This is a genomic window from Campylobacter concisus (assembly GCF_002165785.1).
GTDB classification, from domain to species: domain Bacteria; phylum Campylobacterota; class Campylobacteria; order Campylobacterales; family Campylobacteraceae; genus Campylobacter_A; species Campylobacter_A concisus_W.
This window is the reverse complement of record NZ_NDYO01000010.1, coordinates 1-114,133: the sequence shown is the minus strand read 5'-3', so window position 1 is coordinate 114,133 and position 114,133 is coordinate 1. Positions and strand designations below refer to the sequence as shown.

The 114,133-nt window shown below is 37.6% G+C and carries 118 protein-coding genes, 13 tRNA genes and 4 pseudogenes (1 of these 135 cut by a window edge); 56 read left to right on the top strand and 79 right to left on the bottom strand.

Features of this window, described 5'->3' with window-relative positions; all coding sequences use genetic code 11:
* From B9N62_RS08480 to B9N62_RS08405, 16 genes are all read left to right on the top strand, one after another.
* Nucleotides 1-1,290 carry the 3' portion of a multidrug ABC transporter permease/ATP-binding protein gene (locus tag B9N62_RS08480; protein WP_087585125.1) on the top strand. 345 nt of this gene lie to the left of the window's left edge, so only the last 1,290 of its 1,635 coding nucleotides appear in the window; the start codon falls outside the window, past its left edge; it ends in the stop codon at nt 1,288-1,290.
* Nucleotides 1,291-1,395: 105 nt separating this feature from the next.
* A complete protein-coding gene (locus B9N62_RS08475) occupies nt 1,396-1,785 on the top strand; it encodes an NAD(P)H-quinone oxidoreductase subunit 3 (protein ID WP_087585124.1) in 390 nt (129 codons plus the stop codon).
* A complete protein-coding gene (locus tag B9N62_RS08470) occupies nt 1,767-2,279 on the top strand; it encodes a NuoB/complex I 20 kDa subunit family protein (RefSeq protein WP_012001120.1) in 513 nt (170 codons plus the stop codon). The genes B9N62_RS08475 and B9N62_RS08470 overlap by 19 nt, the downstream gene beginning before the upstream one ends.
* Entirely contained in the window at nt 2,276-3,034 is a 759-nt protein-coding gene (locus B9N62_RS08465; protein ID WP_087585123.1) for an NADH-quinone oxidoreductase subunit C, read from the top strand. Before B9N62_RS08470 ends, B9N62_RS08465 begins: the two co-directional genes overlap by 4 nt.
* Nucleotides 3,031-4,260, top strand: a complete 1,230-nt coding sequence (nuoD, locus tag B9N62_RS08460) for an NADH dehydrogenase (quinone) subunit D (protein WP_087585122.1) — start codon at nt 3,031-3,033, stop codon at nt 4,258-4,260. The genes B9N62_RS08465 and nuoD overlap by 4 nt, the downstream gene beginning before the upstream one ends.
* Nucleotides 4,257-4,487, top strand: coding sequence for an NADH-ubiquinone oxidoreductase subunit E family protein (locus B9N62_RS08455; RefSeq protein ID WP_087585121.1), 231 nt, complete (start codon nt 4,257-4,259; stop codon nt 4,485-4,487). Before nuoD ends, B9N62_RS08455 begins: the two co-directional genes overlap by 4 nt.
* Nucleotides 4,484-5,194: a hypothetical protein gene (locus B9N62_RS08450; protein WP_087585120.1), complete on the top strand. Its 711-nt coding sequence runs from the start codon at nt 4,484-4,486 to the stop codon at nt 5,192-5,194. Before B9N62_RS08455 ends, B9N62_RS08450 begins: the two co-directional genes overlap by 4 nt.
* Complete coding sequence (locus B9N62_RS08445) at nt 5,191-7,491, top strand: NADH-quinone oxidoreductase subunit G (protein ID WP_087585119.1); 2,301 nt, start codon at nt 5,191-5,193, stop codon at nt 7,489-7,491. Before B9N62_RS08450 ends, B9N62_RS08445 begins: the two co-directional genes overlap by 4 nt.
* Nucleotides 7,484-8,479 carry an NADH-quinone oxidoreductase subunit NuoH gene (gene nuoH, locus B9N62_RS08440; RefSeq protein ID WP_087585118.1) on the top strand — a complete coding sequence of 332 codons (996 nt, stop codon included), beginning with the start codon at nt 7,484-7,486 and terminating at the stop codon, nt 8,477-8,479. The genes B9N62_RS08445 and nuoH overlap by 8 nt, the downstream gene beginning before the upstream one ends.
* Before the next feature lie 8 nt (nt 8,480-8,487).
* Entirely contained in the window at nt 8,488-9,105 is a 618-nt protein-coding gene (gene nuoI, locus B9N62_RS08435) for an NADH-quinone oxidoreductase subunit NuoI (protein WP_087585117.1), read from the top strand.
* Between the two features lie 23 nt (nt 9,106-9,128).
* Nucleotides 9,129-9,665, top strand: a complete 537-nt coding sequence (locus B9N62_RS08430; RefSeq protein ID WP_087585116.1) for an NADH-quinone oxidoreductase subunit J — start codon at nt 9,129-9,131, stop codon at nt 9,663-9,665.
* Complete coding sequence (gene nuoK, locus B9N62_RS08425) at nt 9,662-9,964, top strand: NADH-quinone oxidoreductase subunit NuoK (RefSeq protein WP_087585115.1); 303 nt, start codon at nt 9,662-9,664, stop codon at nt 9,962-9,964. The genes B9N62_RS08430 and nuoK overlap by 4 nt, the downstream gene beginning before the upstream one ends.
* A gap of 3 nt (nt 9,965-9,967) precedes the next feature.
* Nucleotides 9,968-11,806, top strand: coding sequence for an NADH-quinone oxidoreductase subunit L (gene nuoL, locus B9N62_RS08420; RefSeq protein ID WP_087585114.1), 1,839 nt, complete (start codon nt 9,968-9,970; stop codon nt 11,804-11,806).
* On the top strand, nt 11,806-13,317 hold the full coding sequence (locus B9N62_RS08415) for an NADH-quinone oxidoreductase subunit M (protein WP_087585113.1): 1,512 nt from the start codon (nt 11,806-11,808) through the stop codon (nt 13,315-13,317). The genes nuoL and B9N62_RS08415 overlap by 1 nt, the downstream gene beginning before the upstream one ends.
* Nucleotides 13,314-14,804: an NADH-quinone oxidoreductase subunit NuoN gene (nuoN, locus tag B9N62_RS08410; protein ID WP_087585112.1), complete on the top strand. Its 1,491-nt coding sequence runs from the start codon at nt 13,314-13,316 to the stop codon at nt 14,802-14,804. The genes B9N62_RS08415 and nuoN overlap by 4 nt, the downstream gene beginning before the upstream one ends.
* 22 nt (nt 14,805-14,826) lie before the next feature.
* A complete protein-coding gene (locus B9N62_RS08405) occupies nt 14,827-17,202 on the top strand; it encodes a tetratricopeptide repeat protein (protein ID WP_087585143.1) in 2,376 nt (791 codons plus the stop codon).
* 502 nt (nt 17,203-17,704) lie between these two features.
* Here B9N62_RS08405 and B9N62_RS08400 read toward each other — a convergent pair.
* The 19 genes from B9N62_RS08400 to tig form a co-directional block, all read right to left on the bottom strand.
* Nucleotides 17,705-17,779: transfer RNA gene (locus B9N62_RS08400), tRNA-Glu, on the bottom strand.
* A gap of 8 nt (nt 17,780-17,787) precedes the next feature.
* Nucleotides 17,788-17,863 (bottom strand) — tRNA-Lys (locus tag B9N62_RS08395).
* 114 nt (nt 17,864-17,977) lie between these two features.
* A tRNA-Asp gene (locus tag B9N62_RS08390) sits at nt 17,978-18,054 on the bottom strand.
* A gap of 8 nt (nt 18,055-18,062) precedes the next feature.
* Nucleotides 18,063-18,138: transfer RNA gene (locus B9N62_RS08385), tRNA-Val, on the bottom strand.
* Between the two features lie 17 nt (nt 18,139-18,155).
* A tRNA-Glu gene (locus B9N62_RS08380) sits at nt 18,156-18,231 on the bottom strand.
* Between the two features lie 13 nt (nt 18,232-18,244).
* Nucleotides 18,245-18,320, bottom strand: a tRNA-Lys gene (locus B9N62_RS08375).
* Nucleotides 18,321-18,446: 126 nt separating this feature from the next.
* A tRNA-Leu gene (locus tag B9N62_RS08370) sits at nt 18,447-18,531 on the bottom strand.
* Between the two features lie 15 nt (nt 18,532-18,546).
* Nucleotides 18,547-18,623, bottom strand: a tRNA-Arg gene (locus B9N62_RS08365).
* 15 nt (nt 18,624-18,638) lie between these two features.
* Nucleotides 18,639-18,715, bottom strand: a tRNA-Arg gene (locus B9N62_RS08360).
* Between the two features lie 6 nt (nt 18,716-18,721).
* A tRNA-His gene (locus B9N62_RS08355) sits at nt 18,722-18,798 on the bottom strand.
* Nucleotides 18,799-18,807: 9 nt separating this feature from the next.
* A tRNA-Pro gene (locus B9N62_RS08350) sits at nt 18,808-18,885 on the bottom strand.
* Nucleotides 18,886-19,310: 425 nt separating this feature from the next.
* Nucleotides 19,311-20,033 carry a TerC family protein gene (locus B9N62_RS08345; RefSeq protein WP_087585111.1) on the bottom strand — a complete coding sequence of 241 codons (723 nt, stop codon included), beginning with the start codon at nt 20,031-20,033 and terminating at the stop codon, nt 19,311-19,313.
* On the bottom strand, nt 20,026-20,613 hold the full coding sequence (gene purN / locus B9N62_RS08340) for a phosphoribosylglycinamide formyltransferase (RefSeq protein ID WP_087585110.1): 588 nt from the start codon (nt 20,611-20,613) through the stop codon (nt 20,026-20,028). The genes B9N62_RS08345 and purN overlap by 8 nt, the downstream gene beginning before the upstream one ends.
* Nucleotides 20,595-21,998, bottom strand: coding sequence for an NAD(P)H-hydrate dehydratase (locus tag B9N62_RS08335; protein ID WP_087585109.1), 1,404 nt, complete (start codon nt 21,996-21,998; stop codon nt 20,595-20,597). Before B9N62_RS08335 ends, purN begins: the two co-directional genes overlap by 19 nt.
* A 2-nt stretch (nt 21,999-22,000) precedes the next feature.
* Nucleotides 22,001-23,506: a YifB family Mg chelatase-like AAA ATPase gene (locus B9N62_RS08330; RefSeq protein ID WP_087585108.1), complete on the bottom strand. Its 1,506-nt coding sequence runs from the start codon at nt 23,504-23,506 to the stop codon at nt 22,001-22,003.
* Nucleotides 23,503-24,021, bottom strand: coding sequence for a peptide deformylase (gene def, locus B9N62_RS08325; RefSeq protein ID WP_087585107.1), 519 nt, complete (start codon nt 24,019-24,021; stop codon nt 23,503-23,505). The genes B9N62_RS08330 and def overlap by 4 nt, the downstream gene beginning before the upstream one ends.
* A complete protein-coding gene (locus B9N62_RS08320; protein ID WP_087585106.1) occupies nt 24,018-25,058 on the bottom strand; it encodes a GGDEF domain-containing protein in 1,041 nt (346 codons plus the stop codon). The genes def and B9N62_RS08320 overlap by 4 nt, the downstream gene beginning before the upstream one ends.
* 8 nt (nt 25,059-25,066) lie before the next feature.
* The gene (gene clpP / locus B9N62_RS08315; RefSeq protein WP_054196008.1) at nt 25,067-25,657 is read right to left on the bottom strand and encodes an ATP-dependent Clp endopeptidase proteolytic subunit ClpP; all 591 of its coding nucleotides are present in this window, start codon (nt 25,655-25,657) and stop codon (nt 25,067-25,069) included.
* Complete coding sequence (tig, locus tag B9N62_RS08310) at nt 25,657-26,988, bottom strand: trigger factor (RefSeq protein ID WP_087585105.1); 1,332 nt, start codon at nt 26,986-26,988, stop codon at nt 25,657-25,659. Before tig ends, clpP begins: the two co-directional genes overlap by 1 nt.
* A 137-nt stretch (nt 26,989-27,125) precedes the next feature.
* Here tig and folE point away from each other — a divergent pair, with 137 nt between their 5' ends.
* The 3 genes from folE to B9N62_RS08295 all read left to right on the top strand — a co-directional run bounded on the left by folE (nt 27,126) and on the right by B9N62_RS08295 (nt 29,550).
* Entirely contained in the window at nt 27,126-27,698 is a 573-nt protein-coding gene (gene folE / locus B9N62_RS08305; protein ID WP_012001018.1) for a GTP cyclohydrolase I FolE, read from the top strand.
* A gap of 11 nt (nt 27,699-27,709) precedes the next feature.
* A complete protein-coding gene (gene fliI / locus B9N62_RS08300) occupies nt 27,710-29,002 on the top strand; it encodes a flagellar protein export ATPase FliI (protein WP_374188116.1) in 1,293 nt (430 codons plus the stop codon).
* 254 nt (nt 29,003-29,256) lie between these two features.
* Nucleotides 29,257-29,550: a hypothetical protein gene (locus B9N62_RS08295; protein ID WP_087585103.1), complete on the top strand. Its 294-nt coding sequence runs from the start codon at nt 29,257-29,259 to the stop codon at nt 29,548-29,550.
* Here B9N62_RS08295 and B9N62_RS08290 read toward each other — a convergent pair.
* The 5 genes from B9N62_RS08290 to B9N62_RS08270 are packed head-to-tail and all read right to left on the bottom strand — an operon-like array spanning nt 29,547 to nt 35,507.
* Complete coding sequence (locus B9N62_RS08290; RefSeq protein WP_087585102.1) at nt 29,547-31,280, bottom strand: AAA family ATPase; 1,734 nt, start codon at nt 31,278-31,280, stop codon at nt 29,547-29,549. The genes B9N62_RS08295 and B9N62_RS08290 overlap by 4 nt on opposite strands.
* Nucleotides 31,280-32,947, bottom strand: a complete 1,668-nt coding sequence (locus tag B9N62_RS08285) for a fatty acid--CoA ligase (protein ID WP_087585101.1) — start codon at nt 32,945-32,947, stop codon at nt 31,280-31,282. Before B9N62_RS08285 ends, B9N62_RS08290 begins: the two co-directional genes overlap by 1 nt.
* A 12-nt stretch (nt 32,948-32,959) precedes the next feature.
* Nucleotides 32,960-34,192: an OmpP1/FadL family transporter gene (locus B9N62_RS08280; protein ID WP_087585100.1), complete on the bottom strand. Its 1,233-nt coding sequence runs from the start codon at nt 34,190-34,192 to the stop codon at nt 32,960-32,962.
* The gene (gene nfo / locus B9N62_RS08275; protein ID WP_087585099.1) at nt 34,189-35,040 is read right to left on the bottom strand and encodes a deoxyribonuclease IV; all 852 of its coding nucleotides are present in this window, start codon (nt 35,038-35,040) and stop codon (nt 34,189-34,191) included. The genes B9N62_RS08280 and nfo overlap by 4 nt, the downstream gene beginning before the upstream one ends.
* Nucleotides 35,037-35,507, bottom strand: a complete 471-nt coding sequence (locus tag B9N62_RS08270) for a hypothetical protein (protein WP_087585098.1) — start codon at nt 35,505-35,507, stop codon at nt 35,037-35,039. The genes nfo and B9N62_RS08270 overlap by 4 nt, the downstream gene beginning before the upstream one ends.
* A 68-nt stretch (nt 35,508-35,575) precedes the next feature.
* Here B9N62_RS08270 and B9N62_RS08265 point away from each other — a divergent pair.
* Nucleotides 35,576-35,650, top strand: a tRNA-Glu gene (locus B9N62_RS08265).
* Nucleotides 35,651-35,733: 83 nt separating this feature from the next.
* Here B9N62_RS08265 and B9N62_RS08260 read toward each other — a convergent pair.
* The gene (locus B9N62_RS08260) at nt 35,734-36,294 is read right to left on the bottom strand and encodes a manganese efflux pump MntP (RefSeq protein ID WP_087585097.1); all 561 of its coding nucleotides are present in this window, start codon (nt 36,292-36,294) and stop codon (nt 35,734-35,736) included.
* A gap of 110 nt (nt 36,295-36,404) precedes the next feature.
* Between B9N62_RS08260 and B9N62_RS08255 the strand changes: the two genes are divergently transcribed.
* Both B9N62_RS08255 and B9N62_RS08250 read left to right on the top strand, forming a co-directional pair.
* Nucleotides 36,405-37,154 carry a DUF4197 domain-containing protein gene (locus tag B9N62_RS08255; RefSeq protein ID WP_087585096.1) on the top strand — a complete coding sequence of 250 codons (750 nt, stop codon included), beginning with the start codon at nt 36,405-36,407 and terminating at the stop codon, nt 37,152-37,154.
* Entirely contained in the window at nt 37,151-38,029 is an 879-nt protein-coding gene (locus tag B9N62_RS08250) for a DMT family transporter (RefSeq protein ID WP_087585095.1), read from the top strand. The genes B9N62_RS08255 and B9N62_RS08250 overlap by 4 nt, the downstream gene beginning before the upstream one ends.
* Here the strand turns inward: B9N62_RS08250 and B9N62_RS08245 are convergent.
* Nucleotides 38,026-38,751 (bottom strand): class I SAM-dependent methyltransferase, encoded by a 726-nt coding sequence (locus B9N62_RS08245; RefSeq protein WP_087585094.1) that lies wholly within the window; start codon nt 38,749-38,751, stop codon nt 38,026-38,028. The genes B9N62_RS08250 and B9N62_RS08245 overlap by 4 nt on opposite strands.
* 46 nt (nt 38,752-38,797) lie before the next feature.
* Between B9N62_RS08245 and B9N62_RS08240 the strand changes: the two genes are divergently transcribed.
* Nucleotides 38,798-39,190 carry an acyl-CoA thioesterase gene (locus B9N62_RS08240; RefSeq protein ID WP_087585093.1) on the top strand — a complete coding sequence of 131 codons (393 nt, stop codon included), beginning with the start codon at nt 38,798-38,800 and terminating at the stop codon, nt 39,188-39,190.
* Here the strand turns inward: B9N62_RS08240 and B9N62_RS08235 are convergent.
* Nucleotides 39,181-39,540, bottom strand: coding sequence for a Fur family transcriptional regulator (locus B9N62_RS08235; RefSeq protein WP_087585142.1), 360 nt, complete (start codon nt 39,538-39,540; stop codon nt 39,181-39,183). The genes B9N62_RS08240 and B9N62_RS08235 overlap by 10 nt on opposite strands.
* 147 nt (nt 39,541-39,687) lie before the next feature.
* Between B9N62_RS08235 and B9N62_RS08230 the strand changes: the two genes are divergently transcribed.
* Genes B9N62_RS08230 through B9N62_RS08215 form a run of 4 tightly spaced genes read left to right on the top strand, consistent with a single transcriptional unit; the run spans nt 39,688 to nt 43,722 of the window.
* Entirely contained in the window at nt 39,688-40,623 is a 936-nt protein-coding gene (locus B9N62_RS08230; RefSeq protein WP_087585092.1) for a metal ABC transporter solute-binding protein, Zn/Mn family, read from the top strand.
* A 3-nt stretch (nt 40,624-40,626) separates the two neighbouring features.
* The gene (locus B9N62_RS08225; RefSeq protein ID WP_087585091.1) at nt 40,627-42,132 is read left to right on the top strand and encodes a nickel/cobalt transporter; all 1,506 of its coding nucleotides are present in this window, start codon (nt 40,627-40,629) and stop codon (nt 42,130-42,132) included.
* Nucleotides 42,129-42,914 (top strand): metal ABC transporter ATP-binding protein, encoded by a 786-nt coding sequence (locus tag B9N62_RS08220; RefSeq protein ID WP_087585090.1) that lies wholly within the window; start codon nt 42,129-42,131, stop codon nt 42,912-42,914. The genes B9N62_RS08225 and B9N62_RS08220 overlap by 4 nt, the downstream gene beginning before the upstream one ends.
* A gap of 1 nt (nt 42,915) precedes the next feature.
* The gene (locus B9N62_RS08215) at nt 42,916-43,722 is read left to right on the top strand and encodes a metal ABC transporter permease (RefSeq protein ID WP_087585089.1); all 807 of its coding nucleotides are present in this window, start codon (nt 42,916-42,918) and stop codon (nt 43,720-43,722) included.
* Here B9N62_RS08215 and B9N62_RS08210 read toward each other — a convergent pair.
* Entirely contained in the window at nt 43,703-45,034 is a 1,332-nt protein-coding gene (locus B9N62_RS08210; protein ID WP_087585088.1) for an MATE family efflux transporter, read from the bottom strand. The two genes, B9N62_RS08215 and B9N62_RS08210, sit on opposite strands and share 20 nt — an antisense overlap.
* A 249-nt stretch (nt 45,035-45,283) precedes the next feature.
* Nucleotides 45,284-45,733: a type II secretion system protein gene (locus B9N62_RS08205; RefSeq protein WP_087585087.1), complete on the bottom strand. Its 450-nt coding sequence runs from the start codon at nt 45,731-45,733 to the stop codon at nt 45,284-45,286.
* A gap of 140 nt (nt 45,734-45,873) precedes the next feature.
* Between B9N62_RS08205 and B9N62_RS08200 the strand changes: the two genes are divergently transcribed.
* Complete coding sequence (locus tag B9N62_RS08200) at nt 45,874-46,746, top strand: cytochrome-c peroxidase (RefSeq protein ID WP_087585086.1); 873 nt, start codon at nt 45,874-45,876, stop codon at nt 46,744-46,746.
* Nucleotides 46,736-49,156, top strand: a complete 2,421-nt coding sequence (locus B9N62_RS08195; protein WP_087585085.1) for a bifunctional diguanylate cyclase/phosphodiesterase — start codon at nt 46,736-46,738, stop codon at nt 49,154-49,156. The genes B9N62_RS08200 and B9N62_RS08195 overlap by 11 nt, the downstream gene beginning before the upstream one ends.
* Nucleotides 49,157-49,159: 3 nt before the next feature.
* Here the strand turns inward: B9N62_RS08195 and B9N62_RS08190 are convergent, their stop codons facing one another.
* The gene (locus B9N62_RS08190) at nt 49,160-49,918 is read right to left on the bottom strand and encodes an exodeoxyribonuclease III (protein WP_087585084.1); all 759 of its coding nucleotides are present in this window, start codon (nt 49,916-49,918) and stop codon (nt 49,160-49,162) included.
* Between the two features lie 53 nt (nt 49,919-49,971).
* On the opposite strand from B9N62_RS08190, the gene B9N62_RS08185 reads away from it, so the two are divergent.
* Both B9N62_RS08185 and B9N62_RS08180 read left to right on the top strand, forming a co-directional pair.
* Complete coding sequence (locus tag B9N62_RS08185) at nt 49,972-50,337, top strand: diacylglycerol kinase (RefSeq protein WP_087585083.1); 366 nt, start codon at nt 49,972-49,974, stop codon at nt 50,335-50,337.
* 1 nt (nt 50,338) lies between these two features.
* Nucleotides 50,339-50,566: a replication/maintenance protein RepL gene (locus tag B9N62_RS08180; protein ID WP_072594035.1), complete on the top strand. Its 228-nt coding sequence runs from the start codon at nt 50,339-50,341 to the stop codon at nt 50,564-50,566.
* A 27-nt stretch (nt 50,567-50,593) separates the two neighbouring features.
* Here B9N62_RS08180 and B9N62_RS10840 read toward each other — a convergent pair.
* The 4 genes and pseudogenes from B9N62_RS10840 to rpsT all read right to left on the bottom strand — a co-directional run.
* Nucleotides 50,594-50,828 (bottom strand): annotated as a pseudogene (locus B9N62_RS10840) (FAD-binding protein); the annotation flags it as partial.
* A 160-nt stretch (nt 50,829-50,988) separates the two neighbouring features.
* Entirely contained in the window at nt 50,989-51,408 is a 420-nt protein-coding gene (locus B9N62_RS08170) for a TOBE domain-containing protein (RefSeq protein WP_054195983.1), read from the bottom strand.
* A gap of 344 nt (nt 51,409-51,752) precedes the next feature.
* Nucleotides 51,753-52,820, bottom strand: a complete 1,068-nt coding sequence (prfA, locus tag B9N62_RS08165) for a peptide chain release factor 1 (RefSeq protein ID WP_087585082.1) — start codon at nt 52,818-52,820, stop codon at nt 51,753-51,755.
* Between the two features lie 13 nt (nt 52,821-52,833).
* Entirely contained in the window at nt 52,834-53,103 is a 270-nt protein-coding gene (gene rpsT / locus B9N62_RS08160) for a 30S ribosomal protein S20 (RefSeq protein WP_004317319.1), read from the bottom strand.
* Nucleotides 53,104-53,261: 158 nt separating this feature from the next.
* Here rpsT and glmM point away from each other — a divergent pair, with 158 nt between their 5' ends.
* From glmM to B9N62_RS08130, 6 genes are all read left to right on the top strand, one after another.
* Entirely contained in the window at nt 53,262-54,602 is a 1,341-nt protein-coding gene (gene glmM, locus B9N62_RS08155) for a phosphoglucosamine mutase (protein WP_087585081.1), read from the top strand.
* Complete coding sequence (gene lspA / locus B9N62_RS08150; RefSeq protein ID WP_087585080.1) at nt 54,595-55,047, top strand: signal peptidase II; 453 nt, start codon at nt 54,595-54,597, stop codon at nt 55,045-55,047. Before glmM ends, lspA begins: the two co-directional genes overlap by 8 nt.
* Nucleotides 55,037-55,399, top strand: a complete 363-nt coding sequence (locus tag B9N62_RS08145) for an NINE protein (protein WP_087585079.1) — start codon at nt 55,037-55,039, stop codon at nt 55,397-55,399. The genes lspA and B9N62_RS08145 overlap by 11 nt, the downstream gene beginning before the upstream one ends.
* Before the next feature lie 9 nt (nt 55,400-55,408).
* Nucleotides 55,409-55,843, top strand: coding sequence for a CopD family protein (locus B9N62_RS08140; protein ID WP_087585078.1), 435 nt, complete (start codon nt 55,409-55,411; stop codon nt 55,841-55,843).
* A gap of 9 nt (nt 55,844-55,852) precedes the next feature.
* Nucleotides 55,853-56,398 carry a hypothetical protein gene (locus B9N62_RS08135; protein WP_087585077.1) on the top strand — a complete coding sequence of 182 codons (546 nt, stop codon included), beginning with the start codon at nt 55,853-55,855 and terminating at the stop codon, nt 56,396-56,398.
* A gap of 116 nt (nt 56,399-56,514) precedes the next feature.
* The gene (locus B9N62_RS08130) at nt 56,515-57,954 is read left to right on the top strand and encodes an acetyl-CoA carboxylase subunit A (protein WP_087585076.1); all 1,440 of its coding nucleotides are present in this window, start codon (nt 56,515-56,517) and stop codon (nt 57,952-57,954) included.
* A 180-nt stretch (nt 57,955-58,134) separates the two neighbouring features.
* Here B9N62_RS08130 and B9N62_RS10540 read toward each other — a convergent pair whose 3' ends face one another.
* The 19 genes from B9N62_RS10540 to B9N62_RS08035 all read right to left on the bottom strand — a co-directional run bounded on the left by B9N62_RS10540 (nt 58,135) and on the right by B9N62_RS08035 (nt 68,728).
* A complete protein-coding gene (locus B9N62_RS10540; protein ID WP_180382182.1) occupies nt 58,135-58,293 on the bottom strand; it encodes a hypothetical protein in 159 nt (52 codons plus the stop codon).
* A gap of 94 nt (nt 58,294-58,387) precedes the next feature.
* A complete protein-coding gene (locus tag B9N62_RS08120) occupies nt 58,388-58,726 on the bottom strand; it encodes a M15 family metallopeptidase (RefSeq protein WP_087585075.1) in 339 nt (112 codons plus the stop codon).
* Nucleotide 58,727: 1 nt separating this feature from the next.
* On the bottom strand, nt 58,728-59,027 hold the full coding sequence (locus B9N62_RS08115) for a hypothetical protein (RefSeq protein WP_072594645.1): 300 nt from the start codon (nt 59,025-59,027) through the stop codon (nt 58,728-58,730).
* Nucleotides 59,002-59,259, bottom strand: a complete 258-nt coding sequence (locus B9N62_RS08110) for a hypothetical protein (protein WP_087585074.1) — start codon at nt 59,257-59,259, stop codon at nt 59,002-59,004. Before B9N62_RS08110 ends, B9N62_RS08115 begins: the two co-directional genes overlap by 26 nt.
* Complete coding sequence (locus B9N62_RS08105; RefSeq protein ID WP_072594643.1) at nt 59,240-59,626, bottom strand: hypothetical protein; 387 nt, start codon at nt 59,624-59,626, stop codon at nt 59,240-59,242. The genes B9N62_RS08110 and B9N62_RS08105 overlap by 20 nt, the downstream gene beginning before the upstream one ends.
* A complete protein-coding gene (locus B9N62_RS08100; RefSeq protein WP_072594642.1) occupies nt 59,626-59,961 on the bottom strand; it encodes a hypothetical protein in 336 nt (111 codons plus the stop codon). Before B9N62_RS08100 ends, B9N62_RS08105 begins: the two co-directional genes overlap by 1 nt.
* 10 nt (nt 59,962-59,971) lie before the next feature.
* Nucleotides 59,972-60,319 carry a hypothetical protein gene (locus tag B9N62_RS08095; RefSeq protein ID WP_087585073.1) on the bottom strand — a complete coding sequence of 116 codons (348 nt, stop codon included), beginning with the start codon at nt 60,317-60,319 and terminating at the stop codon, nt 59,972-59,974.
* 416 nt (nt 60,320-60,735) lie between these two features.
* The gene (locus B9N62_RS08090; protein ID WP_072594640.1) at nt 60,736-61,128 is read right to left on the bottom strand and encodes a hypothetical protein; all 393 of its coding nucleotides are present in this window, start codon (nt 61,126-61,128) and stop codon (nt 60,736-60,738) included.
* A gap of 53 nt (nt 61,129-61,181) precedes the next feature.
* On the bottom strand, nt 61,182-61,541 hold the full coding sequence (locus B9N62_RS08085) for a hypothetical protein (protein ID WP_072594639.1): 360 nt from the start codon (nt 61,539-61,541) through the stop codon (nt 61,182-61,184).
* Nucleotides 61,504-62,313: a hypothetical protein gene (locus B9N62_RS08080; RefSeq protein ID WP_087585072.1), complete on the bottom strand. Its 810-nt coding sequence runs from the start codon at nt 62,311-62,313 to the stop codon at nt 61,504-61,506. The genes B9N62_RS08085 and B9N62_RS08080 overlap by 38 nt, the downstream gene beginning before the upstream one ends.
* A complete protein-coding gene (locus B9N62_RS08075; protein WP_072594637.1) occupies nt 62,313-62,510 on the bottom strand; it encodes a hypothetical protein in 198 nt (65 codons plus the stop codon). Before B9N62_RS08075 ends, B9N62_RS08080 begins: the two co-directional genes overlap by 1 nt.
* Entirely contained in the window at nt 62,500-63,264 is a 765-nt protein-coding gene (locus B9N62_RS08070) for a hypothetical protein (protein ID WP_072594636.1), read from the bottom strand. Before B9N62_RS08070 ends, B9N62_RS08075 begins: the two co-directional genes overlap by 11 nt.
* Nucleotides 63,264-64,460, bottom strand: a complete 1,197-nt coding sequence (locus B9N62_RS08065; RefSeq protein WP_087585071.1) for a hypothetical protein — start codon at nt 64,458-64,460, stop codon at nt 63,264-63,266. Before B9N62_RS08065 ends, B9N62_RS08070 begins: the two co-directional genes overlap by 1 nt.
* An 18-nt stretch (nt 64,461-64,478) precedes the next feature.
* Nucleotides 64,479-65,315, bottom strand: a complete 837-nt coding sequence (locus B9N62_RS08060) for a hypothetical protein (RefSeq protein ID WP_087585070.1) — start codon at nt 65,313-65,315, stop codon at nt 64,479-64,481.
* A gap of 15 nt (nt 65,316-65,330) precedes the next feature.
* Nucleotides 65,331-65,630, bottom strand: a complete 300-nt coding sequence (locus tag B9N62_RS08055) for a hypothetical protein (RefSeq protein ID WP_072594633.1) — start codon at nt 65,628-65,630, stop codon at nt 65,331-65,333.
* Nucleotides 65,618-67,063, bottom strand: a complete 1,446-nt coding sequence (locus B9N62_RS08050; RefSeq protein ID WP_257640231.1) for a hypothetical protein — start codon at nt 67,061-67,063, stop codon at nt 65,618-65,620. Before B9N62_RS08050 ends, B9N62_RS08055 begins: the two co-directional genes overlap by 13 nt.
* A 77-nt stretch (nt 67,064-67,140) precedes the next feature.
* Nucleotides 67,141-67,596: a hypothetical protein gene (locus B9N62_RS08045; RefSeq protein ID WP_087585068.1), complete on the bottom strand. Its 456-nt coding sequence runs from the start codon at nt 67,594-67,596 to the stop codon at nt 67,141-67,143.
* Nucleotides 67,569-67,772 carry a MarR family transcriptional regulator gene (locus B9N62_RS08040; protein WP_072594630.1) on the bottom strand — a complete coding sequence of 68 codons (204 nt, stop codon included), beginning with the start codon at nt 67,770-67,772 and terminating at the stop codon, nt 67,569-67,571. The genes B9N62_RS08045 and B9N62_RS08040 overlap by 28 nt, the downstream gene beginning before the upstream one ends.
* Entirely contained in the window at nt 67,772-68,728 is a 957-nt protein-coding gene (locus B9N62_RS08035; RefSeq protein ID WP_087585067.1) for a transposase, read from the bottom strand. Before B9N62_RS08035 ends, B9N62_RS08040 begins: the two co-directional genes overlap by 1 nt.
* A gap of 408 nt (nt 68,729-69,136) precedes the next feature.
* On the opposite strand from B9N62_RS08035, the gene B9N62_RS08030 reads away from it, so the two are divergent.
* Complete coding sequence (locus tag B9N62_RS08030; protein ID WP_257640230.1) at nt 69,137-69,538, top strand: SMI1/KNR4 family protein; 402 nt, start codon at nt 69,137-69,139, stop codon at nt 69,536-69,538.
* Nucleotides 69,539-69,838: 300 nt separating this feature from the next.
* Nucleotides 69,839-71,197: an NADP-specific glutamate dehydrogenase gene (gene gdhA, locus B9N62_RS08025; protein WP_087585066.1), complete on the top strand. Its 1,359-nt coding sequence runs from the start codon at nt 69,839-69,841 to the stop codon at nt 71,195-71,197.
* A 564-nt stretch (nt 71,198-71,761) separates the two neighbouring features.
* Here the strand turns inward: gdhA and infC are convergent.
* From infC to B9N62_RS08005, 3 genes are all read right to left on the bottom strand, one after another.
* Nucleotides 71,762-72,280: a translation initiation factor IF-3 gene (gene infC / locus B9N62_RS08020; protein ID WP_087585065.1), complete on the bottom strand. Its 519-nt coding sequence runs from the start codon at nt 72,278-72,280 to the stop codon at nt 71,762-71,764.
* A complete protein-coding gene (gene thrS, locus B9N62_RS08015) occupies nt 72,277-74,097 on the bottom strand; it encodes a threonine--tRNA ligase (RefSeq protein ID WP_087585064.1) in 1,821 nt (606 codons plus the stop codon). Before thrS ends, infC begins: the two co-directional genes overlap by 4 nt.
* 352 nt (nt 74,098-74,449) lie before the next feature.
* Nucleotides 74,450-75,013: a YbaK/EbsC family protein gene (locus tag B9N62_RS08005; protein ID WP_087585062.1), complete on the bottom strand. Its 564-nt coding sequence runs from the start codon at nt 75,011-75,013 to the stop codon at nt 74,450-74,452.
* A 63-nt stretch (nt 75,014-75,076) separates the two neighbouring features.
* Between B9N62_RS08005 and ung the strand changes: the two genes are divergently transcribed.
* Nucleotides 75,077-75,763: a uracil-DNA glycosylase gene (ung, locus tag B9N62_RS08000; protein WP_087585061.1), complete on the top strand. Its 687-nt coding sequence runs from the start codon at nt 75,077-75,079 to the stop codon at nt 75,761-75,763.
* Between the two features lie 7 nt (nt 75,764-75,770).
* Here the strand turns inward: ung and B9N62_RS07995 are convergent, their stop codons facing one another.
* Nucleotides 75,771-76,064, bottom strand: coding sequence for a hypothetical protein (locus B9N62_RS07995; protein ID WP_087585060.1), 294 nt, complete (start codon nt 76,062-76,064; stop codon nt 75,771-75,773).
* 79 nt (nt 76,065-76,143) lie between these two features.
* Here B9N62_RS07995 and B9N62_RS07990 point away from each other — a divergent pair, with 79 nt between their 5' ends.
* The 4 genes from B9N62_RS07990 to B9N62_RS07975 all read left to right on the top strand — a co-directional run bounded on the left by B9N62_RS07990 (nt 76,144) and on the right by B9N62_RS07975 (nt 80,563).
* Entirely contained in the window at nt 76,144-76,674 is a 531-nt protein-coding gene (locus B9N62_RS07990) for a pyridoxamine 5'-phosphate oxidase family protein (RefSeq protein ID WP_087585059.1), read from the top strand.
* A 20-nt stretch (nt 76,675-76,694) separates the two neighbouring features.
* Nucleotides 76,695-77,861 (top strand): replication-associated recombination protein A, encoded by a 1,167-nt coding sequence (locus B9N62_RS07985; RefSeq protein ID WP_257640232.1) that lies wholly within the window; start codon nt 76,695-76,697, stop codon nt 77,859-77,861.
* 65 nt (nt 77,862-77,926) lie between these two features.
* Nucleotides 77,927-78,577, top strand: coding sequence for a hypothetical protein (locus B9N62_RS07980; protein WP_087585057.1), 651 nt, complete (start codon nt 77,927-77,929; stop codon nt 78,575-78,577).
* Nucleotides 78,578-79,144: 567 nt separating this feature from the next.
* The gene (locus tag B9N62_RS07975) at nt 79,145-80,563 is read left to right on the top strand and encodes an alanine/glycine:cation symporter family protein (protein ID WP_087585056.1); all 1,419 of its coding nucleotides are present in this window, start codon (nt 79,145-79,147) and stop codon (nt 80,561-80,563) included.
* 74 nt (nt 80,564-80,637) lie between these two features.
* On the opposite strand, the gene B9N62_RS07970 is transcribed toward B9N62_RS07975, so the two are convergent.
* From B9N62_RS07970 to B9N62_RS10830, 4 genes are all read right to left on the bottom strand, one after another.
* Nucleotides 80,638-80,713, bottom strand: a tRNA-Val gene (locus B9N62_RS07970).
* Nucleotides 80,714-81,271: 558 nt separating this feature from the next.
* On the bottom strand, nt 81,272-82,267 hold the full coding sequence (locus B9N62_RS07960) for a glycosyltransferase family 4 protein (protein WP_257640229.1): 996 nt from the start codon (nt 82,265-82,267) through the stop codon (nt 81,272-81,274).
* Nucleotides 82,268-82,519: 252 nt separating this feature from the next.
* Nucleotides 82,520-82,945, bottom strand: coding sequence for a transposase (locus tag B9N62_RS10835; RefSeq protein ID WP_257640228.1), 426 nt, complete (start codon nt 82,943-82,945; stop codon nt 82,520-82,522).
* Nucleotides 82,930-83,337 (bottom strand): transposase, encoded by a 408-nt coding sequence (locus B9N62_RS10830; protein WP_257640227.1) that lies wholly within the window; start codon nt 83,335-83,337, stop codon nt 82,930-82,932. Before B9N62_RS10830 ends, B9N62_RS10835 begins: the two co-directional genes overlap by 16 nt.
* 193 nt (nt 83,338-83,530) lie before the next feature.
* Between B9N62_RS10830 and B9N62_RS07950 the strand changes: the two genes are divergently transcribed.
* Nucleotides 83,531-83,740 carry a DUF6471 domain-containing protein gene (locus B9N62_RS07950; RefSeq protein ID WP_087585055.1) on the top strand — a complete coding sequence of 70 codons (210 nt, stop codon included), beginning with the start codon at nt 83,531-83,533 and terminating at the stop codon, nt 83,738-83,740.
* Nucleotides 83,741-83,857: 117 nt separating this feature from the next.
* On the opposite strand, the pseudogene B9N62_RS11050 reads toward B9N62_RS07950, so the two are convergent.
* The 9 genes and pseudogenes from B9N62_RS11050 to B9N62_RS07910 form a co-directional block, all read right to left on the bottom strand.
* Nucleotides 83,858-84,256: pseudogene (locus B9N62_RS11050) on the bottom strand (hypothetical protein); the annotation flags it as partial.
* Nucleotides 84,257-84,284: 28 nt separating this feature from the next.
* The gene (locus B9N62_RS10650) at nt 84,285-84,734 is read right to left on the bottom strand and encodes a hypothetical protein (RefSeq protein WP_219336788.1); all 450 of its coding nucleotides are present in this window, start codon (nt 84,732-84,734) and stop codon (nt 84,285-84,287) included.
* A gap of 16 nt (nt 84,735-84,750) precedes the next feature.
* Entirely contained in the window at nt 84,751-85,002 is a 252-nt protein-coding gene (locus B9N62_RS10645; protein ID WP_219336787.1) for an oligosaccharide flippase family protein, read from the bottom strand.
* Between the two features lie 31 nt (nt 85,003-85,033).
* A pseudogene (locus B9N62_RS07940) lies at nt 85,034-86,088 on the bottom strand (GDP-L-fucose synthase family protein).
* 3 nt (nt 86,089-86,091) lie between these two features.
* A pseudogene (gmd, locus tag B9N62_RS07935) lies at nt 86,092-87,233 on the bottom strand (GDP-mannose 4,6-dehydratase).
* 3 nt (nt 87,234-87,236) lie between these two features.
* Complete coding sequence (locus B9N62_RS07930; protein WP_087585054.1) at nt 87,237-88,607, bottom strand: mannose-1-phosphate guanylyltransferase/mannose-6-phosphate isomerase; 1,371 nt, start codon at nt 88,605-88,607, stop codon at nt 87,237-87,239.
* A 108-nt stretch (nt 88,608-88,715) separates the two neighbouring features.
* Nucleotides 88,716-89,603 (bottom strand): DNA-binding protein, encoded by an 888-nt coding sequence (locus B9N62_RS07925; protein ID WP_087585053.1) that lies wholly within the window; start codon nt 89,601-89,603, stop codon nt 88,716-88,718.
* Between the two features lie 65 nt (nt 89,604-89,668).
* Nucleotides 89,669-91,942 carry a 5-methyltetrahydropteroyltriglutamate--homocysteine S-methyltransferase gene (gene metE / locus B9N62_RS07920; protein WP_087585052.1) on the bottom strand — a complete coding sequence of 758 codons (2,274 nt, stop codon included), beginning with the start codon at nt 91,940-91,942 and terminating at the stop codon, nt 89,669-89,671.
* Nucleotides 91,943-92,503: 561 nt separating this feature from the next.
* The gene (locus B9N62_RS07910; protein ID WP_087585050.1) at nt 92,504-94,000 is read right to left on the bottom strand and encodes a C69 family dipeptidase; all 1,497 of its coding nucleotides are present in this window, start codon (nt 93,998-94,000) and stop codon (nt 92,504-92,506) included.
* Between the two features lie 201 nt (nt 94,001-94,201).
* Between B9N62_RS07910 and rpmI the strand changes: the two genes are divergently transcribed.
* Nucleotides 94,202-94,393, top strand: coding sequence for a 50S ribosomal protein L35 (rpmI, locus tag B9N62_RS07905; protein WP_021090212.1), 192 nt, complete (start codon nt 94,202-94,204; stop codon nt 94,391-94,393).
* A 100-nt stretch (nt 94,394-94,493) separates the two neighbouring features.
* On the top strand, nt 94,494-94,850 hold the full coding sequence (gene rplT, locus B9N62_RS07900) for a 50S ribosomal protein L20 (RefSeq protein ID WP_004317321.1): 357 nt from the start codon (nt 94,494-94,496) through the stop codon (nt 94,848-94,850).
* 228 nt (nt 94,851-95,078) lie between these two features.
* Here rplT and dapF read toward each other — a convergent pair whose 3' ends face one another.
* On the bottom strand, nt 95,079-95,822 hold the full coding sequence (gene dapF / locus B9N62_RS07895) for a diaminopimelate epimerase (protein WP_087585049.1): 744 nt from the start codon (nt 95,820-95,822) through the stop codon (nt 95,079-95,081).
* Between the two features lie 47 nt (nt 95,823-95,869).
* On the bottom strand, nt 95,870-96,466 hold the full coding sequence (gene coaE, locus B9N62_RS07890; RefSeq protein ID WP_087585048.1) for a dephospho-CoA kinase: 597 nt from the start codon (nt 96,464-96,466) through the stop codon (nt 95,870-95,872).
* 80 nt (nt 96,467-96,546) lie between these two features.
* Between coaE and purM the strand changes: the two genes are divergently transcribed.
* Genes purM through B9N62_RS07875 form a run of 3 tightly spaced genes read left to right on the top strand, consistent with a single transcriptional unit; the run spans nt 96,547 to nt 98,211 of the window.
* Complete coding sequence (purM, locus tag B9N62_RS07885; RefSeq protein ID WP_087585047.1) at nt 96,547-97,530, top strand: phosphoribosylformylglycinamidine cyclo-ligase; 984 nt, start codon at nt 96,547-96,549, stop codon at nt 97,528-97,530.
* Nucleotides 97,530-97,787: a hypothetical protein gene (locus B9N62_RS07880; protein WP_087585046.1), complete on the top strand. Its 258-nt coding sequence runs from the start codon at nt 97,530-97,532 to the stop codon at nt 97,785-97,787. The genes purM and B9N62_RS07880 overlap by 1 nt, the downstream gene beginning before the upstream one ends.
* Nucleotide 97,788: 1 nt before the next feature.
* Entirely contained in the window at nt 97,789-98,211 is a 423-nt protein-coding gene (locus B9N62_RS07875) for an RDD family protein (RefSeq protein WP_087585045.1), read from the top strand.
* A 3-nt stretch (nt 98,212-98,214) separates the two neighbouring features.
* Here B9N62_RS07875 and B9N62_RS07870 read toward each other — a convergent pair whose 3' ends face one another.
* The 6 genes from B9N62_RS07870 to cooS all read right to left on the bottom strand — a co-directional run bounded on the left by B9N62_RS07870 (nt 98,215) and on the right by cooS (nt 103,076).
* Nucleotides 98,215-98,949, bottom strand: a complete 735-nt coding sequence (locus B9N62_RS07870) for a hydroxymethylpyrimidine/phosphomethylpyrimidine kinase (protein ID WP_087585044.1) — start codon at nt 98,947-98,949, stop codon at nt 98,215-98,217.
* 92 nt (nt 98,950-99,041) lie between these two features.
* Complete coding sequence (locus tag B9N62_RS07865) at nt 99,042-99,611, bottom strand: hypothetical protein (RefSeq protein ID WP_087585043.1); 570 nt, start codon at nt 99,609-99,611, stop codon at nt 99,042-99,044.
* Between the two features lie 90 nt (nt 99,612-99,701).
* Complete coding sequence (locus B9N62_RS07860) at nt 99,702-100,382, bottom strand: response regulator transcription factor (protein WP_087585042.1); 681 nt, start codon at nt 100,380-100,382, stop codon at nt 99,702-99,704.
* Between the two features lie 183 nt (nt 100,383-100,565).
* Nucleotides 100,566-100,850, bottom strand: coding sequence for a hypothetical protein (locus B9N62_RS10825; RefSeq protein ID WP_257640226.1), 285 nt, complete (start codon nt 100,848-100,850; stop codon nt 100,566-100,568).
* Complete coding sequence (locus B9N62_RS10820) at nt 100,847-101,053, bottom strand: hypothetical protein (protein ID WP_257640225.1); 207 nt, start codon at nt 101,051-101,053, stop codon at nt 100,847-100,849. Before B9N62_RS10820 ends, B9N62_RS10825 begins: the two co-directional genes overlap by 4 nt.
* Nucleotides 101,043-103,076: an anaerobic carbon-monoxide dehydrogenase catalytic subunit gene (cooS, locus tag B9N62_RS07850; protein WP_087585041.1), complete on the bottom strand. Its 2,034-nt coding sequence runs from the start codon at nt 103,074-103,076 to the stop codon at nt 101,043-101,045. Before cooS ends, B9N62_RS10820 begins: the two co-directional genes overlap by 11 nt.
* 153 nt (nt 103,077-103,229) lie before the next feature.
* Here cooS and B9N62_RS07845 point away from each other — a divergent pair, with 153 nt between their 5' ends.
* The 6 genes from B9N62_RS07845 to B9N62_RS07825 all read left to right on the top strand — a co-directional run bounded on the left by B9N62_RS07845 (nt 103,230) and on the right by B9N62_RS07825 (nt 108,766).
* Entirely contained in the window at nt 103,230-104,147 is a 918-nt protein-coding gene (locus B9N62_RS07845) for an ABC transporter substrate-binding protein (protein WP_087585040.1), read from the top strand.
* On the top strand, nt 104,144-104,869 hold the full coding sequence (locus B9N62_RS07840) for an ABC transporter permease (RefSeq protein ID WP_087585039.1): 726 nt from the start codon (nt 104,144-104,146) through the stop codon (nt 104,867-104,869). The genes B9N62_RS07845 and B9N62_RS07840 overlap by 4 nt, the downstream gene beginning before the upstream one ends.
* Nucleotides 104,866-105,609: an ABC transporter ATP-binding protein gene (locus B9N62_RS07835; protein ID WP_087585038.1), complete on the top strand. Its 744-nt coding sequence runs from the start codon at nt 104,866-104,868 to the stop codon at nt 105,607-105,609. The genes B9N62_RS07840 and B9N62_RS07835 overlap by 4 nt, the downstream gene beginning before the upstream one ends.
* Before the next feature lie 204 nt (nt 105,610-105,813).
* On the top strand, nt 105,814-107,649 hold the full coding sequence (locus B9N62_RS07830; RefSeq protein WP_087585037.1) for an aryl-sulfate sulfotransferase: 1,836 nt from the start codon (nt 105,814-105,816) through the stop codon (nt 107,647-107,649).
* Nucleotides 107,650-107,889: 240 nt separating this feature from the next.
* The gene (locus tag B9N62_RS10955) at nt 107,890-108,099 is read left to right on the top strand and encodes a hypothetical protein (protein WP_307772220.1); all 210 of its coding nucleotides are present in this window, start codon (nt 107,890-107,892) and stop codon (nt 108,097-108,099) included.
* Entirely contained in the window at nt 108,089-108,766 is a 678-nt protein-coding gene (locus B9N62_RS07825; RefSeq protein WP_307772221.1) for an ABC transporter substrate-binding protein, read from the top strand. Before B9N62_RS10955 ends, B9N62_RS07825 begins: the two co-directional genes overlap by 11 nt.
* A 231-nt stretch (nt 108,767-108,997) precedes the next feature.
* Here B9N62_RS07825 and B9N62_RS10535 read toward each other — a convergent pair.
* A partial coding sequence (locus tag B9N62_RS10535) for a beta strand repeat-containing protein (RefSeq protein ID WP_180382181.1) occupies nt 108,998-114,133 on the bottom strand: 5,136 nt, incomplete at its 5' end.

The following is a 114,133-nucleotide window of genomic DNA, read 5'->3' as shown; positions in this document are numbered from 1 at the left end:
ATCACATTTGCCTTTATGAGCGCTACTGGCTTTATACAAAGTCTAGTTTTTATCGTCTGTGCCAGCATCTATCTTTGTGTAATCGCTCCAAAAATTTTTATCTTTTTATCCATTTGGATCGGTGCGACTCTTTTTATAAATACACTTTTTATGAAAAAAATTCATCTTTATTTTAAGCATTCTAGAGTTCAAGATGACGCATTGCAAAAGCACTACGACGATATCGTAGAGGGGCATAGAGAGCTTAGTTTAAATAGAGCAAGGGCAAGTGTCTGCTTTGATGAGTTAAATTTTACAGGCGATAAAAAACGCCAAAATATGGTAAAGGCCGATATTTATCACGCATTAAGCGATAATTTTACAAACATTATGCTTCTTGGCTCAGTTGGACTTTGCGTATTTTTGTGCGTGGCATTTGACTGGGCGAGCCTGCAAACAGCACTAAGCATTAGCCTAACGATACTATTTTTAAGAGGCTCATTTATGAGTATGGTTGGCTCCATACCAGCCGCACTTAGCGCAAAGGTGAGCTTAGAGAAGATCATGAGCTTAAATTTAAATAAATTTAAGGAAGGCTTTAAATTTGACGATAGCCTAAGCGATAATTGGCAAAACATAAAAATAAAAGATATAAATTTCAACTACACTCACGGCAAATTTAGCCTAAAAGACGTAAATTTAGAGATCAACCGCGGTGAGATAACATTTATCATCGGCAAAAATGGCAGTGGCAAAAGTACGCTTATAAATTTACTTTGCGGGCTAATGCGCCCAAGTAGTGGCGAAATTTACCTTGATAGCACAAAGATAGATGAGGGAAATTTACAAAGTTATCAGGCAAAGATAAGCGCTATTTTTGCTGATTTTTATCTATTTTCGCAAACGCTCTCTCATAATGGCTTTGCTAGCCAAAACGAAATAGACGAGCTTTTAGCCTTGCTTGAGGTCGATAAAAAAGTAAGTGTCATAGATAATAAGCTTAGCACCACGCAACTCTCAACCGGCCAGCGAAAGCGACTAAGCCTGCTAATAGCTATCTTAGAGCACCGCTCTATCCTTATCCTAGATGAATGGGCGGCCGATCAAGATCCGCTCTTTAAGCGAAAATTTTATAAAGAAATTTTGCCATTTTTACAAAGTAAAGGCATCAGCATAATCGCTGTTAGCCACGATGATAGTTACTTTGATGTAGCAACTAGGATCATCTTAGTAAAAGATGGCTTTGTGCGTGAGCTAGACGAGAGCGAGCGAATAAGTGCTGCAAAAGATGCAGTCGAGAAGATAAAATAGGAGTAATTTTTACACAAAAGCACAATACTCACCCTACTCTTAAGCCGTTTCAAGCTCAAATAAATTTAAATTTAGTAGAATCTTAAAAATTAAAAAAGGCAAAGTATGTCACATTCAGAGCTTGAAAGTACCTATTTTGGTGCATTTATCATACTTTTACTAGCGACTTGTTCATTTTGTTTAATAACATTCTTATCTTCAAAAATAAGTAAAAAATTAGCCAACCGCGATACCCAGCGTCTAAAACTTGGCTTTTACGAGTGCGGACCGACAACCGTAAAACAGCCAAATAAGATAAATATCCACTACTTTTTTTATGGAATTTTATTTATTTTATTTGACGTTGAGGTCATTTTTATGTATCCGTGGGCGGTGGATTTTAGGCTGCTTGGGCTATTTGGGCTCATCGAGATGCTGCTTTTTGTGGCGATCTTACTCATCGGCTTTGCCTACGCTTGGCAAAAAGGAGTCTTTAAATGGCAAAGCATCAGATAAACTACGCTGCAAATGGTGGTCTGCCAGTAGTTTTAACGACCGTTGATAAGCTCGTGCAGTGGGGCAGGAGCAACTCGCTTTGGGCGCTTAGCTACGGGCTTGCATGCTGTGCGATCGAGATGATGGCAAGTGGCGCTAGCAGATATGACTTTGATAGATTTGGCACTATATTTCGCGCTAGTCCAAGGCACTCAGAGGTGATGATCATAGCTGGCACGCTAACTAAAAAGCACGCTGAATTTACAAGGCGCCTTTACGACCAGATGCCTGAGCCAAAGTGGGTCATCTCGATGGGTAGCTGCGCAAACACTGGTGGTATGTTTAACACCTACTCAACCGTTCAAGGCGTAGACCGCATAATACCTGTCGATATCTACATCCCAGGCTGTGCCCCGCGCCCAGAGACGCTTCAATACGCACTTATGATGCTTCAAAAAAAGATAAGAAAACAAAGTGCATTTAGGGCGCAAAAGCCAAGAAAGCTCGAAATATGAGAGAGTATAAGCCAAAAAACGACCTGCAAAAAAAGCAATACTATAAAGAAAAATTTTTCATTCCGCAAGAGAGTTTAAAGAACAAAGCAAGTGGTAGTAATTTTGAAAGTGAAATAGAAATTTTAGAACAAGGCGGTGTAGAAATTCTATCTAGCTATATAGAGTTTGACCAGCTTGTTATATATGTAAATTCTAGTGAAAACTACAAAACACTTGAGGTGTTAAAAAACTTTGGCTACGAGCAACTTTGCGAGCTTGCTGCGGTCGATTTCATAAGTCAAAAAAGTGGATATGAAGTTTTTTATCAATTGCTTAGTATCAGTAAAAATAGACGCGTTCGTGTAAAATGCTTTGTAAAAAAAGATGAAATGCTAAAAAGCGTTTGCGAGCTTTATAAAAGCGCGAACTGGGCTGAGCGCGAGATGTATGATCTAAGTGGCGTTCTCATTAAAGATCATCCAAATTTAAAGCGCCTCATCATGCCTGATGACTGGCACTCACACCCGCTCTTAAAGAGCTATCCGCTAACTGGCGACGAGGCTGCTAAATGGTACGAGGTGGATAAAATTTTTGGGCATGAATTTAGAGAGCAAATCGGCGAAGAGAACCGCGACCCAGCCTATATTGAAGAGAAAGATACCTTTGGTTTTTCAAGAGTGTTTAGTGAAGAGTACGAGTATCAAGAAGAAGGCGGAGTAAAATTTGTCAAAAAGGCTAAATTTAACCAGAGCCAGATAGTAAAGGAAAGACCTTGAGTCAGTCACCAAACCGCTTAAAACCATTTTTTGAAAATTTAGAATTTGAGCAAAATGATGGCAAGATGATACTAAATTTTGGCCCACAACACCCAAGCGCTCACGGGCAGCTTAAGCTTGTTCTTGAACTTGATGGCGAAAAGGTCGTGCGCGCCATGCCAGAGGTTGGCTTCATGCACCGAGGCGTTGAAAAAATGGCTGAAAATATGACCTATCAGGAATTTATCCCAGTAACTGATAGGGTTGACTACATCGCATCTAGTGCGAATAACTACGCATTTTGCGCGGCTGTGGAGAAGCTTTGCGGTATCGAAGTGCCTCGCCGTGCGCAGATCATTAGAGTGATGCTTTTGGAGCTAAACCGCATCAGCTCGCACCTTTTATTTTTAGCTACGCACGCCCTTGACGTGGGGGCAATGAGCGTCTTTTTATACGCATTTAGAGAGCGTGAATACGTCCTTGATCTCATAGAAAAATACTGCGGCGCAAGACTAACTCATAGCTCCATAAGGATCGGTGGTGTGCCGCTTGATCTACCTGATGGTTGGTGCGAGGAGCTACTTAAATTTTGCGAGAAATTTCCAAGCGACATCACGCTTTACGAAGATCTGCTAAGTGAAAATAGAATTTGGCAAGCAAGGCTAATAGACGTGGGTGTAGTTAGCAAAGAACTAGCCCTTAGTAGCGGCTGCTCTGGCGTCATGCTAAGAGCAAGCGGCATCGCACGTGATATAAGAAAAGAAGAGCCATATCTCATCTACGACGAGCTAGACTTTAACGTGCCTTATGCGACACACGGCGATTGCTACGCAAGGTATCTGCTTTACATGAAAGAGATGCGCGAGTGCGTGAAAATTTTAAAGCAGTGTGTTAGCAAGTATCAAACAAGCAGCCCCGCCATCATCGCCAACGCGCCAGATTACGTGAGCGCTTCAAAAGAGCAGATAATGAGCCAAAACTACTCATTAATGCAGCATTTTGTGCTAATAACTCAGGGCCTAAAACCTCCAAAGGGCGAAATTTACTTCGCTAGTGAGTCACCAAAGGGCGAGCTTGGAATTTATATAAACTCAGATGGCAGCGCAAGCCCATATCGTCTAAAAATTCGCACGCCAAGCTTTTGGCACTGCGCTATTTATGAAGATTTATTGGTAGGCCAGTACGTTGCTGACGTCGCTACGATAATTGGTAGCACAAATATCATCTTAGGCGAGGTCGATAGATGAGAAGGGTCGATCTTAGACACTTAAAGAGTGAGTTTTTGAGCGCTCTTGGACAGCAGATAAAGGCTAGCGAGGCTGGCGAAGTGATTATATTTTTATTTGAGATAGGCGATTTTAGTAGTGTGACAAAGGCTGTAAATTTAGCCTATAATCTAAACTGCGAAGTGATGAACTCGCTTAAATTTAACCAAGTTGATTGGTTATTAACCATAAAAAAGGGCAAGATATGAAATTTAATGATTTAATAGCAGGTAAAAGCTTAAGCATCGCAAATTTACTAAGCTTGAGCGATAAAAATTTAGCAAAAAAGATAAAAGAGCACGAGTTTAAGTACATCTCTTGCATCGAAGATAGCGAGCTTGGCGGCGAAAATTTAATCCGCTGCGAAATAGGCTCAATAAGCTACGTCTTGGCTCTTCTTTGCAAATACGCAAATTTATCTTGCGATGAGTTTTTTAGCGAGCTTGATGATGGGCTGATAAGCGGCGAGTGCAATGTTGGAGAAGAGGAATTTGAAGAGCTTGGCGAGTGGATAAAGGACGTTAAAAACATCATTATTGATGATTCATTTTTTACTCATCCAGATAAAGATGCGATCTTTTGGCTACTTGAAATTTTAGGCAAAAATGTCGTTTTAGCTGGTGGTTGCAGGAAAGAATTTAGTGATTATCACAAAATAGACGAGCTAAAAGAGCTTGAAAATTTTGACGGAGCAGTCGTTTATCTAAACAAAAACGCAAGCGATGAGATCGTGGGCGGCGTGCAATTTGGTATCGTAGCAAAGGCAAAAGATGGCGAAACCTTAAATTTAAAGGCAAAAGACTTTAGTGTGAATGCTAAATTTAGGCTTGACTCAACGTTAAAAGGCACAGTTGCGATATTTGGTGCAAAAGAGTTTGATGGATACGCATTTAAACAAGTAGTAGTTAGTAAATGAAAATAAGCATAAATGATCAAATTTTAGAAGCAGATGAGGGCGAGAGCATCCTAAATATCGCAAGAGCAAATGGAATTTATATACCAGCTCTTTGCTATCTTAGCGGCTGCTCACCAACTCTTGCTTGTAGGCTTTGCATGGTCGAGGCAAATGGCAAAGTAGTTTATAGCTGTAATGCCAAAGCAAAAGAGGATATGCAAATTTATACAAACACGCCAGAAATCGCTGCCGAGCGAAATGCGATCATGCAGACTTACTGCGTAAATCATCCGATTCAATGTGGCGTTTGTGACAAAAGTGGCGAATGTGAACTACAAAATTTAACCACACGTCTAAAAGTAAATGAACAAAAATTTGCCATCGCTGACACGCACAAACCGCATAAAAAATGGGGGCTAATCAACTACGATCCAGCTCTTTGCATAGTCTGCGAAAGATGTGTCACTGTTTGTAAAGATAGGATCGGCGAGAGTGCGCTAAAGACCGTACCAAGGGGCGTTGAGGTGCCAAAAGAGCTAAAAGAGAGTATGCCAAAAGATGCCTACGCAGTTTTTAGTAAAATGCAAAAAAGCTTAATAGGTCCAAGCGTGGGCGAGAGTCTAGACTGCTCATTTTGTGGCGAGTGTATCAGCGTTTGCCCTACTGGAGCACTTATTAGTTCGCATTTTCAATATAGCACGAATATCTGGGAGCTAAATCCTATCCCAGCAGCAAATCCACATCAAAGCGACTGTGAGCTAATTTACTATGACGTAAAAGAAAAGAGCACTAGCGATAGAAGCAAGCAAATTTACCGCGTCAGCAATGATTTTACATTTGGCGAGATAAGTGGAGCAGCTAGGTTTGGCTATGACTTTCACAATGAGCTTGCCTGTAAAAATGAAGAGAAATTTGAAGAGATTGTTTTAAATATTAAAAATGGTGCGATCAAAAATATAAAATTTAATAGCTTTATCACGAACGAAGAGGCCCTTATTTTAGAGCGTTTAAGAGAGAAATTTGATCTAAATCTAATAAACAATGAGGCGCTAAATTATCAAAAATTTTTAAATAAATTTAGCGAATTTAGTGGGCTTAGCTCGTATAACGCAGACTATGAAGATATTAAAAAAAGCGATTTTATCATCAGTGCTGGCAGTTTCTTAAGACACGAAAGCCCAGTGACAAGCTTTAAGTTAAATAACGCCTTAAAAATGAATAAAGCAGCTGGAATTTACTTTCATCACATAGCCGATGAGATCGTTAAAAAATATTCTAAAAATTTTATCTATGTAACGCATGAAGCTGGAAAATTAGAGCAAATTTTACTTTTTATACTTAAAAACTGGGGTGAAAATTTACCTAGCGCACTTACATCAAAGCTTGAAAATTTTGATGAAAATTTTAGCTTAGATATACCGGTTTTAAGTGAGGGCAAAAGCAAATTTACGCTCATTTTAGGAAGCGATTTTCATACGGATGAAAATGCAAATTTACTAGCCGCATTTGCTGGAATAATAGCAATATCCACGCCGTTTCGTGTTATGCTCATACCTCCTCGCACAAACTCGCTTGGGGTGGCTAAAATTTGCACTCTATCAAGCGAGAAAAAACCTGGCAAGACACTAGGCTATAACGAAAATGGTGATTTTAAATTTAGCATTTTTGAGGGCGATCTTGACGCTGGTGCGCTAAATCAGCAAGAGGGCACATTTACAAGCATAAATAACGAAGTGGTGCCGACAAATGCGGCTCTAGCTCATAACGGCTACTTCTTAAACGATATCGCAAACGCGCTTGGACTAATGGCTAAAAATACGATTGATTACACGCCAAATTTACCAAAAGAAAAGGGTTATAAAGGCATTAAATTTGATGATTTAGAAAATTTTTACGCAAACAACGGCACAAGTCACAGAGGCTATAAGCTTGAAATTTCAAATTTCACGCCAAATGATGATATAGAGCCACTTTTAAAAGATAGCAAGAGCATAAATTTAAAAGATAACGAAGCACTTATAAGTCTTGCAAATCCTATAAATTTGCCATCATTTTTTGCAAACTATGCCACACAAACAGCCAAGAGGGCGAAGCTTTATGCAAGTAGCGAATTTATGGCTAAATTTGAAATTTCACAAAATGAAGCGATTATTTTAGAAAAAGATAGGCGAAAGCTTGCCATTTGCGTGGAGCTTGATAGCGAGCTTGGTGGAGTCGCTGCGTATTTAGGCGATTATGACGACAAACTTGATGTGGGCATTATATTTAATGGCAAAAGCTACTCCGCAGTTAAAATCATAAAGGCAAAAGATGAGTGAAACACTATTTTTTGTGCTAAGCACTATCGTTAAAGCAGTCGTCATCTTAGCCGTCATGGCAAGCCTTGCAGGGCTTGCAACTTATGCTGAGAGAAAGGTATTAGCCTACATGCAGCGCCGCGTAGGACCTGATATGGTTGGACCTGCTGGGATTTTACAGATAGTAGCTGACATGATAAAACTCTTTACAAAAGAGGACATCGTACCAGCAAATACGAATAAATTTATCTTTTTAATAGCTCCACTAATATCAGCCATTGCCGCATTTGCAGCGCTTGCACCTGTGCCATTTTTGCCTGAGTTTGAAATTTTTGGACATACATTACGTCCGATTCTCTCAGATATAAATGTTGGTATTTTATACATCGCTGGCGTTGCTTCAGTTTGCGTTTTCTCTCCACTTGCAGCAGGTCTTGCAAGCTATAATAAATTTGCACTAATTAGTGCGGCTCGCGCAGTAGTCTCACTTCTTAGTTTCGAAATAGTCGCTGGCATGGCTCTTTTAAGCGTCGTAATGGTAACTAGCTCACTCTCACTTGTGGATATAAACAACTATCAAAAAGGAATTTTTGGCTGGCTTATATTCAAGCAGCCTCTTGCCTTTTTACTCTTTTTAATAGCAAGCTTCGTGGAGTGCAACAGAACGCCATTTTGCTTAACAGAAAACGAAACAGAGATAGTAGCAGGCTATGGCACCGAGTATAGCGGCATGAGATGGGCGATGTTTTTCATCGGCGAATACACAAATATGATCGCTGCTAGCATCATCATTACGATTTTATTTTTAGGCGGATTTAACGAATTTTTATTTATCCCAGGTGCTTTGATGATCATCTTAAAATCAAGCATTGTCTTTTTCTTTTTTCTTTGGGTAAGGGCTTCATGGGCACATTTAAGAGTTGATCAGTTAAGTGCATTTTGCTGGAAAATTTTGCTTCCGCTTGGAATTTTAAATATCGTAATCACTGGCTTTATGCTACTAATCTAAGGCGAAAAATGAGTGAGAAAAAATATATTTTAATAGATGAAAAGTTAAAGCCAAAGAGTGCATTTGATAAATTTAAGCACTTCATCGCTATCACATTTAAGCCTGATCTTTTGATCGGACTAAAAGTCACTATAAAGCAGATGCTCTTTAGTAAGTCGCACACTTTAAAATACCCTATGCAAAAGATGGAGCTAAACGCTAGATATAGAGGCATTCATAAGCTTTTGAAATTTGTTGAAAGTGAAAATGAACGTTGCATTGGGTGTGGGCTATGTGAGAAAATTTGCGTTAGCAACTGCATTTCGATGAAGACTTCACTTGGTGAATATGGCCGCAAAAAGGTTGCAAGCTACTCGATAAATTTAAGTAGATGCGTGTATTGTGGATTTTGCGCTGATGTTTGTCCTGAGCTTGCGATAGTTTGCGGACAAGAGTACGAAGTTACTAGCGAGAGCAGGATTATATTTGGCACAAAAGATGAGTTTTTGACAAAGGATAAATTTTTAAAAGATCAAAGCGAGTTTGAAGGATACGGAGCGCTTCCTAAAAATTCTGACAGCTTAATCAAAAAGACGCCAAATGCATTTATAAGCGAAAATGAAAATGAGACAAAAAGTGATGAGTAGTATAAATTTTAAAAGGGTAAAAGATGTATGAGAGCTTTGCATTTTATCTTTTTAGCACCTTGGTTTTAGTTAGTTTTTCTTTTAGCGTATTTTGTAAAAATGCACTAAATGCAGTCTCTGCGCTAGCTGCTGGCATGGTCTTTATCTCGGCTATATTTTTCTTACTTGGAGCGGAATTTCTAGGCGTAGTACAGATAATAGTCTACACAGGTGCTGTGGTCATTTTATACGCATTTGCGATGATGTTTTTTGATAGCAGTAAAGAATGTGAGCCAAAAAGTAGCAAAAAAGCAAAGATCACCATCTATCTTTTAAGTAGCTTTATAGCGCTTCTTTTGATATTTATATTTTTAGCTCCTATTTATGGTGCAAAATTTGATGGATTAAGTCCCATTGCTAGCGAGCTTGGCAATATTGAGGCTATTGGAATTTTGCTTTTTAGCAAGTATTTAATCGCTTTTGAGATGTGTGCCGTGATGCTTCTTGTGGCAATGGTTGCTGGCATTATCTTAATACATAAAGACCTAGATGCTCAAAGCAAATTTGAGGAGATGCTATGATAGGACTTACTCACTACCTCATCCTTGCAAGTCTAGTCTTTGTCATAGGGCTAATTGGCATAATGCGAAGAAGAAATTTGATCATGCTATTTTTCTCAAGTGAAATTTTACTAAACTCGGCAAATATCGCACTTGCTGCCATTTCAAAATACCACTTTGATCTAACCGGGCAAATAGTTGCATTTTTTATAGTGGCTATCGCTGCTAGCGAGGTCGCCGTGGGGTTAGGGCTACTAGTGCTTTGGTATAAAAAGACTGGCAGCATTAGCCTAGATTCGATAACAAATATGAAAGGCTAAGAGATGACTTTATTTTGCATTTCACTATTTTTTCCACTTCTTAGCTTTATCGTTTCTGGACTTTTTTCGCATAGCAGTAAAAATTTACTAATTGGTGTTTTTTGCTCACTTCTCATGGTTATTAGCACAACCGCTTCACTTATGCTAGCAGCTAGTCTTGGCATAGATGAACCGCTAAATTTATTACTAAAAGAATTTATAAATTTTGGCGGTCTGGATTTAAATTTTGGCTTCTATCTTGATGCCATTAGCCTTGTTATGCTTAGCACCGTTGGTGTGGTCGCAAGCATCGTGCATATCTACTCGGTTGGCTACATGAGAGATGATGCAAGTTTTAACCGCTTTTTTAGTTATTTGGGGCTCTTTGTCTTTTGCATGAACATCCTTGTATCAAGCGATAACTTTATAGGGCTATTTATTGGCTGGGAGGGCGTTGGACTTTGCTCTTGGCTACTCATTGGCTTTTGGTATAAAAGGCCTAGCGCAAATATCGCTGCAAACGAAGCTTTTGTGATGAACAGAGTGGCTGATCTTGCGATGCTTGTTAGCATTTTTTATATATTTTATAGCTTTGGCTCACTTAAATTTAGCGATGTTTTTAACGCCAGAAGCGACTTTTCTGGGCTAAATTTAGGCATCATCGCCACACTTCTTTTTATAGGTGCCATGGGCAAAAGCGCGCAGTTTCCATTTCACACATGGCTTGCAAATGCCATGGAGGGGCCAACTCCAGTTTCTGCGCTCATCCACGCAGCGACCATGGTAACAGCTGGCGTCTATCTAGTCATACGTGCAAATTTTATCTTTATAAACGCGCCTGAAGTATCGCACTTTATCGCTTACCTTGGCACATTTGTAGCGGTTTTTGCGGCTAGCATCGCGCTTGTGCATAACGACCTTAAAAAAATAGTCGCCTACTCGACGCTTTCGCAGCTTGGTTATATGTTCGTAGCTGCTGGCCTTGGCGCTTATAAGATCGCACTTTTTCACCTTGTCACGCACGCATTTTTTAAGTCACTTCTCTTTTTATGTGCTGGCAACGTCATGCATGCGATGAACGACGAGCTAAATATCAAAAAAATGGGCGGACTTTATAAATTTATGAAACCAACTGCACTCCTTTCTATCATCGCAAGCTGTGCGCTAGCTGGATTTTATCCATTTGCTGGCTTTTTCTCTAAAGATAAAATTTTAGAGGTTGCCTTTAGTGAAAATAAATTTTTATGGATCATTTTACTCTTTGGTGCTGTACTTACGGCATTTTATAGCTTTAGGCTCGTTATGCTAGTCTTTTTTACAAAGCCAAAGAGCGAGAAACACGTGCATGAAGCTAAAAACTATATGCTAGCTGGCATGGGCGTACTTGGAATTCTCTCAGTCATAAGTGGCTTTTTTTGGAGCAACTTTAGTGAGTTTTTAGAAAAAAGTTTAAAAGATTTTCCACTAAATTTATCTCACGGTAGTGAAATTTTCTTGCTCGTTTTAACACTTAGCCTAGTGCTAGCAAGTGCTGGCTTTACTATATTTGCCTATAAAAGAGAAATTTTTAAAGAGAGTGTTTGTGAGAGCAGAATTTATAAAATTTTGCAAAATGCCTACTTTATCCCAAAATTTTACGAGAAATTTTTCATAAATGGCTATACGTTAGTTTCACAAATTTGTAAAAAGATTGACGAGATGATAATCGATCGTAGTGTCGATCTAGTAGCAACGGTGCTAAATAAATTTGCAAATTTAACAAACAAAATGCAAAGCGGCGATCTTAGCATCATGCTTAGGTTTATGGTCGCAGGATTTGCCTTGCTTTTAAGCTTTATATTTTTATTAAACGGAGCCAAATAATGCTAAGTGTTATCATATTTTTCCCAGCAATAAGCGCTATACTTGGCTTTTTAATAGAAAATAAAAGTATCAAATTTTACGGAGCAAGCATCGCTCTTATCGAGCTATTGCTAGCCATTTTTGTCTGTTTTAATGTTGATTTTAGAGGCTATGAGTTTGTGCTAACGCATCAAATTTCGCTCATACCAAGCCTAAATATCAGCTATTTTGTTGGCATCGATACCATTTCACTAGCACTTATCGTACTTAGTGCATTTATGAGTTTCATCTCTATCGTGGCACTTAGCGATGATGGAAATTTAAAGCATCTAATTATTAGCGTGCTCTTTTTAGAGAGCACGATGATGGGCGTATTTAGCGCACTTGATATGATCTTGTTTTACAGCTTTTGGGAGCTTAGCCTCATACCGCTTCTCTACATCATCGGCGCATTTGGCAGTAAAAATAGAATTTATGCGGCGATTAAATTTTTCATCTACACATTTTTAGGCTCTGTTTTTATGCTAGTAGCTATCATCTTTATCGGCTATCTTTGCTATCAAAAAAATGGCGCTTTTAGCTTTAGCCTACTTGACTGGTACAAGCTTGGTATCGGAGAGAATGCTCAAATTTGGCTATTTTTAGCATTTTTTTTCGCCTTTGGTGTGAAAACTCCGCTATTTCCATTTCACACGTGGCTGCCTTATGCGCACGGACAGGCTCCGACCATCGGCTCAGTGCTACTTTCTAGCGTGCTTTTAAAGATGGGTACATATGGTTTTGTGAGATTTTCACTGCCGCTTTTCCCAGATGCAAGCCTACTTTTAAGTGGCTTTGTCTGCGTCATAGCCATCATAATGATCATCTACGCAGCCCTAGTTGCCTACGCTCAAATCGATATAAAGCAAGTTATCGCTTATAGCTCCATTTCGCACATGGGTGTCATCATGCTTGGCATTTTTTCACTAAATTTGATAGGTCTTAGCGGCTCGATATTTTTGATGATAAGCCACGGTATCGTAAGCGGCGCTTTGTTTTTGTTAGTTAGCGTCATCTACGAGAGGGCTCACACCAAAGAAATTTGCGAATTTGGTGGCCTTGCCAAGGTCATGCCAAAATACGCGCTCATATTTTTTATAGCAACTCTTGCTAGCATTGGCCTTCCACTAACGATCGGCTTTGTGGGCGAGTTTTTGAGCCTGCTTGGCGTCTTTAAACTAAATAAGCTCTTTGCGCTACTTGGTGGCTTTAGTATCATCGTGGGCGCTGTTTATATGCTAGTGCTTTATAAAAGGGTCTTTTTTGGCAAGTGCAAAGAGAAAAATTTAAGCCTTAAGGATCTAAATTTTAAAGAGTTAGTCGCTCTTGTGCCACTTTGCTTGCTTATAATTGCTCTTGGTGTTGCTCCAAATTTAATCCTAAAGCCGCTTGAGCCAAGCGTGCAAAATATCATAAGCAAAATGCAAACTAGAGCCATAAATAGCGACACAAAGGATAAAATTTCATCTTTAAATGGTGGGAGCAAACTATGAACGAAATAGCCTTTTTAAACCTTAAAGAAATTTCTTTATCTTCGGTTGCTCCGATGCTTAGTATGATAATCTTTGCACTTTTTATCTTAATCGTTGGCACCATAAAAAAAGACCTTTCAAGAAATTTCTACTGCGTATTTTGTATCATCGCAATATTTGTAAATTTGGGCCTAATACTTGATTTTAACGGTCTTAGCCTTAGCTTTTGGGATATGCTCTTAGTCGATGGAATTTCTATCATCTCACAGATCATTATCCTAATCGCCTCAGCCCTTTTCATACCGCTCGCACTCAGCACGAAAGAGTATTTTGAGTATAAAATTTACGAGTATTACGCTCTATTTTTGTTTATGATTGCTGGATTTTTATTTATGGTGAGCTCAAATAATCTACTCATCATCTTTTTAGGCCTTGAGATCAGCTCGCTTTGCCTCTACACCCTAATCGCCCTTCATAATAAGGCAAAAAGCGTAGAAGCTGCCATTAAATACTTTGCTATGGGCTCGCTCTCGGCTGGCTTTTTTGCGATGGCAATAGCGATGTTTTATCTAGCGACAAACTCAATAGACATCGATCGTATCGGCGTTGTGATAAAAGATCTTAGCCTAAATCAAAATTTGATCATCTTACTTGGCTGTGTTTTCATCGCCTCGGCCATTGGCTTTAAGCTCTCACTCATACCATTTCACACATGGATCCCAGACGTTTATGAAGGCTCAAATGCCCCGCTAGCAGGCTATATGTCGATCGTGCCAAAGGTAGCAGCATTTATCGTCGCGTTAAGAATTTTTGCGATGCTTGAGGGTTCACAAATTCCATGGATAAAAGATATGCTCTACATCATCGCCGTGCTTACGATGAGCCTTGCAAACATCATGGCGCTAGTGCAAAAAGACGTAAAAAGGATGCTCGCTTTTAGCTCCATAGCTCACGCTGGTGTCGTGCTTTGCGCGCTTGTGGCAAATTCTCACGAGGCAAATGTCGCCTTGTTTTTCTACTGGATCATGTTTTTGTTTGCAAATTTGGGCGCATTTTCTATGCTTTGGGTAGCAAGATGCGACGACGTCGTCTGCTGGGACAAGCGCTTTAAGCATCCATTTGAGAAATTTTCAGGGCTTATAAAAATTTTACCAAGCTACGCTGTGATAATGGGAATTTTTATGATCGCTCTTGCTGGCATTCCGCCTTTTAGCGTCTTTTGGGGCAAGATGGTACTTATAGCTTCGCTCATAAAAGCTGACTACGTCGTTCTTAGCGTTATAATCATGATAAATTCTGCCATTGCGATTTATTACTATTTAAAGCTAATCGTCTTTATGTTTTTAAAAGAGCCGATCGTAAAAGATAAAAACCTCTACACTGCAAACGTCTCGATGGCACTAAAGGTAATAGTTGGCATCGCAGTGGCCGGAACAGTCTTTGCCTTTTTGTTTTCTGGGGCGATTTTGGAATTTATTGAGCATTTTGTCTTTGCTTCAGGATTTTAGAAAATTTAACTATAATTGCGGCATGAAAAAGCTCTTAATTATTTTATTTTTTCCGCTTTATCTAACCGCTTTTAATCTTAGCCTAAACAGCGGTGCAAATGGTGATAAACCTTATAGCGTTCTTCAGCTAAGCGATGAGCAAGAATTTGAATGCGTGGAGCAAATTTTAGCTTACGATACCAAACGCTATGTCTGCATGCTAGATGATGAAATTTTGCCCAAAATTGAAGATACGACACTGCCATTAATGGATATAAAATATAAAAAGCAAGATGGCAAGCTTTTTATCGTCATAATGCCAAAAGCACCGTCAAAACTGCTAAATATAAAAACTGAGCTTTATAACAGTCAAAACGTACAAGATAGCCCAAGAACAACCATTTCAAAACACTTTAGCATAATTATAGATACTTCGCTCAGTGAAAATAGCAAGAGAAAGTCTGGGCTAAATTTTAAACCTGATTTTAAAGATATGCTAAATCCTAGTATTGGAGCGCTTGATCTTAACAAAGCCCCTATTTCTGGGCTTGATAGTAATGACATTGATATCTACATAAGCATAAAAAGAGCTTATGAAAAAGGCGCTTATGAAAATGTAGTAAAAGATACTCAAACAGCGATAAAAAGGCACCCAAATAGCCTTTTTTCAAGTGAATTTTTACTATTTCGCCTAAGGGCTCTTGATAAAATTTTTGAGACAAAAAATGAGTTTGAAGAGATCGAGCCAAAAGATATCGTAAGCGAAGGTAGGGCCTGGATTAGAAAATTCCCATCTGATGAAAACTATCCAGAGGTGCTCTACCTAATCGCTAGAGCCTACCTAAAAGATAGCATCGCAAGTGATGCAAAATATATGCTTGATATCTTAAACGAAGAGCACGCAAACTCAAAATTTACAAAACTTGCAGCGCTTGATTATGCTGATTATCTCTATAAAATCGGCAGACAAAAAGAAGCACTAAAAGACTATGAAAAAGTGCTTTACTCCACAAACGATATCGATCTTGCAAGTAGAGCAGCACTAAGCCTAGCTGATGCAAATATTGATAAAGAAAAATTTGATGAAGCAAAGAAATTTATACTAAAAATTGCAAATGCGAATGAAAAATTTTTTATGAACAACCCAACAAAGTCGATGAATCTTGCAACCACATTTGCAAGTAAAGATATGCCTGATGTGGCTGCTAAAATTTATGAAATCTTGATAAACAATAGCGATAGGACGAAAGATTTTTATGAAGTTGCTTTAAAAAATTTAGCATTAAATCTAGCTAAAACAAAAGATGAAAAAAAGGCGTACGAGTACTTAAACCGGTACGAAACAGAGTTTAAATATGGTGATTATATCGATGAAGTCACCAAGGCAAAAGATGGTTTATTTTTTGAAGAAGAGGACAAAAACTCTACCGCACTTCACACTAGATATAAAGAACTCATCGAAAAATATGCTGGAACAAATATTAGCCAGAAGGCTTTAATAAGCGAGCTTGAGCTGGATATTAAAGAGCGTAAATTCTCCGATGCACTATCTTACAAAACCATGGCAAAAGATGGAAATTTGAGTAAGGCAATGGAGCTGATAAATGAGGCTGCGCTAGAGCTTACAAAAGAGTATTTTATAAAAGATGATTGCACGGCTGTTATAAATTTACTTGAAAACTACGATATAAATAAAATCACATTACCACAATTTAAGCTCTTTAATTGCTATTACAGAACGGCCCGCTATAACGATGCACTTGAGCTCGCAAAAGCTCATGCAAAAGATGAAAATTTAGAAGATAGGGTTGAGTGGCTGGTAAATTTGAGCAAAATTTTATATAAAAACAAAGACTACGAGCATGCGATCATTGCTGCAAATGATGCGCTTTCACTTGGCTCATCAGTCGAATACTCAGATCCAACACCATCTCTTTTTGACAGGTTTTACTCATTGCTTGCATTAAAACGCTTTACGGAGGCGATCTCAACCATTAGCGCTATTGAGCAGCTAAGAGGCCAAGACTTTAAGATTATCGAAGCATATACAGCCATAAGTGACTATGCGATGAAAAGTAATGACTACGCTATCGCTACAACGTATGCTAAAAAAGCTCTTGAGCTACAAACAAAAGCCAAAATAAATACATTTTCGCCAAAGATAAATTTTAACTACTCAGAAGCATTATTAAAGACAGATAACCTAGATGAGGCGCTTGACGAGGCGAAATTTATACTAAATATGAAGCTTGGACCAGAAGACCGCTTGCATGCTTTAAATTTGATAAGTGAAATTTATATAAGGCAAAAGCAGTTTAAGTTGGCTAGGCCTTATTTAAATGAGTGCTCTGACTCAAATTTTATAAGCCCGTATAAAGATGCTTGCAAAGCTAAGCTTGACATGATAGGCAAAAGCTAAATACAAAGAAATAGCTTGTAAGTTAAGCTTTATTTAATTATGTATTTAATTTTTTATATTGCCATCAAATGCTCTTTATATTATAAAAAGAACTATATTTTATCGTAAGCCTTAATGATTTTTAACGCACGAGATCTGGTATGATCTTAAAAATTTTAAGCACCTTTCTTTATTAACAAATATAGGCTGTTTTACGATTTATAAGTTTAAAAATTAAAAATGCTTAATAAGTTTTTTTGCCAATAGATCAAAGCAAAAACAACTTGTAACGCTTTTAATTATATTTATATGATGTGTTTTATTGTATTTATAGAAATTTTTAGCTTATTGTAAATTAACTTCTAAAATTTATCATATACTACACGCTAATTAAACAACAATATAAAAATTAATTTTTACGTTTTTAGTAGCAATTTACTAAGCAAAAAAGTATACATTTTTAATCAATTTTCTATAAAAATTTCTATGTAACAAATTGAAAAGTAACAAGGATTAGAAAAAATGGTGACCCATACGAGACTCGAACTCGTGTTACCAACGTGAGAGGCTGGTGTCCTAACCGCTAGACGAATGGGCCAGAATGGATGGTGCCCCGTGTAGGCCTCGAACCTACGACCCCATCATTAAGAGTGACATGCTCTACCAACTGAGCTAACGAGGCAAAAAACATAATACAAACTATAAAGCCTAATTTTAGAACTAATAATCTTAAAATCTAAATTTTATCACTCAATAATAAGAAAATTTATAATAACCTTAAACTAAGGTTTAGAGATGGCGCAGCGGACGGGGCTCGAACCCGCGACCTCCGCCGTGACAGGGCGGCATTCTAACCAACTGAACTACCGCTGCACCTAAAATGGTGGTCGCTATAAGACTCGAACTTATGACATCCACCTTGTAAGGGTGGCGCTCTACCAACTGAGCTAAGCGACCTAAAATTTAAAAATATCTGGCGACCCTTAGAGGATTTGAACCTCTGTTTCTACACAGAGAAAGTAGAGTCCTGAGCCACTAGACGAAAGGGTCATAAACCCAAAAATGGTGTCCTGCGTTGGATTCGAACCAACGGCCCCCTCATTAAAAGTGAGATGCTCTACCGACTGAGCTAGCAAGACATTTACTTAAAAAAGAATTGAGATTATACAAAAAACATTATTACATGTCAAGGAACAAGAAAAATATCTAATATTTTCTACAATAAATGCTGATTATATAAGATTATTTCAAATTATAAAAAAGAATGGTGCGGATGAAAGGACTTGAACCTTCACGCCGTGGGGCACCAGATCCTAAGTCTGGCGTGTCTGCCAATTTCACCACATCCGCACAACAATAATAAAGTGGTACGCCCATCAGGATTCGAACCTGAGGCCTACGGCTTAGAAGGCCGTTGCTCTATCCAGCTGAGCTATGAGCGCATAAAGTATTTTAAGTGGCGCGCCCGATAGGAGTCGAACCCATAACCTACAGATCCGAAGTCTGTCGCTCTATCCAATTGAGCTACGAGCGCCCAAAATGGGGTGAGTGATGGGAATCGAACCCACGACCCTCAGGACCACAATCTGATGCTCTAACCGACTGAGCTACACTCACCATTTAACATGGTCGGGGTGAAAGGATTCGAACCTTCGGCCCTCTGGTCCCAAACCAGATGCGCTAACCAGACTGCGCTACACCCCGCCTGAGTCGTGTTTGTAAGTTTATGCCACTACCTCATTAAAAAGTCGTATTTTAACTTGTTTTTTTTATAAAGTCAATTAAAAAACACTTAAATTAATAGAAATTATATATAAAAAATAATTCATCAAAAATATTAATTAATACTTCACCAAATACTTAATTTTTACACAAGCTAGCTTTCTATGCTTCTCTATTTTGCTATCTACTACAAATTTTAACCTTTATTTCACTGATTTTTAAGTATCCTGGCACGAATATTTTAACTAATATTACAAAGGAATAAATATCAACCTATTATCTATTATGAATTTTATGCTTATCAAAATTTTACCTTCAAATTTAAACAGATTTATCTTTTCAGGCTAGAATTTTTTGATTGACATTTTATCCATCATATCATTAGCTTTTTCACCGTCATAAAAATATTATTTAGCTAACACTTTCTTTTTAGCATAGATATTTATACTTTCCACTGCCAATGAAAATGCCATCGCAAAATAGATATATCCCTTTGGAATATGAAATCCTAATCCTTCGGCAACTAGCGTCATGCCCACAAGTACCAAAAATGCAAGTGCTAAAATTTTTATAGTTGGGTTATTATCTACAAAATTAGAAATACCTTTTGACGCTATCATCATTACACCAACTGCTAAGATAACAGCTATGATCATTATCTCTATATGCTCAGCCATTCCAACAGCCGTGATAACACTATCAAGAGAAAAAACGATATCCAAAACAGCTATCTCGCTTACAATAACCAAGAAATTTGCATGTGATTTTTTGCTATTTTTATGCTCTTCGCTTTCGCCAGAAACACTAGAATGTATTTCAAGGGTTGATTTTACAAGTAAAAATAGACCACCTAGTATAAGCACCAAATCTCGGCCGCTTATGCTAAATTCTGCGATAGTAAAGAGTGGCTTTGTAAGCTTCATGATCCAAAACAATGAAAGTAAAAGTAAAATTCTAGTCACCATAGCTAGCCCTAGGCCAACAATCCTACCACTACCGCGCTGTTCTGGCGGTAGTTTACCCACCAAAATAGCAATAAATATAATATTATCTATGCCCAAAACTATCTCTAAGCCAGTTAACGTAAGTAGTGATATCCACGCCTCTGGCGAACTCATCCATTCAAACATTTGCTTCCTTTGTTAAAATTTTTATTATGCTATCAGGTAAAATTTCATGCTCTATCGCATGGATTTTGCTCTCCCAATCCTCTAAGCTCATACCATCTTCTCTTTCAAACGCTCTTTGTGCGATGAGTTTACCTCCGTCAAGCTCCTCGCTCACGTAGTGCACACTAACTCCGCCGAGCATCATATCGCTCTCAAAACTCTCTTTTATCGCATGAGCACCTTTAAAAAGTGGCAATATAGATGGGTGTAAATTTATGGCTTTTATCTTTGATGTAAAAACAGGAGTTAATATCCTCATAAATCCAGCAAGCACCGTTAGTTCAGCGCCGCTTTTTAAAATTTGCTCCACAACTGTAGTGTCAAATTCTTCTCTATTTGCAAATTTGGCACTCTCTATTATCGTCGTATCAAGCCCAAATTTCTTAGCTCTCTCGATGCCATATGCGCCTAGCTTGTTGCAGATACAAAGGCAAACTTCGATTTTTATACCATTAAAAATTTGATTATGAACTTTTTTAAGTATCGCTTCTAAATTTGAGCCACTACCGCTAAAAAGTACGGCTATTTTTTTCGTAAGCATTTTACTCCTTTTATAATGTCTGTTGGACTAAGTGCATAGCTATTTTTTTTGAAATTTTTAAGGCTTAGTGCATGAGCTAGTGTAGCCGAGATGGCAGCATCCAGTGGCTCATAACCTTGAGCTAAAAGAGCAAGTACAAGTCCGCTTAGCACGTCACCACTGCCACCTTTTGCAAGTATATTTTTACCATAAGGCATGATATAAATTTGTCCGTCTTTAGCGATTATCGTATTTGCGCCTTTTAGCACAAGTACTGCCTTAAATTTCTCGCTCCAAGATTTAGCATAAGTAAATCTATTTTCTTGTAATGTTTTTACGTCGATATCTGCTATATCACAAAACTTTAAAAGTGAGCAAAATTCCTTTGGATGGGGCGTCAAAACACAGTTTTCATTTAGCAGATCAAGCACTTTTGCGCTGTAAAAGATATCAGCGTCAAGCACAAGCTTTTTACCCTTTAAAATTTGTGTATCAAGCTCTTCTATGCCTTTTTTGCCAAGCCCCATGCCAACGGCTCCAGCGTTCATTTTCTCGCTTATCTTGCTAGCTTGCATGATATGTGTTGGTAAATTTAAACCCTGCTCGCCTATCACGCTAACTAGCCCAGCCCCAAAGGCAAATGCCGCCTTTGCGCAAAGTTTGCTAGCTCCTATGTGCTCGCCAGATACAATAAATGCGTGGCCAAAGTCGCCCTTATTTACGCACTGATTTTTTCTATTTGGAAGCACAAGATCGCATTTTTCAAGCAAATGATAGTCGCTCTCGCACTCGTAATTTTGCGCGCTTATGCCAAGATCAGTGACCTTTATCTTGCCAACAAAGTCTTTTGCAGCATCGCTATAAAGCCCAAGCTTTCTAGCTCCCATCGTGATCGTAATATCTGCTTTTACGCAAGCACCTAGCACCTTGCCATCGCTACTTAGCCCGCTTGGTACATCACAAGCGATGATGTAAGCGAGGCTGGCGTTTATTTTTGAGATGAGCTCTATGTGCTTTTCGTCTAAATTTCTATTTAGCCCTGAACCAAAAAGCCCGTCTATGACGCATTTTGCACCATTTAAGCTATCTTCTACATCTTTACTCTCACACACGCCAGCAGATTTAGCTCGCTCAAGCTGCTTAATGGCTAGTGGCTTTAAATTCTGACTAGCTAAGATAAATTCACATTCAAACTCGCCCTCTAACATCCTTAAAGCACAAAGCACGTCAGCACCGTTATTTCCACCACCGCAAATTCCAAGCAATCTCTCACCTTTTTTAAATTTTTTGCGAATGAAATTTGCTATGCCAGCGGCGGCATTTTCCATTAAAATTTCTTCACTGAGGTTAAATTTCTCACTTGCTCGCTCGTCCAAAATTCTCGTGTATAAATATAAATTTTTCATCTTTATGCCCTAAAACTAAGCGCCTCTAAGATGTGGGGCTTTAAAATTTGCTCACTCTCATCAAGGTCAGCGATGCTTCTAGCCACCCTAAGTGTCCTTTTTATGCCTCTTTGAGAAAGATTGTACCTCAAGGACGCCTTTTGTAAAATTTCTCTTGCTTCATTATCTAATAGACAAAATTTTTCTACTTGTGCGTCATTTAGCTTGCCATTTAGCTCATCTTGATCGCGCTTTTTTTGAAAGATAAAGGCTTTTAAGACCATCTCACTCATCTGCTGTGAGCTCAAACTTGCCTTGTCACCTGGCGAACTATCGTCCATAGCAACTTTTAAGTCAATGCGGTCAAGCACTGGAGCTGAAATTCTTGATTTATAGTTTTTTATCTCATTTTCACTACATTTGCAATTTAAATTGCGAGAGAATAAATTTCCGCAAGGGCATGGATTTTGAGCTGCTACGAAAATAAACTTAGTCTCATAAGTTACTTTTGAATTTACTCTTGCAATGTGGATTTGGTTGTCTTCTAGTGGCTCTCTTAGGCTTTCAATCACCTGCTTTGAAAAGTGAGGAAACTCGTCAAAAAAAAGTACTCCGCCATTTGCAAGTGCGATTTCACCGATCTTTGCGACATTTGAGCCTCCGCCAAAGATCGAGCTTTTGGTTGAAGTATGATGGGGCGAGCGAAAGGCTCTAGTGCTTGTAAATTCGCTATCTTGAAGGTTTAAAGAGCGGTAGGCGGCGGACTTTAGCACCTCTTCTAAGCTTTGTGGTGCCATGATATAAACTAGTCGTTTTGCACACATGCTTTTGCCGCTACCTGGGCTGCCTTCAAATAAAATATTGTGCATGCCAACAGCTGCAATAACGCAGGCTCTTTTAGCTCTTTCTTGACCCAAAACGTCCTTAAAATCAAGCTCGAAGTTTAAATTTGGAACATATCTTTTGCCAGAAATTTCTATCACATTTGAAAATAGCTCATGCGTAGCATTAAAATGTATGCTTTTTGCAAATTCTTCATCGCTAAAAAATCTGATCGCCTCTTCCAAAGTACTAACAGCATAAATCTCTAAATTTGGGATCATAGAAGCTTTTTGAGCTATCTCTTTTGGCACTAGAATTTTTGTATTTTTTACCTGCGTGCTTAAAAAAAGCAGGATCGAAAACAAATTTGCTGTGCTTTTTACACTGCCATCTAAGCCAAGCTCGCCAAATACAAAAATTTTTTCCAAGCTTTTTACCTTTTGAAGAGCTATAAGAAGAGCGATAGCTAAGTCAAAATGTGAGCCGCTCTTTGGCAAATCTGAAGGGGATAAATTTATGGTAATCTTTTGTGCTGGAAAAGAAAAATCAAGTGCTAGAAGTGCTGCTTTTACGCGCTCTGTACTCTCTTTGATACTTGTGCTTGCAAGCCCAACGATGCTAAAACCAGGAAGCCCGCGAGAGAAGATAGACTCAACGTCAATTATCTTTAGCCCATCGCCGTAAGTAGCACATCTTAAAGACTTCATGAAGCTTTTTCTTTTTTTTGCTTTTTGTATTCCTTATCAAATTTTTTGCGTTTATTAAAGCCGATTTTTTCTATAAAAAGATGTCCATCTAAATGATCATTTTCATGCTGGATAGCGATAGCTAAAAGCCCATCAGCCTTTAAGCTTTGCTCTTTGCCAAAGCGGTCTTGATATTTGATGACTACAACCTCATTTCTTTTTACATCTTCATAATATCCGGGCACACTAAGGCAACCCTCTTGATAGATGCATTCTCCTTCGCGTAGTTCAAATTTTGGATTTATTATCTCGATTAGATTTTCTTTATCTTGCACGCCTTCTTCGTTAACTAAATTTATAATAAAAATTCTTTTTGCGATACCTATTTGAATAGCTGCAAGGCCGATGCCCTCTTTTGCAATCATCGTATCATACATATCATCAAGCAACTTGTGAAGCTCTTCATCGAAATTTTTAACTTCTTTAGAAATTTCGTAAAGTTTTTTATTCGGATAAGATAAAACCTCTAAGATCAAACTTCTACTCCTGCTTCTTCGCCTAAAAATATAGGCTGTTCATCGTCTTGTGTAAGCATCAATTGATCCAAAGAATAAGAGATTAGTTCCTCAGCACTTTTTGATTTTGTTATCATGCTAGAAACCACTTGGATGTCAAGCTTGCACTCTTCACCATCTATCTTCCAAGGTATAGATGAAAGCATATTTAAAATTCTGCTACCGGCTTGTTTTGTGCCATTTTCATCAGTATATTTCATAACCATAGCAAAACAGCCATCACCGTAATGAGCTACTATATCGCTTCTTCTAGAGGTTCTTAAAAGAAGCTGTGATATAGCTTTATACATATTGTTTTGCTCTTTTAAATTTTTAACACGATTTGTAAATCTATCTTTTGCTCTTACTAGTAAAAACGATGCGTTATAGCCATATCTTTTAACGGCTTCTACTTCACTTTGTACTGTAGCTACTAGAAATTTTTTATTATAGACGTCGTATGTAGTATCGTAAATCGACTGCTCTTCAATAGATTTAAGCACCTTGGCTACTTCATCATAGCTTACTTTAATGACATCAAGATGCTTATCCATAAGGCTGTTTAATTTTATTAGGTCATGGTTAAATGCGCTTAAAACATTTTGAAGAGCTAGGATATTTGTATTATTTTTGAGTGCATCCATGCGCTTTTGCACTAGGCCTCTCATAATGCCTAAATTTTTATAGATTAGCACCACGGCTTGAAGCATACTTTTTATCTGGATAAATCCTTGCTTTATCTCTTTTTCAATAGAGATATTACTGCCTGATGGCACTGAGATCTCGGAATTTATGACTATCATATCACCGATCTCTTTTCTAAATTCATCAGGCTGCCCATCAAGCATTTTCTCAAAATAAATAGAGTAATTATTTGGCGTAGATGGAACATTGTCGTCGCTTAATTCATGCAAAACATTTTCTGAAAATCTGTAGATATCTACCTTTTCTTTTTCTAGAATATGTTTTACCTCAACCGCTTTTTTCTTAGGGTCTGGTGCATTATCTATCTTTATCACTTTGGGCCTTATTTAAAACTTTTCTCCAAAATTTTATCAACAAGTCCGTACTCTTTGGCTTCGGCCGAACTCATAAAGAAGTCACGTTCAGTATCTTTTACGATCTTACTTAGCTTTTGACCTGTATTTTTGGCCAAAATTCCGTTTAAAATCTCTTTCATACGCAAAATTTCACGAGCTTGTATCTCGATATCAGTCGCTTGTCCTCTAGCGCCGCCAAGCGGTTGGTGTATCATGATGCGAGAATTTGGCAATGCGTATCTTTTGCCCGGTGCACCACAGCTTAATAAAAATGCGCCCATGCTAGCAGCTTGACCGATACATATCGTGCAAACATCTGGCTTTATGTAGTTCATGGTGTCATAGATGCTAAAGCCACTTGTTATCACGCCGCCTGGTGAGTTTATGTAAAGGTAGATATCTTTATCTGGATCTTCGGCCTCTAAAAATAGCAGCTGAGCGACGATAGAAGCAGCCATGCCGTCTTCTATCTCGCCACTTAGCATAACGATCCTGTCTTTTAAAAGACGGGAATATATATCATAGCTTCGCTCACCCCTACTAGTTCTTTCAACTACGACAGGAACGTAATAGCTCATTACTCAGCCTTCTCTTTTTTGCTTGCTTTTTTCTCGTCTTTTTCTTTATTGAAAAGCTCGCTAAATAGCTTCTCTTCGATCATCGACATCTTTATGGCTGGAAGCATGCCTTGGTTGCGGTACATCTCAAGGTGCGCTTTTGGATCTTGACCGCTTCTATACGCCTCAAAATAGATCGCCTGAACGACCTCTTGATCGCTCACTTTCACGCCTCTTACGCGAGCTAGCTCATCGATGATGAAAGTTAGGCGAACGCTATTTTCAGCGTCTTTTCTATACTCGTCACGTTTTTTAGCTAGAGCATCTTTGTCTTCTCTAAATTTCTTCATATCCTCTGGAGTAAATGTGCTCCATGCGTTTCTAAACTGCATATCAATCTCTTGCTCGACAATATTTTTTGGCACGTCAAATTTAAATTTCTCAACCGCAGCTTCAGCAAATTTTGGCTTAAGCTCATCATTTATAAGTTTATAAATTTTCTCTTGGCGGATTTGCTCTTTTATACGCTCATCAAGTAACTCTTCAGTTGGTTTTTCTTCATTTGGAAGTAGAGTTTTAAGCATCTCTTCATCTAGTTTTTCAGGAATTTTTCTCTCTTGAATTTCATAAAGTTTGACTTTAAAAACAGCATCTTTGCCAGCTAAATGTGCAGCGCCATAGTTTTCTGGGAATTTAACCTCGATATCTTTTTCGCTGCCAGCTTTCATGCCTACCATGCCATCTTCAAAGCCTGGGATAAATTGATTTGAGCCGATCTCAAGCACGTAGTTTTCAGCCTTACCACCTTCAAATGCAACGCCATCAACAAAGCCCTCAAAGTCAAATTTAGCAAAATCGCCCACTTTTAGGCCTCTTTTGCCCTCTACTTTTTCAAGCGGAGCCATCATTTTTAGAAGTTCAGTTTTCTTCTCATCGATATCTTTTTTCAAAACGCGTGGGTTTGAAAACTCAGGTAACAAGCTCTCATAGCCGCTCACATCGACGCTTGGCTTAAATGAAACTGTTAGCTCAACATCGATCTTGCCATCTTTTTTGTCAAATTTTGAAACGATAGGCTCGCCGATAAGATCGTCATTTTTCTTGCCTGCTTGTTTGATAGCCTCTTCGACTACATCTCTTAAGACATCTTGCTCAGCGTCGTTCGTTAGCTCTTTCTCGTAGCGTTTTAGCACAACAGCGACTGGCACATGGCCTTGTCTAAAGCCATCTACTTTCATAGTTTTTGCTGCTTTTTTTGCTAGTTTTTCTACGCTAGATTTTATAGCATCTGCACTTACAGTCGTGCTTGCTAGGGTATTTACGCTATCTAGAGCTTTGATTTTGATTTCCATCGAATTCCTTTATGAATACAAATTTTTAGCCCAAAATATAGCAGAATTTTCCTTATTTCATTGTAAATTTGTAAATTTTTATAGATATAAAAGGCGTTTTAACGTAGAATTTGGCGATAAAATTATGGAGAAAATTTATGCAAGAGAGTTTTGAAAATTCAGTTAAAAATATGCTAACGATTATCGGCGAAGATCCAAACAGAGAGGGGCTTATTAAAACCCCTGAGCGCGTTTATAAAGCTTTTAAATTTCTAACTAGCGGATACGAGCAGGATCCAAAAGAGGTGCTTGGTGACGCTCTTTTTACTAGCTCAAATAACGAAATGGTTTTAATGCGAAACATCGAGTTTTACAGCCTTTGCGAGCATCATTTGTTGCCGATAATTGGCCGTGTGCATGTGGCATACATCCCAAATGGAAAGGTCGTTGGCCTTAGTAAAATTCCACGCATGGTAAATATCTACGCCAGACGCTTGCAAATTCAAGAGCAGATGACCGAGCAGATCGCAAAGGCGCTTGAGGACGTTATCGCTCCAAAAGGCGTTGGCGTCGTCGTCGAGGCTAGGCATATGTGTGTTGAGATGAGGGGCGTGGAGAAGATAAACTCGACTACTACGACCTCGGCGCTTAGGGGCTGCTTTATCAAAAATGCCGACACAAGACGAGAATTTTTCTCGCTTATAAATTCTCCTAGGGAAACGCATTTTTGAGCTTAGAGCATATAATTTTAAAGCTTAAAGAGGGTGTGAAACTCTCAAACACCTTTGGCATCATAACTAAAATCACAGCTACGACTATTGAGATAACTGGACTTCGTCCAAGCATCGGCGACATCGTACGCATAGTAGCAAAAGATAAGAGTAAAAACGGCCTTGGTATGGTCACGCAAATAAAGACAGATGGCGCTTATATCAGTCCATTTGGCTTTGTTGAGGGATTTAGGATAGGCGACTTTGTCTATGAAAGCGATCAAGGTATGAATATACCTGTGGGGCCAAATTTGCTTGGGCGCGTGGTTGATCCATTTATGAAACCGATTGACGGCAAAGGAGCGATCGAGACGACTGAATATATGCCGATCATGAGAGCGCCGATAGATGCGATGAAAAGGGGGCTCATAAACGAGCCTTTTAGCGTTGGCATAAAGACGATAGATGGGCTGCTCACGTGCGGCAAAGGGCAAAAGCTGGGAATTTTTGCAGGTTCAGGCGTGGGCAAATCAACCCTCATGGGCATGATCGTAAAAAACACGCTTGCGCCGATCAAGGTAGTCGCGCTAATAGGCGAGCGCGGCCGTGAGGTGCCTGAATTTATAGAAAAAAACCTAGGCGGCGACCTGGAGGGCACGGTCATCATCGTAGCGACCAGTGATGACAGCTCGCTCATGCGAAAGTATGGCGCATTTTGTGCGATGAGCGTGGCTGAGTACTTCAAACAGCAGGGCAACGACGTGCTTTTCATCATGGATAGTGTCACTCGTTTTGCGATGGCACAGCGTGAGATCGGCCTTGCACTTGGCGAGCCGCCTACGTCAAAAGGCTATCCACCAAGTTCGCTCACACTCTTGCCACAGCTAATGGAGCGTGCCGGCAAAGAGGAGGGCAAGGGCAGTATCACGGCGTTTTTCACCGTGCTAGTTGAGGGCGATGATATGAGTGACCCGATAGCCGACCAAAGCCGCTCTATCCTAGACGGACACATCGTGCTAAGCCGCGAGCTAACAGACTTTGGCATATATCCACCTATCAATATCCAAAACTCAGCCTCACGTGTCATGGGCGACGTCATCGGCAAAGAACACAAGCAAAATGCGATGAAATTTAAGCGCCTCTACTCGCTTTTAAAAGAAAATGAGGTCTTGCTTCGCATCGGCGCATATCAAAAGGGTAGCGACAAGGAGCTTGACCTTGCGATCTCAAAGAAAGAATTTATGGAGAGCTTTTTAAAGCAAAACTCGGAAGAAGCCTTTGCACTCGAAGAGGTCGAAGAGCTGCTTGATAAGATCAATCAATAAATTTCTAAAATTTGCAAGCCTTTTTATCAATTTTTTGACTACTAAATCTTTATAATAGCTTTGGCTAGGATGTCAAAATTTCAGTCAAAAAATCAATAATCCTACCTTTTCTCATCTCTTTTTTGGTCAAAAAAGCACTGCTGTAAAAAATACGGAAACAAATTTTAAGCGGTAAACCTTTTTAAGGTAGCAAGCAAGACATATGCCTCTTTTGTAGCTTATGATAGACATAGTCTACTCAATATTTTTTAGCAATGAAATTTCAAATTTTTTGGGACTTTTTTGATAAAAAACTACTTATCTGCAAAAGCTGTGGTAGTGAATTTGAGGCAAGTAAGCGAGTTGAATTTATACTAAGTGGGTATGAGTGGATATCTGTCCTGCTATGGCTTTTAGTGGTGACTTTCGTGCAAATTTTAATAGATGAAAAAGAAAATTTCTCGCTCACATCAGTGATCATCGGCACTTTTGTCTTTGTGGTAGCACAAAGTATCATCTTACTGCTGATCCCATACAAAATAACTAAAGTCGGTAAGAAAAAGGCCTAAGAGCCAAATCCCATCTTTTTATCTTCGCCAAAGCTTGAGTTTAACTCGCGCTCTATCGTCGTTTTGAAGTCCTCAAAGGTAAAAATCCCATCATCTTTTATAGCGACTTTCAAAGCGGTATTTTTTAGCGCGAGGACTATCTGGGCGCCACTTAGTTTATATTCAGCCAGTCTTTCTACGCTAAAGCCATCTTCAAAGCTCGCATTTTCAGGCAAAATTTTACGCCAAATGGCGAGCCTGCCGTTAAAATCAGGTTTTTTAAACTCGATCTTATAGTCAAACCTTCTAGAAAACGCCACGTCAAGGCTTTGCAAGAAATTTGTCGTAGCGATCAGCACGCCCTCAAAGCGCTCGATCTGCTCTAAAAAGATATTTTGCATTTGATTATGCATCTTTTCAGCGCCGCTTGAGCTCTCCACTCTCGTGCTTAAAAACTGATCGGCTTCATTTAGTAAAAGCACCGGCTCACTGCCACTTTTTTTACAAATTTCTTTGTAAGTATCAAAAATTTTCCTTACATTTTGCTCGCTCTCACCGACATATTTGCTTAAAATTTTCGAGCAGTCAAAGCTTAGAATTTGCTTCTTTAGACTCTTTGCAAGTCCAACAGCGCTCATTGTCTTGCCAGTGCCAGGCTCGCCATAAAAGATGATCTTAGCGTCTATATTTTTCCTAGTTTTTATGCCCCAGCTGCTAAGTCTGGCGAGTACTTTTTTGTCGACTTGCTTTAGTATCGTGCTTAAAAGCTGCTTTGTCTTTTCATTTAGCACGACGTCTTCTAGGCTAGTTACCGGCTCAATGAGTTCAAAAATTTCTTGCTCTTTTACTAGGCTTTCGATCTTGATTTTCTTGCTATTTTTGTCATTTTTTGGGTGCATTATGCTTTGCAAAATATCTTCATTTATAAAAAAGCTCTTGCTTACATTACCATAAGCGTTTAAAACCTCGTCGTAGTCGATCAGCGCACCTTCAATGAGCCTTGAGCCGTCCTCTAAAAGCGTGCGATTTTTGATGCGTTCAAACTCGTCTTTGCTTATTAGCCCAACTAGCGTGTTTAGATCACGGCCGTTCTCAAAGTCGCCCGCGTACTCCTCTTTTAAAAGGGCTAAAAATATAATCTGCTCTTTTTCGTCAAGCGAATTTTCTTTAAAAATTTGCTCTATTTTTAGGCTAATTTTACTTAATTTTATGCGCTCATTTATGCGTTTCGTAAGCTCAGAAATTTGCTCGTTGATTCGCTTTTTGGCATCATTCGAGCCATCGCCAAAAATGGCGGCCTTTGAGTAAAGTTCTATTTTTAAAAATTGATCTTTTAAATACTCCAAATGATCTTGATAAGCTGTGTGCTCTGGCAGGTTTATGTCGGCATTGCCATCTTCAAGAATTTTTAAAAATGTAGCTGAGAGAGAAATTTCTGAATGAAGTAGCGAAAGCAACCCTTGACTCGAGCTTTTTTGCGAGCTCTCTGGCATTTTAAAGAGGTTGTAGTTTTGCACTATCCAGCCACTATCAAGCAAATTTTTTATAAATTTTAAGTATAAAAGCTGCTTTTCATTTTGTGTACCAAAAACAGCTCCAAGTAGCTCATAAATGCTCATACTAGCTGTTCCTTGCACGTAAGCTCTGCTTAGATATTTTAGAATTTCTCCCTCTTCATCATCACACTTTATCAGCTCGTAAATTTTACTTTTTTTGAGGTCTTGGTTTAGAAAATCAAGCAAATACTTCACTAAATTTTATCCTTGATCTGCTCTTTTAGCACACGTTTTAGTACCTTGCCAGTAGCGTTTCTAGGCAGCTCTTCGGCAAAATAGATACTTTTTGGTATTTTGAAATTTGCTAAATTTTTCCTTAGATGCTCCCTTACTGTTTTTTCATCAAGATCCATGCCATCTTTTACCTGAATAAAGGCCACAACCTCTTCATCGGCATGTACGTCTTTTACACCAATTACCGCTGTTGCTTCAACTGCTTCAAGTTTGTAAATAACCTCTTCGATCTCACGTGGATAGATGTTAATGCCCTTTGATATGATAAGGTCTTTTTTACGATCAACGATATAGATAAAGCCCTCTTCATCGACTTTGCCAAGATCTCCGGTCTTTAACCAGCCGTTTATTATGGTCTCATCAGTGATGCTTGGCATACCATAGTAGCCTTGCATGACGCAGTCGCCCTTTACAATGATCTCACCGATCTGGCCAACTGGAAGCTCCATCATCTCATCATTTACGATCTTCACCTCATAGCCATCAAGCACAGGCCCTACACTTAAAAGCTTTTGTTTATCATATAAATTTGCAGCTACGACAGGTGAACATTCGCTAAGTCCATATCCCTCGACGAGTGTTGCACGTGGGAATTTCACTCTAAAGTCATCTATCGTCTGCTTTGCAAGCGGAGCCGCACCACTTACAAATAATCTAATGCGGTTAAACCATCTAAAATACCAAGGAATTTTTGCCTTACCAATAGCTGTATAGATGGCTGGGATTCCTAAAAATACAGTTACACGCTTTAGCAAAGTTTGTTTTAGTACATTTGAAAACGGAAATACCGACTTTACAAGTACCATAGATGCACTCGCAAATATCGGAAGCAACACCATTGCAGTTAGCGTAAAACTATGAAACATCGGTAAAAAGACTATGAAACGATCGCTTTTTTTCACTATAAAACGATCATGAGCTCCAATTAAATTTGAAAAGATATTTTTATAGCTTATCATCGCACCTTTTGGCTTGCCAGTAGTGCCTGAAGTGTAAATTATATGCATTAAATCATCTATTACCGGATACTTTGTGATACTAAGAGCGTATTTATGATTTAGAGTTTCTGTAAAATTTATGTTTTTAACAAGGCCATTATTTTCATAGCCCTTGCTCATATCCTCTTTTGAAATTTGAGGCGTTGAAGTGAGATATGCGCTCTCGCCATACTCTTCGTCAGTGTCTATATATTCATCTTTTGAGGCACTTTGAAGTTTCTTTGGTATTGCTCCGATCCAGATTATCTTTCCTAAAGTTTCAAGCTCATTTAATGCGATTAACTCTTTTGCAAGCGAGCTAGACGCAAAAAGCACCTTTGCACCGCAATCATTTATGATATATTCAAACTCGTTTGCTTTTAAAAAAGTATTCATAGGCACTGCGATACCGCCTATTGCGGTTATCGCAAGGTATGAGATGATAAATTCTTTCGAGTTTGTAACCGCCATAGCTACTTTATCACCAAATTTTACTCCAGCAAGCTGCAAATAAGCTGCCACTTTATCGACATTTTGCTTTAATTCGCGATATTTTAGCTTCTCTTTTTCTTCAAAAAGAACTACTTGATTTGGATTTTCCTTTGCTACTTTGGTTAAAATTTCATAAAAATTATTATAAGAGTATCGCATTATTAACCCTAACTAAAATGTATATTTGAAAGTCGTACCAAGGATTTGGATCGTACCAGTATCAAATTCCCCGGACATTTTTGTAGCAATACTGTTGGTAATACCTGTCGCACGCTTCTTATCGCGATGTTGATAAACATATCCGAGTGCCATTTCAAAATTTGGCGTAAATTTATAATTTACTCCAAAAGAATACACCTTAGATGTAGTATTTGGAAGCTCTAAGCCAGTATGCTTGCTGCTTGTAATGTCTTCATCATAGGCAAAGCCAGCCATTAGCCTAAATTTTTCATTTACGTCGTAGGCAAGACCTAGTCTATATGTATTTGTATCTTTTGCATTTTTTATGATTGGATCATCCATGAATCTTGCAAAAGCTGGATGCGAGTGAGCTGGACCTTTATCCATGTATTCAAAGTCATAGCCTTTAAATTTAGACCAATACGTCCTCTCAAAAGCTAGTAAAAGAGTAAAGTCGCTAAATTTATATCCAGTTGCAAGTACAAGCTGTGCAGGAAGTGGGATCTCAACTTTTGTTTTACCATGATAGCTTATAGGAGATAGTGCTCCGTTAAAATCAGCATCTGTATGGCCTTTAAGTTCTAAATTTACATTTGAGCGGTAAGTAACGGCAAAGCTTAAATCCTCAATAGGTCTATAAGTAAGTGCAACATTATAGCCATAGCCCATACCATCGCCTTTTATCTCTCTGTAGCCTATTCGTCCAAAGTCACTTGCTATCTTACCTTTGGTGTAAACGCCTCTAGCACCAAGAGCAACGGCAAGTTTATCATTTATGCGGTAAGCTACGGTTGGATTTAGCTCAATAACTTGTAGCTTAAACCTTTTAGCGGTAAACGCAGTAGCTGGATCCTCCCATGATACACCAACAGCAGCAGGAACGGCAAGAGCTAAACCAAATTTCCAGTTTTCATAAATTTCTGGCGTTACAAAACTAAATGTACCAGCTAGCGAGTCAAATTTTTCTGACCTGTAGCTTTTGCCACTATCACTTTTAAACTCGAGCTTATTTATATGAAACCAGCCAAGGGTACTTTCTATGTGATGACGTCCATCTAAAAACATCATATTTGCAGGGTTAAAATATGCCGCGTCAGCTCCAAAACTAAAGGCTACGTTACTAGCAGCAAGACCTAAAGAATCAGCACTTTGCTCAGGTATTTTATACCCGCCAGCATTTAGCAATGAACACGTCGCAACAATACTTAAAATCGCCTTTTTCATAGTTTTTCCTTTTCAAAATTTCTTAGAATTTTTATCTCATCTTCCCAAATACTCTCGTCAATCGTCTCTAATATTAAAGGAATTTCGCCTATTTTATCATCATTTATTATATTTTTAAAAGCACTAAATCCAAGCTCGCCCTTGCCAAGGCTCTCGTGTCTATCTTTTTTTGAGCCAAGTCCAAATTTTGCATCATTTAAATGCATGCCAGATAAAAATTTATAGCCAATGATCGCATCAAATTCCCCCATCGTTTTAGCGTAGGCCTCTTTGCTTCTTAGATCATATCCAGCAGCAAATGCGTGACAGGTATCAAAGCAAACACCAACCCTACTCTCATCGTCTACTCGCTCTATCAAATAAGCGATCTGCTTAAAACTAAAGCCTAAATTTGAGCCTTGTGCGGCTGTATTTTCGATGACTAGCTTTACGCCACTTGTGCGTTTAAGTGCTGCGTTCATACAGCTAGCGATGTTATCCAAGCACTCTTTTTCACTTATTTGCTTTAGGTGCGAGCCTGGGTGAAAATTTAAAAGCTCTAGTCCAAGTTTGCTAGCACGCTCTATCTCGTCCACAAAGGCTTCAAACGACTTTGCTCTTGCCTCCTCATCCGGATGGCCTAAATTTATCAAGTAACTACTGTGTGGCAAAACATACTTTGTGCTTATGCCAGAAATTTTTAGATTTTCCTTAAACCGCTCTATCTCACTGGCGCTTAGCTCTTTTGCATTCCACTGGCGTTGATTTTTTGTAAAAAGCGCAAAGGCATTTGCTCCTATTTTTGCAGCATTTAAAGGTGCATTAAACACGCCCCCAGCCGCACTTACGTGAGCTCCGATGTATCTCATTTTAACTCTTTTATTATCACTCTTATTTTGTTTTTGCTATCTACAAATTTGACGTAGTTGTCGCAAACCTCGTATTTTATAAAATATGAACTTAGATATTGACTAAAACCACACTCCGTATTCACCAAGCCTTTGCCATCATAAATCTTTTCTCTTTGCAAAATTTCCTCAAAAAGGCTCTCGTAGTGCGGGGCTAGAAAAAATTTCTCATTAAACTCAGTCTTGTTAAAGCAAGCATTATTTATGCAAATTTTATCTCTTATGCTTATGTTAGCGGTGTTTACGCCAGAACTATAAATTTGCAAATTTAGCTCATTTTTATATTTATGGAAAAATCCAACATCATTTATCTTTATCATCGGCGAAAATAAAGTAACTTGAAAAGCTTGTGAATTTTGCGGCGTTTTGGTAGCTACACAACCTGTAAAAATAAAAACAGACAACAAAGTAAATAAAAAATTTTTCAAAAATTTTTCCTTATTAATCTAAAATTAAGTATAAAAGAAATATAATCCCAACTTCATAACCGACATGTGGCCCATTCGTCTAGCGGTTAGGACATCGCCCTTTCACGGCGGTAACACGAGTTCGAGTCTCGTATGGGTCACCACTTCTAAAAATCAAAATCTTATCCATATAAGCTTTAAAATATAGTTAATCTTAAATATTATTTTTAATTGTTATTTTAAATTTTTATTGAACCGCGCCGCTTTCAATTAAATGCGTTATTAAAATTTTAAAACCTAGAAAAATTAATATCACTCCTCCCAAAAAGAGTGCCTTTTTCTCTAAAATCTCACCCATAAATTTACCAATGTAAAAGGCGGCTAGACTTAGCACAAAGCAGACTACACCGATGATGAGCGAGCTTTGAAAGATGTTTATATCTTCAAAGCTAAGTGTGACGCCAACGGCAAGAGCATCCACACTAGTAGCAAATGCTCCATACAAAATGGTCTTAAATCCTATCTTAAGATACTCACACTCCTCTTTACTACAGGCCTCTTTAAACATTCTAAAACCAAGAAAACAGAGTATAAAAAATGCAATAAAATGATCAACCGAGCTTATAAATTTTGCAAAACTAACACCTAAAAGATAACCAAGAAGGGGCATAAGAAACTGAAAAAAGCCAAGCATAAAAGCAATAAATAAAATTTTATTAAGAGCTAAATTTTTATATCTTGCACCATTTGCCATATTTAGTGCCGCACTATCCATACTAAGAGCGAAGCTAAGAAGTAAAAGTTGCATAATCTTCCTTTAGAAAAAAGGGTGAATTCTAGTGCAAAAAGATTAAATTTATTTTAAGTGTTTAGATATTTTTTGTATGATTTTGCTTTAAATTTAAAAAAGGAGAGAAGATGAAAAGATCTCTTGTCATTCTTTATGGCGCGCTTGCTTTAAATTTACAAGCCGCAAGCGTGGACGATATGATAAACAAAGGCGTCAAAATCGCCACTCACGCATCAAGCGGCGACTATAAAAGCTTGGTTAGTGAGGCACTAAATGCCGCTGTTAGCGAGCTTTCAAAAGAGGGCTTTATAAACAATGCTACGGCCAAAATTCCACTCCCAAAAAGCCTTGAGATGGCGTCAAATTTAGCCAAAAAAGTGGGTGGCGAAAAGTGGGCGCAAGACCTTAGCAAGTCGATAAACAACGCCGCAACCACTGCCGTGCCAAAGGCTGCTGAAATTTTTAGCGATAGCATAAAAAATATGAGCGAGGCCGATGTCAAAAATCTCTTTAACGGTGGCAGTGACAGCGTTACGAAGTATTTACAGCAAAGCTCCAGCCAAAAGCTAAAGGCAGCATTTGCGCCGATAATTGAAAAAATGATGAGTGATAATAACTTTGCGACCGCCTATAATGGGCTAAATTCTTTCATCGGCGGCTCAGCAAAAAACAACGAAACGATAAAATCAGTAAAGAGCCTAGCTAAAAATTTAGGCGCAAGCGAGTATGTGCCAGATGACGGCGAGGATCTAAACGCATATATCACTAGAAAGACGCTAGATGGGCTATTTAACGTGATGAGTGAAAAGGAAAAGGGGCTAAGAAGTGGCTTTAGCCTAGATAGCGACAAAAAGGTGCTAGACTCGATCTTTAAATGAGAAATTTAAGCGCTCAAAACAGAGCCGACATCGCTCTTATCGTAGTTGCTATCGTTTGGGGCGCTACGTTTTTACCTATGGCAAACGCGCTAAAGACAAATGGCGTCTTTGTCATGCTCTTTTGCCGGTTTTTTCTCTCAGCTATATTTATGGGTTTTGTTGCACTTAAATTTACTAAGAAATTTGACACAAAAAGCGTCATCTACGGCATTATCCTTGGCGCGGTGCTATTTTTGTCATTTGCCACGCAAACTTACGCTCTAAAGCTTACTTTTAGCTCAAGTGTTGCCTTTATTACAGGGCTTGAGTGTGTGATCGTGCCTTTTATGACAGCACTTATTTTTAAAAATAAAATAACTATTTTTGCTATTTTTGGTGCATTTATTGCTATTTTTGGACTTTGGCTCTTAAGTGGCGCTACACTAGCACTTGAGAGCGGCGAGGCACTTGCCCTACTTTGTGCCATATTTTATGCACTTTACACAAGCTTAAATGGCCACTTTGTAAGAAAGTGCGAGCTTTATTTGCTTGTATTTATGGTATTTCTCACCGTCTCTTTACTCTCATTTGTCTTTGCGTTTATTGAAGGTGGTGTGGTGCCAAATTACGATAGGGAATTTTTTATAGCAATTTTTATCACTGCATTTATTGGTACCATCTTTTGCTACTTTGTGCAAACCATCGCTCAAAAATACACGACCGCTAGCAAGGCGGCATTATTTTTCTGCCTAGAGCCAGTCTCTGCTGGGCTAATAGGCTACTTCATAGCTGGCGAGATACTTAGCATCTGGCAAATTTTTGGAGCAGTGCTTATTATCTTTGGCGTCATTTTTAGCGAATTTGGCAAGCAAATTTGCTCTAAATTTAAGCTCTAAAAGACAAAAAGCTTCATTTGAGAGTCAATTTTCTCGTCTATAAACTCGCCGTCAAATCTCTCTTTTAACATCGCTAAAACCACCTTTTCATCGTAGTTTTTAGCTCCGTTTATCTCAAGGTGCCAGCAGATATTCTCAGCAGCTTCTTGCACGCTTCGTCTAGCGATCCTAGTTTCGTTTAAAATTTCACTCTTATAAGCAATACTCTGCTCGTTTAGCCACGCTTCAAGCCTATTTACAACGTTTTTTTGAGAGAGCGTGCGGCCAAATTTTTCAAAAAATGGCTCCAGAAGATCAGAGCTTCTAGGCTTATCCCAGCCAAGATAGAGTTTTTGCTTTGCGATGCTATGAAATTTAGCGAAATCTTCATCGCTAGCAATCGCTGGACTCATCGTGCAAATTGCAATATCAAAGCACTTTGAGGGCTTAAATTCTCTCCAAGAGCAAACCTCGCTGGTTAAATTTGTCACGCCAAATCTCTTTGCGTCTTCGTTTAAAATTTCTATCATATTTTTTGAGCTATCAATACCAGTTATATTTTTTGCAGTTTTTGATAAAAATATCGTCCAAACACCGGTACCACAGCCTATATCGAGAATTTCTTTACCGCTAAAATCAACTCCCCAAGCTAAGGCTTTAGCAAAAATTTGTTGCTGAATAGCACTTACTTTGCCATCAAACCTTTGATAATTTGACGCCTTTTTATCCCATAAATTTTGCATTTTAGCTCCTTATTTTTGGTTATAATTCTAGCAAAAAAGGCCATAAATGAAAGATTTTATCTACAAAGTAATAATCCCACCACAAGCCATTGATATGCACGGACACATGAATAATGTCTATTATTTTACTCTTATGCAAGAGGCCGCATTTGCACACTCTGCTGCGGTTGGCGACACGGTCGAGGCGCAGTATAAAAGAGGCGAGATCTGGCTCATTAGAAAAAATGAAGCCAAATATATAAAAAGCGCAAAATTGATGGATGAGATAGAGATTCGCACTTACACACAAGCTGAAGGCAAGGCGACTTCGTGTAGATATTTTGAGTTTAAAAAAGATGACGAGTTAATAGCAACTGGCAAGACCGAGTTTGTTTATGTTGATCTAAAAACAAATCGTCCAAAAGCCATTCCAGCTGAGATCATAGCACTTTACTCGTGATCACACTCATCACAAACGCCTTTTATCACGGCGCTTTTTATATTTTTAGCGACGTTTAGATGAGGCATATCGATGTTTGTGACTTTATGACAGACATCGCAGATAAAGTACGCTTTTGCCTCATTTGCTAGTTCATAGTAGCTTTTATGATTATTTTCAGTTTTTATAACAAGACCTTTTTTTTCAAAAATTTCTATGCTTCTATAAAAAGTAGTTTTATTTGCATTAAGGCTTTCTAAAATTTCATCATAACTCAATGGAGTTTTGGTATTTTGCAAAATTTCAACGAGCTTTATGCGAAAAGTAGTTGCTTTGATACTATGCTCTTCTAAGAAATTTCTTGCATTCATCCTTGCCCTTTTTATTTTTTGTATATTAACGCTAAAAGTTTTAAATTTCATTTAAAAAGCACTATATTTAGGCTTTCGTTCTTTAAGTTGCAACCAAGTTGCAATCTGCTAAACTTCCGCAATATTTTTTCAAACAAAGGAGAGATGGTGAGAAAGATTTTTGTTTTTTTAGCAGTTTGTGCTTTGTCACTTTTTGCAAAGCCAGTTGTTACGACTAGTATATTGCCTACAAAATTTTTTGTTGAGCAAATCGCAGGTGATACACTAAGCGTAAATACAATGGTTGGCAAAGGTGCTGATCCGCACACTTATGAGCCAAAGCCAAAACAGATGAAGGAGCTTGAAAAGAGCGAGCTTTACTTTGCTATAGGCATTGAGTTTGAAGATACTTGGCTAGAGCGTTTTTCAAAATCTTTTAAAAATTTACACATTGTAAAAACACAAGAAGGTATCGAAAAGATCGCTATGAACGATGAACACGAGCATCATGAACACCATGAACATCATGAGCATAAGCATGAGGGCGAGCATAAACATGAGCATCACGAGCACCATGACCATGACCACGAAGCTGGCGAGCATCATCACCATCATCATGACGGCCTTGATCCACACATTTGGCTTGATCCGGTTTTAGTAAAAACTCAAGCTGATAATATAGCTAAGGCGCTAATAGAGAAATTCCCGCAAAATGCAAAGCTTTATGAGGAGAATTTGGCTAAATTTAAAGCTAGCCTTGACGAGCTTGATGGCTTTATCAAAAATACTCTAAAAGATGTTAAAACTCGCGAATTTATCGTATATCATCCATCTTGGGGCTACTTTGCAAAGCGCTATGATCTAGAACAGATCGCTATCGAGATAGAGGGCAAAGAGCCAAAGCCAGCTGAGCTAAAAGAGCTAATCGAAGAGGCTAAAGAGCACGGTGTAAAAGTCATTTTCGTTGCTCCTCAGTTTCCAACAAAGGCTGCAAATTTAGTAGCAAAAGAGACTGGCTCAAAGGTCATAAGCATTGATCAGCTCCCAGAAAATTGGCTAGATGAGATGAAAAAAACAGCAGAAATTTTTGCTAAGAGTTTATAAAAGATGTTAGTACGCCTGATTGTAATTTGCTTATTTGCTATAAATGCCTTCGGGTGTGCTCTTTGCTCGCTTTATAGCCCGACCGCTCACGTGAGCGTAAAATTTGACTCAAACGAAAACAATATCACTACAATTGCTTTTTCATGGACATTTTCACAAAATTTCTCAGAGCTTATGAGGCAAAATTTTGACCTAAATCAGGATGAAAAGATAGATGAAAGCGAGATCAAAAAGATCCGCTTAAATTTACTTGATTATCTTGTGCCAAGGCACTATTTAACGAATATTGAGTACTTTTACAAAGATGAAAATGCTACAAAGCTTGAGCTAAATTTAAAAAAGTATAAACTCTATTTTGATGAGGGTAGATTAAAATTTGATGTTAGTTTTAAGACAAATTTGCTTATCAAAGATGGCTTTGTGGTGTCTGTCGAAATGGACGACAAAGAGGGATATTTTAATTTTAAATTTACACAAAACAACGCATTTTTAGTGTCAGATCAGTTTTGGACGATACCAAATCCAAATGCAAATTTAATATTTTTTACATTTTCAAGTAAAGCTGCAGCCAAAGCTCATAACGAAAAACCTGCATTAAAAGAGCTTCTAAAAGAGCCAAACTCAGTAAATTTTGAAGATGAAAATTTAAGCCAGGTCGATAAGATCGATGAGGCTAAGTTTGATCTTGTTTCTAAAACAAGTCTAAATATGCTTGATAGATTAAAGCAAATTCTAAGAAATTTTGATCAAAAAAGTCCGCTGACTCTGCTATTTTTAGCGCTCATATCATTTGGTTATGGCTTTTTACACGCTGCATCTGCGGGACATGGCAAGGTGCTTACAAGCTCATATTTCGCTGCAACTGGTGGAAGCTACGCCAAAGCCTTTTTCTTCTCTTTAAAGATCGGATTTTTACATGTTGTGGGTGCGTTTATTTTTGTGCTTGCTAGTTTTATGATACTACGTGAGATTAGTAACGATCTGACAAAAGATACAGCAAGTGTTACGACAGCATTTTCTGGCGTTATTATCTTTTTTGTAGCGATTTTTATGCTTTATAAAAAGGTCAAAATTTATCTTTCAAGCAAAAAAGAGTTAAGTAAATTTTATATTTTTAGCTCAAGTTTAAGCCAAAATTTGAGTAAAAATACAAAATTTACTAGCGACTGTGGCTGTAACATCTGTACTACAAAAAAACCAAAAAGCAAAGAAGAATGGCTAGTTGCAGCTGCTGCGGCACTTATTCCTTGTCCTGGCACGATACTTGTCTTTGTGTTAGCAAATGAGCTAGGTAGCTACTTTGCAGGCGTTATAAGTGGCCTATTTATGGCGCTTGGCATGAGCGCAGTGATATTTTTAGCGGCTGTTTTTGGGGCCAAGATAAATGAGAGCACAAACATTAAGTTAAAAAAGTTTAAAATCTATGCCGAATTTATGGCTCTTAGCGTTATGCTTTGGCTTGGACTTTTTATTTTTACTACGACATTTACGCAAAAGAGTCTATTTTGAAAGAAATTATAAAAATTAAAAATTTAAACTTTAGCTACGATAAGCAAGTGGTTTTAGAAGGTATCAATTTAGATTATAGTAGCGATGAGTTTTTAGCTATCATCGGTCCAAATGGTGGTGGTAAAAGCACGCTTTTAAAGCTTATTTTAGGACTACTTAAGCCTCAAAGTGGCGAGATAAAGCTCTTTGGAAAAGAGCCAAGCGAAGTCAGTAAATTTATAGGTTATGTGCCTCAAAATTTTCTCTCAAATCAAAGCTTTCCAATGATGGTTTTAGAAGTAGTTTTAATGGGGCTAATAGATAAAAAAATTTTTGGTTTTTACTCACAAGCTGAGAAACAAATGGCTCTTGCCGCCCTTGAGAAGGTTGGTATGAAAGAATTTGCAAGCGCTAGAATTGGTGAGCTAAGCGGTGGTCAAAGACAGCGTGTATATATCGCAAGAGCGCTTTGTGCAAATGCAAAGGTCCTCGTTTTAGACGAGCCAACAGCTAGTATCGACACAAAGGGCCAGGCTGAAATTTATGAAATTTTAAAAAATATAAATGCAAGTGGTGTTGGCGTAGTTTTGGTAAGTCACGATCTAAATATCGTGCTAAATTATGCTACAAAAATCGCCTATGTGAGTAAAAATTTGCATATCCATAAAACTCATGAAGATACTGCAAAAAGAGAATTTATAGAGCATTTAGCAAAATCTCATAGCCATTTTTGCGATGTCGAGATCGCACTTGGCGAATGTGAGTGCAAAATCAAAAGTAATGTTTTTAAGATAAAGAGATAAAATGAGTGAAATTTTAGAGTTAAATTTTATGCAAAATGCCTTTATTGCTGGCATTTTAGTTAGTATAATTTGTGGGCTCATAGGCTCACTCGTTGTTATAAATAAAATGACTTTTATTGCTGGCGGTATCGCACACGGAGCGTATGGCGGCATCGGACTTGCCTTTTTCTTCTCGCTCGAACCACTTCTTGGAGCTAGCATATTCTCACTCTTTTTAGCTCTCGTAATCGCCACTATCACGTTAAAAGATAAAACCAACATCGACTCAGTTATCGGTGCTATTTGGGCATTTGGTATGGCTATTGGTATCATTTTTATCGATTTAACTCCAGGATACAATGCCGATCTTATGAGTTATCTCTTTGGCTCTATCTTAGCAGTGAGTGGGCAAGATATAACATTTATGAGTATTTTAGATATCTTATTTTTAGCACTCATTGCTCTTTTTTATCGTCAATTTGTAGCTATTAGCTTTGATGCAGAGTTTGCAAAGCTGCGCGGCGTAAATACAACATTTTTTCACTATTTATTAGTGTGCATGATGGCACTTTGTGTAGTAGCTACGATCCGTGTTGTGGGGCTGATTCTAGTCATCGCTCTTCTTACTATACCGCCATATTTAGCACAAATTTTTGCCAAAAGACTTGGACTGATGATGTTAATCTCTACTATCTTTTCAGTCGTTTTTTGCTTTAGCGGTCTATTTATTAGCTTTTATTTTAACCTAACAGGCGGAGCTAGCATAATCTTAGTTGCTTCACTTTGCTTTTTTGCTTTTTGTTTTAAATTTAAAAGCTTACGTCAGTAGCCATTCTTAACTGATAAAGCGTCCAAAAGACGAAGCAAATGGCTGTGAGATAGACGCTAAAAAATAGAGCTAGCCATATAAATTTTATCTCAAGACCAAAATAAAAAACTACCACGTAAAAAAGTGATCCTTGAAGCACAAATTGCCTAAATCCATTTAGCAAAAAGATAGCCACTGGGCGTTTTACGGCCTGAAGAGTGCTGCCTGAGACATTTATCGTGCCATAAGCTACGTAAGCAAGAGAATTTATACCAAGATAAAGCCCTGCTATCTCCAAAACTGCCGGCGTATCATCAAAAATTCTTATCATATCTTCACCAAAAAATCTAATAAAAACACAAGCAAATACACAATAAATAAGTAAAAAAAGAAGCGAAATTTTATAGCATTGTTTAGCTCTTTTAAAATTTTTAGCGCCATAGTTTCTTGAAACGATACTTAAAACTGCTGCGGCCATACCAATGGTCGGCAATACCAAAATTTGCTCTATCCTTAAAGCTATACCATATCCCGCTACGGCATTTACACCATAGTAGCTTATAAATTTTAAAAGTACAAGTGAGCCAAGCGACATCGATAGATAGTTTAAGCAAGCTGGTAGAGCTTGCTTTGTAATCTTTGCCCAAATGCTAAAATTTGGCACAAAATAGCTTAAATTTCTTGGCTCGATCATCTTAGCTTTTTTAACTTTTGCAAAAAGGTAGATCATGCCCAAAAGCTGAACACTAGCCGTTGCTAGAGCAAGTCCTTTTACGCCAAAACCCAAAATGAATGCAAAAAAGTAGCAAAAAAATGCGTTGATAAAAAGGCCATAAAATAGCCAATCGCGGTAACTTTTTGTATCTCCAAGTGCCACGAGTACGCCGTTTAGAGATTTGATAATCAAGAAAAATGGTGCAGCAAGAAAGATAACGCCTGCGTAATCAAGCGCCTCTTTTAAATAGTGATGATCAGCTCCTAAAAAAGTGAGCAAATTCGGTGCTAAAAAATAGCCACAAAACCCCATAAAAATAGCAAATACTAGCACGAAGATAATTCCATTTGCCGCATAAAATTTAGCCATTTTTATCTTTCCTGCTCCAAGGCTATTGCCTATTAGCGCAGTTAGTGCTGAGCCAAAACCAAGCCCAATGCCTACAATACTTAGATAAAGCAAAAAGCTCATAGCCATACCAGCTACAGCAAGGGTAGAAATTTTTGCTGCAAAAAATGTACCAGTAACGTTATAAAGAGTATTAAACATCATTGCGGTGCCAGCTGGAAGCGAAAGCGAGATGATGAGCTTATTTAACGGGTCTTTTAGTAAATCCATGGCTTGATTTTACGTTTTTTATCTTTAAAATTTGTAAAGAACAAAATCAATTAAATTTAATAAAAAGCCATTACCTATTAGCATAAGTTAGGATTGATACCTTTTGGCAACGCATTAAATCTTAGAAAGCTTATTTTTATGTATATAAATTATTTGTGTAAAAATTTGTATTTCTATTAGTCTTTGTTATATTAAAAATTTAGTAGGACAAAAATCATAAAAAGCAAGGAAAGATACCTTGCTAAATTTTTATTTATATTTTATGCCCATGCCACCAAATTTAAGTGTATTAGCTGTCTTGTTGTCGGTAGTACTTTCGATTAAGGCTTTAACATCTACTAAGCCTGGCAAGCCCCAAACTTGCTCACAAAGACCGCCTGTTTTTATAGTTATTCCTATCTCACCAGTAGTATTATTTCCAGGACGTACTTCTAAACACTCATCATCTTTTGCTTTTACTGGTGTTTTTACATTTGACATTTTTTTGACAGCTTTGTTAATATCCGAATCAGTAGCAAATTCGCCTTGCGAAGTATAGTAAGAACCCAAGTCCGAAATAAGTGTTTGTATATTTGAAGCAGTTTTTGATATCTCTGCATCATCCCTTGTTGCAGCTAGTTTTGGTATAGCAACCGCAGCTAATATACCCAATATAACGATCACGAAGATCAACTCAATCATTGTAAAGCCTTTTTTCATGACTTCTCCTCCCTGAAATATAAATATTTTCTAAATCGAGCGAATTGTATCATAAATTTCAAAAAACAATAAAATAATGTACTATATAAAAAATCAAAAATTTGCCGATATAAAAAAGGAAATTAAAATTTAGGGGCGTTATGAAGGGCGTTATACTTTGTCTATTTATCATCACGATTTCATTTTGTAAATATGAATCCTACAAACCTCTCACAGTAGTAAAATATAATGAAGAAAAGGCTCTGCTTGGCAAAAAACTCTTTTTTGACAAAAGACTAAGCCCAAATGAAAACTACTCTTGCCAAACTTGTCACAACTTGTATTGGAATTTAAGCGGAAGCAACCAAGATAGCATGGAAAAAGGCACTTTAAATCCTCCAACCATATTAAATGCTGCAGCAAACTATCTATTTTATAGCGATGCAAAGATTAGCAATTTAAAAGATCAAGTAAAAGAGTCCATAACTTCTAGAATAGAACTAAACTCGGATAACGACAAGATAGTCGATTCTGTAAATAATATCTCTGAGTACAAAATTTTATTTAAAAAAATTTATAATGACGGCATTAATTTTGATAATATTGCAGATGCAATAGCTGAGTTTGAGAAGGCTGTCTTGAGTGTTGATTCGCCATTTGATCGTTTTATATCAGGTGATAACAATGCCATAGATGATAGCGCAAAGAAAGGATTTGAGATATTTAATAATATTGGCTGTGCCGCTTGTCATAATGGTAGAAATTTAGGAGGAAATTTGACACAAGATATTGGCCGAGAAAGAATTTCTGCCTTAGATACAAGCAAAAGATTAAGAAGAGTGCCATCACTAAGAAATATTACAAAAACTACTCCATATTTATCTCATGGAGAGATAAATGATCTAAAAGAGGCTATAAGCTTTATTGGTAACTATCAGCTAGGATATAAGCTTAGCAAAGATGAAATTGATGCTTTATACTCATTTTTTTTGACACTAAATGGTAAAAAGCCTAGGATACTAAATGAGTACTAAGCGAATAAAAACCATACTTAGCGTCTTAACAGCTATATTTTTCATTAGTGCATTTTTTATATATAAAGCAAATATAGCTATTGGTGTAGCTCATAAATTTGATGATGGAATTTTAAATCTAAAATTTATAGACAATGAGATAACTTTTTCTTTGAATAATATTTATGATATCTCAAACTACGACAAACTCAATGCCGACATAAATTCTTTTGATACAAATTTAAGCAACCTTTCAATGCTTAGTGATGAGATGTTGTTATTTCATCAAAATGAAATAAAAAAAGACCTACAAAACATAAGAGATGTATTTAGTAAAAAAGTATTTTTTTTACAAAGATCAGCTTATGTAAACTCATCTATAGATTCTTATATCCAAATAAGTCAATATGAGATACAAAATCTCGCACTTTCAAATAAGCTTGAGCCTATATTTTATGCGATAAAAGGTGCTTTGATGCTTAGTCCTGAAGCAATAGATGATATTTCAAAGCAAATAAAAATGTATAAAAACGAGTATAAAGATAACCAAAAAGCTCAAAATGTATTAGACAAGATACTTTATGCAGCTCAAGCTACAAAAACTTTACGTACAATCTCAAATAGTGTAAAAGAGCTACACCTTGATAATCTGATAGAAAATTTTAGAAACAAAATCCTAGAATTTCACTCTGATGAGGTGAATAAGGCAAAAATAGCTCAGAGAATTTGCTTACTTATATTTATAATATTTTGTTCATTTGGTCTCTATCAAATTAAAATAGCCTCAGAGCGTTTAAGACAGATAAAACTCTTAAGATCCACGGTTGAAAACGATCATAGCTCTATTATCTATTGCGATAAATACAATAGAATTTCATACGTAAATAAAACCTTTGAAGAAAAAACTGGCTACAAACTAAAGGATGTAATCGGTAAAAATCCTAGAATACTAAAATCATATATGCATCCACAAAGCTTTTATGAGTCCATAAAAGAGGCTGTGCAAAAATCTCTACCTTGGGAGAGCGATGAGCTTATAAGCAGAACAAAAAGCGGTGATTTTTTATATGAAAAGGTAAAATTTTCACCATTTTTCTTTAAAAATAAATTTGAGGGCTATATAGCGGTAAAACTTGATAGGACTAAAGAAACGCTAATACTAAATGAACTAACTCAAAAAAATGAACAAATAAAAATACAATCTTCAATCGATAAGCTAACAGGCTTTGGTAACTACTTTGCTTTAACTGAAATTTTAGACGCGCAAAAAGATGGAGTGCTAATTTGCTTAAGCATTAAGAATTTTAAAATTTTAAGATTCTTTTATCAAACTAAGATTATCGATGCAATGCTAAAAGCAGTAGCTGATACACTAAAGCTTTGCATAGATACTTCTGAGATAAAAGCAAAGCTATTTAGATTTCAAGATGACGCATTTTATATATGGTATGAAGGCGATAATATCGTAAGAGATATTGAATATATTAGAGAATATTTTGGTTCAAATAGAATAAATGTCGCTATTGATGAAAAATTTGAAAATTTACCAGGCATAAAGATAGTATTTGGTGTTTCATTGCCAAACGATACCCCACAAACTAACCGCCTAATGCAATCAGTCCTTGCAAATCAGCTCGCAATAGAAAATGGTAGCAATATTTACTACTATCTAGAAAATGACGCCATTGAGATGAAATATCACAAAAACCAGCTGGCAGTCCAGCTAATCGAAGATGCGTTAGAAAACGATAGAGTCATCGTAGAAGCACAAGGCATCTTTAACTTAGAAGAAAATGAAACCGAAGCAAAGTATTATGAAGTTTTGGTTCGTATAATTGATCAAAATGGCAAGATACACTATCCGGGCGAATTTTTAGATATTGCCATGAAAACGCAACTATATCCGCAAATAACCAAAAAGGTGATAAGTCTTGCGTTTGATCTTGCTAAAAGATATCCAGATTATATGTTTTCGATAAATTTATCAATTACCGATATCGCTGATGCTAGTATGAGAGAGCTTATAGAAAGCAAGCTAAACGAGTGCAAAGATCCTAATAAAATTTGCTTTGAAATGTTAGAGAGCGAAGAGCTTAGCGACTATGTTGCGGTAAATTCTTTTATAAAACGTGTCAAGGGCTATGGATGTAAAATTTCGATTGATGACTTTGGCTCAGGATACTCAAACTATTACCGAATTTTGGAGCTTGATATAGACACCATAAAGATAGATGGCTCGATAATCAAAAAGCTTCCATTTGATGAAAATGCTAGAGTTCTAGTAGAAACCATCGTAAGCTTTGCAAAAAAGCAAGGCTACAAAATAGTAGCCGAGTTTGCAAGTTCAGAAGAAATTTTAAACCAAATCAAAAATTTTGGAATACCTTACGCACAAGGTTTCTTACTAGGCAAGCCTCGCAGAATGGAATAGTGGCTAAATTTCTATATCTATCCCAACTGGGCAGTGATCGCTGCCTGTGATCTCTGACAAGATAAATGCGTCTTTTAGCCTATCTTTTAATCCTTGTGAAATAAAGAAATAATCAATTCTCCAGCCGACATTTTTAGCCTTTGCATTAAAGCGGTAGCTCCACCACGAGTAAGCGTCCGCTACGTCGCCATTTATAGCTCTAAAAGTATCTATAAAGCCACTTTTTAGCACCTCATCGATCCATGCTCGCTCGATAGGTAAAAAGCCGGAAGTTTTGGCATTTGCCTTTGGATTTTTAAGGTCGATATCACGGTGAGCGGTATTTACATCTCCACAAAATATTACCTCTTTGCCGCTTTTTATAAGCTCTTTGCAGTAAGCTAGAAATTTCTCGTAAAAGTCCATTTTATAGGCTAGGCGCTCGTCATCCTTTTGTCCGTTTGGAAAATAGATATTAAAAAGCACGATATTGCCAAATCTATGTTCCAAAACACGCCCCTCCGTGTCGTCGAAAAAAACTGCCTTTTGTGTAGAAATGTCAAAATTTGCTAGGCTCATCACACCAGAGTATCCAGCCCTCTCGCCTGAGTTTACACTGATATCTTTAAAGCCAAGGTTGTAAATTTCCTTTGGCACGTCATCCTCTTTGACCTTGATCTCTTGAAGTGCTAAGAAATCAGGCTTTTGCTCCGTAAGCCACGCGAAACCATCCTTTGTTACAAGTGCTCTAAGGCCATTTACATTCCAGCTAATAAGTTTCAATTTTCATCCTTTTTTTAATTATAATTATGCCAAAAATCACAAAAAGGAAAATTATGAGAAACCAGCCAGAGTATAAATTTTTAAAAAATTTTGGCTATGCAAGAGAGGGTTTGGCTGAAATTTTTAAAAATGAAAAGAGCTTTAGGATAGAAATTTACATATTTTTATTAGCGACACTATCGCTATTTTTTTGGAATTTTGACCTTGTTTTTAATCTATTTTTGATCTTTAGCATGGCATTTGTGCTAGTTTGCGAGTGCCTAAACTCTGGCTTAGAGCGAGTAACTGATCTTGCAAGCCCAGACTATCACGCCCTAGCAAAGGCGGCAAAAGATGCAGGAAGTGCGGCTGTGATGATTGCAAATTTCTTATGTGGCGCACTTTGGTGCGTGGCAATAGGATATAAAATTTGGAGCTAGCATGAATGAAGAAATTTACAAGGCAATAATTGGCGAGAAAAAGGTAGAAATTATAAATTTGCTAGTTAAAAGCTGTGATGAAAATGGCTTTATTGTAGTAAAAATTTCAGAAATTTGTGAAAAGCTAGATGTGAGTAAGCCAACCGTAATAAATACCTTTAAGCTGCTTGAAGAGAAGAAAATTTTCGAGCGAGTGAAAAATGGAGTTTATAGATTTAAAAATTTATAGTGGCGAGCAAACGCCTGCCACATCTTTTTAGCCGATAGTCTCAGTAGTGATCATGCTAAATGTCAAGCGGTCAGTTATCACGACTGGGCCTAGACGAATGGCTCATGAACGCCACCTACATTCTCGCCAGATGCATATAAATTTGGTATAGGCATAGCCGTTTGAGAGCTTATGACTTGGGCTTTTGTGTTGATATTTGGCCGCCTATTGTGTGGTGAACTTTTGGCGTGCCATGCTCTGCTTAAAATGGCGGATAGGCTATAAAAGTAAAAAATAATATAAATTTTAGCTATAAATTTTCTAAAAAATATTCACTACGACTTATTTAAATTTATAATTTTGTTGATAAATTTTATAGTATTTTAGATCTTAGCTTAAGAATGGGATTTAGTTAGGAGAACGGAGCAAAATTGCTCCGTAAATTATTTAACACCAACTATGATTTGAGTTGCTTTGATAATTGCAGTTACTTTATCTCCTGCTTTTAAAGCTAGACTACTAACTGACTCTCTTGTGATGATAGCAGAAATTTTGCTGCCATTTACATCGATAATAACTTCAGCATTTACAGCTCCGTCTTTTATCTCGCTAACAACACCTTTGATTTGGTTTGTAGCACTAAGCTTGATGCTGTCATCTTTTGAAACGATAACGCTTGAAGCTTTGAATAAAAAGATAGCTTTTTTGCCAACTTTAAGATCAAGACCTTTTTCACTATCAACCGTAACAGTTGCTTTTAGCACTTCACCACCTGCAAGCTTAGCAGATATTAGCGAATTTACCGCACCTGTTCTTACTTCTGTGATCTCAACATTTAGTTGATTTCTTGCACTTATTGACATTTTGTCTCCTTTTTTTGAATTAAATTATGGTGAAATTGTAAGGTAGAATTATTAAGCAAAACTTAAAAGCTATTTATACAAAATTATAATATCAAAAATAAAAATTTTATACTTTTAAATGCCATATAAATAGCTATTTGAGAAATAAAATCTAAAAAATTAATTTATATTATTTTAAAAAAAACGAGAAAAAATATTACTAGCTACTACTTCTAAATATCTATTTTTGTAAAATTCTTGTAAATTTGACTTTAAAGTTTGGTAAATTTAAAAGTATTTTAAACTAAAATAATATTTTTAAGTAAAAAAATAAATTATAAAATTTGAAGTAAAAATTTGAAAGTTTAAATGCCAGCTTCTAGCATAGCTTCTGCTTGATAATGCGTAATAAGTGGCTCGACGATCTCGTCAAATAATCCCGCAGCCATAATCGCATCAAGGCGGTAAAGTGTTAAATTTATACGGTGATCGCTTATGCGGTTTTGCGGATAGTTGTATGTCCTTATCCTACCAGAACGATCTCCGGTACCAACTTGGTTCTTTCGCTCACTAGTCTCTTTTGCAAGCCTCTCTTGCTCTTGAAGCTCATAAAGTCTAGCCTTTAGCACCTTCATCGCAGCTTCTTTATTTTTGTGCTGACTCTTGCCATCTTGGTTTGTCACGACGAGGCCTGTTGGTATGTGTGTGATCCTAACTGCACTATCGGTTGTATTTACCGACTGGCCACCGTGGCCTGAGCTTCTCATAACATCGACTCTTATATCGTTTGGATTAATCTCGATCTCACTATCTTCGACTTCTGGCATGATAGCCACAGTCACAGCCGAAGTGTGCACCCTGCCCTGGCTCTCAGTCTCTGGTACACGCTGAACTCTATGTGTGCCACCTTCAAATTTTAGTCTTGAGTAAGCGCCTTTACCTTTTATGAGTACGATGATCTCTTTAAAACCACCAGTATTACCTTCACTTTGGCTAACGATCTCAAATTTATATCCACGAAGCTCTGCATATCTAATGTAAGCATTAAAAAGATCTCCAACAAATAGTGCAGCCTCATCGCCACCAGTACCTGCACGAATTTCTAAAAATATATTTTTATCATCGTTTGGATCTTTTGGAAGGAGTAAAATTTTTATCTCTTCTTCAAGCTTTTCTCTTGAAATCTCTAAATTTTTAAGTTCTTCTTTTGCTAGCTCTCCGAGCTCAGAGTCCTCAAGTAGAGCTTTATTTTCGTCGATGTCTTTTAAAATTTCTAGATAATTTGTTGAGGCAGTTACGACTGGCTCGATAAATGATTGCTCTTTTGAGAGCTTTGTCATCTTTTCGATATCGTTTGCTATATTTGGATCGCTAAGAAGCGTAGAAATTTCATTATAGCGATCCAAAAATGGATGAAGTTTATCAGCAAACATTAAATTTTATAGATTAAGCAGCTTTTAGAGTATTTACCAATTGTGCAAGACGACTAACACGGCGAGCAGCAGTTTGCTTTTTCAAAAAGCCTCTACTTACGAAGCTGTGGATGCTTTTGTTAGCAACTTTTAAAGCTTCATTTGCAGCATTTAGATCTTTAGCTTCTACAGCTACACGCACTGCTTTTGTGATATTTTTAAGTCTTGTGCGGTAAAATCTATTTCTTTCTGTTCTTTTTATAGTTTGTCTAGCTCTTTTTTCAGCAGATTTATGGTTTGCCATAATATACCTTTATTTGATAATTTTAGTCGGTGATTATATGAAAACTATAATAAATTTAACCTTAATTTAAGTCATCCTTAAAAGAAGTAAAATTTTAGCTTTCAAATTTGCTAATTTCTGATAAAATAGTCCAATTTTATAATAAAAAGGATAAATTTATGAAACTATTTGGAACAGATGGTGTTCGTGGCAAGGCAGGCGAAAAGCTCTCAGCTCAAACATCTATGCGTCTTGCGATGGCAGCTGGAATTTATTTTAGAAAGACCTCAGCGACAAATGTGATTTTGGTTGGAAAAGATACTAGAAAAAGCGGCTATATGATAGAAACTGCCATTGTTGCAGGGCTAACTGCGGTTGGCTACAACGTCCTTCAAATAGGCCCTATGCCAACACCTGCAATCGCATTTTTAACAGAAAATATGCGCTGTGACGCTGGCATAATGATAAGCGCCTCACACAACCCATACTACGACAACGGCATAAAATTTTTTGATAGTTTTGGCAACAAACTAGATGAAAAAATAGAAGCTGAAATAGAGAAAATCTTCTACGACGACGAGCTCATCGCGAATGCCCAAAAGACGATGACGGAGATCGGCGCAAACAAAAGGATCGACGATGTTATCGGCAGATATATCGTGCAAATCAAAAATTCATTCCCAAAAGAGTTAAATTTAAAGAATTTACGAGTAGTTTTAGACGTGGCAAACGGAGCTGCTTACAAGGTCGCACCAACCGTATTTAGCGAGCTTGGAGCTGACGTCATCGTTATAAACGACGAACCAAATGGTAGCAATATCAACCAAAACTGTGGCGCGCTTCATCCAGAGGATCTAGCAAGCGAAGTAAAAAGGCTTCGTGCCGACATCGGCTTTGCATTTGACGGCGATGCTGATAGGCTTGTAGTAGTTGACGAAAACGGCGAAGTTGTGCATGGCGATGCGATACTTGGCTCGTTGGCTGCATTTTTACACGAGCAAAAGGCGCTAAAAGGCGGAGCCATCGTGGCTACGGTGATGAGTAACGCTGCACTTGATGACTATCTAAAAGCTCATAAGATCAAACTACTTCGCTCAAACGTAGGTGATAAATACGTGCTTGAAATGATGAAAGAAAATGGTATAAATTTTGGCGGCGAGCAAAGCGGCCACGTGATATTTAACGACTACGCTAAAACTGGCGATGGTCTTGTTACCTCGATGCAAGTTGTCGCAATGATGCTTAAAAAAGGCAAAAAAGCTAGTGAAATTTTTGGAGAGCTAAAGCCATATCCGCAAATTTTACTAAATTTAAAGATCACAGAGAAGAAGCCGCTTGATAAGATTGAGGGGCTAAAAGAGCTTGAGGCTAGCCTTGCAAAAGAGGGCATAAGATCGCTCTTTAGATACTCTGGCACTGAAAATTTGATCAGACTTTTGCTTGAGGGTAAAAATCAAACTTTAGTTGAAAAACGCATGGATGAAGTTGAGAAATTTTTCATAAAAGCTCTAAATGCATAAAAACTTAGTTAAATTTTTCATAGCGTTTTTTATCATTTTTATTGTTGATCAAGCGATAAAGATGATATTTATAGATGGTTTTTCGTGGGACGGCGAGTTTTTTTCGCTAGTTCTTACATATAATAAGGGCGTTGCATTTTCGATGTTAGCCTTTTTAGATGAGTGGCTGAAATTTATCCAGATCGCCCTCATTTTAGGCGTTTTTGTCTATCTAGTTGTTGAGAAAAAACTGCTTTGCTCGCATGCCATTTGGCTTGGAGCTTTGCTAGGAGCTGGTAGCTCAAATATCACAGATAGATTTATCCATGGCGGCGTCGTGGATTACGTCTTTTGGCACAAGTGGTTTAACTTTGCGGTCTTTAACTTCGCTGACGCGATGATCGATCTTTGCGTCGTGATGATACTTTGGCAAAGTTTTAGAAAAAGGAGAGAGAGTGGGAAATAATATCTACGTCGCATACGCGCTTTGGCTATTTACTGGCTGGCTTGGAGCGCATAGAATTTACCTTGGTAAATTTATCACTGGCTTTTTGATGATGGGACTATTTTTTATCGGTTACTCTTTACAAATCATCCTCGTTGGTTATTTATTCTTAGCTATTTGGGGCATTTGGTGGATCATCGATGCATTTTTGGTTGGTGCTTATGTCGAGAAAAATTTACAAAAAGTCGAGCTAAAAGAGAGACTAAAACTAAAAGATAAAGAAGAGGACTTAAAAAGGCTTTATGAGCTTTTTGAGAATGGTACGATCAGCAAGGCTGAATTTGAAGCTAGAAAAGAGATACTTTTTAGATAAGGAGACGTTATGGCAGAATATTATCTTTACTTAAAATACCTCCACTATTTGTTTTTCATCTCGTGGATGGCAGTGCTGTTTTATCAGACAAGGCTCTACGTTTATCACGTAGAAAACATGGACAAGCCAGACTTTGTAAAAGTGGTCGAAGTGATGGAGTATAAGATGTATCACTACATCGGTTGGGTCGCGCTCATTGGCTCATTTTTCACTGGCATTTTGATACTTATTGCAATGCCTGATCTTATAAAAACTGGTCACATCCATGTCAAAATTTTAGTTGTCATCTTAATGGCTATCTATCACCTAGACCTTGGACGCTATATGAAGCAGCTCAAAGAGAAACGCTGTAACAAAAGCGGCATCTTCTTTAGAGCCTACAATGAAGTGCCAACTATCGCGATGCTTATCATTATCTGGGTCATGATAGTAAATCCATTTTAAGGGAATTTGATGAAGAAATTTTTAGCATTTATCGCTTTACCAGCACTCTTACTTGCAGCGACTCAGTACTTTGAGCCGGTGCAGATAAAATTTGACAACAGACTCTACTCATTGTCATATTCAGCCAAGCCTGTGCCAAATTTATTCACACAGGAGTATTTGCTACCTGGCGAAAAGCTAGATAGTTTTAGCTACATGCTCTCGCTAAATACGCTTAAATTTGACGCTGCGCCAGAGCAAGCAGTCGAGCAAAAGATAAATGATCTAAAAGAACTAAAAGCAAAAGGGCTAAAAGTGGCTTACAAAAAAGGCTCGCTCGCAAATGAAATTTATCTTGATATCACAATATTTTCAAACCTAAATGGCGTGCCAACAGCCGAGCACTCGATATATCGCTACACCAAACAAGGCGGAAATTTAGTCCTTTTTACCATCCAAAGGCGTGCTTATAAAAAAGAGGGCATTCAAAGATTTGCTACAAATTTCACGATCGAGTCGCAAGATTTTAGCAAAAAAGCCCTAGCCACACCTTTCCCGCAAATCATCAATAGATAGAAAAATTTGAGTGTAAATTTAGCCTTTGCACTCAAATTTTAAAACTATACTTAACAAATTTATCTAAAAATAAAACGAATAGTTATATGATAAGCAAAACTCAAAAAGGATAGCCTATGATACATAAAATTCTTATCGCAAATCGTGGTGAGATCGCAGTTAGGATAGTCAGAGCTTGTAGGGATTTACACATACAAAGCGTAGGAATTTACACAGCGCCAGATAGCGAGTGCTTACATGTGAGGATCGCTGATGAGGCCTATCAAGTGGGCGAAGATCCGATTAAGGGCTATCTTGACGCCAAAGCTATCGTAAAGCTTGCTAAAGAGTGCGGAGCTGACGCGATACACCCAGGATACGGCTTTTTAAGCGAAAACTACGAATTTGCAAAGGAGGTCGAGGACGCTGGACTTATCTTTATCGGTCCAAAGGCTGAAGTGATCAGAAAAATGGGTGATAAAAACATCGCAAGATACCTAATGAAGAGAAACGGCATACCAATCGTTCCAGGCACAGAAAAGCTAAATGACGAGAGCATGGATGCCATAAAAGAGCACGCTAGACGTATCGGCTACCCAGTCATTTTAAAAGCAAGTGGTGGCGGTGGCGGCCGTGGCATCAGAGAGGTTTGGCAAGAAGAAGATATGCAAGATGCCTTTGAGTCGTGCACCAGAGAGGCAAAGACCTACTTTAACAACGATGAAGTTTTTATGGAGAAGCTTGTCGTAAATCCTCGCCACATCGAGTTTCAAATTTTAGGCGATAACTACGGCAACATCATCCATCTTTGCGAGCGTGACTGCTCTATCCAAAGGCGCCACCAAAAGATCATCGAGATCGCACCTTGCCCTTCAATCAGTGAAAATTTAAGAAAGATCATGGGTGTGACCGCGGTGGCCGCTGCAAAGGCGGTGGGCTACTCAAATGTAGGAACGATCGAGTTTTTACTAGATGACTACAATAACTTTTACTTCATGGAGATGAACACCCGTATCCAAGTGGAGCACGGCATTACTGAAGAGATCACCGGTCACGACTTAGTCGTTAGGCAGATAAGGATCGCTGCGGGTGAAATTTTAGAGATCGAGCAAAGCGACATCAAGCCGCGCGGCTACGCTATAGAAGCAAGGATCACAGCTGAGAATGTCTGGGAAAATTTCATCCCAGCACCAGGCACCATCGAGGGCTACTACCCAGCCCTTGGCCCATCTGTGCGTGTCGATAGCCACGTCTATAAAGACTACACCATACCGCCATTTTACGACTCACTTATCGCAAAGTTGATCGTAAAGGCGACCGACTACGATCTAGCGGTAAATAAGCTTGAAAGAGCACTTGAAGAATTTACCATTGAAGGCGTGCGAACGATCATCCCATTTTTGCTAACGATTAGCAAGAGTAAGGAGTTTAGAAGAGGATTTTTCGATACTAGCTACGTCGAGAAAAACTTAAAAACTATCCTTGAAAACACCTATGATGATATGAACAAAGAGCCAAACGACGACCTAGAAGAGGTCATCGTAGAGGCGATAAAAAGATATAAAAAGAAGAGATAAATTTATCTCGCATTGCGGCTTTGGCGATAAATTTCGCCAAAGCTAAATTCTCGCGCAAACTGCGTAAATTTTAGCTATTTGCCAAGGCGTAGAGCTTGCCACCGCTTACTAGCATGATCTGATCTGTGCTAAGGCTAAATTTCTCAAACTCTATCTCTTTTAAAAGTGAGCCATCTGCGTTTAAAAAACCTGCTTATTTTGGAGATTTACGAGCAAAATTTTATCCTCACGCCACAAGAAATTCTCGGTTCCGCTACTTTCAAATTTAAACACTACCTCGCCACTTTTTGCCTCCACGCCGTATATATCTCCATTGTCAGCGGTGCCAAAACAAAGCATTCGTCCTCCTTAACATCTCGCATTTGGTAGTTGCTAGTTTTCTTAGTTATCTCTGCTAGCTTCTTAAGATTTTAAGATAGAAGTCAAGAGATTTTTAACAATTTCTTTCAAAGTGCGGAACGTCAATAAAGTTTTTAAAATTACCACCCCAACGATTAAGAGTATTCAAGCTCTCCCAATAATTGCCAATATCTTGTAATTCTGGTTTTGATTGTAACCAAACATTATTCTTAAATATATGTAGATCTATTGCACATCTTTTTAAATGATTTGAATTCATTGTTTTACTTTTACCACTATTATAATAAATTTCTTGCTGGGCTTGTGTCCTTTCTAATTCGCCACCCCTTATAGAGTATCCATTAGAATGAATATAGTTTAAAAGTTTTTCAACATCTTTCATAAAAGCTTCTTGATGCTCGCCAAGTGTCATGTTAATCCCTTTCTATCCTTTTATCTAAGGCTTTATCAATTTTTGAATATATCCAATCAGTGCCACGCCAAGTTACAAAACCAGCAAGAGCAACCGAAACTCTAATATTGTTTAGAAAGAAAAAAAATATTTCATAGCTAATCCAACACAAAAACATAGAACTTAAAAAACTAAGCAAATAAGATAAAATTTTATATTTGATTTTAGAGAAATCTTTAGTTTCAAGATTTAAAATCGAGGCTATAAATCCAACAAAAAGAACTAAAATTAAATAATTATCGTCCTTGTTTAAATTGTCCATTTACACAGCCTTTTAATAAATCTTCTATTCGTATGCAGTAAATAATTAAATCTTTTAAACTTTCTGGATTTAATGGATCAAAAGCAGGCTTATTTGGAATTGTTACGTTACATTCTATAGGCATATAAGCTTCTTTAATAGCACCTTGTGAAGATTTTGCAGAACAGCCAACAAACAAAACAAGATAAGACAGCAAGAAAAAGAAAAATAGTTTATTTGGAATAATTGCCATTGCTAAACTCTAAAAGTAAAGTATCGTAAAATTTTAGCTTACTTAAGCAGTCGTCCGTTTTAGGTGTTTCGATAGTGCTAAAACGTTTTTGTAATTTTTGATTTAAAATATTATTTTCTTTAGATATTTTTTCGCTATCTATTTTTAATTGCTTAATTTTTAAATTTTGATTATCAATAATTAAAAAAGCGTTTTCAGTATTTTGTTTTTCAATTGCTAAATTAGTTTTTAATGTAATAGTTTCAGTGGTAAGATCTTTAATATCATCTTTTAATATAGAGATATAAAGGAATAAAACAAGATAAACAAAAGCGTGGATAAATAGCCCCCTATTAAATAGGGAGCTTAAATTAAACATTGAAAACATTATTTTGCTTTTTTAGCACTGATAACGTAAATTTCATCAAATTTAACACCATTAAATGTTTTACCAGCTAAAGCGGTTTTAATCTGAGCTTCATCAACACTAGGCTTAGTATAAAAGCTAAAAGTAGTTTTATTGCCAGCATTATTTTTGCCAGTAATAGTATATTCAACAACGCTTGCTTCACTTGAATTACCTTGCTCACTAGCACGAGTAAGTATCACGTAAGTTCCTTCGAGTGCATTATCGCAAAATGCTTTAGCTTCAGCACCACCGCACGGCAAAGCAAAGCCATAAGTTCTATTATTTATTGTATTTTTAACTAAACATTTAGACATCTCTTACTCCTTAAAGTCTATCAAATTTCAAAGTTACATAATCGCATTTAACAGCAGTATCATAATTTGCATCTAATTTTCCAGTAAAATCAGAAAGAAAATTTTGAAACATATAACTTTGTTTAACGTGTGGAACAGTTACCATAGTAGAAATTCTACCAGTCGCAGTCTTAGCACCAACGATCACATTTTTACGATTAAGTGGATCAGGTGTTGAAGCTAAAGCAGTGCCACCATCGCCAAAGACTGAATAACTTTCAACTTTGCCAGCTAAAAGCGGAAGTAAAGCATCTTCATCACTACCACTAGAAAAAGTAAGACTTTTTGCATAAAGTCCGTCTATTGTTTGTCTTAACATTTTTTTATCCTTTCTTTTGTCATTCGACTTTTTAAATTTGTTTGTTTTGTTAAAACGTTTTAAACAAGAGAATATTAAGCAAAAAAGAGAAAGTTAAATAATTAAGGTTAGATTAAGGACGCTTCAGCACGCTCAAAACGCTTTCGCGTTTTTCGTCCGCGTAGTGTTTGCGTGGCGATAGCTAGCAAAAAAGCATAATTATAAGTTTAAGATATTCGAGCAATCGCAGAAACTATCGCCACAACGCAAACAAAAAACAACTAAAGAAGATAAAAAGATCGAGAAAGAAAATAAGACAATAAAAAAGAATAAACTAAAAGGGGAGAAAAGAAAACACGGCACACACCGCAGAGCGGTGGGGCGCCGTGTTTGGGAGGGGGGACAATATCTATCAAGAAGAACACAGAAAAAAAAATTTAAAATTTTATCAAAGAACAAGGGATACGTGAAACTTTATTATAGCGGATAGTTTTGAGTAAATTTTTATTTGATCCATAAAATTTAACTTCTAAAGAGCCTTTAGAGTGTAAAAATGCTTTCAACTCATCATAATTACAAAATTTATAATTTAAAACGTTTTCAGCTTCAGCCAATTTTTTATCATCATAAAGAGAATAATCGACATAACAAATAGACCCCTTAAGATAAGAACGACCAGAAGCCATAACAACATAAGGATAATTTTTACAAATAAATTCAGATGCTTCAACATCTGACATATTAATAAAAGACTCTTTTAAATTATCAAAATAATTAGATCCGAAAGAAATATTAAAAAACAAACAAAAAGCAACAATTTTTCTAATCATAAGCAACTCCTTTTTATATAAAGAAATAATTATAAAGACAAATTATTAAATTTTTACTTATCCATAAAGAGTGAACAAGAAACACCCTTTACAGCAAGTCCGCCTACTTCTAAATGTGTTTTAATTAAAGCAGATATTTCAGCTTCGTTTTTAGTCTTTTTTACGTTATGAATTAAAATTTGCTTGCACATACGATTTTTATTAGATACAAAAGCTTTAAATTGCTTATTGTAATTGAAGTCATCAGACGGAAAATTAGTTTTTTGAGTTTCAAACTCGACTTTATAAATATACTTAATTTCAGCAGTAGAAACAGCATCTAAAAAAGCAATTAGATCGGAAACACTTTTGGCTTCAAGTGTTGAAGTGATAACCCTATTGCCTTGCTGTTGTGTAATTTTGTAGATAGGCATAATACTCCTTTTTTGAAAATCGATAAACTGATAAATAGCGGTGTTGTAAATTAAAGTTAGTTACATCGCTATAAAATTGAGAATAAAAAGAAGAGAGAGAACTTTCAAATATATTAATAAAATCAGAAAATTCATAAACAAAAGATTTATTAACAAAACTAGAAAAAATAGAGAAAAGATTAAAAGCTTCAGCATGAATACCAGTATAGTCACAATCCAAAAGACCAAGACGAAGATCACTTCTAAAAAAGGGGCTAGAAGACGCATAACAAGAAAAACCCGAAAAAGATAGACGGCTGGTATATTTTGCGTAATTAAAAGATGCAGGAACACAAAAATAAAAATAATCAGATCGATCACTAAAAGAAAAGAATAAATTACTATCAAAATAAGAAGAAATTTCGGAAGAGCTGGGCAAATCCGTAATATTAATCTTACCAGATGGAGTTAAAAAATCAGTGCCTACCCTATATTCATAATCGTCAGCATCATCGCTATTATAATGCATATGTAAAGGGGCATTAGCCTTTTTAATGCTAGAATTAGTATAAGCAGAAAAATAAAAGCCAAGACCAAAAAGAGAAGAAATACGCTTATCACGAATACAACTATTACCAGAAAAACCGCAATCAAAAAGCGCATCTTTCTTATCATATTTTTCATCAATACTAGCATTTAAATTTTCAGTATTAGAACGAAAAAATAATACTCTCTCAATATAAAAAGTAAAATCTTTTTTCTTATTACAGCAACCACACAGCAAAGAAACCATTATTCTTTACCTACAAGATCACGGCAAAGAATTTTTAAAAGACGATTTGTTTCATCCAAAGATGCCAAACCGCTTTTATCATCTTTTTTATCTTTTAAATTGTCAGTTAATATTTTTTCAATACGAGCAAGACAAGCACCAATACTATCAAATTTCTTCATTTCTTCTTCAAAAGCCTTTTCACAATCAAGAGCCATGCTTTTTATCCTTTCCATTAAAATAGCCTAGTCCATTCATCATAGTAATAAACATCTCACTAAGACCTAAAACATTACCAGCATCATCAGTAACAAACATAAAATCAGCAACGTGATTTAAAGCGTCAATATCAATCTTATCACTTCCAGTTATACGTCTAAGAATTTCTTTATCTTGCGGAGTAAAGCGAGAGCTAAAAAGCTTAAAAAGTAGTGTTTGATTTATATTATCAACCTTTGCTTTTGCATAGTTAAATTCTTGATTTTTAGTTTCTAAAATATGCTGGCGTTGATTAATAACGGTATTGACATTTTGGAGTGCTGAACTATTAGAATTATTAGTATTTATAATTTGATTACCACACTCCACAAAAACTTTGGCAACACCAATACGATCAGAAAAATTGCCAGTTAAAAAACCAAGCATTCTATTAAGTTTAACGCCTTTTATATTACTAAGCTTATTTTTGGCATATCTACCTAAAGGGGATAGTAAAGCTACAACACCAGCATAGACAATACTCATAATTTTATTTACAACACTTTCTTGAAGTTGAATATACTTTACTAAAGCCGCGCTAAACATAATAGTGACACCACTATTTATTGCATCTTTTAAAATGCCGTCATCCATACCACTATTTTTTAATTTAGATAAAACTTGATCATAAGCAACGCTATAGGTTAAGTCTTCAAACATTTCATCAATACCAAGCTTTAAAATTCTTCCAGCTTCAGAACGTTTATCAGCCATTATTTTAAATCCTTAAGTAAAGTTTTACTAGGTAATTCAGTATCAAACAGATCTTTAAAATTTGGGATAGGAATATCAAATAAATTTAAAGCATCACTATCTAATTCAAAACTATTTTCATCAGTTAAAACACGAGCCTGAACAGCTTGACGAGATAAAGTAATAGCACGTGGCGAAGTAGTTGCGACAATATTACCATCAAGGTCTTTAATCGCAACATCAGTTTTTTCAAAATCAGCTTTTTCTTTATAAATTTCAAGCGTTTTAGTTGAATTATCACTAAGTATTTTTTGATTATCGACATAAGAACTAGGTAAAGTAATCTCAACTGGATTATTAATAGCCAAAGAAGCGTTTAAATTATTATCGACAGCAACGCTGGCTTTAAGCTTAACACCAGCCAAACCATCTTTCATAGCTTGCGAATACTCTTTTGAATTAACAACAAGCTTTTCTAAATTTTGATTATATACTTTTTGATTTTCGCTAATAGTTGAGATATATTTAGAAATTTCACTATTAATTTTTTCTTGAGATTTTAACACTTCTTTAAAATCTACACCAGTAGAAACAGCAGAATTACTACCAGTTTTTGACGAAGCATTATCGTATATACGATCGCCAGTATAAGGATTATAAAGCGTTTTAGTAGTACGATCAACCCAATATCCAGTTTCTCTATCAAATTCAACACGCCCTTGAATTTCTGGAGATTGATTATATAAATTATCTTTTTTAGCGCTAGCTTGTTTATCAAAAGCATTATTTTTCACAGCTCCTAAAACAGCTAAATTTAAAGACATAAGCTTTAATATATGGTTTTGCTGATCTAAAACACCAAGTAAAGTTAAGGGGACACTACTAGGCTTATCGTTATCAGATGGCTTAGGTAAATTATCTTCTTTAGGTTTTTCTTTTTCTTTTTGTGCATCTATTGCTTTAGCTTCACGTTGTTTAGCATAATATTCACTAAGCTCTTTTATATTTTTATCAACATCGACACTTTCTTTTTTATCAAAAAAACTATTATAAACATTTTTTAATCCCCAAATACCAAGAGCAGTTATATCAGTAACAGGATTATCTTTTAAATCAAAATTAGCACCAGCACCAATAGCACCAGCAACACCACCAGCTTTTAAAGCACTATTAACTTGACCAACTTTACTAATAGCTTGAGTAATACCAGAATACATTATTTAAAATCCCTTTCTTTATAAATAAATAGGTGGCTCATTACTTTCGGATTTAGCTTGCTTTTCAACGGCTTCATTACGTAATCTTAAAAATAAACTAAATAAATCTTCTTCGCCAGAATATTCAAAAATTTGTTTAACAACATCAGATAAATCAAGAGAATTAACGGCAGAACTCTTAAAAATATAAGCATATAAAGCAATCACATATTTATAAAATGTTTTATCAAACTTAAATGGTCTAACTAATCCAGCTGGAACAAAAATTCGGCGAACACTAAAAACACCAAGTTTTACTAATTCATAATCAAGGCAAAAAACATCATAAAAAAGAATAAATTTATTAAGACCAAGTTGTAATAAAGAGCAACCTAAAACATAAAAAGGCAAGCTAAAATCTTTAATTTGAACGATTTGACCTTTAGAAAAAGCTCCTAAAGTAATATCACTTTGTATAGTTGAAAATGGCAAATCAAGAAGAGCAGAAGAAAAAATATTAGCTAGATTAAAATCAGAAGAGAGAAGTTTATGCCCCTTTGGTATATCTTTCTTTTCAATTTCAACATAAAGACCAGAGATAGCAAAACGTATATCAGAAACATCTAAAGGATTTAAAATACAATCACAAATAAAAAATTCATCATCGCCACCATAAATCAAAAAATCAAACAATTTAACGAAAATTTGGTTAGAATAAATATCTTTAAGATATATCGGATCGTTAGCACTACAACGATGAATAGTTTTAATATCATCCAAAGAATAATTACAAGGCTGATACTGACTAAGACTATTTATTAAAGAACCACTATCACTTAAAGAGAAAGCACCTAAATTTTTAATAATGTTTAACATTTTATAACCCTTTTTTTAAAATAAATCTAATCTAGGCTGTTTAACAGCAAAAATATATTTACGACCATTTCGCAAAGAATAACCTTTGCTATCTAATAGCTTTTTCAAATTTGTTTGAATAAAAAGAATATTTAATTCATCAAGAGCCGAGTAAAAAGCCTTTCTACTACCAATAACAATATCAGCCCAAATAAAACCAAGCTTTTTGGCGTAAAGCCTTTTAACGATAGGACATTTAATATCAATACAAATAACATCCTTGCCACTATCTAATAATTCACACACCAAAAGACCATAAGCGTTTAATTTTTGCATTGAAACCCCTTTAAAGCATTCGTTATAGGATGAATATAATCATCATTTCGTATTTTGCTAATAGCAACAAAAAAATCATTTAAAGAAGCGTTAAAAACATCAAAAAGGGGATTATCTATATCTAAATTCTGATTTTTTATAGTTTTTTCATTTTTTAAAAAATTGCCGGCAAGCTTTGATAAGCCGTATTCGTGAAGAGTTAAGCCATCATTTTCAAGATCTTTAAGTGTTTCAGTAAAAACATATAAAAAATTCTCACCACTAACACCCAAATTAGTATAAACAGCACTTACAAAGGCTTTTAAAGCCATTTTTGCTTTCTTAATATCCTTTGATTGAATAAGATCGTGCATAGTAAGAGCTTTAAATTTATCATCGCCCCAAGGCAAAAGCATATCCCAAAATTTAAGCCTATTATCATCAAAATCGCATCTTTGATAAATTTTTCTTGCACTATCACTTTGAATAGTGCCAGCATTTAAACGATTAATTTCATCATCAGTTAGATCATACCATTTACAAATACTAAGCCCTTGCGACCAAAAAGCCCCCAAATGATTAAAAATATAAGCAATTTCATCACTTTCATTAATGGGGATTAATCTTTTTATTGCAGATCGTCCAAACTCCGCTTCGTGTCTAAATACAAACATATCAACAGCAGGATTAAAACCATTTATTTCCCATTTTGTGAAAATTAGAGTTGAAATATTTTTGCTTTGAACTTGTTTTATTTTGTCATAAACCCTAAACATATGTGGATTTTTTCCAAAACTTACACCTTCAAAGCGAGTAAAACGCATAAAATTATTGACATTAATTTCAGTTATATCATTAAAAACTGGTGAATTCTCATCAATTATTAAATCATCGTCATCTTTTTTATATTGATCTGAATAGTTAGAAACTCTTTTTAAACTTCTAAATTGTAAAAAATCTTGTGGAGTATATTTTATGCCAGTTACATCAGTTGCAAGATCGAGCCTTAAAACACTTATTTTAAAATGCTCTTTAAATATATCACTTAAAAATTTATTTACAAGCTCATAGGCTCTAACGTGTCCATATTTAAGTAAAAATATGCTTCTAAATTGAATTTTTAAATGATATAGCCCTTTTGGCTTAAATTTAGTATCTGAAATGGTGCAAAATATATCATCGTTTGAAAAATATCCAAAATATTGACCTAAGCCTTTGCTTGATACTTTAAAATTTCCGTAATCAAAGCCCAAATCATCCAAAATATACTTTTCGCCAAATGTGCGTAAATTTTGTGCTTGTTGTTTTAGTGTAGCGATCTTGCGAATAAAATTCGCAAATTGAGCATTAAAATATTTTTCATCAGTGCAATTTACGCCGATAACTAAAGTATCGATGCCTTGATGAAGTATTTTAAACCTATCGTTTTTATAAATCATTTTTTCTTTTACCACTTAATTAAAACTTAGCCGTTGTCCCGCCTAACCTTGCTGATAGTCTAGGCACAGGGCTAAGTTTTAGCCCCTATTTTTCAAGCGTTTGCGCCATTTTTAAGTGCTTCAAGTTTTAGCATTGCCGTGACAAAACTATCAATTGCAGGGACAAATTTATTAAAAACAATAACTGGAGTTGAATTATAAGCGTCCTTATAAATTCTATATTCGATCTTACCACTAGCGATATAAACTTCGTCATCTTTTAGATCAAGGTATTGCTCTTGCGTTATCCTTGTGGTATGCTCACCACCGCTATTTAAAGCGACAAAAGTCAGAACATAGCTATCATCCCACTTTTCAAACTCTCCAAGCTCGTTTACAATGGGATTGTTATCTTTATCTAGCTTTTGCTTACCATCGATCTTTTTAGTCTTTAAGACTTTAATCTTTTGCTCGAAACAATCTAAATTTTGGTTGAGAGATTGATAAATTTCTCTATAAAGATTTTCGCTTGTGCTGTCCATTAATGGAGCTGTTGCATTTTTTGCCATTTTTTTATCCTTTTTGAAAAAATTTGATTTTTTATTAAATATCTATTACTAATAATTTGAGAAAGATAAGCTTTGCTAATCTTTAAATGATCGCATATATCAGCCCTTGTTAAAGAATTTTTAGATGATAAGATTTCAAGAACTGAAAAGATTAGCTTATAATGAATTTTTTTCATTAAATAGCCTTTATTTCTGGATTAAATGGGAATAAGCTTTTTAAATAGCGGACTATCGCACACATAACAGCAACAATAGCAGTCATCTTCTTTTTGCCGTTAGCTAATAAACGCTCATAGCGTAACTTAAATTTAGCGTTAAAACGAATTGCACATAATGCAGTCATAAAAAGAATACGCCTTATATTAGAATTACCCATTTTATTTATCTTTTGGCTTTTATGAACGCTTGAGCCACTTTGAAAAATTCTAGGACTAAGACCAATAAAGCTTATAAATTGTTTTTCAGATTTATCCCTATTAAAATGCAGTTGTGGAAATAAATTTAAAGCGAGATCAATGCCAAAACCTTTATTTTCTTTAATGATCTCTTCGGTTTCTGGAATAGTTTTTTTAACAAGATCAAAAGCTAGTTTTTGAAGCATAGCTTGAAGTTTTGCAATCTCATTTATAAGATTTGCGATAACATCATCAATTACTTTATTATTTAAAGTTTTTTGAGAGCTTTTAAAATTTTTAAGTTGAGTATTTATTTTTTGGAGCAAATTTAAGGTGGAATTGTAACTTTTTATCTCTAAATACTCGGCATTATACTTATCAGGGGCGATCTCGCTTTTAAAAGTCCTAGCATAAACAGCCAAGCCATAACTATCGCTTGTATCAGTTTTTATAGTGCTAAGATGTTTTAAAAATAAAGATGATTTATAGGGGTTTGTAACACAATATCTAATACCTAAATCAGATAAAGCCTTTTGAAGTGCCAAATGATAATTTGAAGTTGCTTCAAAAACAACTAAAATTTCATCATTTTTAAAACTATCAAAATAAACTTTGATAAGCTCATGGTTATTAGGCAATGTTTCAAATTTAGCTTTCTCACTCGTGATAGAAGTTAAAAAATAAACGTCGATTTTATCTTTAGAAACATCAACACCACAAAAAAACGCTTTTTTCATTTTTGATACTCCTGAATAAAATTTAGGTTATGTTTCTTTCTTGTATTCAGTGTCAAGCACTAAGATTTTTAATCGAAACATTAACCCATAAGCCCTAAATCTTAAGAACAGTGTAAAACACTTTTTTATGAAGCAGGGGCTTATGGAAATTTTATAAAATCAAAAGAGAAAAACGAAACAAGACAAGGTAAATTCTCTTTGATTTTATGGAAGTATCATACAAATTTATGAAGATCATGGTCTAAATTTGGCGACAAATGAGCCAAAATTAAAAGCTCCCTGAAATAAATTTGATAAAATTTGCCAAAATCCAGCAGATTAAAGGACTGATATGTTTTAAAGCTAGATGAAATCTCTCAAAAGTTAGATCAAATTTTCTTACCACTAGAGCAAGAGGGTATAACTGGCATGAGACTCTTGCTTCAAAATGATGTTAAAGCCACCGCACAAGCACTTAAAAACGCACAAGAAGCTCTTGGCATAAATTTCCCAGCTAAATTTACAAAGCTTTTAAGCAAATTTGACCTTGGAAATTTTGAAATTTGCAATGTCAAATTTGGCTCTAGAGGCGACTACGCAAGTGAGTTAGTGCGGCTAAATAGCGTAGATGAGTTTGGTGGCAAATGGTGGAGCGGCAAGGCTCGCCCTTTAAATTTGATAGTCTTTGCCGTGGGTGATCCGTGGATATTTTTGCTTGATTGCACGAGTGGCGCGGTCTATGCATGGCTCTTTGGAGATGAGGAGCTTTGCGATAGATGCATCGCAAGCGACTTTGAGAAATTTTTCATAGCACTTGCTAGCATCGTATAGCAAGGCTAAATGAAGAAACCCTGCCATCAACCGAGCAAATTCTAAATTTTGTCCAAGCAGGCGACACAGTACTTGATTTTTGGCAAGAGATGGCGCAAATTCAGTAAATTTAGGCTCATCACAGCCTAAATTCTCTTTTATAAATTTGTCCCAACAAATGATGCAAAAACCACTTTTTATAAATTTAGTTTCGATATGTAACACTCATTGCCTAAAATAAAAATATTAAAATATCTTTAAATAAAAATTTTTTCTAGCCGAGTTAATATTTAACTACAAAAAAAGGAAAAAGGAGCAAAAATGAGCGAGTACATCGAACAAACGATGGAGTGGATAAAGAAGACCAACCCAGGTCAAGGCGTCTTTGTCCAAGCTGCGACTGAGGTTCTAAACAGCCTAGAGCCGCTTATCAAAAGAGAGAGCAAGTACCAAAAACACGCGATCCTAGAGCGCATCGTCATCCCTGAGCGCACGGTGATCTTTCGCGTGACATACACAGGCGATGATGGCAGACCAAAGGTAAATAACGGCTACCGCGTACAGTTTAACTCAGCTGTTGGCCCATACAAGGGCGGGCTAAGGCTCCACCCAAGCGTCGATCTTGGCGTGCTAAAATTTCTTGGATTTGAGCAAATTTTCAAAAACTCGCTTACTGGCGTAAATATCGGCGGCGCAAAAGGCGGCAGCACCTTTGATCCAAAGGGCAAGAGCGAGGGCGAGATAATGCGCTTTTGTCAGGCATTTATGAGCGAGCTATATCGCCACATCGGCAACACCGTAGACGTGCCCGCAGGCGACATCGGCGTGGGCGCTAGAGAGATCGGCTATATGTTTGGCCAGTATAAGAAGCTAACCGGCAGGTTTGATGGCATCCTAACTGGCAAAGGCCTAAACTGGGGCGGCAGCCTAGCGCGCACGGAGGCGACAGGATACGGACTGGTCTATTTTACGCAAAATATGCTGCAAAAAGCGGGCCTAACGCTAGAGGGCAAAAAATGCAGCATAAGCGGTAGCGGAAACGTCGCCATCTACACGGTAGAAAAGCTCTATCAAGTAGGCGCGCTACCTATCACGGTTTCTGACTCAAACGGATATGTTTACGACGCGGAGGGCATCGATCTAGCGGTGCTTAAAGAGCTAAAAGAAGTGAGACGCGCGCGCCTTAGCGAATACGTCAAATTTAGACCGAACGCAAAATACGTAAGCGTGAGCGAGTACAAAGAGGGCAGAAACGGCGTGTGGGACATGCCGTGCGACGGGGCATTTCCATGCGCGACGCAAAACGAGCTTCACCTAGCCGACATCAAGACGCTCTACGCTAACGGTTGCCGTTTCGTGGCCGAGGGCGCAAATATGCCAAGCACGCTTGATGCGATAAATTTCATGCTCGCGCAAAAGGATTTTTACTTCGCTCCAGCAAAGGCGGCAAACGCCGGCGGCGTGGGCACATCGGGCCTTGAGATGATGCAAAACGCTGGCATGACCGCGTGGAGCTTTGAGAAAGTCGATCATAGACTGCACGGCATCATGAATCATATCTTCGAGCTTAGCTACGAAACTAGCAAGGAGTTTGGCGACGAGGGAAATTTGGTACTTGGCTCAAATATCGCGGGCTTTAGAAAAGTGGCTGACGCGATGATAGATCAGGGATATGTGTAGGGCTGATTTTGGCTATTTGCTTCATAAATTTGCGTCCAAGTTAAATTTGGACGCAAATCAATATGAAGTAGCTTTGGGTTTTTAGTTAGAAGCGAGTTTTCTTTTGGTAAGAGATAATTAAAAAATTTTATAAATTTAAGCTATAAACAGGTGAAGTTCTTATCAAATTTTGTGACACATAAGAACAAAAGTAGTCAAAAGATCTACAAAAAGCACTCATTAAAGCGATATTTACTTTACCAAATTTAGCTAACTATTAGGCGAAATTTAGTTTAAACCGCTCGCACAAGTACTATAAATTTATAAACTAGCAAGAAGTTTTCAGCACAGCATCCATGCAAGTAATAGCAAAAAGATTAAATTCTACTAAGTGAAAATCAAAAATTTAAGTTACACCTAAATTTCTACTACCAAATTTAGCTACAAATCATATCAACCCAACAAATGACATTGCAATTTAACATATATAAAAATGATAGGATTTTTTGAAAATAGTTATTTGTGAGTTTTTGTATTAAAAATCTAATGAAAAAGAGCAAGCCACAGCCTGCTCTTTGTGAAAATTTAACCCTTTTTTGGAGTTACAAGCATATTTACATAACGACCTTCTATTATAGGCTCTTTGTCGCGGTCAGCTTCATCTTTGATCATCTCCCAGACCTTCTCAAGCATGGCTACGCCAGCCTCTGGAGTGCTCATCTCGCGACCCTTTAAAAATACACGAAATTTAACGTGTTTGCCATCTTGCAAAAACTCGCTTGCGTGTTTAACCTTGTAGTTTATATCGTTTTGGGCGATCTTGACAGAGAGTTTTATCTCTTTTATCTCGATGGTTTTTTGCTTTTTCTTGGCCTCTTTTTGCTTTTTCTCTTGCTGATAGCGGAATTTACCGTAGTCCATTATCTTGCAAACTGGCGGCTTCGCATCTGGCGCTATAAGCACTAGATCAAGCCCAAGCCTATTTGAGATCTCTAAAGCCTCATCTCTTGAGATGACACCGTATGCCGTGCCATCATCTCCTACACATCTTACCTCTCTCGCCCTTATGTCTTCGTTGAGCAATACTTCATTTTCCTTACTCAAAAATGTACCTCACTAAGTTTCTCCTTCGTTAAATTTATAAATTCCGCCAAGCTCATATCGCTCTGCGTCCTAGCCTGTCTGTCGCGCAACGCAACGCTCTTGTTCGCTACCTCGTTGTCTCCTAGCACGACTATCATAGGCACCCTTTGTTTTTCTGCCGTTCTTATTCTCTTATTTAAACTCTCATTTTTACTTGCGATCTCGCTATCAACGTTGATCTTTCTTAGCTCGCGTGAAATTTCTTTTGCGTAGTCTAAATGCGCGTCGCTAATAGGCACGATGACGACTTGCGTTGGAGCTATGAAAAATGGTAGCTCGCCAGCAGTGTGCTCAAGTAAAATTCCTATAAATCTCTCAAAACTGCCAAGCAGTGCTCTGTGAAGCATTACGGGGCGTTGTCTTTCGTTATTTGCGTCGATGTAGCCCAGATCAAAGCGCTCAGGCAGGTTAAAATCGACCTGGATCGTGCCGCATTGCCACTTTCGTTTTAATGCGTCGGTGATTTTTATGTCGATTTTTGGTCCATAAAATGCGCCGCCACCCTCATCGATGCCGTATTTAAAACCGTTTTCATCAAGCGCTTCTTTTAGCGCTTTGGTCGCAGTCTCCCAAATTTCGTCCCCGCCGATCGCTTTTGCAGGCTTGGTCGAAATCTCCATCTCGTAGTGGAAGCCAAAATTTTCCATTATTTTGCCGGCAAATTTTAAAATTTCTAAGATGTTTTCTTTGATCTGGCTTGGCATACAAAAGATATGTGAGTCATCTTGCGCAAATTCACGCACCCTGAAAAGTCCGTGAAGTACGCCACTTTTCTCATGGCGATGCACGACGCCGTACTCGAAAAATTTAAGCGGCAGATCTCGGTACGAGCGGATGTCGCTTTGATAAACCTTGATGTGACCAACGCAGTTCATCGGCTTTATGCCATACTCTGTCTCATCGATCGTTGTAAAGTACATATTTTCTTTATAGTTTGCGTAGTGACCGCTTCTTCTCCACACATCAGCCTTTAAAAGCTCAGGTCCTCGCACTGGCTCATAGCCTCTATCTCGGTGAGCTTTGTATAAAAGCTGCTCTAGTTTTGATCTTAAGCGTCCGCCATTTGGTAGCCAGATCGGCAAGCCACCACCCACTTCTTCATCAAATGTAAATAGCTTCATCTCGACGCCAAGCTTCCTATGGTCGCGCTTTTTAGCCTCTTCGATGATGCGGATGTGCTCTTTTAGGCTCTCTTTGTCAGCGTAAGCTGTGCCATAAATTCTAGTTAGCATCTCGCGGTTCTCATCACCGCCAAGATATGCTCCAGCGACACGTGTAAGCTTAAAGAATTTTAAAAATTTAGTATTTGGCACATGTGGTCCACGACAAAGATCTTCAAAATCGCCTTGCTGATAGCTGCTCACTTCGCCATCTGGAATTCTTTTTAAGACCTCTTGTTTAAGATCGTCGTTTTTAAATTTATCGCTCATATTAGCCTTGGTTGAGCAGGTTTTAACTATGTCAAATTTCTTCTCAGCAAGCTCTTTCATCTTATCTTCGATCGCTGCTAGATCGCTCTCACCTAGCTTCGTGCCCTCATCATCGACTCTAAAATCATAATAAAATCCATCTTCTACGTTTGGTCCGACAAAGAATTTCGCCTTTGGATAGAGTGATTTGATAGCTTGTGCCATGAGATGTGCACAGGAGTGTCTGATAACGTGTAGTGCCTCTTTTGAGTTGTCAAAATAGATAGGCTCAGCACTACTCTCACGCCCTGCGATACTTTGAGTATCAACTATTTCGCCATTTAGTTTGTATGCGATAATATCGCTCATTGTTTTTCCTTATATCAAATTGTCTTTTTTACGATAAAAGAACGATTAAGGATTTTATCAAAATGGGCTTTAAGCTAAACTTAATAATTGCTAAGCAAATTTTTATAAATTCTTTTTAAATTTAGTAAAATTTGAACTAAAATTTTTGGATTTTGAAATATATTTTCTTATATATAAGGATAAAAATCCCTAAAATATTAGTATTTTATCTATATAATTTATTATACTTTAAGATTATCCCTGATAATATTTGTTCTTGAAATGAATTTAGCAATTTCTCGTCTTTGCATTACTTAAATTCATTTTTCTCCCGACTAATTTAGTGCTAGGAAGTGGTTAGCCTAGCACTTTTTTATTTCACAAATTTTACCAGCACTGGCTTTACTATCCTAGCGTAGTCTTTTGCGTTTAAGATGAGCGATCTATCAAGAAGCCCCGCATTAAAGGCGATCTCCTCGTTTCGCTCCAGCAAACTCTCGTCCACAACAAGATGCAAATTTTTATGAAAGCTAAATGGCGGAACCGAGCCAAATACGCAATCAGCTAAGGCCGTGACCTCCTCTGGGCTAGCAAGACTTGCTTTTTTACCATCAAATTTTTGCGCAAGTGCGTCAAGATCAGCTTGCTCGTCAGCTGGCAAGACAGCAAGCAAGTAAATTTTACCAGCCTTCATCACTGGCTTTTCGTCGCTTAGCAAGTCATCAAGCACATTTTCATCTTTAAAAATCTGCCTAAATTTCTCCTCGTTGGCGCCTTTTACCGAGCAAACCAAAGCCTTTGCGCCCTGGCTCATTTTAGTGCCTCTTATCTTAGCGACCTCCTCTGAAGTCTTAGCACTCTCATGCTCTATCACTCTAAATTTAGCCCCATTTTTACTAAGAAGATCGTGGATTTTGTTAAAAATTTGCTCTGACACAGCTCTTTCCTTTGGATAAATTTAGTTAAAATTATACCGCTAAAACCAAAAAAGGGCAGGAAAATGCAGATAAATTTAGATGACGTAAAGATCGAGCCAAGCTGGAAAGAGGTGCTAAAAGATGAGTTTTTGAGCGAAAATTTCGCTCGCATCAAAGAAAATTTCTTAAAAGCAAAGAGCGCTGGCGTCGTCTATCCACCAAGTGGGCTTATATTTAACGCATTTAACCTAACGCCATTTCACTCTGTCAAGGTTGTCATCCTAGGTCAAGACCCATATCACGGCGCAAATCAAGCTATGGGACTAAGCTTTTCAGTGCCAAGTGGCGTGCGAGTGCCACCAAGCCTTGTTAATATCTATAAAGAAATTTACGCCGATCTAGGCATAAAAGAGCCAAATAGTGGCGATCTTACAAAGTGGGCAAAGCAAGGCGTGCTGCTTCTAAACTCCACTTTAAGCGTGAGCGCTGGAGCGGCAAATTCTCACGCAGGCTTTGGCTGGCAGGGCTTTACAGACGCTGTGATAAGAAAGATAAGTGAAAATTTACAAAATGTAGTCTTTATGCTCTGGGGCAACCCAGCCAAGGCAAAAGCACCGCTAATAGACGCCAGCAAGCACCTTATCCTTGAGGCAGCCCACCCAAGTCCGCTAGCGCTCGGGGCATTTTTTGGCTGCAGGCACTTTTCAAAGGCAAATATCTACCTAGCAAATCACGGCAAAACGCCCATCGAGTGGGACCTAAACGCTTAAATTTGAGCTATTTTTTAAGCTCAGCAAGAAGTTTATTTACCTTTTCTAGCTCGCTTTTGCAAAATTTCTCATCGTTATTTTGCATTATCATCGCCTCTTGGCCGATTTGCCTTTGCTTAAACTCATCAAATTTAAGCTCAAAAAGCCTTAGCGCCTTCTCATCACCTGCAAGCTTCTTGCTCTCTTTGGCGTAAAGCTCGTCAAGATAGAGCCTGCTTTGTTTGACATACTCTTTGCAAACTTCATTTGCACCAAATAAATTTACGCCCAGCAAAAGGGCAAAAATGACAAATTTTTTCATATTTTTCCTTGAAATTTTTGCATTATACTAGCCTTTAAGCACTTAAATTTTAAAATATTTTTCAAAAAAAGGATGAAATTTGAGACGAAAAGATAGAGAACTTAGCCGTGATGAAGCTATAAAAATCATAGATGATTGCGAATATGGCGTGATCTCATGCGTAGATGAAGCAGGAGAAATTTTTAGCGTGCCTATCTCGCCTGTTAGAGTTGGTGAGAGCATTTTCGTCCACGGAGCGACCGCTGGTAGCAAGGCAAAGCTGCTGCAAAATGGGCGAAAAGTAGAGTTTGTCTGCGTTAGCTTTAACAAAGTCCCGCACCTAAATGATAGCGAGCTAGAAATGATAAAAGACGACGGCAAGGCGCTTGGCGGCAAGGTCTTTACGACTGAGTATAAAAGCGCCATCGCAAAAACAAGAGCCTACGAAGTGGCAGATGATGCCAGAAAGTATGAAATTTTAAAAATTCTCAGCCAAAAATACACCGCCTACGCGATGAGTACCTTTGATGTGGCGGCCGAGTATGGGCTAAAGATCATGAAAATTTACGAGCTAAAGATAGAGAGCTTTAGTGCAAAGGCCAAAATTTTACCAAAAGCGGCAAAGGAGTAAATTTGAGCTCACTTGCACTGATGTTTAGACCCAAAAACTTGGATGAAATTTGCGGTCAAAGGGCAGTAAAAGCGGCCTTTTTAAAATTTATAGCCACAGGCAAGATCCCACACTCCATATTTTACGGCCCAGCAGGCTGTGGCAAGACGAGCTTTGCAAGGGCAGTGGCGAGCGGGGCGAACTACGACTTTTACGAGTTTGACGGCGGAAATTTAAAGATAGATGACTTTCGTAAAATTATAAAAAACTACGAAAACGCCCTAAATAAGCCACTCTTTTTCATAGACGAGATCCACAGGCTCAGCAAGACCCAGCAAGAAGCACTTTTGATCCCCATGGAAAACTACAAAGCCCTAGTTATCGGGGCAAGCACAGAAAATCCCTTTTTCACGCTAAGCTCAGGCATCAGAAGTCGCTCGATGCTCTTTGAGTTTAGACCGCTTAGCAGTAGTGACTTTGAGGAGCTTCTTGGCAAGATAAAAGAGCAAATTTCATTTAGCATCTACGAAGAGGCAAAAGAGTATCTCTTTAAAAGTAGCGGCGGCGACGCAAGAGCTATGTTAAATTTATTAGAATTTGCCGTCACGCTTGATGAAAATGTGAGCCTAGAAAATTTAAAAACACTTCGCCAAAACGCTCTAAAAGAGGGGGCAAAAGAGGATGACACGCACTACGAGCTAGCAAGTGCTTTTATAAAAAGCCTGCGTGGAAGTGACGAAAACGCCGTCATCTACTATCTTGCAAGGCTCATAGACTCTGGCGAGAGTGCAGACTTTATCGCAAGGCGCATGGCGATATTTGCCAGCGAAGATATCGGCAACGCAAACCCAAATGCACTAAATTTAGCCGCCAGCACGCTTAGTGCGGTAAAAGAGATAGGCTTTCCAGAAGCAAGGATCATACTAGCTCAGTGCGCCGTCTATCTAGCCAGCTCGCCAAAGTCAAACTCGAGCTACAATGCGATAAATGATGCCATAAGATACGTGCAAAGCGAAGAAATTTTAAAAATTCCGCCATATCTAAAAAACCACACAAAAGAGAGCAAAGACTACCTTTATCCGCATGATTTTGGCGGCTGGATCGAGCAAAAATACCTAGAAAAACCGCTCGTTTTTTACAAAAGCAAGGGCATAGGCTTTGAAAAAACACTAAATGAGTGGCTAGAAAAGATAAAGTCAAAAGGCTAAATTTAGGCTTTACTCTGTCAGATTTATTTATGCCAAGCATAAGAGCAAATTTTAAAGGTATGTAGATGAATGAGCAAAATTTAGCATACATCACAAATTTAAAGATAGAAGACGTGCCTTGGAGTAGATTAACGACGACTTATGGCAGAGCAAGCGGATTTCCAGAAATTTTTAAACAGCTTTCGGCAGCGATCGGCAAGAAAAATTTGACGCAAAGTTTGACTACCAGCAAGTCAAATAGCGGACAAAATACGGCAAATCCAGCAAATAACAATGAAGCAAAATTTAACGCCAAAGCTGCTTGTGACGTGCTTGATAAAATTTTTAAAGAAATAGAGCATCAAAGTACTTTTTGGCACGCTACGCCTTTTGCACTTGTATTTTTGGCGAGAATTTTTATGCGGGCGAAGTTGGTCGCGGATAACGGCGGCAAAAACGAGATGACAGAGCTGATCGTGCCTCGTTTGGGTGAATTTTTAGCGTCTATGCTTATGGTTTGTGACGATGCCAACAAGATTAATCACGCTGTACCGCTGAATAGCTTTGCTGATATGTTAGCCGAAAAATACCTGTGGCCACAAAGCGACGAAAACGACGAGGAGCTTTGGGAAGAACGCTTTTATGATAATGATTTGTTTTATAGTTTTTACTTTTATTCCCGCGCAGTCCTTGACGCGACTGGTGTGGATTTTAAGCAGTTTAAGCCTATAGAATAGCGTTAAATTTGTGCGGTAAGACTAGAATTTACCATTAAATTTATACTAGAAAGCAAACTTATTGGTAGTCTATAAGGCATTGCTAGCTTGCTTAATTTTATAAAAAATCGGCGCAAAGCAGTAAATTTACAAAAGACGGGCAAATTTTACAAAGATGACTAAGCAATTTAATAGCCAAAGCCCTTTAAAAGCATTTGATAAAATTTTTTAGCAAAACTAATAGTCAAATACATTTTGCCAAGTTATATCCGCACAATAAAGATTGCGAATTTCTCAAAAAGTTACCTAAAACATGCAAAAACATAATTTTAAAATCCAAAAATCAAGAAATAATTTTAGCTATTCTAAACCTTCATTGCAAGATAAATTTAGAAATTATCAATCAGAAAACGCCTTATAGAACAAAAAAATGCCATAAAATCTAGTTATCAAAAACACGCTTACCGTGGATAAGCCGAAATTAGTACGAAATTTTAAGTCAAGCTAAAAAATTTTTCTTATTTATTTTAATTTTATATTTTTTTAAATATACTCGCTCTCTAAACTACACCAATGAAAGTCAAGAAAATGCCTACAAATTTTGCTGAAATTTTAAATAATTGTGTCGAGAGTATAAATTCATTTCTTTGGGGTCCATACTTCCTTATCACCCTACTTTGCGGCACTGGACTATTTTTTACTATTAGGCTTGGTTTTGTTCAAATTTTTAAGTTTAAAATGGGATTAAAAGAGCTTTTTGGAAATTTTTCACTCCATGGCGAAGCTGCTGGCAAGGCTGGAATGAGTCAGTTTCAAGCGGTCGCAACTGCGATCGCTGCACAAGTTGGCACTGGCAATCTAGTAGGTGCGACAACAGCTCTTATCATGGGTGGACCTGGAGCGATTTTTTGGATGTGGTGCGCTGCGTTTTTAGGCATGGCTACAAATTTTGCTGAAATTTGCCTAGCTCAAATTTACCGCACAAAAGACGATAGCGGGCACACGATAGGCGGTCCGGCATTTTATATAAGTCGTGGATTAAAGGGAAAATGGGCAAAAATTCTAGCTGGCTTTTTCGCTATCGCTATCATTATCGCACTTGGCTTTATCGGCAATATGGTGCAAGCAAACTCGATCTCAGACGGCTTTAAAGGAGCCTTTGGTATACCTCAGTGGATAACTGGAGCTTTTTTAGCAATCGTCTGCGCAGTAATCTTTATAGGTGGCGTAAAGGCGATCGCAAGAGTGGCTGAAAAGATCGTGCCTTTGATGGCTTTACTTTATGTAGGTGTTGGACTAATCATTATCGCTTTAAATTTTCACGAAATTCCAGATGCAGTTTTGCTTATCTACAAAGCAGCATTTGATCCTTCAGCTGCGTGGGGTGGAGCGACTGGAGCTAGCATAGCAGCTGCAATGAGATACGGCATAGCAAGGGGTCTTTTTAGTAATGAAGCCGGCATGGGCTCAACTCCGCACGCACACGCTGCGGCTAACGTCAAACACCCGGTCGATCAAGCAGTACTTGGCATAATGAGCGTATTTGTAGATACTTTTATCGTTTTAAATATAACCGTTTTTGTAGTGCTCACTGCAAATGTTATTAGCTTTGAAAATGGCAAGGCGGTCTTTACAGGCATAACCTTAGTACAAGAAGCCTTCTCATCGCATATCTTTGGTAAGGTTGGCGGATATAGTTTCGTAGCTGTTTGCCTATTTTTCTTTGCATTTACAACGATTCTTGGATGGTACTATTTTGCTGAAATCAACGTAAGATACCTTCTTGGGGCAAAAGCGGTCAGAGCTTTTCAAATTTTAGTAGTCGTTTTTGTATTTTTGGGAAGCTTGCAAAAGGTTGATTTTGTCTGGAGCCTAGCAGATATGTTTAATGGCTTGATGGTCGTACCAAATTTAATTGCCATCATCATTTTAAGCCCTATCGTGGCAAAGCTTTTAAAAGATCACGATGCTGGCAAAGAGTATGATGTGAAAGATTATTTGAAATAAATCTTTACCGCATCTTTAGAAAATTTACTAATAATTAATTTTTAAATCTCTTGCTTAGGATGTTTTATTAGAAGTGGTGGCCCCGAATGGACTCGAACCATCGACCACTACCATGTCAAGGTAGTGCTCTACCAACTGAGCTACGGGACCAAAGATTTGGGATTATATTTTATTTTCTATTTTATTTAGCTTAATTCTTTAGTAATTAAATTTATTTATAAGCAGTAAATGTAATGGATAAATTTAGAATTGGCTAACGCTTGCTTCGCAGTTATAGGTAAAGATGAAAAACTACCTAGTCAATATCGGTAACTCGCAAGTTATTGCCACAAAAACCTCTTGGCACTCCTAAAGAGCTAAAATATGTAAGCTGCCACTATGATGCAGAACACAGGGCTAGCTTTAGAAATTACCTTGAATACTAAAAGCCGATATATAAAAATTTATTGGAAGAAGATACTAGAGAAAAAGATCGATGCTAATAAAAATTCTTCAAAGATGAATGCAAACCTACAAAAGAGGAAGAGGAATTTTTAAAACAAAAGGCCAATAAGAACAATATAAAAACTAGTTGGTGGACTAGTGGATTAGAAGTCTAGCTTAAAAAACTAACCAACTTGTCTTGGTTTTATTATTTTAATCACGATAAGCTTGCCGAAGTCAAGTCAATATAAATTTTTAAATTAAAAATCTAAAAATGACAATGTGCTATTTCCCAATAATAATCTTTGCAAGTCTTTCATTCTTTTCATTTATATTAAATTTTACTTCAGCTATTTTTCTGCTTTCTATACCCATTTGGACTATCATTTCTGGATTTTGTATAAAATAAATCATCTTTTGTGCCAAAATTTTACTATCAAATGGTGGCACCAAGAATCCATTTACTCCATCCTCAACAGTTTCTCTACATCCTACGCTATTTGTGGTTATTACTACCCTTCCTATCGCCATGGCTTCCTGCGTACTTCTTGGCACACCTTCTCTGTAATACGAAGGCAAGACAAAAATGGAACTATTCACTATCCGTTCTTTTATATCATTTACGAAGCCAGGATATATAACTACGCCACTATCAAGATAAGGTTTTAGCTCTTCTTGCGTTAATCCAAATGGATTGTGCTCATCAAAACCACCAAATATATAAAACTTTACATCTTTATATTTTTCTTTTACGATTTTAGCTGCCTCTAAATACTCAAATATTCCCTTTTCTGCAAGAAGTCTTGCTATAAAAATAAAACTTATAGGATCAGTAGGTGCTTTAGTATATGAGAATTTATCAAGATCAACACCTATACCACCTAATATATTTATGGACTTTACTTTTATATTGTATCTATCAATCAAATCCTTTTTATCGTCATTATTTAAAAATATAAGCTCGTCAAGAGATGGTAGTGAAATTTTATATAAAAGAACTTGTATGGTTTTTATAATTTTCGCCTTTTTTGTTTGCCCATTTTTATGAACTGTAAAAGCTCCGCCAAGCCCTTCTATCATGCCTACTATTCGTAGTACTCTTGCCATTTTTGCGGCTATAGTTGCAAAAATGACTGGCTTAACAAAAAAAGAAAAAATCGCATCTGGCCTATGCTGCCTAAATAGCTTAACCAAATCATATGTGGCAACGAGATCTTTAAATGGATTTAGCCCTTTTGTATTTAAAGTATGGTCAAGCGGTATTACACCAAAAGAACTCATCTTTTTTCTACTTTTTTATCGTAGTCACTAACCAAACAATAAACTTCATACTCGCTTGATACAAGGATTTAGATAAATTCTTTTCTAAAATTTATCATCATGGAGGCGATATTGCCAATTATAAAAATTTTCACAATAATCTTCTCTCTTATAAATATCTCTAAAAAATTTAAATAATCTATCGAGTCCAATAAATGGCAATAAACAAACAACTTTTTTAAGTATAGAAAATTTGTTATTTTCTAATATAAGTCAAATGTTCGCTACTTCTTTATCAATGGATTTTAAATTTTTTACAAATTGATTGTTATTCTCCCCATTTAGTCCCGAATACTCTATTTGGTGATTTACCCTTTTTAAATCGTAATGAGCTAACAAATCGTCGTAAGCCGAGTTTTCATCGGTATGTATCTCGCTGTTTGGCGCAATATGAGATTTGGCGATAGCGTTTATATCTACGTTATTCTCGCTTTTTAGAATAAATGTCTTAGTCTTTTTTGCTCCGCTTCCAAATAAATTTCTCTCTCGAAGCGATATGATAACTCTCTTATTCGGCTTAAAAGCTTTTCGTCTATCTATTCTATCGTTTAGGTTGTTAGCGGGTTTTATATAGTTTCCGACGTATACTCCGTCCATTTCGACTACTCCGCTAAGTTTTTCGTCTAAATTACGTTCCATAAGACTTTCTCTGATTTTATGAGTAAGACCCAAGCCGTTTTATATTGAACATCTAGGTCTCTACTAAGCTGTAAGGCTGAAATACCTTTCGTAGCGTTTGAGAATATTACGATAGCAAGAAGTATAACTTTAAAATCAAGCTTATGAGAGTGAAATATTGTTCCGCTTGTAACGCTAAAGGTATGAAAGCAATCCTTGCAACGATATTGTAGTCTACTTTCTATAAAGTAGTGAGACGATGCGCTTCCACAAGTCGGACAAATAGGACTACCTTTATTGCTACTCCAACGAATCGATTTAAAATACTCGTAACACTCGTTCTCGCTCATAGAAGCTATCTTTCTAACGGATATTGTTCTAGCTTTAGACGAGAGAAGGAAGTGTTGGGACATTTTTAAGCCTTTATATCTTTATTTATGATGATATTATATCACATATATACTTATATTTTAATAAATATATAAAGATATTTCATTTTATTAGATTATTTATAATTATTTATTGCCATATTGTAAAAATTTAGATATAGTCATAAAAAATATTCGTCTCGGTATTACGAACGAATATAAACCAAAAAGGCTACCGATGACCGAATATGAAAAACGAGCAAAGGTGTATCTAAAAATACAAATGGCAAAAGCCGACATAGATTATCCGAGACTAGCGGAGCTATTAAAAGAAAAAGGCATAAACGAATCAAGAGAGAATTTAGCAAATAAAATTAACCGAGGTAAGTTTAGTTTTGCGTTTGTTTTGATGGTATGTGAATTGCTCGAACATAAAATTGCAGATTAATAAAAGATAAAAGAATAATAAGATATAGAAATACACACATACACGAATTCACTTAAACAAAGCTGATACGGTTAATTTGGCTTCATATTATACGCCCTAAAAATTAGTTAATTTAGCTTATGAGCTATTAAAAAATAATATAAAAGAGGAATTTGAAAACATTACATTACTTGATAGTTCTTGCGGGTATGGGGAATTTTTAAAATACGATAGTTTAAATAAAAAGGTAGCGGCGGATATTGATGAAATAGCTATAGCAAACTGGCAAAAAGCCCAGATGTGTATTGTCAATACACTTGCTGCTTGATTATATTGTTCACCATAAAGCATATTTACTATCATATCAGATAAAAAAGTCATTGGTAGTGCTATTGCAATGGCTATCCATGCAACAAGGTCAAAAAGCTTTTGAAGCCTATCACAATAAAGCTCTTCACTTTGTCTTCTTGCATTTATTGCAGGAAATAGACTTGATACAACTACAGTAGGTATAAAATACCAAATCTCACTTAACCTAGTTGCCGCAGCATACTATCCAACAGCTTCATTTCCTAGCATCTCTTGAATCATAACCTGATCTATTTTCATATATAGATATTACAACTCCACTTAGGATAAGTGACCAGCTATCTCTTAAAAGAGATATAGCGATAGTTTTATTAAATTTTATTTTTTTAATCTCAGAAGTTGAATATTTCAAGAAAAAATAAATAAATCCTAAAGCCAAAACTATACTATCAAATAAAATGACCCATGCAAAAGCTACAAGCGGAGCGTTAATCAAAACAAGTATAATCTTTACTATGTTACTTATAAAAAAAGAGATAATATTAGAAAACACTACATATTTTGATAGAACTTTTGATTGAAAATACATATCTACTACATTAAATGATTGAAATATAGTAGCGCTAGCTATGATAAATACTAATAAATTTGTATACCTATCATTTGAAGTAAAATAAGTAGCAACAGCTAAAATCAATAGTGTCAAAATAGCACCCATGAGCTTAAGATAACAAGCGGTGGCCTATTAGCTCATTTGCTCTACCTTCATCTTTTACCAACTCCCTTACTACTATACCATCAAGTCCGAGCGTAGCAATGGCAGCAAAAAGTCCTACAAGGCTTTGAGCATATGAAAAAAGTCCGAATCTCTCAGGCCCTAAATATCTAGTCACCCAAATTCCTACAAAAAGTCCAACAAACATACGGAGCATTTTTTCAAAAAAGAGCCATGAGGTATTTTTAAAATACTTCATGAAGCCTTGATGATTTTTTAATGATATTATTTTATCTATCATTTATTTTCACATACCATTCATAAAGCGTCTTTATTCCATCTTCAAGCTCTAATTTATGCTTCCAACCAAGAGAGTGGAGCTTTGAGGGATCCGTTAGTTTTAGCATCGTACCATCAGGCTTGTTATTATTGAAGTATGGCTCGCCTTTAAAGCCAACTATATTTTTAATCAAATTTGCTAGCTCTTTTATAGATATATCTTTGCCAGTTCCTATATTTATATGCGTATTTCTTATCTCTTTGCTATTTTTGTCATAAGTATCTTTAAAGTCTCTATTTTCCAGTAAAAATACGCAAGCATCGGCCATATCTTCTGAATATAGAAACTCTCGTCTAGGCTCTCCTGTGCCCCAAATTTCTACTCTATCTTTTGAAATACCAAATTTATCAAGATAAGCCATAGCTTCATTTATATCTCTTGCTTTTAGATCTTTTACCACTTCGTCAAATTTTTCTTCGCTTAAAAGTTTTGCTAGGTGTATCTTTCTTATAAGTGCTGGCAGCACATGCGAGGTTTCTAGATCAAAATTATCGTTTGGACCGTATAAATTTGTAGGCATAACAGATATAAAATTTGTACCATACTGCAGATTATAGCTCTCACACATCTTCATGCCAGCTATTTTAGCTATCGTATATGGCTCATTTGTATATTCAAGTGGCGATGTCAAAAGCACATCTTCGCTCATTGGCTGAAGAGCGTTTTTAGGATATATGCAGGCGCTCCCCAAAAATAGCAGTTTTTTACTTTATGCACATAGCTTTGGTGGATCACATTATTTTGAATTTGTAAATTTTCATAGATAAAATCAGCTCTATATGTGCTATTAGCCACTATGCCACCGACCTTTGCAGCAGCTAGCACCACGTGCTCGGGCTTTTCTTTTTCAAAAAACTCACAAACTGCATTTTGATCCATTAGATCAAGCTCGCTATGAGTTCTTGTGATTAAATTTTCATAACCTTTTGATTTTAAATTTCTCACTATAGCAGAGCCTACCAGACCCTTGTGTCCTGCTACATAAATTTTGCTATTTTTATCCATTTCTTACTCGAAATAGCTCATTATCTCATATCCGCCATCTTTTAGATAGACATCTTTTGTCATGAGCTTTAAGTCCGACTTCATCATATCGTTTACTAGGTCTTGAAGGTTAAATTCTCTCTTCCAGCCTAGTTTTTCTCTGCTTTACTAGGATCCCCAAGCAGCAAATCAACCTCCGTTGGTCTAAAATATCTTGGATCTATGCAAACCACAGTTTGTCCGATACTTAAATGAGATATATCTAAATTTAACTCTTTTGCTTTTTCAAAACTTAGTGAGTCCACAACTCCTACCTCATCTACGCCAACCCCTTCAAATCTCAAATTTATGCCAGCATAAGCAAATGCAAATTTTACAAAATCTCTAACTGCTGTTGTTTGTCCAGTTGCTATCACCCAGTCTTCTGGCTCTGGGGCTTGTAGTATCATCCACATCATCTTTACATAATCTTTTGCATGGCCCCAGTCTCTTTTGGCATCTAAATTTCCAAGATAAAGCTTGTCTTGAAGCCCAAGCGCTATCTTACTAGCTGCTCTTGTGATCTTTCTGGTTACGAATGTCTCGCCTCTAACTGGTGATTCGTGATTAAACAATATACCATTACAAGCAAAAATGCCATAAGCCTCTCTATAATTAACCGTTATCCAGTACGCATACATCTTTGCGACTGCATAAGGACTTCTTGGATAAAATGGAGTCGTTTCGCTTTGCGGTGTCTCTTGCACTTTTCCGTAGAGCTCAGAGGTAGAAGCTTGATAAATTTTAGTCTTTTTTTCAGGTCTCAATATCCTTATAGTCTCAAGCAGCCTAAGAGTGCCTGTGCCATCAGCATTTGCAACATATTCTGGAGTTTCAAAACTAACATGCACATGGCTCATAGCAGCTAGATTATAAATTTCATCTGGCTGTACTTCTTGGATGATCCTTGTTAAATTCATAGAGTCCGTCATATCACCATAATGTAAGAAAAAATTTCTATTATCAACATGCGGATCTTGATAAAGATGATCTATTCTATCTGTATTAAAAAGACTCGTTCGTCTTTTTACGCCATGGACTATATAGCCTTTTTTTAGTAAAAATTCTGCCAGATACGATCCATCTTGACCAGTTATACCAGTTATTAACGCTACTTTTTTATCCATAAATCACCTTTTAAAATCATCATCTAGGCGAATTATATCATCTTCGCCTGTATATTCACCGACCTGAGCTTCTATCAAAACCACAGGAATTTTTCCTTCATTAGACAGCCTATGAATTTCACCCATTTTTATATAGATAGACTCATTAGGACAAACAAGTCTAGTTGTCTCACCTATCGTAACGGTGGCGCTACCTGATAGCACTATCCAATGCTCATTTCTATGAAAATGCTTTTGCAAAGATAGTCTTTTGCCAGGTTTTACCTCTATTATCTTTATCTTATAACCATCTTGATTTTCAAGAACAGTGTAGTTTCCCCAAGGCCTATTTGTCGTAACATGGGCATTACAAAGCTCAGAGCTCTCCTCTTTTAAAATTTCCACCACATTTTTTACTTTTTGGCTAGAAGATTTTTTAGATATTAAAAGAGCATCTTTTGTATCAACAACAGTTAGATCATCGACATCTATTAAAGCTATTTTTTTGCCACTAGATAGGACTAGATTATTGTTAGAATTTATCTGCACAAGATCACTATTTATTGTATTTCCATTGATATCTTTTTGTAGCTGCTCATCCAAACTATCAAAACTTCCAAGATCGCTCCAAGATGCATCTAGTACTACCATTTTTACGATACCAGACTTTTCCATCACAGCATAATCTATGCTATTTTGGGGAATATTTTGCATATCGGTAGTGTCTATTTTGATATCAAATTCGTCTTTTTTTGCGTTATCAAAAGCAAGTTTACATGCTTCAAATATCTCAGGAGCAAAAATTTTCATCTGATCCAAGAAAACGCCTGCCTTAAAGACAAACATGCCTGAATTCCAGTAGAAATTTTGATCTTTTAGAAATTTCACCGCTCTTTCATAATCTGGCTTTTCATAAAAAGCCTTTACATCGCCATTAAAACTCTCAATATAGCCAAATCCCGTCTCAGGTGACTTTGGTTTTACCCCAAAAGTAACCAAAAAATTTTGCTCTGCCAGCTCTTTTGCTACCTTTACACTTGCTTGATACTCTTTAACGTCTTTTATCAAATGATCCGATGGCGTTACTAAAACCACTTCGTTTGGATCAAGTGCGAGGCAAGCCAATGTGATCGCTGGCGCAGTATTTCTACCAACTGGCTCGAGAAGATATTTAAAATTTGTGATATTTAAATTTTCTATCTGATCCATCGCCAAGTAGTAGTGATCGATATTTGTAATCACAAATGTATTGTCACAAATTTCACTATTTCGTAGTGCAGTTAGCTGAAAAAGTGATCTATCGTCAAATAATTTAATAAATTGTTTTGGCATTAAAGTCCTGCTAATAGGCCACAACCTCGTACCAGAACCACCACATAATAATATATTTGTCATAAATTTTATCTACTTTAAAATGAGCTTAAAAATCTTATATAATTAAAGCTAAAAAAGACTAAGAACTTACTAAAACTATCTAAAATATAAGTTTTGATAGCTAAACCATCAAAACACCTCTCTCATCTTGTGTGTTAGCTCCAGGCTCGCTTCTATCTCAGCTCTTTTTGCCATTACGCTCTCTATATTGACACCGACATTTATGCCAAGCTTTTTAGCAAATTCATAAAGCTCTGCAAAATTTTCAAGGCAAATTTGTGATGCCGTGGCTAAAAAATCATCACTCCCAAGCATCCTTTTTTCGCTCTTTTCATCAACGCTTATTCCAAGCCACTTGATAAACTCTAGCGTTTTTGGGGTGCCACAAGTCGTAAATGTCAAAATAATAGGCAAATTTAACCCACTTTTTGCCACGCTTGTTAGTAAATTTTTAGCCAAATTTATATCAAAAACCGCCTGTGAGATGAAAAATTTTGCCCCCATTTTGGCCTTTTGGCTCATCCTTTGCTCTTCATCGCCCTTTTTTGCGTGCCTCTCAGCTATACAAACACCGCCCACTACAAGCTCTTTAAACTCGTCTCTAGCGATCTCATAAGCACGCTCTAAGCTCATTTTAGGTTCTACTTTGCCAGAAGCAACACCGACAAAGACATTTATATCGCTGCTACTTTTGGCTAAATTTGCTCTAAATTCGCTCTCATTATATTTGTTCGCGACCCTATAAAAGATGCTTGGTGTCTTTAAATTTAGATATTTTGAGTAGTAAATTTCAGGACTTAATGTATCGCTAAATTCAAAAGTTCGCTCGCTTTTTATACGGCTACTTTCATCTTGGATCTCATAAAGCACCAAACCATCAGCCTGCACTTCTGTGATCCTCTTGTCCCATTTTGCAGCGATCTCTTTAAGCTTCGCCTCGTCAAATTCAGCCTTTGGAGGCGTTAAGCCATAAAGCACTATACCACTTTCATTGTTTATGATCTTATCTTTTAACATTTTCTAACTTTTTTGAAATTTAAACGGAGTTTAGCGCCTAGGCTTGCTAGACGCTAAAATTTGGATTATAGACCTCTTACGATCTTGACAGCCTCTACCATGTTTTTAAGGCTTGGCTCGACCTCTTCCCATTTTCTGGTTTTTAGGCCACAGTCTGGGTTGATCCAGAGTTGCTCTTTTGGCAAGACTTCAAGCAGAGCTTTGATCTGAGCGACGATCTCCTCGACACTTGGCACGCGTGGGCTGTGGATGTCGTAAACGCCAGGTCCGACCTCTTGTTTGTAGCCAATAGCTTTGAAAATTTTAAGTAGCTCGTTGCCACTTCTTGCAGTCTCGATACTGATAACATCAGCGTCCATTGCTTCGATAGTCTTGATAATATCATTAAATTCAGAGTAGCACATATGTGTGTGGATCTGAGTTTTCGCCTCGGCTGAGCTTACTGAAAGCTTGAAGCAATCAACCGCAAATTTCTCATAAGCTGGGATATTTTCAGCTCTTAGTGGATAGCCCTCTTTAAATGCTGCCTCATCGACTTGGATCACTCTGATGCCCGCATTTTGAAGATCTGCGATCTCGTCATAGATACAAAGTGCAAGCTGTTTTGCTACCTCGCTTCTTGGAAGATCGTCACGCACAAAGCTCCAGTTTAGCATAGTCACAGGTCCAGTTAACATGCCCTTCATTACGTGTTTTGTGATGCTTTGAGCGTATTTCATCCACTTAACAGTCATTGGCTCTGGGCGGCTTACGTCACCAAAGAGAAGTGGTGGCTTGACGCAGCGGCTGCCGTAGCTTTGTACCCAGCCATTTTGGCTAAATGCGTATCCGCTGATCTGCTCGCCAAAGTACTCAACCATGTCATTTCTCTCTGGCTCGCCGTGTACTAGCACGTCTAGGCCGATATCTTCTTGAAATTTCACGCACTCATCGATATATTTTTTGATACCAGCTTCATAAGCAGCTGCGTCGATCTCGCCTTTTTTAAAATTTTGGCGAAGTACACGAAGATCAACCGTTTGAGGGAAGCTGCCTATTGTCGTTGTTGGCAAGATGCCGTATTTTAGCGTTTCACGTTGGATTTTGATGCGATCTTCAAATTTCTCGTCACGCTCAAATTTGCTTAAATTTTTGATGCGGTTTTGAACGCTATCAGAGTGGATGAGCTTTGAAGTAGCGCGAGTTTTAACAGCGTTTTTGTTCTCTTCATAAATTTTTGTTTCGCTCTCATCAAGCTTCTCGCCGTTTGCAAGTTTTGTGATGATCTTGATCTCATCAAGCTTCTCGACCGCAAAGCTTAGCCAGCTTTTGATCTCTGGGTTTAAATTCTCTTCATATTTTAGAGTGTATGGCACGTGTAGAAGTGAGCATGAAGTACCGATGTAAAAGTCTTTACCGCCTATTTTTTCTGAAATTTTACCTACAAGTTTTACTTTTTCATCGATGTTGCTCTTCCAGATATTTCTGCCGTCTATAACGCCAGCAAATAGCGTTAAATGGCTGTTTTTGATAGTCTCAAGTGCTTCGAAATTTCTCTTGCCGTGGATGAAGTCAAGCGCGATACCGTAAATTTTAGTTTTAGCCACTTCGCTAACTGCCTTGATCGCATGCTCAAAATATGTCGCAAATACGATTTTAACGTTGTTAGCTACGCCTGTTAGCTCGTTATAGACCTTTGTGATAAGTGGCAAAAGGTCGCTTTCGTTTTTATCAGTTACAAAGATCGGCTCGTCAAACTGCACTAAAATTTCATCATCAAGCTTAGAAATTTGCTCAACTAGCTTTTTGTACTCGCCTACAAGCGCATCAAGGTGCTTAAATGGGCAGCTACCATCAGTCGTTTTTGAAAGAGCCAAAAATGTGATAGGGCCGATCAAATTTACCTTGCCTTTTACGCCGTTAGCCTTTGCCTCTTTGTACTCGGCTAAAATTTTGTCAGCTTTTAGGCTAAATTTACTCTCGCTGCTAAGCTCAGGCACGATGTAGTGGTAGTTTGTGTTAAACCACTTTGTCATCTCCATCGCAACGCCATTTTTGTTGCCCCTTGAGCAAGCAAAATATTGCTCTAAGCCGCTTAAATTTGCAAATCTTGGAGGTGTAGCACCAAAGGCGATGATGTTATCAAGCATTAGGTCGTAAAATGAGAAATCATTTACGCTAATAGCCGAAATGCCAGCGTCTTGTTGATATTTCCAATGTCTTTGGCGAAGTGTCTTTGCAGTCTCTTGCAAATTCTCTTCGCTAAAACCCTCTTTACCAGCCCAAAAGCCCTCTAATGCACGCTTTAACTCTCTTTTCTCTCCAATTCTTGGAAAACCTAAAATATAACTTTTTATCATTTTTATCCTTTATAAATTTAACTTTGCAGATGAAAATTCGCTCTGCGGACTACTATAAAACTGTGCAAAGCACAGCAACCTTGAATATTTTTATGCAGGTACAAGGGGGCTAGAATTACGAAACCGCCCCCTTATCCCTGCGACCTAAACCCCCAGCACGTTCAATGTTGTTGCGCTGCGCACAAGTCTAGGTCACACCACACACGGTGGATGACACCCACTTCTTCTTAAGCTAAAGTAAAATTTATAAAAAACCCTGCTAAAAAGATCCTTGCCAAATTTCAAACACTGCTTAGTTTTATTTTTAAAAATATAGTTACAATGTAGCGGGCCTGCTAGCAAAAATGGATTTATATCAATTTGAAAAAATGTAAAATTGTTTAAAAATTTGCGTGTTTTTTGAAAATTGCTGATATGTTTTTTGCCGAGATTAACGAGCTTTATGCATGGGACAAGGCATCAGCGTTTTTCCTTTGTAGTGAATTTTTGCCGCATTATAAACGCTCTTTGCCAAATTTTTGTTTAAAGTTTGGGCACTACTAAATTTCACGCCCAAAATTTTTAGTCTTTTTTGCCTTTATTTAAAGATTTTAGCTTAGCGTCCATATCGGCTGTAAGCATGGTAAAGACCTTATTTGTAAGCTCCTGAGTTAAGTCTTTAGCCTCTTGCATAGTCTTTTTACTAAATTCATTTAGGAGTTTGTCCGCTTTTTTCTTATCTTTTTTATAAAGCTTTACGTACTCATCTTCAAATTTGGCCTGTTTTGCCGCCAACTCTTTTTCAAATTTAGCGTAGGCCTCTTTTACCACTGGCGAATACTTCTCATAATCAATCATTACAAGGGTTTGAAGCTTTCTATAAACCCAATATATCGAAGTATCATCAGCGTCGTATGAGCCATCAGAGTAGCCTTTTATAAAGCTATCAAGCCCCTCGTAATACGGCAAATAAACGCTAAGATCAGCCATGCCAAGAGCGACGTAGGTCACACGGCCGATCTCTTTTGGTAGCCATGGACGCACCTGCATGACGTGAGACTCGTATGTTCTAAAGACGCTTATAGCGCGGTAGATGTTTTTCTTATCTTCATCTTTGCTAGCGTAGTTATCAAATGGCGTGCCGTTGTAGTGGGCTCTCATCGCAGCTTTTAGATCCTCGACACTTAGTTTCTTCTCTGGTTTTAAAAATACTGGAAATTTTTGTCCGTCAGCGAAGTCTTGTTTTAGGCTTGGGTTAAACATGCTTTGAACCCAGCAAACACGTGGGTAGTTATAAGTCACATCTCTCTCATCATCCCTTGTATAGGCCTTTGTAAAGTTAAATTCGCCGTCTTTTGCAGGGTCATAGGTCTTGTTATCGATCGCAAATTTGATGACATCTTTTGCGCCCATGAAATTTGGATCATTCTCTTTATAAGCGTGAAGTCTGCCTTGGTTTGCAGTGACGAAATACTCATCTTGTGGGATCTTTGAAGCGATCCATTTATGACCTGTGCCAGTCTCAAAGTACCAAAGCTCGTTTGCATCGACAAATACCACGCCAAAGCCCTCGCCAGCGCCTTTTGTCTCCACTATCTCGCCAAGAAGCTTAACGCCCTCTTTTGCACTCTTCATACGTGGCAAAAGCACGTCTGGGATGTCGTCCTCGGTGATGCCGGTCTCTTCGTTATATGGGTCGATCTTTAAAAGCTCATCTTTTGCGTAGATAGTCTCAGTGCCGCTTAGTCCAACGCCAGCCTCGTTGTAGCCGACTGCTCCGTGAAGTTTTGTATGAGAGTTTGCGATGGTTGTGTATCTCATGCCATCTTTTGGAAGTGGATATGTAAAGTCATTTGCGCCGTCATGTGCCTTTGAGCTATGCATACCAGTTTGATTCTTTTTTGCTGGATGGATCAAAAAGACTTGTGCCTTTACAGCCTTGCTGTCTGCGCTCCTGGCAACCAGCATGGAGCCGTCATTTGAAGCTTTATCTCCTACTAAAATAGTAGTGCATGCCAAGCTACTTGTGCCTAAGATCGCACTCATAGCGACGATTGATGCAAGAATTTTGCCTTTCATTTTTACTCCTTTAGTGAAATAAAATTTCTTTATGTGATTATATGCAATTTTTAATAATTCAATTATAAATTTTAAAATTTTTTTAAGTTTAATGTCAATTTATTGCAAATTTTGTCTAAGTGAAATTTAAATTTTCTAAAGGATTTTTCGCTATAATCCAAAACTTACGCAATTGCGTATAAAATTTCAAAAAGGATTAGCATGCCAAAGATGAAAACCGTTCGCGGTGCTGCTAAGCGCTTTAAAGTAGGTAAAAATAAGATAAAAAGAGGCTCTGCTTTTAGAAGCCATATCTTAACAAAAAAACCTACTAAGCGTATGAGAGACCTTCGTGGCCCACACTACGTGGATAGCACAAACGTCTCAGCCGTTCGCAAAATGCTCGGCGTATAAAAGCAGCGTAGATTTAAGTTTTTGACAAAAAGTCATTCAAACTCCCCCAAATTTAGGGGCAAGACTCACTTCGTGAGCGCCAATTTGTAAAAGGATAAATATGGCAAGAGTAAAAACAGGCGTAGTTAGAAGAAGACGCCATAAGAAAGTTTTAAAGCTAGCACGTGGCTTTTTCAGTGCTAGACATAAACACTTTAGAAAAGCTAAAGAGCAACTAGAGAGAAGTTTAGTTTACGCATACCGCGACAGACGCCAGAAAAAACGTGATTTCAGACGTTTATGGATCGTTCGTATCAACGCAGCTTGCAGACTAAACGACATTAGCTATTCAAGATTTATCAACGGCTTAAATAAAGCTAAGATCGAACTTGATAGAAAAATTTTAGCTGATCTGGCTATGAATGACGCGAAGGCATTTGCGGCACTTGCAAAACAAGCAAAAGATGCTTTGAAATAACACCTTTTCTCCGCTTCGGCGGAGATTTTCTTTTTTTTAAATTCCTATCAAATTTTTATTAAAATTTATTTTTCGAGATTTTAACTTAGTTATTTTGTATTCAAATTTCAAATTAAAACCACATATAAAATTTTACTTCATCAGCCGAGTACAAATTTTAGTGATGTAAATTTGAAAAATTACTTACTATGACTAGCCTGGAGCAAGTATTTAAACTCACCCTAAAAGCTAAATTTCAATACTCGTATTAAAGCAGTGTTTCACCGCTCCACTAAATAAAATTTTGCCGCTTTCTAGTCTAAGTCCAAGCTCCTCGCCGCTTTTTGGATAGACTTTTAGGCATTGCGGCGCGTTTAAATTTAAAGTAGCTCCGTAAAAACAAGCCGCCATGCCAGTGCCACAAGCTAGCGTCTCGTCCTCCACGCCCCTTTCATAGGTTCTAACCTTTAAAACACCGCCATCAAATTTGGCTAAATTTACATTTGCATTGTATTTTTGGCGAAGTGCCCTGCACTCTTTGACGTCAAATTCATCTAAATTTTGTGTGAAATTTACAAGATGAGGCACGCCAGTATCGTAAAAATACCAAGTTTTGCCGCCTTCATTTAGTGGCTCGCTTAAAATTTTTGGACTTGTTAGCACAACCTCGACACACTCGTTTTTCACGCTTGCCATCACCTCGCCACTGCCAGTTAGTAGAGCAAATTCGTTTGAACTTACAAGGCCGTTTAGATAGGCATATCTAGCAGCCGCACGAGAGCCGTTGCCACACATCGCAGCGTAGCTTCCATCGCTGTTGTAAAACTCCCATTTCACGCCCTTTTCATAAGGCAAAAGTACTATTAGCCCATCAGCTCCCACGCCGTTTGTTCGGCTGCAAATTTGCCTTGCTAGCTCGCTTCTATCTTTGTTCAAAAATGTATGAAATATGACAAAATCATTACCGCTAGCGTTGTACTTTGAAACTTGCATTATTTTTCCTTTAAAATTGCTCTACTTTTTGCCGAATTTATATAAACTCAGCCACAAATTTGCCTTAGAAATTTCTCTAGTTCTTGCTCTAAATTTTCTTTATCGCCACTATTATCTATTATAAAATTTGCCTTTTTTCGCTTTTGCTCGATATCCATCTGAAGCTCCACTCTTGCTTTTGCTTCTTCTAATTTTAGACCGTTTCGGTTCATTAAGCGGCTTAGCAAAAGCTCTTTTGGCGCATAAATCACTGCTACATTTTTAAACTCAGCGTAGCGATCCTCTTTTTCAAAAAATAAAGGGATATCAACAAAATAAACCTGCCCCAAGCACTCAAGTTTCGTAGCGCGAGATAAAATTTCTTCCTTTATCTTTGGATGCAAAATTTGCTCTAAAATTTTTAATTTTTTTAGATCATTAAAAACAATGGCACCAAGTTTTTGCCGATCGATCTTGCCAGCTTCGTCTAAAATTTGCTCTTTAAAAACTTCCACTATCTCACATTTACAAATTTCAAGCTGCTCATGAGCGATCACATCCGCATCAATCACGCTAAAGCCTCGTTCTTTTAGCAAATTTATAGCCGTGCTTTTACCGCTAGAGATCGAGCCTGTGACGACATAAGCGTTTGGAAATTTCTGCAAACTCGCTCCATTTTTGAAAATTGATGACAATTTTAGCAACTTTTGGCTAAAGTTTTAAAAAATTACAAAAAAGGGCAAAGATGATAAGCTATAAAGATGCTGGAGTGGATATAGATGCTGGAAATAGCTTTGTTGAGGCGATAAAGCCTTTTGTAAAATCTACACAAACACCAAACGTTATAGGCGGCATTGGGTCATTTTCAGGAGCGGTCAGGCTACCGAGCGGATATAAAAATCCAGCCATTTTGGGAGCGACTGATGGCGTTGGCACAAAGCTTCGCCTAGCTATCGATGCTAAGAAATTTGACGGCGTGGGCGAGGATCTAGTTGCAATGTGCGTAAATGATCTCATCTGCAACTTCGCTACACCACTCTTTTTCCTCGACTACTACGCAACAGCAAAGCTTGAGATAGAGAGTGCCAAAGAGGTAGTAAAAAGCATTGCAAATGGTTGCAAAAAGGCTCAATGCGCGCTAATAGGTGGTGAGACAGCCGAGATGCCATCGATGTATGAAAAGGGTGATTTTGACCTTGCTGGATTTGCCGTTGGTATCGCTGAGGCTGATGAGATCGATAGAAGCAAATTTGTAAAAGCTGGTGACGTTTTAGTCGCACTTCCAAGCAGTGGCCTGCACTCAAATGGCTTCTCTCTTGCAAGAAAAGTAGTAAGCGAGCTTGGACTAAAATTTGATGAAAAAGTAGGCGATCGCGAGCTCATCGACGTGCTTCTTGAGCCAACAAGAATTTACGTTAGCGACTTTTTAAGATTAAAAGATAAGATTACGGCAATGGCTCACATTACTGGTGGTGGCATAGTTGAAAACTTGCCTCGCGTCTTTCCTGCTGGACTTGGTGCAAAAGTACAAAAAAGTACTATAAAAACGCCTGAAATTTTTAGAATCCTCGCCCAAAAAGTAGAAGATAGCGAGATGATGAGGACTTTTAACATGGGCGTTGGCATGATATTAGTTGTGCCAAAAGAAAACGCAGATGCTGTCCTAGCTAGTAGCGATGGCTACGTGATCGGCGAAGTAGTAAATGGCAAAGGCGTAGAGCTAGTTTAATGCAAAGAAATAGCGAAAAACGCCTGCTAAGGACTGAAAATAAAAGCTTTTTTGATCTTAGCATTTATAAGTATATAGGCTGTTTTGGCGTGCTAGAAAGCGATATCAAAAAACTTGATCTCTATAGTCACTGGTGCAAGGTCTCATGTGCCTCTACTATGCTCTGCGTCACGCATGATAGCGGCGAGAGTGACAACCTAGTCTATCTATATGACTGGGAGAAATTTAGCCGTATCTACATAAATACAGGAAATTGAGTTGGCAAAACAAAAGGCAAGAATCGCACCTGTTTGGGCTAGAGTAAAGGCATTTATCATCGATCTTTTTATCATCGGTATGCCTATATTTTATGCGACAACATATCTTGTGCTTGATGGCAAAGAGGCATTTTTGCATAACCAAATTGCTATTTTTGGTGCAAATAGCCTGATCTCACTTATAATGTGCCTTTTTTTTAGCATAAAAGCACAAACTCCGGGCTACAAAGCACAAGAAATTTATCTAATAAACCTAAAAACCGGTAGAAAACTAAGCTTTTTTCACACCATCTTGCGCCAAATTTGCTTTGCCTTTGCTGGCTTTAGCATACTTGGACTTTGCCTTTGTTTCTTTAGAAAAGATAAACTAAATCTACACGACATCATCACTCACTCAGCTGCCGTGCAAAGATCAGAGGGATAAATTTTACTTCGCTCCATGCCAAAGTAGGCGATTTTTACCAAGTTTTGTATCTATGCTCTCTTTTATGATAGAGCAAATATACTCTTTTGAAAGTTGTATAGACTCCTCTAAGCTCTTGCCCTTTGCTAAAAAGCAAGCAAGTGCAGTTGAGAAGCTACAACCAGTCCCACTCATTACAAGCGGATTAACAAGTGGGGTCTTAAAATTTCTTAGCGAACCATCTTTTTTATAAAGTGTGTCTATACTGCTATCTTCGCTAATATGTTTCTTTACGATGACGTCACAAGGCAAATCTTTATAATCATCACCAAAAAGCACATTTGCCTCATCTAAATTTGGAGTAGTTACCGTTGCTAAGCTCATTAGCTCTTTTAGCTTTGTCACTGCACTATCTTTTATAAGCTTGTGTCCGCTTTTTGAGACGCAAACTGGATCAAGCACTACTTTGGTATTTTGAGCTAGTAAAAACTCATGCACCACCTCCATGATCTCCTCACTAAATAACATACCTATCTTAATCGCATCAAAGCTAAATTCTTCCGCAAGCGTATTTAGCTGATCTTTGACAAAACTAGGCTCTAAGCAAACCACGCTTTTTACGGCATCCGTAGTCTCAGCGACCAAAGAAGTTACCGCTGTTGCACTATAACAATTAAACCTAGCACATGTTTTTATATCTGCTTGAAGCCCAGCTGTGCCACTATTACAAGAGCCTGCGATGATTAGAATTTTTTTCATCGTTTTCCTTTGAAATTTTTAGCTTATTATAGAGGATATTATATAAATTTGAGTTTTTTAAAACAGAAGAAATTTGAGCAAAAAGCTCAAATTTATGAAAGTTTATTGAAGTCGTTATCGATATCTATATATATCGTAGTTGCGTTAAGATTTGTATGTTCAAAGCTAGGATCTACCTGCTTATCGCTCTCTTTATGTTCATTCATTTTAGCTAAAAGATCATCTTCTCTTAATCCATGCTCATTTGCTAAATTTGGATCTATTTCATTAAAACTAATATTTACGCTAGCCTCATCATTTGGCTCTTCTTGCTCTAAATTGGTTGCACTAAGGATATCATCTACTTTTTCATTTATATGATCTAAAATCGATACATAATCATTGCCAAGAAGCGCTTTAAACAATGCGTCAGTATCTATGCTAGACTCACCAACATCATCGCTTACTACGCTACTATCTAGCCAAAGAGTATCGTATCCGTTTATTGATATATCTTGTCCATCATTTGCAGTGATTGTAATGCTTGAGCTTTCGCTCTCGCCCTTTATAGCCTCTCCGATATATACTTTATCATTTACGTCTAAAACTCTTACATGATCATTTTGGTCTATCGCTATAACATCAGATAAAACACTTTTAACTATACCAGCTACTGCTGCCATCTTTATTCCTTATTTTTATTTGTCGGTATTTTAATATATTTAATTACTTTTGTATATTGTACTATGGTACAAGGTAGCGATAATCCTAAATCATTCAGACTTTGTGATTAAAATATATCCACTCTCGCTGATATTTTTAAATTTCACACCAAGCTCACGCTTTAGACGAAGTATCACATTTTGGATAGCCGCCTTGCTAACATCGCTTTCATAGACAAATTCTTCTATCATCTCATAAGTAACTAGCTTATTTAGATTATAAGCAAAGAGCCAAAATATCTTATTTTGCAAGAAGCTAAGATAAATTTCAATGCCGTTTTTATAAATTTTCTCTCTTTTTAAATTTATACTCACCTCATCGCTTAAATAAACTAGCTTTTCATCTCGTTCAAAACTTAAACTAATAAGCATTGACCTAAGATCCTTCATATCAATAGGCTTTTTTAAAAAAAGCATCGCCCCTTCCTCCATGCTTTTTATCAAATTTTCATCGCTATCATAAGAGGTAAAGACGATAAATTTTTGGTGCGGTTTTATGCGCTTCATCTCATTCATCATCTCAAAGCCATTAAGCACTGGCATGTGAATATCACTCATCACAATATCAAAGCCTTGCTTTTTAAATTTCTCTACGCCATCTTGTCCATTGCAAGCACCAATTACCTGTTTGCAATAAGGTTTAAGCCCACTAATAATAAGCCCTCTTGCCATATCGTCATCTTCGACTACCAAAACGGACGTCTTTTTTAAAATTTCTAAGACTTCTTGCATTTTAGTCCTTTAAATTTATATCAAAACTTAGCTCAAACACCGTTGGCTTTGCGTTATTTACGAGTCTTACGTCACCATTTAGCTTTTCTTGTGCTAGCTTTTTAGCAAAATAAAGTCCTATGCCATTTCCTTACTTTTTGGTGGTATTTAGCCAAGTAAAAATTTTCTCACTCATTTGCTCGCTTACGCCATTTCCATTGTCATAAACTCCGATGTAGCACTTATCTTCAAAGCTTCTAAATTTATCTCGATGATACGTTTTAGTGGCTCATCTTTGTAGCTTTCGACAAGTGAGTCTTTTGCGTTGTGTATTAGGATTAGTAAAATTTGTTGGATTATATTTTCTATCTGACGAACTTTTTGTTCGTTAAAGCCGCCAAATTTTACACTAACATTTGCACGGCTTAGCTCTGTGTGCATGAGAGTTATTAGGTTTTTAACGCTTGTTTGCACCTCAAATTCGCTCACATTTTCAGCGCTTTTATAAAAATTTCAATAGTACTTGAAAGAAGTTTGACCGAGCTTTGCCCTTTTTCAAGTAAATTTATTAGCTCCTCATCGCTTAATTTACCTTCTTTTTTTAACATTATGCACGAGCTTAGCATTAGTTTTAGCGAATTTACTGGCTGAATAAACTGATGGCTTATGCCACTTATCAGCTCACCAGCCAAGTTTTTCTCGTTTTGACTTCATGTCAGCTACGATGTTTTCAGCAAGTGCGACAGGATCAAGATTTACTACCATTTTTGAGCCAAGGATCGGCAATGTGCCATTTGCCATAAATTCCTCAACATTTTTTGAGCCTTGAACAGGGGCAAAGACGCAGTGGTAAGATGAAATTCCAAGTAGTCTAAAGCCAAGTGCGGCATCTATGCCCTTTTCATTTGACCACTCAGGGCTTGAAAATGCGTATGGCAGGTCTTTGATGTCAGTGCTTAAGTTTTGACTAAGCGCATTAAACATCGCTGAAGCCCTAGCGTTGTCCAAGCACTCGCCCATGTGCCAGACCGGCGGGATCTTATAAGGGGCTAAAAATTCTCTCAAGCTATCGCCGCAGTATTCAAGCGCATTTGCATTGCAAAGTCCTGTTTTTAGTAGCGGAAATGAGGCACAGCCGTTTGTCATTATTAGGACATTGTGTTTTAGAAGCGTTCTAGCTACGTTTACGACAGCTTTTTCATAAACTACGCGTGGATTTGAGCAGCCGACTAAATTTACAAGTCCAAGGATCTTGCCCTCTTTTATCGCATCAGCGATAACCTGCGTTGAGCCAAAAATTTTATTTACATTTTCTAGTGAAAAGCCCATTTTAGCTTCGACTTCGTATTGCGGGATATGCACTGGTATGCCTTTTCTGGCTTCATGGCTCTCAAGCGCTCTATATAAAATTTTCTCTGCGATCTCGTGAATTTCACTCATATTTGAGTGATGATGATCAAAGCCGATGTGCTCAGCCCCAGGAAGCCTTGCAGAGTCGCTTGTAGTGATGACTGTCGTTTTAAAGCACCTTGCTACCTCCATAACGGTAGGATAGACATCTTGCACGTCAGCTAGCCAAAGATCAAGCGCGCCTGTGCCAACAACAAGCTCTGCGCCAACTGCGTTTGAAAGCGGTATAACGCCGTCGTAGCGATACATAGCTGAAAGTCCGTTGCAGCAAACACCATAAAACTGAATGCCCAGCGCACCCTTTTCTTTAGCTAAATTTTGAAATTTCTCGCTCTTGCCAAGCTTAACGACGACACTTACTAAAAGTGGAGAGTGTCCGTGAAGTGCGATATTTACGTAGCCTTTTTTGATAGCGCCTAAATTTATCTTTGAGTCATTTAGCTTTGGCAGACCAAATAGACAATCCATCGCAATAGACGTGCCAAGCGTGCTTGACCAAGCGTAAGCTAGGCCTGTGCGGAAAAACTGCTTCATTACATTTCGCCAGTCGCCATCTGTGCCAGTGCTCGTTCTGTGAAGGCTCTCTGTAACCTCGTGATAGACGCCTATTGGCAAGATGTCAAGCTTTTTCCACACCTCTTGACGCTCTTTTGGAGCAAAGGTCTTTATGGCTTTATGCTCTTGTGGCAAGGTGCGAGATAGATCTTCAAGCAAGATATCAGCGATCTGCGAGGCAAGCTCGTTTATGCTTTTACTCTCATCAAGTCCAAAAGCCTTTGCGACCGCACGCACTTTCTCTTCGCCTTCTATTGGGATATTTAGCTTGCCAGTTGCTGCGTTTTTAAGAGCTAGCATGTTTTCTCTGCCTCTTGCGCCGTGAGCCGCAGCACCGCCAGCTACGTGACGGAGTAAATTTCTAGCTACGATGACGTCTGCATCAGCACCGCACACGCCACGAGTTGCCTTTGATGTTATCTTACATGGCCCCATAAAGCAGATCTTACAGCAAATTCCAGCCATGCCAAAGGTGCATTGTGGCTTTTGCTTGTCAAATCTATCAAAAACAGTCTCGATCCCCATATCTTGCATTTTTAGGAGCATTTCGCTAACGGCTGGATCAGGTGTCTCTTCAATTACTTTTTGCTTATTTGGAAAGGTTTTTTTATAAAGTGAGATAGCGTTTGAGTAGTCTGTAAATTCTGCCTCGTCTTTGTAGTCATAAAAGCCTTTTTCATTTGGCTTAGCCTCTTTATCAAGTCCGTATTTCTGGATCTTGATACCTAAAATTTCGTCGTTTGTTTGCATTTTTGCTCCTTATGCAAGTAAATTTTATCTTTTGGATAAGTCTTGGATTATATCATCAAAAATTTTCACAGAGATTGATTTGGGATAAATTTAGTGTAAATTTTAGCTTTGGCTACTATAATTACACACTTAAAATAAAATTCAGGAAAATTTATGACCAGGCGTTACGCTTTACAAATTTTAGGCTCTTTTTTGGCTCTTAGTAGCCAAAAAGCTTTAGCAAGCACTCCAAAGATCGGCGTAAAAATAGGCTTTGTGCCGATAAGCGATCATCTATGTATCATCGCTTCAAAGCTCTATAAAAGTGAAAATTTTATGATAGTGCCTATTAAATTTGCTAGCTGGGTTGATCTAGCTGAGGCGCTAAGGGCAGGGGCGATCGACGGGGCTTTTATGCTAGCTCCACTAGGTCTTATGCTAAGAGCAAATGGCGCGAAGATAAAGACTGTGCTATCAGCTCATAAAAATGGCTCAGCCCTTGTGGCTAGAAGCGACGTGGCTGGTCTTAAGCAGCTTGCTGGTAAAAAGATCGCTGTGCCTTCAAAATTTAGCATGCACTATTTTTTACTTGATACGATCTTAAAGCGTGAAAATATGAGCGCAGATGTCACCGAGATGGCGCCACCTGAGATGCCTTTTGCGCTTCTTAGCCATCAAATAGACGCTTACATCGTGGCTGAGCCATTTGGGCAAATGGCGGTAAATTTTAAAGGCAGGGCGAAAAATTTACTTTTTTCAAAAGATATAAAGCCAAACCACATCTGCTGCACACTAAATTTTCAAGAAGAGATCCTTTCAAAGCCTTATTTTAACGAGCTTTTAGATGCTTTTAGAAAAGCTGCAAGCTTTATCACAAAAGATCACGAAAAAAGCGCACTCTTGGGCAATGAGATCTTAAGTCAAAATGCAAATTTATTAAAGCTAGTACTTGATAAAGAGATCGTAAGCTACGACGATCTAAGCCTAAAAGCAGAGGAGCTAGAGGAGCTAAAAGAATTTCTAATCAGCAAAAATTTAGGCAATCAAAAACTAGCAAATTTAGATATAAACTCATATTTGGAGCAAAGATGAAATACCTTTTTCAAATTCTCGTTTTAGCCCTAGCTTTGCTTATCTGGCAAGCTTTTAGTGGGGATTTAGTACCAAGCGTAAAAGAGGTGGTAGGCGCATTTTTCGAGCTTGCAAAAAGCGGTAAACTGCTTCTTGGCATCACTGACTCACTCATTAGATACATCATAGGACTTCTCGTTGGCTCGTTTGTTGCGGTTTTGGTTGGACTTATATTTGGACTTTTTCCAAAATTTGCAAACGCATTTGAGCCGCTTATCGGGCTTTTGCGTCCTATTTCGCCGATTGCGTGGATACCTTTGATAGTCCTTGCCTTTGGCATCGGAGATAAACCTACCATTTTCATCATCGCTTATGCGATATTTTTCCCTATGCTACTTCTTACTATAAATGCCGTAAAAAGCGTGCCAAATGAGCTTGTTTTGGCAGCTCGTGGCTTTGGAGCTAGCAAAATGCAAATAATCACTGGCGTCATCATGCCAGCAAGCCTTTTTAGCATCATCTCAGGGCTAAAACTAGCTGCGAGCCTTGCTTGGATAAATTTAGTAGTTGGCGAGATGGTTGGAGCGCAAAGTGGGCTAGGATATCTCATAATAGACGCTAGAAACCAGCTTAGGATAGATAGCGTAATGGCAGTGATTTTTGTGATCGGCGTGATAGGTATCGTGATAAATTTCATCTTTTCGCTCATTGAAAGATACGCAGGGGAGAGGCTTGGACGATGATAAAGATAAAAAATTTAACCAAATCTTTTGGTGACGCTAAAATTTTAAAAGGGATAAATTTAGAGATAAAGCAGAATGAATTTTGCGTTTTGCTTGGTGGCAGTGGCTCTGGCAAGACGACACTTTTAAACATCCTAAGTGGCACGAGCGAGCTTAGTAGCGGTGAAATTTCAATGCAAAATAAAATTTATACAAAGAAAATTTCACTAGACAAATCGCGCCAGATCATCACTCAAACCTACTCGCTAATGCCGTGGCTAAGCGCAAAAGATAACATCAAATTTGCCCTAAAATGCTCTGGCATAAAGGATAAATTTGAACAAGAAAAGAGAACTAGCAAATTTCTGGAGCTTGTTAGCCTTTCTCACAAGGCTGAACTCTTCCCGCACTCGCTAAGCGGCGGTCAAAAGCAGCGTGTCGCCATAGCAAGGGCACTTAGCTTAAGCCCTGAGGTGCTGTTTTTGGACGAGCCATTTTCTGCGCTTGATCCAATAACAAGGACAAATTTACAAAAAAGCTTAAAGCAGATGTCAAAGACTCAAACCACTATCTTTGTCACACACGATATCGATGAGGCGCTATTTTTGGCTGATAAGATCGTGATCTTACACGGTGGCGTGATCATAAAAGAGATAATCAATCCAAATTTTGGCGTGCATGATCTAAAGTACTTTGAGCTAAAAGCTAAGATCTTTGACCTTATAAATGGTGAAGATAACGAGGTTGAATACGCTATTTAATAAATTCTAAATATATTTTTAAATTTTAAGCTAGTATTAACTTTAGCGTGAAATTTATGTTATAAAGATTTACTACAATTACACACAAAGCAAATCATTTTTGTTATTCCTTTTACTGATTTAAGCCTTGGCTAAACCAAGGCTTTTTCTAAATTTTATAAGCTTTATGAGTAGAGTTTATAAAATTTATCTAAAGGAGATGTTATGAAAAAGACTTTGAGTTGTGTTGCGCTAGCTTCTGTGCTTTGCTCGAGCGCTTTTGCGATAGGCGGCCCAAGCGGGGCTAAACTAGACTATGCTATCACTGGGCAAATAGGCGAAGTAGTTGTAAATCCATACGATACTGCCCCACTTACAGCAGTCATCAAAAATGGCGGCTACACACTAAGCAACGCTAAGGTCACTATCGTGCCGAAGCAAGGCGGTCAGGTGATAAGCTACAAAGTGGCTGACAAGCATCTTCGCACACATGGCGGCATACCAGTTTTTGGCATGTATCCTGATTATCAAAACACCGTCGAGGTCGAGTACGACAAGAGCTATAAGGGCAAGACTGAGCATATAAAAGAGAGCTATAAAATTTACGCCCCAGCTATCTACCTAGAGAGCGCTGGCACACCAAATCAAAAGGGCGCGCTATTTGACAAGATCGAGGTTACTAAGCCTGCGAGTGCTAAATTTGCAAACCGCCTCTACTATGTAAATAACTTTGTAAATAAGACAGGTAAGGGCACAAAAGTCGTTTGGAACAACCCAGCTGGCGGTGCGATCGAGTGGAACTACAGCCCAAATAACTTCATCCTTGATACAAAAGGTGAGGTTAGATGGTACCTTGAGCCAAGTAAAATTTATGATCTTAAACAGCCATTTCACGCTGGCGTTATGATGGGCTTTAAGCAAAATGACGACGGCGCTATGACTTGGGGATATGGCCAAAGATACGCAAAATACGACATCATGGGTAGAGAAATTTTCAACCGCGAGCTACCAGCTAGCTACAACGACTTCTCTCACTCGATGGACGTAGCACAAAACGGACACTACTTCTTGCGCGTGGCAAACGCTGACTACAAAAGGGCTGATGGCAAAAACGTAAGAACAGTGCGCGACGTCATCGTTGAGCTTGACCGCGACGGCAACGTAGTTGATGACTTTAGACTATATGAAATCCTCGATCCTTACCGCGATATCGTGCTAAAAACGCTTGATCAAGGCGCAGTTTGCTTAAATATAGACGCTAAAAAAGCAGGCCACACAGCAAGCTCTGATGAGCTTCAGTCTATGGATACGCATGATAAATGGGGCGACATAGTTGGCGCTGGTCCGGGACGCAACTGGGCGCACGTAAATAGCGTGGATTATGACCCGAGCGATGATAGCATCATCATCTCAAGCCGCCACCAAGACGCAGTTATCAAGATCGGCCGAGATAAACAAATAAAATGGATCATGGGCGCTCACAAGGGCTGGAGCGATAAATTTAAAGACAAGCTCCTTCAGCCAGTTGATAGTAAAGGCAACAAGATCGTCTGCGAAGATGAGTACTCAAAGTGCCCAGGATACGAGAGCGACAAAGGTGGCTTTGACTGGCAATGGACGCAACACACTGCATTTAGGATAGATAGCAAGTCTAAAAAAGGCGAAATTTATCTAAGCGTCTTTGACAACGGCGACACAAGGGGCATGGAGCAACCAGCTATCGCTGGCATGAAGTATTCTCGCGCGGTCGTTTATAAGATCGATGAGAACAAAAAGACCGTTGAGCAGATCTGGGAGTACGGCAAAGAGCGCGGTAAAGAGTGGTATAGCTCGGTTACTAGCCTTACGCAGTATCAAGATGACCTTGATAGCGTTATGGTCTACTCAGCCGTTGCTGGCATGCAGTTTGACATCGCAAAAGGTCGCCCAGTAGGACTTCCTAGTCCGCACATCGATGAGTTTGAGTGGGGCGCAAAAGAGCCTAGCATCGAGATAAAGATGACAAATGCGATGGGCTATCAGGCATTTCCATTTAGCTTGCAAAAAGCTTTTGAGAAATAAGCAATTTACTTCTTGCTTAAATTTCCCTTCCATCTTGTATGGAGAGGGAAATCTTTCTTATAAATTTTAAAATTTTAGCCATTCTTATATCCGATAAAGTTCTTAAATTATAAAAATATATTATTTATAAATTGCATATTAAGGTAGCAATATATATTATTCACAAATTCTAAATATAAAAATATATATTTCATAAAAAGGAAGAAAATAAGAAAAATTTTTACTACCTTAGTGGCGTTGATGGCTGCTTTTAGTATAAATGCGGCTGAGTTTAGAGAGGTTAAAGACATATCTGGCGACATCGTCAAAGTCCCTGTAAACGTAGAAAAGATCGCTACGCTTTGGTATGCAAATAACCAAATCGTCTTGATGCTAGGTGGTGCTGACAAAATAGTCGCAACAACCGATCTCATAAAAAAACAACAAATGGTTTGCACATATATACCCTAGAATTTCAAGCATTCCAAATGGCGTAAATGGCAAGAGTCTACAAGTAGAAGAGCTAGTCAAGCTAAGTCCTGATATCGTGATAGCCGCAGACAAAAAGAACAAAGAAGAGCTAACAAAAAATGGCTTTAACGTCCTTTATCCGTCATTTACAAACCATGCTGATATGAAAAAGAGCATAGCTATCATGGCTGATGCCATAGGAGGCGATGCCCCAAAGATAGCTCAAAAATTTAATGACTATTTTGATCAAAATCTCCAAAAAGTACTAAGCAAAACTAGTAAGATAGCTCAAAATGAGAGGCCAAAAGTGCTTCACATAGCAGAGGGTAAAAATTTATTCAAAGTAGATGGTTCAAATACAATAATCGATGAATGGATAAGTGTCGCAGGTGGCACAAATGCAGTACAAGCAAACGGCAATATGCTAGAAATCAATGCGGAAGAGATACCAAATATAAATCCAGCGGGTGTTTTTAGCTGGGATAGATACGGAGCTGAGGGAGCTTTGCAAATTTTATGGGCGGCCAAGACTTTACATCCTGAAATCTTTAAAGATTTGGACATAGCAGCTGAGACAAAGAAATTTTATAAAGAATTTCTGCACTACGATCTAAATGACAATGAAGTTAACTATATCCTAAATGGCCTAGACCCAGAGGGAAAATAGAAATTTTATAGCGAGTGTGGGTTAAAAAGCTCTTGCTCGCTAAATTTTAAATAACTAGCCTTTTATTTATCTCCGAATTTTTATAAAAATTTAGCGAAATAGAAAAATAACCCATTTCTCAGATTAAACCAGATAGAAAAGATTAATATTAAATGAAATAATGTAGAGAATGGAAAAGAATTATTTAAAAATTAATCTCGGCTAAATAGCCGAGATTAATGATTTGGTCATTTATATGTCTACCACAACAGTATCTTCTACTCGTATCGTTACGGTACGAGATGCGTCATAAATGTTTTCGGTATTCGTCGCCGAATATTGATGCCAAACTTTTCCGTTACCATCCGTATAATCAGCCAATTGGGTAAAACCGCTATCTTTTAGATTGACCCTATCGTTGCTGTCTCCTAGAATATCAAGTATATGGTTTGCACTACTTTCACCCTTGGTTATATCTAGTATATTTTTGGCGCTTAGCGTAACGTTTTTGCTAGCGTCGCCCATCTCTATTCTTTCGATCCTTAAAATATCCGTCTTGCTAAAATCTAGGCTTGCGCTATCATCCATAATTTTTAGCGTATCCGTACCGCTATCGCCGTTTATCTGTACGCGGCCGGATATATTGCCGGCTTCGTCTAGGTAGTCTTTATTTATATCGGCTACTTTTTCTATTACGAAGGTATCGTTTCCTTCTCCTCCGTCTAAAAGGGAACCGTTCCTATCGGCAATAAACTCTATACCGCTTTTTAGCGTTATCGTATCATCGCCATTTTTACCGTATATAGAGGTTCCGTCATATAATTTAGCTCCGCTATTTATAGTTATTTCGTCTCCGCCTTCTCCGGCATCAATCATCGACCAGCCTTTGATTTGCCCGTTTACGTTTATAATATCGTCGCCTTTCTCGGTGTATGCATACGAAGCAAAAAATTCGCCGCCGATGTTGACCGTATCTACTCCGTCGCCGGTATTTATTTCTGCGAATTTTAAGACTGAATCGCCTTTAATATCTACCGTATCTACTCCGTCGCCGGTATTTATTTTGTTCATATGGCCTTGATCCGGGCTTAGTATCTTGGAATTTTCTATTATTACCGTATCTACTCCATCGCCGGTGTTTATAATAGTTTGATTATTCTTACTGGCATCGCTTTGTATCGTAGTGCCAGTTATTCTTACGGTATCGTCACCACCACCCATATCGGCTTTAAGTCCATTCTCTAAAACGGCCCCGTTTTGTAAAATAAGCTTGTCGTCACCGTCGCGCGTTTGGATTTCACTATTAAATTTAACTTTGCCTTTTATATCTATAATGTCCTTTTGGTTGCTGCCCGTAAGACTTTTTACTTCGGCGACCGCATCGTTATAGAAATTTATACGTTGTTCGCCGGAAGATTCGGCGGCGTTTATTTGTAAGTTTTTTAATTCCGAACTACCGGTTACCTCAAATAAAGCTCTGTCCGTCGATTGACCGCCGTCTTGTTCATTTGCTCCAAGGATGATCTCGGTATCGTGTAGCTTTCCGCCGTCTTTAACGAGTATCTTGTCGTCTAGGCCGGCTCCGGTATTAAGTTTGCCGCCGATCATTTTAGCGTTTTCGCTTATTGTTATAGTATCTTTACCCTCGCCACCTTCAATTGCAGAATTATCTTTTATCTCGCCGCCAGTTATTTTTACGATATCGTCGCCTTTGCCTAATTTTATATCGCCTTTTGCTATAGTACCGCCTTCCATCGTTACCGTATCGTTGTTCTTACCGCCTATGATCTTCGATACTCCGTACGGATTACTCTCTACGTTTATATTGGCACCATTTAATATCTTAACCTCTAGGCTTCCGGTGGAGTTTCCTGCGTCAATAGTGGATTTGTCGAGAGTTCCTTGAACGGTTACGGCTGCTCCTTCTCCAACGGTTATTTTGGAATTTTCTAATTTTCCTCCGTTTTCGATATCAATTTGATCTTTTCCGCCTTGCGTTTGGATATATGAATCCTTGACGAGTCCTCCTTGTTTTACCTTTACTATATCGTCGTCACCGCCGGTAAATATATTAGAATAACCCTCTACGGTTCCTTGTATAGTAATATTATCGACACCATCGCCGGTAAAAATCCTCGTTCCTTTTAGAGTCGCGCCGTTCTTGATATTTAACTTATCACTACCGTTACCCATATCGGCTTGTTGAATTTTTGCCGTAGCTCCGCCGTGAATATTTATCTCGTCATCTCCGCCGTTACCCGTTATCTTATCGCTAACGGTAAAGTTTCCGGTAATATCTATAACATCCTTATTGTTGCTACCGGTAATAGTTTGAATTTTGGCTTCACCGCTTTGATGGAAATTCATATATTGCTCGCCTAGAGATTGAGAAGCTTGTATCGTTACGTCTTTTAATACGGAGTTTCCGGTTACGTTTAATGTAGCTCTGTCGGTAGATTTACCGCCATCAACCGAACTAGCGCCTAGTTGTAACGTCGTACCGTCTATCTCTGCATTACCGTTAATATTTATTTTATCGTTTGCTCCGGCGCCCGTATCGATATTACCACCTTTAATCTTAGTATTACCGTTTACGGTTATTTTATCGCTATCCTGATTGCCTTTTATACTACTATTCTCAAATGTTCCGGAATTAATAAAAATTTTATCCTCTCCGGTTCCACTATGCACTCCACCGTTTTTAAATTCTGCGCCATTAACATATATTTCGTCATTACCTGCATCCGTATATACGTTACCGGTATCAAATTTTGCACCGCTTTCCAAATATACCTTATCGTTACCATCTCCAGCTTGTATATAAGAAATATCTTGGAATATAGTTCCATCTTTTATAGTAATTCTATCATCGCCGTCGTCGGTGCGTAACGCCGATAAAGCTCTATTGTTACTATTCATAAACGTAGTATTAGTAACCTCTACTATATCGTTATCCGCTCCGGTATTTAGCTCGGAGCTATCAAATACTATACGTTCGTCATTGGCTGTTTTGCCGTCGTTAATTTTTATAGTCTCCTCGCCGGCACCAGTATTAATAACAGTGCTAGTGAGCGTTATACCGCTAGTGATATTTACTTTATCTATGCCGCCCTCGGTCATAATATTTGATTGCTTACCTACATCAGCAGTAATGTTGGCATTGACATTTACGGTGTCTTTATCGGCTCCAGTATTTATACTAATATTATTTATTGTCGCACCAGCGTTAATATTAACGATATCTTCGCCCTCAATTGTTTTAATTTCGGAATTTATGAGCGTTCCGTCAATATTTACGATATCCTTAAATTTATTACCCCAAATAGTCTTTGAATCTAAATTAGTAACATTTGAAATATCTATCTTATTTTCGCCGTTTCCGCCGGATATCCCGCCTATATGAGAATTTTTAATTTTCATTCCATCATTACCGCCCCATATGCCGCCTTCTACAACTCCTTCAACAGTAGAGTTTTCGACAGTAACGTTATCCTTATCGGAATCTGAAGCTCCGCCGTATATGCTAGGGTTTTCGCCGAGTCCGCCGCTAACGTATCCTTTTACTCTTGCGCCGTCTAAAATTTTAATTGTGTCGGCGTCTTCGTTGCCTTCTACATTTTCTGTTACAACAGTGCCTGCATCTTTTACGGTTATCTTGTCGTTACCCCATCTTCCCACTATACCGTCTACTTTTGCGCCTTTTTCCACTAGGATAGTATCATCTCCTCCTCTACCGTTTATACCGCCAACATAAGTTCCCGTACCGCTTACGGTTACCTCATCATTGCCTTCATCCGATATAATGAGATCGGTCTTTGCGCCGTCTTTTACTTTAATAATATCGTTGCCATCTCCGCCTAATATTTTTTCTGCACTGGTTCCTGCACCGCTTAAAGTTATAGTATCAGCATCGGCACCTTTGTCTACTATATCCAGGGTCGGGGTTACCTGCTTTTGATGAACATCATTCATGGTTTTGGTATCGCCTCTTATCTGTCCTATTACTTTAGCGCCGCTTTCTAGGGTTATGGTATCTTTTCCGGCCTCTCCTAATATATTGTCTATTGAAGAACTTCCTTTGGCGGTTATCACGTCATCGCCTGCGCCACCACGGATGTTTCCTTTTACCGTAGCGTTTTCGACGTTTATGGTGTCTATACCGTCATTGCCGAACACGTTACCTACGGTAGCGTTATTTTTAACGTTTATAGTATCCGTGCCGTCGTTGCCTTCTATAGTAAAGACTTTAGCTTTATCTTCGACTGTTATCGTATCGTCGCCCTTACCGCCTTTTACTTCTTTTACGTAAGTATTTTCTCCCGAAACCTCGATAGTATCGTTATCTAGATCTCCGGTAACGTAGCCTTCTACTCTAGCGCCGTTTCTAACGTAAATTTTATCATCGCCGTGTCCGCCTTCGATTTTTTCTGATACGGTAGCGTTGTCTACTGTAATAGTATCTGCGCCTTTATCGCCGTGCACAGATTTTACCTTAGCCTTATCGCTGATCGTTATCTTAGAATCGCCGGAACTCACGTCGCCCACGCGAGATACTTCGGTATTTTCTCCGGTAACGGTTATGGTGTTATTTCCGGTTTCGTTATACATGTCGGCGGTTTTAGCATTTGCGCCGTAAACCCAACCAGCTACTTTAGAGCCACTCTCTACAGTAATAGTATTACCACCTTGATCTCCAGAAATATTGCCTTTTACGTTAGATTCGTTTTGCACAGAGATCTTATCATCGCCCTTGCCACCTACGATAGCCTCTTTGATATCATTACCCTTATAATCTTTAGCAGCTTTTCCACTTACCGTAGAATTATTTACGGTTATACCATCATTTCCAGAACCACCAGAAATTTCTACTAATTCAGCACCATTCTTAGCATCAATATTATCTTCTCCAACTCCACTATGTACAGATGTTATCTTTGTATTGTCTACTGTTATCTTGTTAGGAGTATCTGAGCCAAATACTTTTAAATTTGGATTAGGATCTACTATCTTAGCTACAGAACCATCATCTCGGTAGTCTGAAGATTTTGCTGTGCTAGTTACTGCTAGGCCTTTAGCATTATCTTGACCAATAGCTAGATTATTACTAACGTACCAACCTTCTTTATATTCAAATGCACTAGGAGCAGTAGGGTCGTTAGGAGTTAGATAATCTCTACCATCAGTATGTCTATATACGTGATATCCGTTAGGTATAGAAGAGGCAAACGAGTCTAATAGTGCAGAAGATACACTTTCTCCTTCATACGCCGACAATGGAATTTTTATACTTCCTGCTGGTAAAGGAGGCTCTGGCTGTGGCTGTGGTTCTGGCTGTGGTTCTGGCTGTGGTTGAGGTTCTGGCTGTGGTTGAGGCTCTGGCTGTGGCTG

Excerpts from the sequence above, each read along its gene's own strand:
- B9N62_RS08040 (WP_072594630.1), bottom strand. The coding sequence starts at position 67,772 with ATGAAAAAAATTCATTATAAGCTAATCTTTTCAGTTCTTGAAATCTTA.
- B9N62_RS07870 (WP_087585044.1), bottom strand. The coding sequence starts at position 98,949 with ATGAAAAAAATTCTAATCATCGCAGGCTCTTGTAATAGTGGCACAGCT.
- B9N62_RS08240 (WP_087585093.1), top strand. The coding sequence starts at position 38,798 with ATGAAAGATTTTATCTACAAAGTAATAATCCCACCACAAGCCATTGAT.
- folE (WP_012001018.1), top strand. The coding sequence starts at position 27,126 with ATGCAAGAGAGTTTTGAAAATTCAGTTAAAAATATGCTAACGATTATC.
- B9N62_RS08030 (WP_257640230.1), top strand. The coding sequence starts at position 69,137 with ATGAGACTCTTGCTTCAAAATGATGTTAAAGCCACCGCACAAGCACTT.
- B9N62_RS08285 (WP_087585101.1), bottom strand. The coding sequence starts at position 32,947 with ATGCGATACTCTTATAATAATTTTTATGAAATTTTAACCAAAGTAGCA.
- B9N62_RS07880 (WP_087585046.1), top strand. The coding sequence starts at position 97,530 with ATGCAAAGAAATAGCGAAAAACGCCTGCTAAGGACTGAAAATAAAAGC.
- B9N62_RS08075 (WP_072594637.1), bottom strand. The coding sequence starts at position 62,510 with ATGGCTCTTGATTGTGAAAAGGCTTTTGAAGAAGAAATGAAGAAATTT.
- B9N62_RS07930 (WP_087585054.1), bottom strand. The coding sequence starts at position 88,607 with ATGACAAATATATTATTATGTGGTGGTTCTGGTACGAGGTTGTGGCCT.
- nuoK (WP_087585115.1), top strand. The coding sequence starts at position 9,662 with ATGATAGGACTTACTCACTACCTCATCCTTGCAAGTCTAGTCTTTGTC.
- B9N62_RS07835 (WP_087585038.1), top strand. The coding sequence starts at position 104,866 with ATGATAAAGATAAAAAATTTAACCAAATCTTTTGGTGACGCTAAAATT.
- B9N62_RS07865 (WP_087585043.1), bottom strand. The coding sequence starts at position 99,611 with ATGGCAGCAGTAGCTGGTATAGTTAAAAGTGTTTTATCTGATGTTATA.
- B9N62_RS08080 (WP_087585072.1), bottom strand. The coding sequence starts at position 62,313 with ATGGTTTCTTTGCTGTGTGGTTGCTGTAATAAGAAAAAAGATTTTACT.
- B9N62_RS07925 (WP_087585053.1), bottom strand. The coding sequence starts at position 89,603 with ATGTTAAAAGATAAGATCATAAACAATGAAAGTGGTATAGTGCTTTAT.
- B9N62_RS08205 (WP_087585087.1), bottom strand. The coding sequence starts at position 45,733 with ATGAAAAAAGGCTTTACAATGATTGAGTTGATCTTCGTGATCGTTATA.
- B9N62_RS08430 (WP_087585116.1), top strand. The coding sequence starts at position 9,129 with ATGTATGAGAGCTTTGCATTTTATCTTTTTAGCACCTTGGTTTTAGTT.
- B9N62_RS08085 (WP_072594639.1), bottom strand. The coding sequence starts at position 61,541 with ATGCCTATCTACAAAATTACACAACAGCAAGGCAATAGGGTTATCACT.
- B9N62_RS08405 (WP_087585143.1), top strand. The coding sequence starts at position 14,827 with ATGAAAAAGCTCTTAATTATTTTATTTTTTCCGCTTTATCTAACCGCT.
- B9N62_RS08170 (WP_054195983.1), bottom strand. The coding sequence starts at position 51,408 with ATGTCAATAAGTGCAAGAAATCAACTAAATGTTGAGATCACAGAAGTA.
- purN (WP_087585110.1), bottom strand. The coding sequence starts at position 20,613 with ATGCTTACGAAAAAAATAGCCGTACTTTTTAGCGGTAGTGGCTCAAAT.
- metE (WP_087585052.1), bottom strand. The coding sequence starts at position 91,942 with ATGATAAAAAGTTATATTTTAGGTTTTCCAAGAATTGGAGAGAAAAGA.
- B9N62_RS08045 (WP_087585068.1), bottom strand. The coding sequence starts at position 67,596 with ATGGCAAAAAATGCAACAGCTCCATTAATGGACAGCACAAGCGAAAAT.
- B9N62_RS08210 (WP_087585088.1), bottom strand. The coding sequence starts at position 45,034 with ATGGATTTACTAAAAGACCCGTTAAATAAGCTCATCATCTCGCTTTCG.
- rpsT (WP_004317319.1), bottom strand. The coding sequence starts at position 53,103 with ATGGCAAACCATAAATCTGCTGAAAAAAGAGCTAGACAAACTATAAAA.
- B9N62_RS08450 (WP_087585120.1), top strand. The coding sequence starts at position 4,484 with ATGAAATTTAATGATTTAATAGCAGGTAAAAGCTTAAGCATCGCAAAT.
- B9N62_RS08140 (WP_087585078.1), top strand. The coding sequence starts at position 55,409 with ATGGCAGAATATTATCTTTACTTAAAATACCTCCACTATTTGTTTTTC.
- B9N62_RS08260 (WP_087585097.1), bottom strand. The coding sequence starts at position 36,294 with ATGCAACTTTTACTTCTTAGCTTCGCTCTTAGTATGGATAGTGCGGCA.
- B9N62_RS08255 (WP_087585096.1), top strand. The coding sequence starts at position 36,405 with ATGAAAAGATCTCTTGTCATTCTTTATGGCGCGCTTGCTTTAAATTTA.
- B9N62_RS07975 (WP_087585056.1), top strand. The coding sequence starts at position 79,145 with ATGCCTACAAATTTTGCTGAAATTTTAAATAATTGTGTCGAGAGTATA.
- B9N62_RS08445 (WP_087585119.1), top strand. The coding sequence starts at position 5,191 with ATGAAAATAAGCATAAATGATCAAATTTTAGAAGCAGATGAGGGCGAG.
- ung (WP_087585061.1), top strand. The coding sequence starts at position 75,077 with ATGCAGATAAATTTAGATGACGTAAAGATCGAGCCAAGCTGGAAAGAG.
- B9N62_RS08250 (WP_087585095.1), top strand. The coding sequence starts at position 37,151 with ATGAGAAATTTAAGCGCTCAAAACAGAGCCGACATCGCTCTTATCGTA.
- B9N62_RS08060 (WP_087585070.1), bottom strand. The coding sequence starts at position 65,315 with ATGTTAAACATTATTAAAAATTTAGGTGCTTTCTCTTTAAGTGATAGT.
- B9N62_RS08090 (WP_072594640.1), bottom strand. The coding sequence starts at position 61,128 with ATGATTAGAAAAATTGTTGCTTTTTGTTTGTTTTTTAATATTTCTTTC.
- rplT (WP_004317321.1), top strand. The coding sequence starts at position 94,494 with ATGGCAAGAGTAAAAACAGGCGTAGTTAGAAGAAGACGCCATAAGAAA.
- B9N62_RS08415 (WP_087585113.1), top strand. The coding sequence starts at position 11,806 with ATGCTAAGTGTTATCATATTTTTCCCAGCAATAAGCGCTATACTTGGC.
- B9N62_RS08235 (WP_087585142.1), bottom strand. The coding sequence starts at position 39,540 with ATGAATGCAAGAAATTTCTTAGAAGAGCATAGTATCAAAGCAACTACT.
- B9N62_RS07910 (WP_087585050.1), bottom strand. The coding sequence starts at position 94,000 with ATGAAAGGCAAAATTCTTGCATCAATCGTCGCTATGAGTGCGATCTTA.
- clpP (WP_054196008.1), bottom strand. The coding sequence starts at position 25,657 with ATGAGCTATTACGTTCCTGTCGTAGTTGAAAGAACTAGTAGGGGTGAG.
- B9N62_RS07985 (WP_257640232.1), top strand. The coding sequence starts at position 76,695 with ATGTTTAGACCCAAAAACTTGGATGAAATTTGCGGTCAAAGGGCAGTA.
- gdhA (WP_087585066.1), top strand. The coding sequence starts at position 69,839 with ATGAGCGAGTACATCGAACAAACGATGGAGTGGATAAAGAAGACCAAC.
- B9N62_RS08345 (WP_087585111.1), bottom strand. The coding sequence starts at position 20,033 with ATGTTTGAATGGATGAGTTCGCCAGAGGCGTGGATATCACTACTTACG.
- B9N62_RS08055 (WP_072594633.1), bottom strand. The coding sequence starts at position 65,630 with ATGCAAAAATTAAACGCTTATGGTCTTTTGGTGTGTGAATTATTAGAT.
- B9N62_RS07995 (WP_087585060.1), bottom strand. The coding sequence starts at position 76,064 with ATGAAAAAATTTGTCATTTTTGCCCTTTTGCTGGGCGTAAATTTATTT.
- B9N62_RS07960 (WP_257640229.1), bottom strand. The coding sequence starts at position 82,267 with ATGAGTTCTTTTGGTGTAATACCGCTTGACCATACTTTAAATACAAAA.
- tig (WP_087585105.1), bottom strand. The coding sequence starts at position 26,988 with ATGGAAATCAAAATCAAAGCTCTAGATAGCGTAAATACCCTAGCAAGC.
- B9N62_RS10645 (WP_219336787.1), bottom strand. The coding sequence starts at position 85,002 with ATGAAGTATTTTAAAAATACCTCATGGCTCTTTTTTGAAAAAATGCTC.
- B9N62_RS08065 (WP_087585071.1), bottom strand. The coding sequence starts at position 64,460 with ATGTATTCTGGTATTACTCAAGCTATTAGTAAAGTTGGTCAAGTTAAT.
- B9N62_RS10830 (WP_257640227.1), bottom strand. The coding sequence starts at position 83,337 with ATGTCCCAACACTTCCTTCTCTCGTCTAAAGCTAGAACAATATCCGTT.
- lspA (WP_087585080.1), top strand. The coding sequence starts at position 54,595 with ATGCATAAAAACTTAGTTAAATTTTTCATAGCGTTTTTTATCATTTTT.
- nuoN (WP_087585112.1), top strand. The coding sequence starts at position 13,314 with ATGAACGAAATAGCCTTTTTAAACCTTAAAGAAATTTCTTTATCTTCG.
- B9N62_RS08130 (WP_087585076.1), top strand. The coding sequence starts at position 56,515 with ATGATACATAAAATTCTTATCGCAAATCGTGGTGAGATCGCAGTTAGG.
- B9N62_RS08335 (WP_087585109.1), bottom strand. The coding sequence starts at position 21,998 with ATGAAAAATTTATATTTATACACGAGAATTTTGGACGAGCGAGCAAGT.
- B9N62_RS08295 (WP_087585103.1), top strand. The coding sequence starts at position 29,257 with ATGAAATTTCAAATTTTTTGGGACTTTTTTGATAAAAAACTACTTATC.
- B9N62_RS10955 (WP_307772220.1), top strand. The coding sequence starts at position 107,890 with ATGGCTGCTTTTAGTATAAATGCGGCTGAGTTTAGAGAGGTTAAAGAC.
- B9N62_RS08225 (WP_087585091.1), top strand. The coding sequence starts at position 40,627 with ATGTTAGTACGCCTGATTGTAATTTGCTTATTTGCTATAAATGCCTTC.
- B9N62_RS08330 (WP_087585108.1), bottom strand. The coding sequence starts at position 23,506 with ATGAAGTCTTTAAGATGTGCTACTTACGGCGATGGGCTAAAGATAATT.
- B9N62_RS08110 (WP_087585074.1), bottom strand. The coding sequence starts at position 59,259 with ATGGCAATTATTCCAAATAAACTATTTTTCTTTTTCTTGCTGTCTTAT.
- B9N62_RS08475 (WP_087585124.1), top strand. The coding sequence starts at position 1,396 with ATGTCACATTCAGAGCTTGAAAGTACCTATTTTGGTGCATTTATCATA.
- B9N62_RS08185 (WP_087585083.1), top strand. The coding sequence starts at position 49,972 with ATGAGAAACCAGCCAGAGTATAAATTTTTAAAAAATTTTGGCTATGCA.
- B9N62_RS08470 (WP_012001120.1), top strand. The coding sequence starts at position 1,767 with ATGGCAAAGCATCAGATAAACTACGCTGCAAATGGTGGTCTGCCAGTA.
- B9N62_RS07980 (WP_087585057.1), top strand. The coding sequence starts at position 77,927 with ATGAATGAGCAAAATTTAGCATACATCACAAATTTAAAGATAGAAGAC.
- B9N62_RS07950 (WP_087585055.1), top strand. The coding sequence starts at position 83,531 with ATGACCGAATATGAAAAACGAGCAAAGGTGTATCTAAAAATACAAATG.
- B9N62_RS10835 (WP_257640228.1), bottom strand. The coding sequence starts at position 82,945 with ATGGAACGTAATTTAGACGAAAAACTTAGCGGAGTAGTCGAAATGGAC.
- B9N62_RS08115 (WP_072594645.1), bottom strand. The coding sequence starts at position 59,027 with ATGGACAATTTAAACAAGGACGATAATTATTTAATTTTAGTTCTTTTT.
- nuoH (WP_087585118.1), top strand. The coding sequence starts at position 7,484 with ATGAGTGAAACACTATTTTTTGTGCTAAGCACTATCGTTAAAGCAGTC.
- B9N62_RS08105 (WP_072594643.1), bottom strand. The coding sequence starts at position 59,626 with ATGTTTTCAATGTTTAATTTAAGCTCCCTATTTAATAGGGGGCTATTT.
- purM (WP_087585047.1), top strand. The coding sequence starts at position 96,547 with ATGATAAGCTATAAAGATGCTGGAGTGGATATAGATGCTGGAAATAGC.
- B9N62_RS08035 (WP_087585067.1), bottom strand. The coding sequence starts at position 68,728 with ATGAAAAAAGCGTTTTTTTGTGGTGTTGATGTTTCTAAAGATAAAATC.
- B9N62_RS07840 (WP_087585039.1), top strand. The coding sequence starts at position 104,144 with ATGAAATACCTTTTTCAAATTCTCGTTTTAGCCCTAGCTTTGCTTATC.
- nuoL (WP_087585114.1), top strand. The coding sequence starts at position 9,968 with ATGACTTTATTTTGCATTTCACTATTTTTTCCACTTCTTAGCTTTATC.
- B9N62_RS08200 (WP_087585086.1), top strand. The coding sequence starts at position 45,874 with ATGAAGGGCGTTATACTTTGTCTATTTATCATCACGATTTCATTTTGT.
- rpmI (WP_021090212.1), top strand. The coding sequence starts at position 94,202 with ATGCCAAAGATGAAAACCGTTCGCGGTGCTGCTAAGCGCTTTAAAGTA.
- B9N62_RS08455 (WP_087585121.1), top strand. The coding sequence starts at position 4,257 with ATGAGAAGGGTCGATCTTAGACACTTAAAGAGTGAGTTTTTGAGCGCT.
- B9N62_RS08095 (WP_087585073.1), bottom strand. The coding sequence starts at position 60,319 with ATGTTAAGACAAACAATAGACGGACTTTATGCAAAAAGTCTTACTTTT.
- B9N62_RS08120 (WP_087585075.1), bottom strand. The coding sequence starts at position 58,726 with ATGACACTTGGCGAGCATCAAGAAGCTTTTATGAAAGATGTTGAAAAA.
- glmM (WP_087585081.1), top strand. The coding sequence starts at position 53,262 with ATGAAACTATTTGGAACAGATGGTGTTCGTGGCAAGGCAGGCGAAAAG.
- B9N62_RS08280 (WP_087585100.1), bottom strand. The coding sequence starts at position 34,192 with ATGAAAAAGGCGATTTTAAGTATTGTTGCGACGTGTTCATTGCTAAAT.
- B9N62_RS10540 (WP_180382182.1), bottom strand. The coding sequence starts at position 58,293 with ATGCTTTGTTTTGGCACCGCTGACAATGGAGATATATACGGCGTGGAG.
- B9N62_RS08180 (WP_072594035.1), top strand. The coding sequence starts at position 50,339 with ATGAATGAAGAAATTTACAAGGCAATAATTGGCGAGAAAAAGGTAGAA.
- B9N62_RS08070 (WP_072594636.1), bottom strand. The coding sequence starts at position 63,264 with ATGGCTGATAAACGTTCTGAAGCTGGAAGAATTTTAAAGCTTGGTATT.
- B9N62_RS08215 (WP_087585089.1), top strand. The coding sequence starts at position 42,916 with ATGAGTGAAATTTTAGAGTTAAATTTTATGCAAAATGCCTTTATTGCT.
- B9N62_RS08465 (WP_087585123.1), top strand. The coding sequence starts at position 2,276 with ATGAGAGAGTATAAGCCAAAAAACGACCTGCAAAAAAAGCAATACTAT.
- B9N62_RS08195 (WP_087585085.1), top strand. The coding sequence starts at position 46,736 with ATGAGTACTAAGCGAATAAAAACCATACTTAGCGTCTTAACAGCTATA.
- B9N62_RS08135 (WP_087585077.1), top strand. The coding sequence starts at position 55,853 with ATGAAGAAATTTTTAGCATTTATCGCTTTACCAGCACTCTTACTTGCA.
- nuoI (WP_087585117.1), top strand. The coding sequence starts at position 8,488 with ATGAGTGAGAAAAAATATATTTTAATAGATGAAAAGTTAAAGCCAAAG.
- thrS (WP_087585064.1), bottom strand. The coding sequence starts at position 74,097 with ATGAGCGATATTATCGCATACAAACTAAATGGCGAAATAGTTGATACT.
- nfo (WP_087585099.1), bottom strand. The coding sequence starts at position 35,040 with ATGAGATACATCGGAGCTCACGTAAGTGCGGCTGGGGGCGTGTTTAAT.
- prfA (WP_087585082.1), bottom strand. The coding sequence starts at position 52,820 with ATGTTTGCTGATAAACTTCATCCATTTTTGGATCGCTATAATGAAATT.
- B9N62_RS07845 (WP_087585040.1), top strand. The coding sequence starts at position 103,230 with ATGACCAGGCGTTACGCTTTACAAATTTTAGGCTCTTTTTTGGCTCTT.
- B9N62_RS08245 (WP_087585094.1), bottom strand. The coding sequence starts at position 38,751 with ATGCAAAATTTATGGGATAAAAAGGCGTCAAATTATCAAAGGTTTGAT.
- B9N62_RS07860 (WP_087585042.1), bottom strand. The coding sequence starts at position 100,382 with ATGCAAGAAGTCTTAGAAATTTTAAAAAAGACGTCCGTTTTGGTAGTC.
- cooS (WP_087585041.1), bottom strand. The coding sequence starts at position 103,076 with ATGCAAACAAACGACGAAATTTTAGGTATCAAGATCCAGAAATACGGA.
- B9N62_RS07830 (WP_087585037.1), top strand. The coding sequence starts at position 105,814 with ATGAAAAAGACTTTGAGTTGTGTTGCGCTAGCTTCTGTGCTTTGCTCG.
- dapF (WP_087585049.1), bottom strand. The coding sequence starts at position 95,822 with ATGCAAGTTTCAAAGTACAACGCTAGCGGTAATGATTTTGTCATATTT.
- B9N62_RS08100 (WP_072594642.1), bottom strand. The coding sequence starts at position 59,961 with ATGTCTAAATGTTTAGTTAAAAATACAATAAATAATAGAACTTATGGC.